Origin of the sequence: Diaphorobacter ruginosibacter, from assembly GCF_040396215.1 — a bacterium.
Classification (GTDB): Bacteria; Pseudomonadota; Gammaproteobacteria; order Burkholderiales; family Burkholderiaceae_C; genus Diaphorobacter_A; species Diaphorobacter_A ruginosibacter_A.
Genome location: NZ_JBEBOW010000002.1, coordinates 1 through 89,689, shown reverse-complemented (window position 1 = coordinate 89,689; position 89,689 = coordinate 1). Strand labels below are relative to the sequence as shown.

Below are 89,689 nucleotides of genomic sequence, written 5' to 3'. Positions count from 1 at the left end.
CGGACGCGGCCAGCCGCGATGCGCCATATTGCAGCGCCCAGTTGCCCAGCGCCAGTAGCGCCGCCAGCACCATGGCATACATCACCGCCGTGGCCCACAGCGGGTGCAGCCCGGCGTCGAACATGCGGCGCAAGGGCCACCAGGCCAGGCCCCAGACCAGGGCGTTGAAGAGCAGGGCCAGGATCGGCAGGGGCGAATGCATGGTGCGGGAACCGCTCAATGACAATCGCAGTCCCGCTTGGCGATCTCCGTCAGGCGTTTGAGCTCCTCGGGGTGCTCCCTGCAGTTGCGGCGGTGCCATTGCCCGATCAGCAGCATGGTGCCGGCCACGACCATGCCGAACACGGTGATCGCGCCAAAGGCGGAGAGCCCGAACTTGGTCGACAGGCTGTAGAACGCGCCCAGCGCCAGAATGCAGGCCTGCTCGTTGAAATTCTGCACCGCGATGGAGCGCCCCGAGCCCATGAGATTGGCGCCACGATGCTGCAGCAGCGCATTCATCGGCACCACCAGGAAACCGCCGAGTCCGCCCAGGATGATCAGGAACGGCACGGCCATCCAGAGCCTGTCGATCACATTCATCAGGATCACCAGCAGGCCCATGCAGACGCCCAGCGGAATCACCCTGGTCGCGCCTTCGAGCCGCATGCGCACGGAAGCCAGCATCGCGCCCGCGGCCGTGCCGATGGCGACCACGCCGACCAGCGCCGATGCCTGGGTGGTGCTGTAGCCTAGCGCCGCGGCGCTCCAGGCCAGGACGATGTAGCGCAGATTGCCCGAAACCCCCCAGAACAGCGTGGTGGTCGCCAGCGAGATCTGGCCCAGCCTGTCCTGCCAGAGGCGGCTGTTGCAGCTCCAGAAATCGGGCAGCAGCTCCAGCGGATTGCGCGGCATCGGCCGCAGCGGCACGCAGGTGCGCGGAATGCGCAGGTTGAACCAGGCCGCCAGCGCGTAGACCGGCACCAGGGAGAGGATCGCGGCCTGCGCGGGCAGATCGATCCCGAGGTCGATGTACGGCACGTCGAAGTCCAGCAGCCTGCCCGAGAGGTGCGGCCCGACCAGCTGGCCGCCCAGCAGCACGCCCAGGATGATCGATGCGATCGTCAGCCCCTCGATCCAGCCATTGGCGCGCACGAGCTGCGAGGGCGGCAGAAGCTCGGTCAGGATGCCGTACTTGGCCGGGGAATACGCCGCCGCGCCCAGTCCGACCACCGCGTAGGCGAGCAGCGGATGGTGGCCGAACAGCATCATCAGGCAGCCCACGACCTTGATCGCATTGCTGACGAACATCACCTTGCCCTTGGGCAGGGAGTCCGCGAACGCGCCCACGAACGGCGCCAGCACCACGTAGAACAGCGCAAACATCGGCACCAGCGCGGCGCGCTGCCATTCCGGCGCGCCGCTGGTGCGCAGCAATTCCACGGCGGCCACGAAGAGGGCATTGTCGGCCAGCGAGCTGAAAAACTGCGCCGCCATGATGGTGTAGAAACCGCGCTTCATCGTGGTGTCGTGGAGCCGTTCACAGGGCGGCGTTGCGGGGGCTGTCGGCGCGGCCGGGTTTGCCGGCGCCAGCGGGATATTGCGGATTCCCGCCCGAGACGCGCTGCGGTGAATCGTTGCGCGTTGCGATGGTGCTGTATCGAGTGGAACTCATCTTGCCAATTCAGTGAAAACAGAGCCGTGCGGAAATATCAGTGGAACTGATGGGCCGAAAAATATCCGAACAGTCTGCTGTGCGACGGGCGGTTATATCACGCAGATCCCCTGCGGCAATGACAGAATGACCACCTTTGGCTCCGTAGAAACACCGTCATGCCCCGTCCCATACAAGCGACCATCCATACCGCCGCAGTACAACATAACCTGGCGCGAGCGCGCCGCGCGGCGGTGGATGCGAATGTCTGGGCCGTCGTCAAGGCCAATGCCTATGGGCACGGCATAGAGCGCGTCTTCGATGCGCTGCGCGCCGCCGATGGCTTCGCGCTGCTCGACCTGTCGGAGGCCGAGCGCATCCGACAGCTCGGCTGGAGGGGCCCGGTCCTGCTGCTGGAAGGGGTGTTCGAGCCGCGCGACCTCGAGACGTGCTCGCGCCTGAACCTCTGGCATGCCGTGCATTGCGACCAGCAGATCGACTGGCTGGCCGCGCACAAGACCCAGGCCCCTCACCGCGTCTTCCTCAAGATGAACTCGGGCATGAACCGGCTCGGCTTCACCCCCGAGCGCTACCGCGCCGCCTGGGCGCGCCTGAACGCGCTCACGCAGGTCGATGAAATCGGGTTCATCACCCACTTCAGCGATGCGGATGGCCCGCGCGGCATCGATCATCAGCTCCAGGTTTTCCTGGAAACCACGCAGGACCTTCCGGGCGAGCGCACCGTCAGCAACAGCGCGGCCATGCTGCTGCGCGGCCGCGAGGACGACGTGCGCTGCGACTGGGTGCGCGCCGGCATCGTGCTGTACGGCAGCTCGCCCGACTACCCGCAGCGCACCATCGCCGATTGGGAGCTCGAACCCACGATGACGCTATCGGGCAGGCTCATCGGCGTGCAGCACCTGCAAAAGGGCGACACCGTCGGCTACGGCTCGACCTACACCGCACAGGCTCCCATGACGATCGGCGTGGTTACCTGCGGCTATGCCGACGGCTATCCGCGCCACTGCGGCACGGGCACGCCGGTGCTGGTTGACGGCGTGCGCACGCAGCTCGTCGGGCGCGTGAGCATGGACATGCTGACCGTGGACCTCACCCACGTGCCGGGGGCGGTGATGGGCTCCGAAGTCACGCTGTGGGGCAAGGCCTCCAATGGCGCGGTGCTGCCGGTCGACGAGGTGGCCCAGGCGGCGGGGACGGTGGGCTATGAGCTGATGTGCGCCCTTGCCGCGCGCGTGCCGGTCGTGGTGGACTGAGCGGTGTTCCCGGCCGCCACATGCGGCCATGCATGCAAAGCGCGGCTGCCTGCTGCGCATGCAGGCGGCCATGGGCTTTCTCGCGGCGGCCTCCATTGCCGCCGCAGCCACGTCCCGAGGCCGTTGATGCCTGGAATTCGAGAACGGCTATGGTCCGCACCGCCTCACAGCAAACACCAATGATCTTGCTTGAAATCAAATAGGGGTAACTACCAATAAAGAAGAATCGAGACAGCGAACGATTGCGGCCGTGTCCATGAAATACAACAAGAAAAGTGGAAACGAAGTTGTTCATTTTTCCGTTCGCTAGTCATCAAAGAATGGAGTTCCCACAATGAAAAAAGCGTCCTCATCCAGCCGTGGGCTCGTACGATTCGCCCTTGGCGCGGTAGCCGTTGCTGCCATGTTCTCGGGCGCAGCGGTTCGGGCTCAAGAGCCCGTGCAGCCCATCGAGCCAGCCAAGGTGACCGATCCGGCCAAGGTGGAGCTGGGCAAGAAGCTGTGGTTCGATCCACGCCTGTCGCGCTCCGGCTTCATTTCCTGCAACTCATGCCACAACCTGAGCACGGGCGGCGCGGACAACCTGAAGTCCTCCATCGGCGACAAGTGGCAGAAAGGCCCGATCAACTCGCCCACGGTGCTGAACTCCAGCCTCAACTTGGCGCAATTCTGGGATGGCCGCGCCAAGGATCTGCGCGAGCAGGCGGGCGGGCCGATCGCCAATCCCGGCGAGATGGCGTTCACGCACGACCTGGCCGTGGACATGCTGCGATCGATTCCCCAGTACGTGAGCGAATTCAAGCAGGTCTTCGGCACGGAGACCCTGGGCATCGCGGAGGTCACGGCGGCGATCGCCGCGTTCGAGGAGACCCTGGTCACCCCCAATGCGCGCTTCGACAAGTGGCTCAAGGGCGACAAGACGGCGATCAACGAGCAGGAACTGCGCGGCTACCAGCTGTTCAAGAACGCCGGCTGCGTGGCGTGCCACAACGGCACCAACCTGGGCGGCAATTCGTTCCAGAAGATGGGCCTGATCGAGGCCTACAAGACCGACAATCCGGCGGAAGGCCGCTCGGGGGTCACGGGCAACGACGCGGAGCGCTTCAACTTCAAGGTGCCGACGCTGCGGAATGTGGAACTGACCTACCCCTACTTCCACGACGGAGCGGCCGACACGCTCTCGCAGGCAGTGGACACCATGGGGCGCATCCAGTTGGGCAAGACTTTTACCCCTTCTGAGAATGCGGATATTGTGGCCTTCCTGAAGACCCTCACAGGAGACCAGCCCCAGCTGACTTTGCCGATTCTGCCGCCATCCAGCGACAAAACCAGGCGGCCGCAGCCGTTTGAGTGATAAATTACGTCTGCCCGGTGCGCTATCGGGCAGAGGTGATACGCGGAAAACCGGTGCCGAAAGGCCCGGTTTTTCTTTTTGCGCTCTTCTTGCTCCCCCGCCTCCTTGCCGCCGGGGCCTGTTCAGGCCAGGGCGCGCTTGACGGCTTCGCGCTCGCTCATGCGCCTGAAGTGGTCATGGACCTTCGGGAACCGCGCGATGTCCACGCTGTCGCTCTGGAGCCAGCCGGCCATGGTGAACAGATAGGCGTCGCACACGCTGTATTCATCGCCCAGCACCCAGGGGCCGCTCAGGCAGTTCCGTTCGATGTAGTCGAAGTTCTCCGTCATGTTGGCGGCAACCTTGCCCTGCATCGCCGCCTGCGCCTGTGCGTCGTCGGCCCAGCGGCTGGCGCGCGGGCGGTGCGCGTGGTTGATGTGCACGGTCGATGCCAGGTAGCTGTTGAATTCCATCATGCGGGCCCACCCGAACAGGTCGGCGGGCGCCAGCCTGGCGTCGGGGAAGCGCCGGGCGACGTAGGCGAGCAGCGTGGGCGCTTCGGTGAGCACGCCTTGCTCCGTGACCAGCGCGGGCACGCGGCCCTTGGGGTTGACGCGCAGGTATTCGGGGCTGCGCTGCTGCTGCGATGCGAAGTCCACGCGCTCCAGCCTGTACTCGGCCTGGGCGTCTTCCAGCGCGATGCGAACGGCCTGCGCGCAGGTGCCGGGCGTGTAGTAGAGGGTGAGGGATTGGCTCATGGGTTGTTGTCTCCTGGGATGAGGTGTGGGATGGAGCGCCGGGGGCGCCAGCGTGCACCGGTCGAATATAAGGTAACGCTGAATTTATTTCGGCGAGCCGCTCAGGAGCCTGTGCCGCAGGCGCTGCCGTCGACGAGGCCGCCGATGCCGGTCAGGCCGTGCCTGTGCGCCGGCTCTCCCAACGGACCGTTGAGTCCGCGCAGCACGACGCTGACCGGCCCCTCGCCGCGCGTGGCGAGATGTTCGGCCAGCCTGGCGCTGCCATGGTGGGCGGTGAGTCCCTGCAGGATTACGTCGAATCCGCCGAGCGCGATGCGCACGCTGCGAACGCCGTGCGCGGCGTCTTCGGACGCGGCGGACAACTGCAGATCGCCCGCGAGCAGCGCGTGCCAGCGCGCCAGGCTCACGTCCAGGTCGCGCACCGCGACGGTGATCAGCGCCACGCCGCTCGCGCCGTTGGCGTGCCGCAGCAGCTCGGGCGCGTCGGGAACGCGCAGATTGCGCGGCGTGATGTCGCCGCACAGGAACGGCACGTCGGGCGTGTCGTGGCGGGCCGTGGTCCATTTCAGATGCCGTCCGTCGGGACGCACGCGCTCTCCCGGAACCGGGCCCTTGAGCGTGACCAGGCCACGTGCGCGGGCGGCGGCCAGCTCTTCTTCGGGCGCCTTGGAGAGCAGCGCGAAATCCACAAGCCCTTCGCCGCTTCGCTCAAGCGTGGCCCACCAGCGCTCGGCGGGGGCCGGATCGCGCCAGGCCTTGAGCTCCAGATAGGAGCCATCGGCCAGCACGATGAGCGCGTTGTGGGAGCTGCGGCCCTGATGGTCGCCGCCGGGATACACGGTAAAGCCGAGCGCGCGGTACTGCTCGATGGAGCGCGCGAGATCATCGACGGCGATGACCACGTGGTCCAGCGAATGGGAAGAGGAAAGCGTCATGGAGCCCGAGTCTCTCACTCTTCGAGCTTGAGATGGGTTTCCTCCACGAACTTGCGCCAGCGCTCGTACTCCTGGTGCGTGTGCCTGTCCAGGGCCGGGCCATCGCTGGCGACGACTTCGAAGCCGGCCTGCGTCAGCTTGCTGTTGATGTCGGGCGTATGCAGCGTGGCCTGGAATTCATGGGTGAGGCGCTGCACGGTGGCCGCGGGCGTGGCCGAAGGCGCGAAGATGCCGATCCACGAATACGCCTCGAACCCTGGAAAGCCGCACTCGGCGACAGTCGGCACGTCGGGCAGTTCAGGCAGGCGCTTGGCGCCGGTCACGGCCAGCGGGCGGATCTTGCCCGCGCTGATCTGGCCGCGCAGGGCCGCGTAGCTCAGCAGCGTGAGCGTGGTCACATTGCCCAGAACGGCCTGCACCGCCGGGCCGCCGCCGCCAAACGGCACATGCAGAACGAAGGTGCCCGAGCGCCTCTTGATGTCCTCCATCACCAGATGGTTCATGGAGCCCAGGCCGGTCGATGCGTAGCTGAACTTGCCCGGATTGGTCTTGGCTTCCTTGAGAAAGTCGCGCAAGTCCCGCCCCTGCACCGCCTGCGCATTCGCGCCGATCACCAGCGGGAAGCGCACCATCAGCGACACGCCCACGAAATCCTTGAACGTGTCGTAAGGCAGCCTGGATTTGGCGAACGGGTTGATCGCGTGCGTGTCGAAACTCACCAGCAGGGTGTTGCCGTCGGGCGCCGACTTGGCCACGTATTGCGTGGCGATCTGGCTGGCCGCGCCGGGCCGGTTCTCGACGATCACGGGGCGGCCCGCCAGCTCGGACAGGCGGGGTTGAATGATGCGGGCCACGATGTCCGTGCTGCCGCCGGGCGGGAACGTGACCTGCAGACGCATGGGCGTTTCCTCCGCCATGGCGAGTCCGACAAATCCGCAAGCGGTGGCGGCGGCGCCAAGCGCCACGGCCTGGCGGCGGTTCAGAACGGGTGCACTCATTCGGTTCTCCTGTGAACGGTTGGTTGTTGAGGTGAATTGTCGCGCGTATATGCCAGTGAACGACCCAGGTGTGCTCCGATTACCCCATCCATTGGCTGACGGGCACCGCGGTGTCCTGCAGCGGCTGCGAGTGGATGTCCACCAGCGCCGGTCCGTCATGCGCCAGCGCGGCCTTGAGCGTGGCTTCGAGATCCGCCGGCTCCCGCACCGTCCAGGCCTTCACGCCGAAGGCTTGCGCGACGCGCTCGTGGTTGGTGCGGTTGAAGTCCACCGAGAAATAACGCTCGCCGTAGCCGGTCTTCTGGCTCGCCTTGATCCAGCCATAGACCGAATTGGAGAACACGATCATCTTGAGCGGAACGTTGCGGCGCACGACGGTCTCGAGTTCGCCGCAGGTGAAGCCGAAGCTGCCGTCGCCCATGGCGGAGATCACCATCGAATCGGGCTGGCCCACGGCCGCGCCGAACGCGGCGGACAGCGAATAGCCCAGCGCTCCGTGCGCGCGGTTGGTGATGAAGTGGCGGCCTTCCTGCGGTGCGTCGAAATAGGCAGAGAAGTAGGGGCAGGGCGTGCCGGGGTCGGCCACGGCGATCGCGCGCCTGGGCAGCAGCTTGTTGAGCGTGGCGAGCACGCGCTCCGGGCGGATCGGCAGCTCGGCCGATTGCGCGAGCGGCTCGAAGAACGCCAGCTTCTCCATGCGCGCGCGCGCGGCCAGCGCGCGGCCATCGGCGGCGTCGGCGGGGCGCCGGGAGATGATCTTCTGCACGGCGGCATCCAGCGCCTGCAGCGCGAGCCGCGCGTCCCCCACCATGGCGACGTCGGTGCGGTAGTTGGTGCCGATGGTCATCGCATCCACGTCGATATGCAGGATGGTCACGCCACGGCCCGGCATCTGGCCGTGCTCGGTGGTCGTGGAGCCCGCGCGGCAGCCGATGAACAGCACCAGGTCGGCCTGCGCCACCACGGCGCGCGTGGCGGGAACGCCGCCGTTGGTGCCCACCACGCCCGCGTTCAGCGGGTGCGTGTCCGCGAGGCTGCCCTGGCCGCTCACCGTCAGGCACACGGGGGCGTTCAGGCGAGTGGCGAGCGCATCGAGCGCGCCGCTGGCGCCGGAGATCACCACGCCGCCGCCGCAGATCAGCACGGGCGACTTCGCCGCGACCAGGCGCGCCGCGGCATCGTCGATGGATGCCGGATCGGGCGCGCTGCGCGTGGCCGGATAGTGGTCGTGGCCCGGTTGCGCCCATACATCCTGCGGATTGGGCAGCTCGTGCTTTTGCAGGTCGTAGGGCAGGCAGATGTGCGCCGCGCCGGGGCGGCCAGTGGTCATGGCGCGGAAAGCGCTGCGCATGGCGTGCGGGATCTGGTCCACGCGGTCGATGGTGGTGTTCCACTTGGTGAGGGGCCGGTACAGCGCCTGCTGGTCCAGCTCGGTGAGCGGAAACCTGCCGCGCGCGCCCACCGATACATCGGTGGTGATGCCCAGCACCGGGATCGACGACTCGTTGGCTTCCACGAGGCCTGGCAGGAGATAGGTCGCGCCGCCGCCGCTCGGGCCTTCGCAGACCCCCACCTTGCCGGTGACGCGCGCGTAGCCGTCGGCCATGTAGGCGGCGCTGCGTTCGTCGCGCGTGAGGATGTGGTCGATGCCGTGGTCCAGCCGCGCCATCGCGTCATAGAAAGGCAGGCTGGTGTCGCCGCAGAGCCCGAAAATATGCTTCACGCCATTGTGTTGCAACATTCGTACCATTGCGTCTGCACCATTCATGGGCGTCGTGCTCATTGCGGATCTCCTTGAGAACTTGATTAAGAATTCAGTTCAGTATACTTAAAACATGCCAGTGTTGAAAACCACCAAGCGACCTGCGCCCCTCGCCGCGGCGCGGGATTCCGAAGCGCGGGCGGGCAAGGCCGCGCAGCAGCGCCCGGCCAGGACGCCCGCGAAGCCGCGCGCCAATCCCATTTCGCGTGTGCGGCGCGAGCGCGGCAGCGATGTGTTCCAGACGCTGCGCGACATGGCGATCAGCTACCAGCTCAAGCCCGGCGAGCGCCTGAGCGAAATCGAACTGGCCGAGCGTCTCGGCGTCAGCCGCACCCCCGTGCGCGAGGCGCTGGCGCGGCTGGTGACGGAAGGCTTTCTCGAACCCTGCACGCGCGGCTACATGCGCCGGCCGCTGCAGGTGCAGGATGTGCTCGACCTGTACGAGGCGCGCATGGCGGTGGAGCGCGAATGCCTGCGCTACGCGGTCGAACGCGCAAGCGAAGAGCAGATCGCCGAAATGCAGCGGTTTCTCGATGCGAGCCGCGCGGCCGCGCCCGGCACCGCCGTGCGCGAGCTGGTGGAGCTCGACGAGGCTTTCCACAACCGCATTGCGGCCATGTCCGGCAACGCCGAGCTGGCGCGCATGCTGGGCAACCTGAACGAGCGCGTGCGGTTCATCCGCTGGATCGACATGGAGAAAGTGGGGCGCGACTTCACCCAGAAGGAACACGGCGCGATCGCCGACGCCATCGAGCGGCGCGACCGGGAAGGCGCCGCCCGGCTGATGGACGAGCACATCGCCCTGCGCCGCGAGCAGATCGTCGAGGCGGTCACGCAGGGGCTTGCGCGGATCTACCTGGGCGACGAGCTGGCCCGGGCGCGGTGAACGTGCCGCGCCGGCGGGAAATCGTCGGCTGCTGTATATTTCTCCAGTAGTTTCTTTCCCCACCCACCCTCTTGCGCACATCCATGGCCAAAGACAAGGCAATCTTCACCTGTTCCGAATGCGGCGGCACCAGTGCGCGCTGGCTGGGCAAATGCCCATCCTGCGGCGCGTGGAACACCTTGGTGGAGTCGGTGGCGGAGGGCGGCGGCGGTGGCAAGAACCGCATGAGCGCATCCAGCTACGCGGGACTGGCGCAGGCGCAGGCCGTCACGCCGCTTGCGGCCATCGAGGCGCAGGATGTGGCGCGCACGCCCTGCGGCATCGAGGAACTTGACCGCGTGCTCGGCGGCGGCGTGGTGGAGGGCGGCGTGGTGCTGATCGGCGGCGATCCGGGCATCGGCAAATCGACCCTGCTGCTGCAGGCCATGGATGCGCTGCACCGCACCGGCATGCCCACGCTCTACGTGACGGGCGAGGAAAGCGGCGCGCAGGTGGCGCTGCGCTCGCGCAGGCTGGGACTGGATCACAGCCAGGTGAATGTGCTGGCCGAGATCCAGCTCGAGAAAATCCTCGCCACCGTGCAGGCCACGCAGCCCGCGGTGGTCGTGATCGACTCGATCCAGACGGTGTATTCCGATCAGCTCACCAGCGCGCCGGGCTCGGTGGCGCAGGTGCGCGAATGCGCGGCGCACCTGACGCGCGCGGCCAAATCCACGGGCATCGCAACGATCCTGGTGGGCCACGTCACCAAGGAGGGCGCGCTGGCGGGGCCGCGCGTGCTGGAGCACATGGTGGACACCGTGCTGTATTTCGAAGGCGATACGCACTCCAGCTTCCGGCTGGTGCGCGCGATCAAGAACCGCTTCGGCGCGGTCAACGAGATCGGCGTGTTCGCCATGACGGAGCGCGGCCTCAAGGGCGTGGCCAATCCCAGCGCCATCTTCCTGTCGCAGCACAGCGAGCCGGTGCCGGGCAGTTGCGTGCTCGTCACGCTCGAAGGCACGCGGCCCATGCTGGTGGAGATCCAGGCGCTGGTGGATTCGTCCGGCCCGGCGCCGCGCAGGCTGTCGGTGGGGCTGGACCGCGACCGGCTGGCGATGCTGCTGGCCGTGCTGCACCGCCACGCGGGCGTGGCATGCGCGGATCAGGACGTGTTCGTGAACGCCGTGGGCGGCGTGCGCATCAGCGAGCCCGCCGCCGACCTGGCGGTCATGCTGTCGATCACATCCAGCCTGCGCGGCAAGGCCTTGCCCAAGGGATTCATCGCATTCGGCGAGGTCGGGCTGGCCGGCGAGGTGCGCCCCGCGCCGCGCGGCCAGGAGCGCCTGAAGGAAGCCGCCAAGCTCGGCTTCTCGGTGGCCGTCGTGCCCCGGGCCAACGCGCCCAGGAAGCCGATCGAGGGGCTGGAAATCCACGCGGTGGAGCGGGTGGACGAGGCGATGAACATCGTGCGCGGCCTGGCGTGAGCGCCTGGCCCGGGCGGCGCTATCTCCCCAGGCGGCGGCAGGACTCTACGCAGCATCCACAGTACCCGCCCGCGCAAGTCATAAGAAAATGCCGCCCATGAATCTGCGCAAATATCTCATTCCGCTGGGAATCGTCCTGCTGTTCGTCGCCTCGTACAACGCCTGGGGCTGGCAGGGGCCGATCACCGTCCTGGGTGGCCTGGTCATGTGGGCGCTGCTGCACTACACGCGCATCATGAACGTGATGCAGAAGGCCAACAAAAGCCCGATTGGCTATGTCGGCAGTGCGGTCATGCTCAACGCCAGGCTGCGCCCCGGCGTGAATCTGCTGCACGTGATCGCGCTGACCAGGGCGCTGGGCGAGCGGCTCACGGAGCTGGGAAAAGACCCGGAAATCTACCGCTGGACCGATGGAACCCAGTCTTTCGTGACCTGCGAGTTCGTCAATGGCCGACTGGTCAAGTGGGAATTGACGCGCCCGCAAACCTCCAATGAGGGTGACTCCGGAGGCTCATCTGCTGCCATTTCTCCCGCGGAATCGTAAAATCCCCTGTTTTGCGATCAACTGCAATTGAAATTGAAGGATTCACATGAGCCCCGTAGTTCCCTCGATGGCTGACCGTGACGGCAAGATCTGGATGGATGGCCAGATGCTGGACTGGCGCGATGCCAAGATCCACGTGCTGACACACTCTCTGCACTATGGCTGCGGCGCGTTCGAAGGCGTGCGCGCGTACAAGACGGAGCAGGGCACGGCCATCTTCCGCCTGGAAGACCACACCGACCGCCTGTTCAACAGCGCCAAGATCCTGCGCATGAAGATTCCTTTCACCAAGGAAGAAGTCAACGCGGCCCAATGCGCGGTGGTGCGCGAGAACCATCTGGAGTCGTGCTACCTGCGTCCGCTGACCTGGATCGGCTCCGAGAAGCTGGGCGTTTCTCCCAAGGGCAACAAGATCCACATGATCGTCGCGGCCTGGGCCTGGGGCGCCTATCTTGGTGAAGACGGCATGAAGCGCGGCATCCGCGTGAAGACCTCCAGCTTCACCCGCCACCACGTGAACATCACGATGACGCAGGCCAAGGCGTCGAGCAACTACACGAACTCGATCCTCGCCAACATGGAAGCCACCGACGACGGCTACGATGAGGCGCTGCTGCTGGACGCGGCCGGCTTCGTCTCCGAAGGCTCGGGCGAGAACGTCTTCATCATCAAGAACGGCGTGGTGTACACGCCCGACCTGTCGGCCGGCGCGCTCAATGGCATCACGCGCAATACCGTGTTCGCCATCTGCAAGGACCTGGGCATCGAAGTCGTGCAAAAGCGCATCACGCGCGATGAGGTGTACATCGCCGACGAAGCCTTCTTCAGCGGCACGGCCGCCGAAATCACGCCGATCCGCGAACTCGACCGCGTGGAGATCGGCTCGGGCAGCCGTGGCCCGATCACAGAGAAGATCCAGACGGCGTTCTTTGACATCGTCAATGGACGCAATCCGAAATACGCCCACTGGCTCACGAAGGTCTGATCGCCATGACGCAAGCAGTTGTCGAACTCCTGGCCAAGGACCTGAACGCGCAGGGCGGTGTCTATTGCCCCAGTCCCAAGGCCGACATGAAGCTTTGGAACTCGCATCCAAAGGTCTATCTGGATGTGGCCCACACGGGCGAGGCCAAGTGCCCCTACTGCGGCACGGTCTATCGCCTGAAGGCGGGAGAAGTGGTCGGCGCCGGCCACTGATCCGTTCATCCCGCGTTCGCGGATGCCATGTTCCCGTGCCCCGCGCGTCGTCCCCATGGGCGGTGCGCCGCGGGCGCGGTGCCGCCGTGGATCCATGTGCGCCTGCCTGGCATCGGGCCTCGCCTGTGAAGCCGACCGCGCTCCCTGTTCAGCGCGGCTCTAGAAGAGTCCCTCATTTTGAAACCTGTTTCCGGCCCTTTGGCCGTCCAGTCATGGCAACAGCAGCTCAATGCGGTTGCCGCATTCGCGGTGCCGGGGATGGCATTGTGGCTGCCGTCCGGCTATTCCTATGGCGCGGTGCTGCTGCTGGCGGGCGCCTTGCTGTCCATCCGGCGCTGGCCGCTGGAGCGCCAGCAATCGCTCACCTGGTGGTTCGCGGCCTGCATGTTCGCCATGGGGATGCTGTGGATCGCCATGGCTGATCCGGTGGAGAAGATGGGCCAGTGGGACAGGCCGGCCAAATTCCTGCTCGCCATTCCCTGCCTGTTCTATGCGTCGGTGTTCGGTGCGCGGCCCAAGGCGTTTTTCTGGGGATTGGTCGCTGGCTGCATCGGCGCCGGCGCGCTGGCCGTCTGGCAGGTGTACGGGCTGGGGGAATGGCGCGCCACGGGCCGTACCAATGCAATCCAGTACGGCAATCTCGCGCTGCTGCTGGCGGTGCTGCTGGCGGTCTTCGTCGCCACGGTGCACAAGCAGTTGTCCCTTCCCGAGAAGATTCTGGCCGCGCTGGCGATCGTGGCGGGCATGGACGCGTCGGTGCTTTCGCTCTCGCGCGGCGGCTGGCTGGCGCTGGTCGTGGCGATGCCGTTTGGCCTGGTGCTGCTGTATCGCTACCGGCCCCGCTTTTTCTGGCGCGCGGTCGTCGGGCTGATGGTGGTCGCGGGGCTGATGTCCGTTCTCAACCGCGGGATGCTTGCCACGCGCTGGGACGAGATGACCTCGGAAATCCGCGTCTATGAAGTCGCCCGCGATGCCAATACGTCCGTGGGCCAGCGCCTGGAGCACTGGCGCTTCGCCCTGGATGCTGGGGCCGAGAAGCCGCTGCTGGGCTGGGGTTTCGGCGGCTATATGAACGAGAAGAAAAAGCGCGTGGCGCAAGGCCTGTACAAGCCGCCCATCCTCGAATACAAGTTCGTGCACAACGAAGTGCTTGACGTGTTCGTGAAGACCGGCCTGGCGGGGCTGGCGCTGCTGCTGTGGTTCTACATTCTTCCGATCTGGATGTTCTGGCCCACCAGCGGGCGCATGCGGGCCTATGAAGGCGTCGATCCGGCGCTGCGGCGCACGGTGCTGGCGGTGCGGCTGTGCGGCGTCTGCGTTCCGGTGCTCTATGTCGGCTTCGGGCTCACGCAGGTGTTTTTCGCGCACAACAGCGGCATCATGTTCTATCTGTTCAGCCTGATCCTGCTGTGGTCCATGCTGCTTGGGCTGGAGCGCTCGCGCCCCGGCGCCGGGGCGGCAAGGCCCTGAGGCGCCGCGAGCCGCGACGGGAGTACGCTTAAACTCGCTGCCATGCCAATGTCCACGGATGCACGCCACCCCTCCCAGGATGCCACTGCCCGCGCGGGTGGGCGGCGGGCGCGGGTGCTGCATTTCGTCACCGGCGGTTTTTCGGGCGCCACGCAAGTCGCCGTCGATCTGGTGCGCGGCCATCTCGCCGGCGACCGGTTCGAGCCGCTGCTGGTGCTGCGCCGCAAGCCGCATACCGATCAGTCGCGCGTGGAGGCGCTCGTGCGCGAGGGCATTCCCGTCGAACTGGTCGCGGGATGGGCGCATCTGGCCACGGTCTGGCAACTGGTGCGGGTCTGCAGGCGGTTCCAGCCCGACATACTGGTGGCGCATGGCTTCAGCGAGCATCTGTGGGGCCGCTATGCCGGACTGCTCGCGCAGGTGCCGCATCTCGTGCACGTGGAGCACAACTCCCGTGAGCGCTATACGTGGTCGCGCACGCGGCAGATGCTGTGGCTTGCCGGGCGCACCGACGCCATCGTGGGGTGCTCCGAAGGGGTGAAGCAGGCATTGCTCGCGCGCGGTACGCCAGCGCAGAAAACGCTGGCCATCTCGAACGGCATCCGCATGGCGCCGTTTGCCGCCGCCGCGGAGCATCCATGGCGCGAGCGCGTCGCGGGCATCGTCATGGCCGCGCGCTTCGCGCGCCAGAAAGACCACATCACGCTGATCAAGGCCATCGCGCTGCTGCGCGAGCGCGGGCTCCGGCCGCCAGTGAAGCTGGCGGGAGGCGGCAAGGCCAGCGCGCAGAAGAAGGCACGCCGATTGGCCGGGCAGCTCGGGCTGGCCGGGCAGGTGGAGTTCCTGGGCCACCACAAGGACGTTCCCGGCCTGCTGATGTCGCACCGGATCTGCCTGCTCTCCACCCATTGGGAGGGCATGCCGCTGTCGCTCATCGAGGGCATGGCGGCGGGCTGTACGGCGATCGGCACGCGCGCGCCCGGCGTTCAGGAGGTCATAGCGCACGAGCGCAACGGCCTGCTGGTCGAGCATGAGAGCGCGCAATCGCTCGCGGATGCGCTGGAGCGCGTGCTCACACAGCCCGATCTGGGCGAGGCGCTCGCCGCCCAGGGGCGCCGGGATGCCGAGGCGTTCTACACATTGGAGCGCATGATCTCGCGCTACGAGACATTGTTCGGACACATACTGGCCCGGGGGCAGGGCTCTGCAACGGTGGCGCACGCCACGGATTTTTCCCGGATATGACGAATGTCGAAGCCTGCGGCGAAGGCCGCGAAAGCCCCTGGCTCAGCATCTTGGTGCCGGTCTTCAACGTCGAGCCCTATCTGCGGGAGTGCCTCGAATCCGTGATCGGGCAGATCGAGCGGATGGAGCAGGCGGGGCCGCCCGGCGCCGACGGTGTCGAGGTGCTGGTGCTCGATGATTGCTCCACCGATGGCTCCGGGGCGCTGATGCGCACGCTCGCGGCGCGCTGGCCGGGCCGTATCCGGCTGATGGCGCATGAGCGCAACCAGGGCCTGAGCGCGGCGCGCAACTCGATGATCGACGCGGCGCGCGGCGAGTACCTGTGGTTTCTCGACTCCGACGACAAGCTGCTGGAGGGCAGCATCGCGGCATTGCGCGCGATCGTGCGCGAGCATGCGCCCGACGTGGTGCTGTGCGATTTCCAGGTATGGCGCGAGCGCCCGGGCCTCAAGCACCGCCTGCGCGGCGAAATGCACCGCAGCAGCTTTGCCGGCCCGGCCCGGCGCGTGCTCGGCAACCGCTGCGAAGTGCTGGCCGGCGCGCTCATGCCGGGCGAACTGCATGCGTGGTCCAAGATTTCCAGGCGCGCGCTGTGGGGCGCGGACCTGCGTTTTCCGGTGGCGCGGTATTTTGAAGACATGGCGACGATGCCGCTGATGATGCTGCGCGCCTCGGCCTTTTATTACGCCGACCAGCCCTGGGTGGCCTATCGCCAGCGCGCCGCCAGCATTCTGGCGACGCCCAATCTGGGCAAGGCGCTCGATCAGGCGCGGGCCCTGGTAGGCTTTCGGGGAGCGCTCGCGGGCAGCGTCTGCGCGGACGATGCGCGGCTGCTGCTTGCCCTGGCTCACCAGAGCGCGCGCAACTTCATCGGTGCGATGCGTTATCTGGACGGCATGGAGGGCGCGGGCGGGCAAGGCGCGATGCGGCAGGCGCGCGAGGCCTTCGCCGCGTCATCGCCATTGGCGCCCGAAGCCTTGTGCAAGGCCTACGCCGCGCGCGGCTGGTGGCTGCGCGCGCGCAAGCTGCGCAAGTGGCTGCGCCGCGCTGAGGCCGCCGCATGAGCCGGCACACCTCATTGCCGCTGCGCGACCGGGGCGAGATGCTGCTTGCGCGGCTGATCTACGGCTGGAACCAATGGTTCGGCAAACCCGTTCGCGACTATGCGCAACCGCCTCCGCGATGCCACGAGATACCGACCGCCGACGGGACAGAGTTTCCCGCAGCGCGCGGCGGGGCGATTCCGCGCATCATCTGGGCCTTCTGGAGCGGGCCTTCGCAGCCCGAGCTGATTCGCCGCTGTTTCGACAACTGGCGCGCCATGTGCCCGGATTTCGAGATCCGCATCCTCGACGAGCACAGCGCGCTCCAGTATCTCGATGGCATTCCACAGGCGCTCGACCAGGCCAGCGCGCCCAAGCGGGCGGACTGGGTGCGCGTGGAATTGCTGCGCCGGCATGGCGGCATCTGGCTGGATGCGAGCACGATCCTCACCGCGCCGCTCGACTGGGTGATCGACGCGCAGGCGCGGTCGCGCAGCGACTACGTGGGCTTCTATCTCGAGCAGTTCACCAGCGATCCCGCCTTCCCGGTGGTGGAGAACTGGTTCATGGCGGCGCCGCCGGGCAGCCCGTTCATCGCCGATCTTCAGCACGAGTTCACCACGCGCGTGGTGCCGGGCAGCAATGCGCAATACATCGAGATGCTGCGCGCCGAAGGCATGTATGACCAGTTGCGCCAGCGCATCTTCTCGCCGGAATACCTGACGATGCATCTCGCGCTGCAATACGTGATGCGTCGGCGCGGCGGCTACCGGCTGGCGCTGTGGCGCGCGGAGGACGGGCCGTTTCTCTATCACCACGCATCGGGCTGGAGCCGCGCGCACCTCAAGGTGCAGCTCATGATGCGTCCGGCCGCGGCGTGCATGCCGCCGATGGTCAAGCTGCGCAAGCCCGACCGCAAGCGGCTCGAGCTCTACATGCAGCGCCATCTGGTGCGCGCCGACAGCATCATCGGCCGTTATCTCGGCGGTACCCGTTAGAACGTGTTTACGATCTCCTCGCGGCTGCGTAGAGATCGTAAACACGTTCTTAGATAGAGGCGGGGCCTGTATCGGCGCCCGCGCCCAGCGCCCGCCGCCAGACATGCTATGGTTGGAATCCCATGATCCATCGCCGCAAATCCGCCTTCGAGAAGTGGTTCTCCTTCACCCGGCACCGCCGCCGCTTTGGCGCGGACGCGCTTGCGCCGCAGCTGGATTCGCAGGACTTTGCCGCCTTGCGCTCCAGCATCGTCGCGGGAGAGGAGGAGCCGCAGCATGCGCACGGCTCCGTCGTCGATCTGAACGAGCACCTGGCGCGGGTGCGGCGTGAATTCATCGGCCAGAGCGAACTGCTGTACCAGCATGCCATGCTGATCGTGCTGATCCGCCGCGAGGCGGACGTCCAGGCCAACTACGCGCGCTTCAAGCGCATGTGGATAGCCGAGCGTGATTTTCTCGCCGGGCATCTGGACATGCGCTGGCTTATCTCGGCGTGCGATACCTTCATCGACCATGACGGCGACCCCGTATTGCGCGCCGTGGCGATGAACGGCCCATTGCTGGTCAATACGGTCAAGCTGGCCGAGACGGAGCGCTATATCAAGGGCGTGGACACCGCTGCGCCCGATCGCCAGGAGTCGCTCGATGCGCTGCGGACACACCGTGTCGGCCTGTTCGACGGGATCGCGGGCTTCATTCCCGGCACCGACGACACGCTGCGCAACCTGCGCTGGCGGCTGCAGGACGTGTGCGCCCTGCATCCGCTGGGCGTCGTCGTGATGGAGCTGTTCGAGCGGCTGCAGCGCGAGCCCAACGACAACGTGTTCCTGCGGTTCAGGCATCGCCACCAGCGCGAGAAAACACGCTGGTGGAACGACTGAGTCCTGGCTGTCAGGCGGCTGCGGCGCTTCTCTCGCGCACCAGCGTGGCCACGAGTTCGCCGGCGGGGATCGCGCGGGCCAGCGCCACGCCCTGTCCGGCCCACAGCGACAGATAGTCCGCGCGGCCCTGCGCCCCCGCCGCGCGGCGAAGCGCCCCCGTGAGCGCGTTCTGCACCGGGTATTCGGGCACATCCTGCTCGAAGCCGGCGAGTTTTTCCATCATCGTGTTGACGATGCCGCGCGATGGGCGGCCCGAGAAGATGCGGGTGCAGCGGGTGTCGCAGGCCGATGCCCCGGCCAACGCTTCGCGGTAGGCCGCTCCGATGCCGGATTCGGGGCAGACGAGAAACGCCGTCCCCATCTGCACGGCTGCCGCGCCCAGCGCCTGTGCCGCGGCGATGCCGCGCCCGTCCATGATGCCGCCCGCGGCGATCACCGGCACGCTCAGCCGGCGCGTGCATTCGGCCACCAGGGGCAGGGTGCCGATCATGCTGGCCTGGAAGTCGCCCAGGAAGGTGCCGCGATGGCCGCCCGCTTCCATGCCGCTCACGCAGACGGCGTCGGCGCCCACGATTTCCCAGGCCTCGGCTTCGGCCACGGTCGTGGCGGTGCCGATCACCGGGATGCCCGCCGCGTGCAGGCGCTCGGTCTGGTTCCGGGTGAGGATGCCGAAGGTGAAGCTCGCCACGGGCGGGCGCAATGCCAGCAGCATCTCGAACTGCGCCTCGAAGTTCTCGCACCATTGCGCGGGAATGGCGGGCTGCAGGCCGAATTCGGCATACAGCGGCTCCAGCCGCGCCATGGCCTTTTGCACGGCTGATGGGTCGGGCGACGGTGTTTTCAGCACGAACAGATTCATGCCGAAGGGCCGGTCGGTGGCCGCGCGCACCGCTTCAGCGGCTTCCTTCATGGCTGTGGGCGAGCGCATTCCGCAGCCCAGCATGCCCAGCGCTCCGGCGCTGGAGACGGCTGCGGCCAGCGCGGGCGTGTCCGAGCCGGTCATCGGGCCCTGGATGATGGGGTGTTCGATACCCAGTCGCGCAAACAGGGATGGGGTGGTCATGGCGGGCTCCTCGGTCAGTGGTTCATGTTCTGTGGATGGGGTGCTGGCGGCGCGCCGGCCTGCAGCGCCTGCCGGAAGGCGTCCAGCGCCGGCGTGCCGTATCCGCGCCGGGTCGCCAGCATGGTGGCGCATTGCGCGAGCGGCACGCACTGCAGGGCGGGCGGCGCGCGCAGCTGCTCGAGCACGGATTGCGGCACGATGCCCGCGCAGCTTCCCGCGGCCACGCAGGCGAGGATGGCGGGATAGGACGCCAGTTCGCGCACGCGCGGCGCGTGCTTGCCGTGCCCGCGCATCCACTCCTCGCCGATCTGCCGGTAGGTGCAGCCGCGCGTGAACGCGGCCAGCGTGTGGATCTGCAGGTCCCGGGCCGAGCGCACGGGGGGATGGGTTGCCGGCAGAACCAGCAGCAGTTGCTCGTTGAAGACGGGTGCGAGGTCGAGCGCCAGCTCATCCGCGTCCACGCCGGGAGGAGGCCAGGCCACCAGGGCGGCGTCGATCTGGTAGGCGAGCAGCTGTTCCACCAACTGGCGCGAAGGCGAAGTGCGAAGCTCGAGCTGCAGCTCGGGCCACCGGGAATGCATGTCGGCCAGCGGCTGGGGCAGCCGGGCCAGGGAGGTGCTTTCCATGGCGCCGATCCGCAGCTGGCCCGTGGGCCGTCCGGGCGACACGGCCTGCCGCGCCTCCTCGGCCAGGGCGAGCAGGCGCTCGGCATAGCCCAGCAGCGTCTCACCCGTGGGCGTCAGCAGCATGCGGCGGCCTTCGCGCACGAACAGCGCCGTGCCCAACTGCTCTTCGAGCTGCTGCACGCGCGTGGTCACGTTGGACTGCACGCGGCCCAGCCGCTCGGCGGCGCGGGTGACGCTGCGTTCCTCGGCCACCGCGCGAAAAATCTCCAGCGCAAGCAAATCCACGGTAATTATTTCCTGATAAATCTTTTTTTGAGATTATCATATAAAAAACAATCTTGAAACAAGAATGAAATCACCATGGAGAGCATGTCCTTGAAATCTTCGGAGGGCCAACCCCGAGGCCTGCAGGCCGCCAGCGGTTCGACGCGCCCGTGGCGCATCGCGTTGGCGGGTATGGCCGCGCTGGCCATTGCCATGGGCATAGGGCGCTTCGCCTTCACGCCGCTGCTGCCCATGATGCTGCACGACGGGGTGATCACCCTGGCGCAGGGGAGCTGGCTGGCGACGGCCAACTATCTGGGCTATCTGGCCGGCGCATTGCTGGGAATGGCGCTGCCGTGGCTTGCGCCGCGCGCCTACGAGGTGCTGCACCCGGCGGTGCTGGTCAAGCTGGGCATTGCCATCACGGCGGTGTTCACTGCCGCCATGGCGCTGCCGTTTTCCCAGTTCTGGACGGTGCTGCGCTTCGGCGCGGGGCTGGCCAGCGCGATCACGTTGCTCGGCCTGACCTCCTGGTGCATGGTGCGCCTGGCGGCCCTGGGCCGCCCCGAGCTGGCGGCGCTCATCTATGCGGGGCCGGGGCTGGGCATCGCGCTCACCGGCGTGCTCACCAGCGGCATGGTGGCGATGCATTGGCGCGCCGCGAGCGGCTGGCTGCTGTTCGCGGTATTGGCGGCCTTGCTATGCGTGCCTATCTGGCCGGTGATCGCGGGCCGGGCGGCGCTCCATCCGGGTCATGCGAAGTCCGGCGCGCAGGCATCGGCGCAGGCGGCGGCGCCCGTGGCCGCCAGAGTGATCCACGCGGTGGCTTACGGCCTGTCCGGGCTGGGCTACATCGTGACCGCCACCTTTCTTCCGGTGATCGCGCGCGGGGCGTTGCCGGGCCACTCCGTCTGGGCGGATCTTTTCTGGCCGATCGCCGGCGTGGGCGCGGTCGTGGGGACCGTGGCCAGCACGCGCGCGCGCCCGCAGTGGGACCAGCGCCTGGTGCTCGTGGCGGCCTTCCTGGTGCAGGCCGCGGGCGTCGTGCTGGGGCTGCTGCTTCCGGACACGCTGGGGTTCGCGCTGGGCAGCCTGCTGGTCGGATTGCCGTTCACGGTGATCACCTTCTTTGGCCTGCGCGAGGCGCGCCGCCTCTGGCCCTCGTCGGCGGACAGCTTCGTCGCGCTGGTCAGCGTGCTCTACGGGATCGGACAGATCTCGGGGCCGCCGCTGGTGAACTGGCTGCTCCAGCATTCCACGCAAGGCCAGGGATTCGAGCGGGCCTTGATTTTCGCCGCGTCGGCACTGGTGCTGGGCGCCGCGATGTACGCCGTGTCGGTGCTGGCCTGGCCGCGCCGCCAGGAATGAGGGAGATCGCCCCGCGCGGGCCTCATCCCGCCATGTTCTGGTTGCGCACGGCGGGCAGCCGAAGAACGAAGCAGGCGCCGCTTTGGTGGTCCGGCCGGTCCTCGCAGCGCACGCTGCCGTGGTGCCGCTGGGCGATCGAGCGCACCAGCGCGAGGCCCAGGCCGACGCCCCCCGAGCGCTCGCTGGCGCCGGGCAGACGGTAGAACGGCTCGAAGATGCGTTCGCGCTGGTCGGGCGCAACGCCGGGGCCGTGGTCGCACACGCGGATCACGACTTCGCCGCCTTCCCGCGACAGCTCCAGCGTGATCTCGCCCTGGCTGTAGCGGCGCGCGTTCTCCAGCAGGTTGCGCACCGCGCGGCGCAGCAGCTTGGCGATGCCTTCGACGTCCAGGTCGGTTGCCTGCAGCCCCTCGGTATGGGCGTTCAGGTCGGCGTCCACGCGCGCGCATTCCTCGGCGGCCAGTCCCAGCAGATCGACGGGCTCCATGGTGCCGACGTCGGCCGCCCCGGCGTCAAGCCGGCTGGCCAGCAGGATCTCATCGACGAGCTGGTCGAGTTCGGTGATGTTGCGCAGGATCTCGGCGCGCGACGCGGGCGACGGCGTGCCGTCCTGCATCAGCTCCATGCCCATGCGGATGCGGGTGAGCGGCGAGCGCAATTCGTGCGATGCGTTGGCCAGCAGCGACTTGTGCGACTGCACCAGGGTCTCGATGCGCGAGGCGGCGGCGTTGAACTGGCGCGCGAGATCGGCCACCTCATCATGGCCCTGGGCGCGCACCCGCACCTTCAGGTCGCCCTCGCCAAAACGCTTGACGCTGCGCTGCAGATTCTCCAGCCGCTGCAGCAGGCGGCGGATGATGGGAAACACGCCGATGGTGACTGCGATCCCCACGGCCGCGAGCACCCAGACGAAGCCGAATGGCGGGCGCAGCCAGAACGCCACGTCGCGCGCCGGGTCGCGTCCACGGCCGTCGCGCCTTTCACGGCCCCCCTCGCGGACTCCTTCACGCGCGCCGTCCGGGCGCGGCGGTCGGGGCGATAGCTGCATCTGGAAAATCTCCCCGGACTCGCTTTCGATGCTGAACTCCACGGCCTCTCCGGGCTCGCGCGGCTCGCGCTGCACGCGCGTGGCAAGGCCGCGCAGAACGAGGTTGCCGTCGTCGTCCGTGACAACGATGTCGCGGGCCGGAGGTTGCTGCTGCTGGTTCTGCTGGGCATTGTGTTCAGCCGTCCAGCGCCAGGCCAGGCCCACCACGAACGCGAAGACCAGCACGCCGCCCACCAGCGCAAGCCAGATGCGCAGGTAAAGGCGTCGGGAAAACGGGCTGATCAGTGACATGTCTATGGCGTTGGATGGATGCGGGGACGGTGGGCGAGGCGGGCCGCCGCCTCAATCCTGCTGCTTGGCGAACACGTAGCCCACGCCGCGCACGGTGAGGATGCGGCGCGGGTTCTTCGGGTCGGCCTCGATGGCCGCGCGGATGCGGCCCATGTGCACGTCGATCGACCGGTCGAATGCCTCCAGCTCGCGGCCGCGCACGGCTTCCATGATCTGGTCGCGCGTCAGCACGCGGCCGGCGCGCTCGGCGATGGTGACGAGCAGATCGAACTGATAGGAGGTCAGCTCGGCGGGCTGGCCGTTGACGGTGACGGTGCGCGCATCGCGGTCGATTTCCAGCGAACCGAAGCGCATGGTCTGCGCCGCGGCCGGCGTGCCGGTCTCGCGGCGGCGCAATATGGCGCGGATGCGCGCGAGCAGCTCGCGCGGCTCGAAGGGTTTGGGCAGATAGTCGTCGGCGCCGATCTCCAGGCCGATCACGCGGTCCATCGGATCGCCCTTGGCGGTGAGCATCAGCACCGGCACCTGCGAGGCGGGCGCTGGCAGCGAGCGGATGCGCCGGCAGATCTCCAGCCCGTCCATGTCGGGCAGCATCAGGTCGAGAATCACCAGCTCGGGCAACTCGGCGGCGTCGGGGCCGGTCAGCCGCGAGAGGCCGCTTTGCCCGTCGCCGCAGTGCGAGACGTGCAGGCCGGACTGCGCCAGATACTCGCTCACCATCTGGGCGAGCCGGGCGTCATCTTCGATCATCAACAGGTTATGAGGCATGGCGTTGGAATGATGGGCTTCACTATCACGGCATCGGGCGCCAGCCGGGCTGGCTTCTTCCCGACATGGTGCATGAGCCGTGCTGCTCGTGTTCGCCGTTTCCGTAAAGATAGGTAAAGCGCGGGACGCACGGGGTGCGCAGGGCGCGCGGGCAGTTTATCAGCCGGCTTCGGAGGAAGCAGGGGGCGCATGCTCGCTGCGCTTCTTGACGTGGCCGGCGGCCCATACCAACAGCAGCACGGGCAGGCCGAGCATGGCGGTGGAGATGAAGAAGCGGCTGTAGCCGTAGGCGTTCACGAAGTCGCCCGAGAAGCCCGCGACGAATTTGGGAAGCAGCAGCATAAGCGAGGAAAACAGCGCGTATTGCGACGCCGAATAACTGATGTTGGTGAGGCTGGACAGGTAGCCGATGAAGGCCCCGGAAGCGATGCCGGATGCCAGGTTGTCCGCCGAGATCACCAGGATCAGCGCGGGCACGTTGTGGCCCACGGTGGCCAGCCACGCGAACAGCAGATTCGTCAGCGCGCTGAGGACCGCGCCCAGCATGAGCACGCGCATCACGCCAAGGCGCATCGACAGGGCGCCGCCGACAAACCCGCCGGCGATGGTCATGACGATGCCGTAGGTCTTGACGACCGATAGCACCTCGTCCTTGGTGAAACCCATGTCCACATAGAACGGATTGGCCATGATGCCCATGACGACATCGCTGATCCGGTAGACGGCGATCAACGCGAGAATGACCGCGGCGTGCCACCTGTAGCGGCGGAAGAAATCGGCGAAAGGTTCGATCAGCGCGCTTTGCAGCCACTCCCGGGCGCCGCGCGCGGGCGGCAGCTCGCGCCCCTTCCCCTCGCGGGAGAGCACGACGGTGATGACGCCAACGATCATCGACGCGGCCATCGCCAGATAGGCAATGCGCCAGGCGGCATCCTGGTAGGCGCCGGCCAGGGACGCGACCTCGGAGCGCGCGGCCAGCCACAGCACGCCCGCGCCCGACCAGATCATCGCCAGCCGGTAGCCCAGCTGGTAGCTTGCGGCCAGCGCCGCCTGTTCATCCATCGGAGCGGACTCGATGCGGTAGGCATCCAGCGAAATGTCCTGCGTGGCCGACGAGAACGCCGTGACGAGCGCCCACGCCACGATGGGCCCGAGCGCCGTCTGCGGGTTGGACAGCGCCATGCCCGCAAGCCCGCACATCACGCCGATCTGGGCCGCCAGCAGCCAGCTGCGCCGCCGGCCCATGGCGCGCGTGAGCCAGGGCAGCGGCACGCGATCGACGACCGGCGCCCAGACCCACTTGAAGCCATACGCCAGGCCCACCCAGCTCAGATGTCCGATGGTGCCGCGGTCGATGCCCGCCTCGCGCAGCCGGAACGACAGCGTGCCCAGCACCAGCAGCAGCGGCAGGCCCGCGGCGAATCCCAGCGACAGCATGCGCAGGCTCTCGGGGCGCAGATAGACGAGCCATGCGTCGCGCCACGAGCGTGCGGGAAGGTCGGCGGTTTCGGTTCGGGCGGTGGATTCGGAAGACATCGAGCGAAAGAAAGAGAGGCGGGCAGGGCGCGGCAGCCGCCATTATGCGGACATGCGCCGCGCCGCCGCGCTACCATGTGCCGCATGGCCCGCCATGCCCATTCCTCGTTCCTGCTGACAGCGCCCATCGCGTCGGTTCGCCACTACAGCGGCGAACACGCGGCGCATGCGCACGACCATGCGCAGATTCTGTATGCGCTCGAAGGCCGCATGGAACTGGAGGTGAACGGACGTGCGGCCTTCGTCGATGCGGCCTGCGGCATGGTGGTGCCCGCCGGCGTGGAGCATGGGTTTCTTGCCTCGCCGGGCGCGCGGCTGCTGGTGATCGACGCCCCGCACGACCGCGGCGGCGTGGACAAGGTGCGGCGCTTCGCCGTTCCCGCCGCGTTGCGTGAAAAGCCGCTCGCCCTGAGCGGCGACGACGCGGGCCGGCACCTGAGCGAGCTGCTGTGCGCGCCCCGCGTGCTTGCGCGCCGTGACCTCGATCTGTCCCATGTGCGCGAGCAGATCATCCGGCAGTTGCATGAAAACTGGAACACGCGCCGCATGGCCGCGCTGGTGCATCTGAGCGCGCAGCGCTTTCACCTGCGCTGGCTGGAGCTCACCGGCAAGACGCCGCAGCAGTGGCTGCGCGAGCAGCGCCTGGACGCTGCCGCGCGCGCGCTCGCGCGCGGCGAGCCGCTGGAGACCACGGCATTGCGCTGCGGCTACAAAAGCGCGAGCGCGCTGGCGTTCGCGCTGCGCCGCGACCGCCAGGTGGGCGCGCGGGACCTGCGGCGCGGCTCCCGCAGGGCTGCATGACGGGCCGCGCCGTGCGCGCACCACGAGCGTTTCTCTACAAATCGCGGGGCTGCGCGGCGGCATGATGGCGCCCATGACGCACCCGCCTGCCCACCCGGTCTCTCCCGCCCTCGGGGTGGCGCTCGTCAGCATCGCGGCCGTGTTCTGGGGAACGACGGGCACCGCGCAGAGCCTGGGCGCGCAAGGCCTGTCGCCCTACTGGCTGGGCGCGGCGCAACTCGCGGTATCGGCGGTTTTCTATGCCGTGCTTCGATGGGCGATGGTGCGCCGCCGCAGGAAAAGCGGAGGGCAGCCGCTGTTTCCACGGCCCTCCGGGCTGGGCCTGGACATGCGCCTGATCGCGCTGGCCGCCGCCGGCATCGGCGGCTACAGCATCTGTTTCTATGCGGGCGTCAAACTGACCGGCGTGGCCGTGGGCACGGCAGTGGCGATTGGCTCCAGCCCGATCTGGGCCGGACTCATGCAGGCCGTGTTCCTGCGCACGCCGCTGTCCGCCCTGTGGTGGTGCGGCACGGCGGTGAGCATCACGGGCGGCGTGGCGATGGCCTTGGGCAAGGGGGCGGGCGCGGCGCCGCTGTCGGCGGGAGGGCTGCTGCTGTGCCTGCTGGCGGGGCTGTCCTATGCCGCCTATGCGCTGATCAACAAGCGGCTGGTGGCGCACGTATCGCCCGGGCTGGCCAATTTTTACGTGTTCAGCGGCGCGGCGCTTTTTGCGGTGCCAGTGGCCTTCCTGCTGGCGGGCGCGCCCCGGTTCAGCCTGCCCTCGCTGCTGGTGGCGGCCTACCTTGGCGTGGTGGTGTCTGGCATGGCGCATGCGCTGTTCTCCACCGGGCTGCGCGGGATTTCCGGCCCCACCGGGGTGACGCTTTCACTGATCGAACCCGTCGCGGCGTTCGTGCTGGCGATCTGGGTGGTCGGCGAGCGTCAGGGGCTGCAGTCCTGGACCGGGCTGGCGCTCGTCATGACCGGGCTGCTGGTGGTCGTGCGCGCCGAGCTGCGGGCGTCCAGGACGGTTCAGGTGTTGCCCACGTAGGGATTGGTGCGCCGCTCGCGCCCGAACGTGCTCTCGGGGCCATGTCCCGGGATGAACACCGTCTGGTCGCCCATGGGCCACAGCCGCTGCACGATCGAGTCGATCAGCTGCTGATGGTCTCCCCTGGGGAAATCCGTGCGGCCGATGCTGCCCGCGAACAGCACGTCGCCCACGAACGCTCGGTCGATCTGGGGGGCGTGGAACACCACGTGGCCCGGCGTGTGGCCGGGGCAGTGGCGCACGTTCAGCGTCTCGTTGCCGATCTGCACCGTGTCGCCATCGTGCAGCCAGCGCGTGGGCGTGAACGCCAGCGCGGGCGGGAAATTGAACATCCTGCTTTGCTGCGGCAATCCGTCGATCCAGAACTGGTCGCCTTCCTGCGGGCCGATGATGGGCAAGCCGAGCTCGCGCGCCAGCTCGCCCGCGCCGCCCGCGTGATCGATATGCGCGTGCGTGAGCCATATTGCCTTGAGGTTCAGCCCGCGCTGGCGCACCTGGTCCAGCAGAGCGTCGATGTCGCCGCCCGGATCGATGATCGCGGCGTCCCCCGTGACGTCGCACCAGACGATGGAGGCGTTCTGCTGAAAGGCGGTGACGGGAACGGTGTGGTATTGGAGCATGGCGGGAGACGAGGTTGCTGATGATGAAGTTTCGAATATTTTGCGGGAGGCGCGGTGAACTTCGACAACAGAGTTTCAAAACGCGTTGATCTGCGCGAGGGTTGCGCCGGCATGGATCGCGAAGATCCGGGCTCTGGAAAGAGCCAAGCGGGCCGCCAATGACGGCTCGAGGGCTCAAGGCGCCTGTAGAATTTGCCGGTTCCATTGCGAGATGCCGCCACATGCCACCAGTCACTGAGACCCATTTGCTCGACGATGCGCTTTGGTCGCGCGTGCTGACCCACGACATCGCGGCCGCATTGCAGGGACAGGTGTTGCAGTGCTACTGGGGGGATGAGCAGGGGCGGACCCAGTCGGTGCCGCTTCGGCTGGGAGCGCTGCGGGAGCGCCCGGCCCATCAGCAGCACCAGCAGTTCAGCGTATTTTTTCAGGGCCCCGCGTCGCCGCAGTTGCCGCAGCGGACGTACCGCATGCGCCATGCGGAGTTGGGAGATTTCGCGGTGTTCATCGCACCCGTGGCGCGCACCAGCGAAGGGCTCGAGTACGAGGCCTGCGTGAGCCATGACAGCCATGGCGGTTGAGGGCGCCCCGGCGGATCTGCGCGTGGGGGCGCTGGTCCTGCGTCCCGTGCGGCCTGATGACTATCCGTTCTTGCGCTCGGTCTATCGGGAGGTGCGCAGGCCGGAGCTGGCTGCCTCCGGCTGGACGGAGCAGGAGATGGATGCGTTCTGCGACGCGCAATTCACCCTGCAGGATCGGCACTATCGCGCCCATTACCCTTATGCCCGTTACTTCGTGATCGAACTGGAGGGTGTCCGGATTGGACGGCTGTACCTGAGTGACGGACCGGACCTGCTGGCCCTGATGGAAGTGTCCCTGTCAGTGCGGCGACGAGGACAGGGGCATGGCACGCAGCTGGTCCGCTGGGTGACGCAGCAGGCCGATGCCACGGGGCGCAGAGCGCGGTTGTTCGTGGAGCCAGACAACCCGGCCAAACGCCTCTACGAGCGCTTGGGGTTCGTGGACAGCGAAATCCAGGGGGCGTACATGAAAATGTTCCGGGAGCCGCAGCCGGTCAATACCGCGCAAACCACGGCGCAAACCACGGGACAGGCAGCCGCGCCAGCACCCCTCAACCGCGATTGAAGATCGCCTCCAGCGCGCGGCCTTGCGCGTCATTCGGGGTCATGAAGATGGCGTGCAGTCCCAGGCTGGGGTGTTCCACCTGCCACAGCGCCTGCCGTGCGCCCTGGGGGCCCAGCACTTCGAACACGGCGCGAAACGACTGCGCGTGGTTGGTGCAATTGGGCAAGTCTTCCACGGACGTGAGCCGTGCCGTGCGTGCCGTGCCATCCTGGGAAAGATGGAAGGTTTGATCGAGAAGCGCCAAGAACTTCTGGCGGGTCAGCGCGGCGCTGGCGGGCGGTTCGCTCGCCTGGCTGGCGACCGCGGTCAGCATGGCGCCGGGCACGACCGCGGTTGCGGGCATGGAGCCAGCCAGCTTCAGAAAATTTCTTCGATTGGATTTCGTCATCTGATTTGCCGCAAGATTTTTTAACATTTTGATTGATCTATTCTAGAATTTAAATAATTAAAACAAAATGCGGCGTCATCGGCGTCGTCCTTTCGTTATGGCACAGCCCTATGTCGGTGAAATTCGAATATTCGCGGGCAATTTTGCGCCCGCGGGCTGGATGTTCTGTGAAGGGCAATTGCTGGCGATTTCCGAGTTGGAAACACTCTTCCAGCTGATCGGCACCACCTACGGCGGCGATGGCCAGGAGACTTTCGCGTTGCCCGATCTGCGTGGACGCATCCCCCTGCATCAAGGAAGTGGTTTCATCCTGGCGGAAACCGGCGGCGTGGAAGCCGTGACGCTCTCCGTCAATCAGATTCCTTCCCATTCCCATGCGCTCCTGGCAAGCTCGGGAACGGGCTCACAGGCGTCGCCCAAGGATGGCGTATTCGCCGGCCATCGCGATCACAAGGTGTTTGCCAATACGCAAGCGCCCGAGGGGGCTCTGGGTCCGAGCGCCCTCGATCCCACCGGAGGCTCCCAGCCACATGACAACTTCCCGCCGTATCTCTGCGTGAATTTCATCATCTCGCTGTACGGCATTTATCCGAATGAAAACTGATGGCTGAACCATTCCTCTCAGAAATCCGCGTCATGTCCTTCGCCTTCCCTCCGCGGGGCTGGGCGTTGTGCAACGGGCAACTGTTACCCATCAATCAAAACCAGGCACTTTTCTCGCTGCTTGGAACGACATTCGGTGGGGACGGGCGTGTCAACTTCGCGCTACCGGACTTTCGAGGGCGCATGCCGATGCATGTCGGCAACGGGCATGCGCTTGGAGAACGCGCGGGCGAACAGGCGCATACGCTCAGCATCGGCGAGCTGCCGGCCCACACCCATCTGGTGAATGCCTCCGAGGCGCCAGGCAACCGCAGCTCCAACAGTGCCAGCAGCACCCATATTCCTGCAGCGGCCTTCGGACACTATGCGCCTGGAGCAGATGTCAGCCTGACGCCCGCCAGCGTCACGAACGTGGGCGCTTCTCAGGCGCATGTGAATATGCCGCCCTTCCTGACGCTGAGTTTCACCATCGCCCTGCAAGGCATCTTTCCCTCACCGACTTGAGATCATGGCAGATCCCTTTGTAGCGGAAATCCGCATTTTCCCGTTCAACTTCGCACCCCGCGGCTGGGCCTGGTGCGATGGCCAGTTGCTGCCCCTTTCACAGAACACCGCCTTGTTTTCCCTGTTGGGAACCACGTACGGCGGTGATGGAAAGTCCAATTTCGCGCTGCCTGATCTGCAGGGGCGGATGCCCATGCATCCCGGCCAGGGGGCCGGGCTCTCGCTGCATGACCTGGGCGAGACGGGTGGCTCCGATACGGTCACGCTGCTGGAATCCGAGATTCCGAGCCATACCCATATGGTCAAGACCGGTCTGGCCGGCGACGCCGCGGTGACGTCGGCCTCCGGCACATCGGCCCTGGGGTCCGCCCCTACCCGTGCCTATGCCACGACACCCGCAAGCAGTCTGACCAGGATGTCGCCGCAGCAGGTCGCCCCTGTGGGAGGAGGAATGCCGCACAACAATCTGCCGCCCTATCTCACGGCGTATTTCTGCATCGCGCTGCAGGGTGTCTTCCCTCCGCGGTCCTGATTGCCGCCATCTCGCCACCGCCCACCACTTCTTCGACGCGCCATGCATCACTCCCTACTCGCCGCTGCAATGCTTCTGAGCGCGTCAATGGCCCATGCGCAAAGCGAGCCACTGGTTCAACGTGACCTCGCCGAGCGCAGCGGCCGCTTCATTGATCTTTCGCCGTCTCAGACCGAGCCGCTTTACGTCGTCAATACGGCGGGCGGCTCCATTCGCTTTGACGCTCGTGGCGTGAGCATGGAGCAGGGGCCTGCGAGCCAGCCGGTCCGGCTCAAGAGCATTGGCGTGCATGCGGGGCTGAGTTACGCCTTTGATGGCGGCGCCTCTTCCGCGCCGCTGGGCCAGAAGATCACGACATCGTCGTATAGCGCCTTTGTGGGCCCGCAGAGTGACTGGGTGCGCAACCGGGCGGGTTACGCCGAGCTGGCCTACCGTGGTGTCTGGCCAGGGGTGGATGCGGTCTTCAAGGGCACGGACACCGGTTTGAAGTACCAGTTCGAGTTGGCGGCGGGCGCCGATGCCCGGCAGGTGGCGCTGCGCATCGCGGGCGCCGAATCCGCGCGCATGACGCCGGAGGGGGCGCTGGAGTGGCGTGTGAACGGCACGACCCTGCACGATAGCGCTCCTGTTGCCTACCAGACCGTTGGCAACAAACGGGTGCGGGTTGCGGCGGGCTATGTGCTGCAGCCGGTGGATGCCGGCACCTGGCGCGTGACGTTCACGCTGGGCGACTACGACACCTCCTTGCCGCTGGTGGTCGACCCCGCATGGGCGGCTCCGGCGGGCCTGGTGGGCGACAACGTGAACGATGTGGTGAACGCCGTCGCGCGGGATGTCGCCGGCAAGACCACCTGGGTGTGCGGCACGACGCAGGATGGATGGCTTCAGAAGGCGTTTGTTGCGCGATTCAACGGCGACGGGTCCTCAAGCCGGTTCACTCTTGGCGGCAATGGCAACGATAGCTGTCGTGGCCTGGCCCTCGGCCCGGACGGCTCCGTCTATATCGGCGGAGTGACGGAATCCACCAATTTCCCCACGCAGGGAACACGCACCGACGCCAACCTGCACGGCAGCAAGACGAGCACGGACAAAGACGGCTTCTTCGCCAAGATCGACCCCGCAGACAACACCGTGGTGTGGTCGAGCCTGTTTGGCGGCGCCGGTGACGATCAGGCGAACGCCGTGGCGGTCGATGGCGCGGGCCGCCTCTACATCACCGGGTTCGCCACGCCGACTTGCGCCGCGGGCGTCTGCACCCCGAGCGCCTTGGGCTCTTCCGCGACCCCGTGGAGCAGCACCGGCAAGAACGCGTTTGTCGCGCGCGTGGCGGCAAACGGGCAGGCATTCGAATACTTTCGGGCATTGAATGGCGACGGCGCCGTCAATATCGGCCACGCGATTTCAGTCGATCCAGGAACCAATGCCGTCATCGTGGCTGGAGAGACCGACTCGACATCCGCCGGCATGCCCACGGGCGTGCCAGGCCTGAACCAGGTCCCCAACGCCCGGCCCGCGGATGGCGACTCCAACGGAGATATGGCCGATGGGTTCGTCGCGCGCGTCAATCCGACGGGCGATGCCTATGAATATTTCACCCTCCTCACGGGCTCGTACGACGCCGCCAAGGTGACCAGCGACCGCGCGTTGGGCGCCCGGCTTCTTGCGGACGGCAGCGTGCTGGTGGTCGGCGAGACCAGCGCCTCGGGATTCCCCATCAATGCGGTGGCCGGCAACACGTTCGCCGGCGGCATGGATGGCTTCGTGGTGCGCCTTGCCGCCAGTGGCGCGTCCGTGTTGTCCGCGCGGTATCTGGGCGGCAGCGGATACGACAGCGCCACCGCGGTCGCGGCGGTGGGCGATGGCTACTACGTGATCGGCAACTCGACGGGCGCATTGACGAACCTGACGGGAACCGGGAGCGCGGGCGGCCTCTCCAATGTCTCCCTGGGAGGACAGGACGGATTTCTCGCGCGCTTCACGGCTGCGTCCAACACCCCCGAATTCTGGGGGCTGATCGGCGCGTCCGGCATGGACAGCTTCAACGCATTGGCCGCCGAGGCTGTGGATATCAACGCCACCACCCGGCCCTTCGGCCGTCCCGTGCTGTACGCCGGCGGTGCGTCGAGCGCATCACCGGGCATCGTGCAGCGAGGCGAGCTCCGGCGGATCGATTCATATGGCCCGCCCGTCACGTTCGACATTCAGGACAGCGGCGGAACGCAGAGCGCCATCATTTTGCAGGACTACGCGGATCTGAAGGTGCTGGTCAAAGACTCGCTGGGCCAGCCGGTTCCCCGCGTGATCGTGAACTTCACCGCGCCCGCCGTCGCCAACGCGCCTTCCACCAACATGCCCGGCACGCACACCGCCACGGCCGATGTGGACGGTTATGCCACGCTCACGGGCGTGAAGGCCAATGGGTATGCCGGGTCCTATCTCGTGGTGGCCACGAGCGGAGCCGCCACGACCGATTTCTCGCTGACCAATCTCAAAGCAGATCAGACGGACTTCACGGTCTCGGCAAGCAGCACGTCCGTGCCCTTCCAGGCCAGCGTCACGCTGACTCCGTCGGGCGGCGTGACCGGCGTACAGGTGGTCTACGAGCTCGACCCCGCCGACGCGAATGCCTCCACCTACTGTTCGGTGTCCGGCAACCAGGTCACCGCTGTCAAGGCCCAGGGCGCGTGCAAGGTCATCGCGACCAACCCGGGCAACACCAACTACAACCCCGCATCCTGGACCATTGAACTGACGACGGCCAAGGCGCAACAACCCTTGTTCGCCGTCACCGCCGCACCTTCGAGCATGCCGGTTGGCGGATTCTCGGCATTGAGCTTCACGGGCGCGCTGTCCGGCGGCGCGGAAACCGCGACGGTCGACCCCTCTTCCAGCGCCGTCTGCCGCATCAACGGCGCCACGCAAGTCGAGGCGCTCACCGCCGGAGCCTGCACGATCAACGCCAGCGAAGCCGGTGACGACAACTACTTTCCCGCCATCGCGTCCACCGTCATCACCGTCACCAAGGCCAGCGGGGAAATACTTGCCGTGCAGGCAACGCCCGCCACCATCGCCTATGGCCAGACGTCGCAACTGAGTGTGACACCGAACGCCAGCACCGGTGCGATTTCGTATGCGGTGTCCAGCGGCCCCTGCTCGGTTCTGGGCAACGTGCTGTCGGCATCGGGGGTGGGCAGTTGCGTGGTGACGGCAACGCAAGCCGCCGACGCCAACTATGAAGCCGGATCGGGCGACGTGACGATCACCGTGAACAAAGCAGAGCAACAGGCGTTCGCGATCACGGCGCCAAGCTCCACTGTGCAAGCCGGACAGACAGCGCTCCTTGGTTTTACAGGCGGCTCGACCAACAACGCGGTGGTGTACTCCATCGTCAGCGGCGCGCCTGGGGTCTGCACGCTCTTTGGCAACACGATCTCGGCGGTTTCCGCTGGCGCCTGCGTCGTGCAGGCGGTCATGCCTGGAGACGCCTACTATCTGGATTCCCCCGCCAGCACCGCCACCATCAACATCGTCAATCAGGCCCAGGCGCAAATCACCATCAGCGCCGCCAGCACCAGCATCGCCCTGAATGGAAGCACCAACGTGACGGCCGCCGGCGGCAGCGGCACGATCGACTACACCTACGCCCTGGTGGCTGGCGGCGATGCCTGCACCCTGGACCCCAAGTCGGGGCTGGTCACGGGCAAGGCCATCGGCTCGTGCGAAATCAATGCGAGCAATGCCGCGTCGGGCGGCTACGATGCGGCGACCAGTTCCAACAGCGTGACCATCAGCGTCGGCAAGGCTTCGCAGACCCTCACGTTCAGTCTCCCAGCAGGCCCGCTGGTGCTGCGCGCGGCGGATGTGGCGCTCAGTGCCACGTCCGACATCCCGGGGCTGACCGTGACCACGTTTACCTCCAAGACGACCCGCGTGTGCGAGGTCACGGGAACGACGCTGGCGTTCTACACGGCAGGCACGTGCACGGTCACGGCCTCACAGCCGGGAGACGAGAGCCATGCCGCCGCCGAAATGGACGCCAGCGTTCTGGTGACACTGCCCGCGGGGACTTCCAGCACGGTGACCGGCACCCTGCCTCAGGGCCTGGCCACCGCGCAGATTTCGGGCGATGGCTGGATCTTTGGCCCGCCAGGTGACGTACCGGGCTGGGATGTGACGGGTTTTCAGGTGTCCACCGACCTTGTTCCTCCAGCCAATTTGACGTTCCCCGCAGGTCTGTTCGGATTCACGGCCATCAACGGACTCAAAGGGTCCGCGGCAACCATTCAGTTCACCTACCCCATGAGTTTCCCCGCGGGTGCGCAGTATTGGAAATACGGCAAGACAAGTGACGACCCCACTGATCACTGGTACCGGCTGCCCGGTGTCACCATCTCCGGCAACACCGTCACGCTGACGGTGACCGATGGTGGTTTGGGCGACAGTGATCTGTTGGCGAACTCGTTCATCACCGATCCCGGTGGTGTTGCCATCAACAGCGCGGCACCCGGGCCCACCGGCGCCACGCCCGTGCCTTCCTTGGGCGCGCTGGCCTTGGGGCTGCTCAGCCTGCTGCTGTCGGGTCTGGCGATGGGGCGCCAGCGATCCGGCCCGCGGCGCTTTCACACGGATTGAACGACCGGGTCTGTCCGCAAGCCATTGAGGCTTGCGGGCGGCGCGGATTCTTCCGGCGCACACCCTGTTCCTGCGCATACCCTGTTCCTGCACCCCCCCTATGGCGGGGTGCCTGCGGGCCTGGCGATCCGGCGCCGCACATGCGGCATGCTCGCCGGGCCATCCCGCCCGCTGGCGCGAAACGGCTCCATGGATGGAGATCCGGCCCCTTGTTTTCCGTCCGCTTCCGATTTGCTGGAAAACCCTGAGAAAACCGCTGTTCAGTACAAATTTATAGATGCATCCCATTTTGTATGGGACTTCATGCCTCCAATTGATGAGAATTACCGCAGCGCATGAGTTTTGAATTCTGGCGCATGCGGGTTGAATAATTCTTACGGGGACAAAATATGCGATTGCAATATCGATGGGTGGCTTTGGGGCTATTGGGAGCGGTGGGGATTTCAGCACAGGCGCAGTCTGAATTGAAGATTTCGGGTGTGCTGGATGCGGGTATTCAGAATTACAAGAGCGCCAATGGCAATACCGTCAATCGCCTGCAGAATGGCGCGTTTGAAACATCGCGGTTGATTATTGCCGGCAAGGAAGACCTGGGCGGCGGCCTGAAGGCCAATTTCATGCTGGAGATGGCCCCCGCAGTGGACACGGGCGAGACCAGCCGCTTCGGATTCTTCAACCGGAATTCCTGGGTGGGCCTGTCCGGCGCGCAATGGGGCGAGGTGCGTTTCGGCCGCTATCTGACGGGGTCCGCCAATCTGCTGTGCCAGGTGGATCTGCACTGGTGCGGCAGCGGCTTCAACGGCACGGGCATCATGTACAACGGAGATCTGGCGACCGTGGGGCGCTGGATATCCGGAAGTCCCGGGCGGGGTGGTAATAATAATGAAGGTATTTCTGTTTTCTCGGGTGGAAATGGCACGGCGGGAAGCGCTGAATCGAATCGCAAGAATAATGCGATTCAATATGTGAGCTCACGTATTTCCGGTTTCCAGGCGAAAGTCATGTATTCCATGGGTGAGCTTGGGAAAAATCCGGCCAATGGATCTGGAGATCACGTCGATGCGACGCTGACATATCAGGATCAGAATCTGTTCATCGGCATTGGTTATGCCGAGGTTCGCCCGGATCCGCTGTGGAATGCCAAGGGCGCGCTTACCAGCCTGGGTGGAACGTATAAATTCGGCGCTCTGCGCGTGGGCGCCATCTACCAATATGAAACCGCCTCGGGCCCATCTGCAAAATGGACCCGCGCCAAGTCCTGGGCGCTGACCAGCGCCTATCGCATGGGCGCCTTCGAGCCGTACCTGAAGTTCGGCCAGCACAGCACCAACGGCACCGGGGCCTACGGCATCGTGGACGGCACCGATGCGTTCGTGGTGAATGTCGGCACGCAGTATGCGCTGTCCAAGCGCACGTCGCTGTACGCCGATTTCGTGACGGATCTTAAAGGCAGCGACGGCAATCCGGCGATCTACAAGAACGACACCCGTTTGATCACGGTGGGCATGAAGCACTATTTCTGAGGCAGTGCATGGCGGCGCCGTATTGCAAGCCGGCGTCGCCCAGTGGAGACAAAGCATGTGGAATTGGAACAAGAAGGCGGCGCTCGCGGGCGTCATGGCCGTGGGCGGGGTGTTGTCTGGCGCAAACGCCATGAGCGCCGAGGCGGATGGCTATCCCACCCGCGCGGTGAACCTGATCGTGCCGTTCGCCCCCGGCGGCGGCGTGGACCTGATGGCCCGCTACATCAGCAAGAAGCTGGAAGGGCGGCTCGGCCAGCCGGTGGTCGTGGAGAACAAGCCCGGCGCGGGCGCGGCGATCGGCACGGCGGTCGTGGCGCGCGCCAGGCCCGATGGGCAGACGCTGCTGTTCACCAGCGTCGCGCATGCCATCAATCCGGGTTTCTACCCCAACCTGCCGTTTGATGCGCTCAAGGACTTTGCCCCGGTGGCGCCCGTGGCGACCGCTCCCAACGGTATCGCGGCGCGCGCCGATGCGCCGTTCAACACCTTGCCCGAGATGATGGCCTATGCCAAGGCCCATCCCGACAAGCTGACTTACGGCGCGATCAGCGGATCGACGACCATGTACCTGGGCATGGCGATGTTCGTGAAGGAGGCGAATCTGCCCATACGCTTCATTCCCTACGCGGGCACGCCGGCCTCGGTGCAGGCGGCGGTGGCGGGCGAGGTGGACATGGTCTCGAGCGGCTACGCATCGGCCGATACCTTCGCCAAGACCGGCCGCCTCAAGATGCTGGCGATTTCCACGGCCAGCCCGAGCGCCATGGCGCCGGGCATCCCCACGATCGCGGAGGCCGCGCATCTGCCGGGCTTCGAGGTGGTCAACTGGATGGGCATCCTGGCGCCCGCGCACACGCCCGCGCCCATCGTCGAGCGGCTGAACCGCGAGATCAGGGCGATTCTGGATGATCCCGAATCAGGGAAATTCTTCGAGGTGCAGAAAAACGAGCGCCTGTACGGTTCTTCCGAGGAATTCCGCAAGCTGATCGCCAGCGACATCCAGCGCTACGGCAAGATCATCGAGGAAACCGGCGCGGCCAAGCAGAAGTGACTTTGAACATGCAAACGAGTGAAGACAAGAAAAAGCAGCGCATCGGCATGGTCGTGCCGTCGCTCAACACCATCGGCGAGGACGATTTCCGCAAGTTCTGCCCCGAGGACGTGGCCTACCACGTACACCGCATCCGCCTGCGCAAGGAGGGCGGAGTGGTCACGCGCGACAGTCTGCTGCGCGCGCACCTGGAGGCCATCGATGAGTCCGGCTACCTCAAGGACCTTGGCGCGGACGTGATCACCTTCAACTGCACGGGCGCGAGTGTCTCGAACGGCGCGCGGGGCGACTGGTCGCTTGCCGAGCGCATGGAAAAGGAATTGGGCGTGAAGTCGTCCAACACCATGGTGGCCATCAAGCGCGCGCTCAAGGCCGTGGGCGCGGCAAAGATCGTGCATGTCTGCCCGTTCGCGGACAAGTTCTCCAATGACGAGCGGACCTCGCTGGAGGCCGACGGCCTGGAGATTCTGCAATCCGTGGGACTGAATTTCGTCGATGCCCGCCAGGCCGCGCTGATGCCGCCCGCGCAGCTCGTCACGCACGCGCTGCAGCATGCGGTGCCGGGCATGGACGCGATCCTGCTGTCATGCGCGAACGTGCGTGCGTTCGAGGCGGTGCGGGAGCTCGAGGACAAGCTCGGCGTGCCGGTGGTGACGAGCAATCAGGCCGTGCTCTGGGATGCGCTGCGGCAGGTGGGCTGGAGCGGCAACCTGCCGGATGCGGGGCGGCTGTTCACACATTGACAGAGAGGAAATGCGAGTGCTTCTTGAGGGACCCGGGCGGTCCCTTTTTTTGTCGCCCAAAAATCACCCCCTCGGGGGCAGCGGACCACGCGCAGCGGGGAAGCGTGGGGGCCTTTTTTTCGTCCCGCGCCATGCCCTGGCGGTGGCGCGAATTCATTCAGCAAAAATTTATGGATAGCCGTTCAAATTGATTGGCCGCTGAAATCGTGAATTCCTAGAATTGATTCATCAAATTCAGGAGATATGCATGGACAAGGTGCTTTTTGCAGGAACGGCGGTGACCCGGGAAAATGCCATTGGCTCGCTCTACAGAATGGAGCATGGCAAGGAGTGGGTCAAGGTGGGTGATATTCCTGATAATGCCGCAGTGCAGGCGGTTGTCCAGCATCCGGTCAATGAGAATATTATTTTCGCCGCCACGAGAAAAGGTATTTTCAAATCCACCGACAAGGGCCTGGGATGGCGCAACGTGCATGCGCCGGAGGGTATTCAGTTCTGGTCCATCGAATTTGACCCGCGCAACCCGGATCATCTGTTTGCGGGCACCTCTCCGATTGGCGTGTTCGAGAGCCTGGATGGCGGTGAAACCTGGACGGCATGCCAGGTGAATCATCCGGAGCGCTTCAATATCCGTTTCGGCGCCTCGCGCGTGATGCGCCTGGCATTTCATCCGACCAACGACAAGGTGCTCTACGGCATTGCCGAAATCAATGGTTTCATGCTGAGCGAGGACGGCGGAAAGACCTGGAATGCCCGTACCGGGGCGCTGGTCGAGCTTGCCAGGGATCCCGTGCTCAAGAGCAAGATCGAGACGGATGACGAGGCCGAGGGGATGTTCGACGCGCATGCGGTGACCACATCGACGGCCAGGCCCGATGCCGTGTATTACCTGTGCCGCATGGGCGTATTCGAAAGCAACGACCTTGGCAAGACCTTCGAGGATTTGAAAGTCCGCAATTTCGCTCCTTTCAGTTATTGCCGCGATCTGCGCGTGGTGGCAGGAAAGCCAGAGAAACTCTATGCGTGTTTCAGTATTTCCTCGCGCAGCAACGCCGGTGCTGTCTATACCAGCGACGATCTTGGACGAAATTGGCGGCGCGCCGATTCTCAGGTGAATCCGGAAAGCACCATCATGGGCATCAATGTTCATATCAAGAATGGTGATGGCGTCATTTCCGTGACGCGTGGCGGCCAGGTTTTCTATACCTTCGATGGCGCGGAAAACTGGTTTGAAAAGCAATTGCCATCCGATGCGGGTGATGCATTTTGCGTGGCGATGATTTGATTTTCTGTATTTTGGTGGAGAAATGAGCATGCGCCTCAATGGCATTATTCGCGCGCTGGAGTCGGGTCCGGGTATCGCATTCACATCGTTCGTGCAGGCGGAGATCGAAAACGCGGTCAACTTTGGCCAGTCGGGCAACGACGGACTGGTGTTCGAGCTCGAGCACAACCCGTGGGACATCTCGGCGCTGCGCACGGCGATGCAGTTTCTGCTGCAGCGCGAGCAGATCGTGAAGATGGGCTCGCTGGCCAACCCGATGACGCCGATGGTGCGCATTCCTGCCAGTGGCAGCGAGATGAACCAGTGGCTTGCCAAGCAGGCGCTGGACCTGGGCGCCTATGGCATCGTCTGGCCGCGCATCAGCAACAGCGCCGAGGCCTACAACGCGGTGGCGGCCTGCCGTTATCCGCGCCTGCCCGGCCGCGATCACTATGAGCCCGCGGGCCTGCGCGGCGACGCGCCGATGGCCGCGGCGCGTTACTGGGGCCTGTCGCAGCAGGAGTATTACAAGCGCGCCGATGTGTGGCCGCTGGTGCCCGAGGGCGAGATCCTGGTCGCGCTGATGATCGAGGATGTGCAGGGCGTCAACAACATCGAGACGATGCTCCGCGAGGTCGAGGGCATCGGCGTGCTGCTGATCGGCGAGGGCGATCTCACGCAGGAGCTGGGCTGCCCGCGCGACTACGAGAACCCCGAGCTGCTCAGGCACATGGCGCATGTGCTGGAGGTGGGCAGGGCGTTCAACGTGCCCGTGGGCCATCCGCACATGACCCGGCAGAACGCGCAGGGCATCATCGAGCAGGGCTACCGTTTCCTGATGAGCTATCCGCGCCGCGACTTCTCGGCGCTGGATACGGGCCGCAACATCGTCAAGGGGCTGTGATGGCCGATAGTCTCAAGACCGTGCTGGGAAAGCACGCGCAGCTCGAAGGCGTGCGCCAGCTGCGGGAGGCGATGCCGGGCGTTGTGTTCGATTTCGTGGATATCAAGCGCATGCCCGATGCCTACCGCGACATGGCGCGCACCCAGCCCTATGACATCTGCGAGATGGCGCCGACCATGTACCTGATGGCGCTCGAGCGCGGCGCGCGGATCACCGCTTTGCCGATCCCGATGACGCGTCGCTTTCGCCACTCGGGCATCAAGAAGCGCAAGGGCGTCGTGATCGACAGCCCCCGGCAGCTCGAGGGCCGCAAGGTCGGCGTGCGCAACTATTCGGTGACGGCGGCCGTGTGGACGCGCGGCGTGTTCGCCGATGACTACGGGCTCGACGCGGGCAAGGTGCAGTGGGTCACCGAGGAGGCCGAGAACCTGGACGACATGGCGCTGCCCGCCAACGTGCAGCGCCTGCCTGAAGGCCGCAAGATCGCCGATGCGATCAACGCGGGCGAGATCGACGTGGCGTTCGACGGCCTCGCAGGCGCGGGCGACGCGCAGGTCGAGATGGAGGATCTCGTGGCGGACGCGGCCAGCGTGGAGCGCCGGTGGTTCGAGCGCACGGGCATCTATCCGATCCATGGCGTGATCGTGGTGAGGAACGAGGTGCTCGAGCGCCACCCCGGGATCGGGCTGGCCCTGTATGGGCATTTCACGCGCTCCAAGGACGCCTACCTGCAGTCGCTGGAGTCGCGCGCCGAGCCGTCGGGCGACGACAGGCGCTATCTGAAATTGCGCCAGTACGTGGGTGATCCGCTGCCCTATGGATTCGCGGAAAACCAGGCTTCGCTGCAGGCGTTGATCCGCTATGCTCACCAGCAGGGACTGGTGGGCGGGGAGGTCGCGGCCGAAGACATCTTCATCGATCCGCGCCATGCGGCGGCCGGCCAGGTGGCCTGCTGGAAGTGAGGGGGAGCAAAAGAACATGCAAAACGAAAAAACGTCATTGAAGGCGATGTTCGGGACCTATCCCAAGACAGCCCCGCTCAAGGCCGGACAGGTGGCATCCGACATCGTGGAACTCGACATAGCGCCGGTGGACAATGCGCAGTCCGCATTCAAGGACGTGGTGCGCGCGCACCTGTTCGACGTGGCGGAACTGGCCGTGGTGACCTACCTGCTCGCCTTCGATGCGGGCCACCGCTACCGCCTGCTGCCGTTCGTGATGAACGGAAACTTCCATCACAAGAGCCTCTATGCGCGCGCCGATGACGAGTTCGGTCCGCGAGAGCTCAAGGGCAGGCGCGTGGCGATGCGCTCGTATTCGCAGACCACGCCCGCCTGGGTGCGCGGGATTCTCTGCGATGAATACGGCATCGACATGCGGGACGTGCATTGGTGGAGCCAGCAGGGCGCGCACGTTGCCGAGTACAAGGACCCCGAATGGGTGCGTGGCATGGACAAGTCGCTGAGCCTGGAGGAGGCGCTGCTGGCGGGCCAGGTGGACGCGATCATCGCCGGCGGCGCCATCGAGAACAAGGACAGGCTGCGCCATGTCATTGCGTCTCCGCTCGAGGCCGCCAGGGCATGGAGCGAGCGCACCGGCGTGGTGCCCATCAACCATGTGGTGGTGGTCAAGGACGAACTGCTCAAGACCAGTCCACGTGCCGTCGCGGAGATCTATCGCATGCTCATCGAAAGCCGCGCGCTCGCGGGCGACATGCCCGCGCCGGCGAGCCGTGACCTGCAGCCGTTCGGCTTCGACGCGCTGGATGCCTCGCTGCGCAAGGTGATCGACTACGCGTTCGAGCAGCAGATGATCAGCAAGCGCTATTCGCCGGAGGAACTCTACGGCGACGTGCGCAATGTATTGGAAAAGAATTAAGGAGACAGTCAGATGCCCGGAATCGTTTCTTCGGTGGCATATGTGCGCCTGGGCGCGCCGGACCTCGATGTTCAGGAGAAATTCCTGCTGGACTTCGGGCTGGTGCGGGTGCTGCGCGACGACAGGCGCCTGTACATGCGCGGCATTGCGGATGCGCCCTTCGTCCATGTGACGGAACTCGGGGAGAGCGGCGTGATCGGCGTGGGCTACGAGGTGAACCCCGATGTGCCCATCGAGTCGCTCGAGCAGCGCTTTGGCGCGAAGGTGGAACCCATCGACGAGCCCGGCGGCGGCAAACGCCTGGTGCTGCACGACCCCAATGGCCTGCGCGTGGAGCTGGTGCAGGGCCGCGCCGCGGTGGACGAGCTGCCGCGCCGCAATCCGCTGCGCGGCAGCGGCGGCGCGAGCAAGGACCATGGCCCCGCGCGCATCGAGAAGCTGGTGCACACGGCCTACATGACCACGCGCCTGGCCGAGACCATCGCCTGGTACCAGGAGAACTTCGGATTCCTGCCCACGGACGAGCTGTACATCGGCGAGCCCGGCAATACCCTGGGCCGCTTCGTGCGCACCGACTGCGGAGAAGACCCGGTGTACCACCACGTGCTGTTCATCTTTCGCGGCGAGAAGAACGGGCTGCATCATGCTTCGTTCGAGGTCGAGCGCGTCGATGAGATCTTCACCGGCGGCGATTACCTGCACGGCCTCAAGTACGACCATGTGCGCGGCATCGGCCGGCACGCGCTGGGCAGCCAGATCTTCGACTACTGGATGTCGCCGTTCAACGTCATGCACGAACACTGGTCCTCGACCGAGAAGATGAACGCGCACAGCGGCTTCAACGAAATCAAGATCGGCTCGGGCATGGTGCATGACAGCGGGGAGGCTCCGCCCGAGCGCTTCGTGAAGCAGGCATCGCCCATTCTTTCGGGCGCGGCGCGATAGGCGCAGCCCCACTGCAGGAGACATTCAACATGATCATCGATTGCCACGGTCACTTCACGACCGTTCCCCCCGCGCTGCACGCATGGCGCAAGAAGCAGCTGGAAGGCACGGGCGTGCTGGGCGAGCCGCTCGCCATCTCCGACGACGAACTGCGCGCGGGGCTGGAGGGAAAGCAGATCCGGTTCCAGCGCGAACGCGGGCTGGACCTCACGCTGTTCTCGCCGATCGCCGGCCAGATGGGCCACCATCTCGGAACGCCCGAGCAGAGCGTGGAATGGTCCGAAGTGGCCAACAACCTGATCCAGCGCGTGTGCGAGCTGTACCCGCGGAATTTCGTGGGCGTATGCCAGTTGCCGCAATCGGCCAGCGCGGCGGACTTCGGCATCGCCGCGAGCGTCAGGGAGCTCGAGCGCTGCGTCACCGGGCTGGGCTTCGTCGCCTGCAACCTGAACCCCGACCCGTCGGGCGGCTTCTGGCAGGCGCCGCCGCTGACCGACAAGGCCTACTACCCGCTCTACGAAAAGATGGTGGAGCTCGACGTACCGGCCATGGTGCATGTGAGCAGCTCGTGCAACCCCTGCCACCACCATGTGGGCGCGCACTACCTGAATGGCGACACCTCGGCGTTCATGCAGTTCCTGCTCGCGCCGCAGCTGTTCGAGGACTTCCCCACGCTGCGTTTCGTGATCCCGCATGGCGGCGGCGCGGTTCCCTATCACTGGGGCCGCTACCGCGGCCTCGCGCAGGACATGGGGCTGGGCAAACTGACCGAGGGCATTCTGAAGAATGTCTATTTCGACACCTGCGTGTATCACCAGGCGGGCATCGACGTGCTCGCCAAGGTCGTGCCGGCCGAGAACATCCTGTTCGGCTCGGAGATGATCGGCGCGGTCAAGGGCATCGATCCGGAGACCGGCCACAACTATGACGACACGCGCCGCTACATCGATGGCACGCCGCATCTCACGCCCGCGCAGCGCGAGGCCGTGTTCAAGGAAAACGTGCTGCGTGTCTATCCGCGCCTGAAGGCGCATCTCGCGGCATTGGCGAGCTGATCGCGCGCGGTAAACCATCCATACCATTCAGGAGAGAAAAATGGACCTGGGAATCAAGGGCCGGAAGGCGTTCGTCTGTGCATCTTCGCAAGGGCTGGGGCTGGCCTGCGCCACATCGCTGGCGCGCGAGGGCTGCGAGGTCTGGATCAACGGACGCACCGAGGCCAAGCTGCTCGAGGCGGCGCGCCAGATCGAGGCGCTGACCGGCAACCGTCCGCACGTCCTCGTGGCCGACATCACGCAGGAACAGGGGCGCGCGAAGATTCTCGCGGCCTGCCCCGACGCCGACATCCTGGTGAACAACAACGCAGGCCCCGAGCCCGGCAAGATCGCCGACTGGTCGGACGACGACTGGCGCGATGCGGTCGAGGGCAACATGCTCGCGCCCATCATGCTGATCAAGGCCTACGTGCCGGGCATGCGCGAGCGCAAGTTCGGCCGCATCATCAACATCACCTCGGCGATGGTGAAGTCGCCCAGCGCCACCATGGGCTTGTCGGCGGCGGTGCGCGCGGGCCTCACGGCGCTGTCCAAGTCGGTGCAGAAGGATTCGGTCATCGACAACGTCACCATCAACAACATGCTGCCCGAGCGCTTCGATACCGACCGCCAGCGCTTCATGGCCGAGCGCATGTCCAAGCGTGAAGACATCACGGTGGAGGAAGCCCGCAGGCGCATCGCCAACACCATCGCCGCCAGGCGCCTGGGGCGGCCCGAGGAGTTTGGCGACGCCTGCGCCTATCTGTGCAGCGCGCAGGCCAGCTTCATCTCCGGACAGAACCTGCAACTCGATGGCGGCTCGTATGCCGCGCTGATCTAGGAAAACAAGGACGCATCTCATGAAACTCATCAGCTTTGAACATGCGGGCCGCGCCAGCTACGGCGCGGTGGTCGGTGATTCGCAGGTGGTGGATCTGGGCCCGCATTTCGCGGCCCGCCATCCGACGCTGCGAGACCTGATCGCGGCAGGGCTCGGCCAGATCGGCGACCTGGCGGACTACCCGCCGAGCCTGAGCCTGGCCGACGTGAAGCTGCTCAAGCCCATCACCAACCCCGAGCACATCTGGTGCCTGGCCGTGAACTACGCCGAGCATCACAAGGAGGTCGAATCCGCGGGTCGCGTGCAGGATCTGCCCAAGAAGCCCGCGATGTTCGCGCGCTTCAACGACAGCTTCGTGGCGCACGGCGAGGACCTGTGGCATCCCGGCGTGAGCGAGCAGTTCGACTACGAGGGCGAGCTGGCCGTGGTGATCGGCAAACCCGGCCATCGCATTGCCGCGCAGGATGCGTTCGAGCACATCGCGGGCTACACCATCCTGAACGACGGCAGCGTGCGCGACTGGCAGTTCCACACCCGCCAGATCACGCCCGGCAAGAACTTCTACCGCAGCGGCTCGATCGGCCCGTGGATCGTGACGGCGGACGAGGTGGGCGATCCCTACCGGTTGCGCATCGAGACGCGCCTGAACGGCGAGGTGCTGCAGTCCGACCTGGCCGACCTCATGCTGCACAGGATCGCGGCCTTCATCGAATATGCATCCACCGTCGCGCCGCTGCAGCCCGGCGACATCCTGGCCACCGGCACGCCCAGCGGCGTAGGGTTTTCGCGCAAACCGCCCATCTGGATGAAACCGGGCGATGTTTGCGAGATCACAATCGACGGGATCGGCAAACTCGCCAACCGGGTGATTGCCTCCTGACGCTGCCCAGTCATTCGGATCGATCATGGGCGATGGATTCTCACCGCGGTGGATGCGCCCATGACCAACAATCTTCCCAATTTCTGGCAGCTCAGAGTTTTCGAATGCGTCGCGGAGAACGAGAACGTGACGCGCGCCGCGCAGGAGCTGCTGCGCACCCAGCCGGCCATCACCACCTGCATCCTCGCGCTGGAGAAGGCGCTGGGCGCGACGCTGTTCGAGCGGCACAAGACCGGCATCTACCTCACCGAGGTGGGGGTGGCGGCGCATATCCGCACCAAGAAGATCCTGGAATGGCTGGCCGAGACCATGCAGCTGCTGCCGGGCGAGCGCAAGATCGCGCCGCTGGCGGTGGCCGCGCGCATGACGCGCTCGCAGGTGCAGGCGCTGATTGCGATTCATGAATGCCATTCCTTCCGGGGCGCGGCCGCCAAGCTGGGCGTGACCGATGCATCGCTGCAGCGCTCGGCGCGCACGCTCGAGTCCAACCTGGGCTGTGCGCTGTACCGCAATACCGCCTCGGGCATCCGCACGACCGGACTGGCCGATGAGCTGGCCGCGCGGCTCAAGCATGCGGAGGCGCAGATCGGCGCGCTTGCCGATGCGATCCGCGGCTTCAACTATCCGCGCAACAAGAGCATCACGCTGGGGGTGATGCTGCTCGATCCCTCCATGCTGCTGGTGAATGCGATGAAGGAGACGCGCGAGCGCTATCCCGACGTGCGCATCTCGGTGATCAGCGGCACCCACGAGCAGCTCGTGAACAAGCTGCTGCGCGAGGAGCTGGACTTCATCGTCGGACTGATCAAGAAGCAGAGCGCGGGGCTGGGGCTCGCGCAGCAGCCGCTCTACAACGAGTCGTACTGCATCGTGGCGCGGCGCGGGCATCCGCTGCACAAGAAGGAGCGGATCACGGTCGAGGACCTGCAGCGGTATCCCTGGATCATTCCGCCCGCGGGCTCGCCCAGGCGGCTGGCCTACGAGCATCTGTTCTCCGAGACCACGCTGCCGCCAGCGCAGATCGAGACCTACTCGCTATCGACCATGCGCATCACGCTGGCCGACTCCGACATGCTCACCGTGCTCAGTTGGGTGGAGGTGCTCAGCGAGCGGCATTTCGGCCTGCTGGCGCCGCTGCCCTTCGATTTCGAATGCGAGGAGCCGCAGGTCGGAATCAGCAAGGTGCGGGGCCGGACGCTCAACGAATCGCAGCAGTATTTCATCGACGCGTTCGCCAGGAGCGCGCAGTTCCTGCGCAAGCGCTGAGCGCCCGCCGCGCCTCGAGAAATGGTGCAGCCATTTTTTATGGCTGCCCTCCAAGTTCTTATCAACCGTTGATCCGGCGATGGCTAGCATCGGATGTGTCATCTTTTTATCCCGCAAGGTTGAGTATGAAAATTGTGGACGCACAAGTCCATCCGTGGTCGTCGGGGACGTCGACCGGACACCATCGGCGCGACCCGATCGACCAGTCCGTTTTGCTGCAGGAAATGGCGGCCGCCCAGGTGGATCGCGTGGTGCTGGTTCCGCCGCTGTGGGATCCGAACGGAAACCAGTACGCGCTGCAGATCGCGGCGCGGATGCCCGAGCGGTTCTCGGTCATGGGGTTGCTCGATCCCGCGCAGCCGGATGCGGCGCGGACTTTGCGTGAATGGCACTCTCAGCCGCACATGCGCGGCGTGCGCTTTTTGCTGAACACGCCCGAGCGGCTCCAGCCTTATTTCGACGGACTGCTCGATCCGCTGTGGTCGGTGGCCGAGGAGGCGGGCATTCCCGTGGCGCTGCTGGTGCCGGGTCATCTGGAGATCGCGCGCAAGGTCGCGGCCGATCATCCGAAACTGCGGATCGTCGTCGATCATCTCGGCGTGCCGCGCGCATCCGTCGGTCCGGTGGCGTTCCGGCACTGGCCGCAACTGCTCGAACTGGCGAGCCTGCCGAACATCCGCGTGAAGGCGGTGGGCGTGGGCGACTATGCGATCGATCCCTACCCATTCAAGTCGCTGGAGGAGCCGCTCAAGGCCGTCTTCGATGCCTTCGGCGCCGAACGCGTTCTGTGGGGCAGCGACCTGAGCCGGCTGCACCACCCCTATGCGCAATGCGTCACCCATTTCCGCGAACAGCTTCCCTTCCTCACGGAGCGGGATCTGGAACGCGTGATGGGGCGGAACATGCTGGACCTGCTGGACTGGCGGTAACCCACTGGAACTCGCAGGAGTTCATCGAAAACAAGGAGACAAGCAATGAACCACAACATGATGAATCGCCGCCGTTTTGGCGGCATGGCCGCAGCGGCGGCCGCTTCCATGGGCGTGGCGCCCTGGGCGCTGGCGACGCAGGAGGCGCTGGGCATGACGCGCGTGGTCATCGGCGTGCCCGCGGGGTCGCTCGTGGACAACATAGCGCGCCAGGTGGCGGAGGTGCTCAGGCCCGGCTACACGGTCAACAGCATGGTCGAGAACAAGACCGGCGCGGGCGGCATGATCGCGGTGAATTACCTGAAGACGCTGCCCAAGGACGGCAGCAACATCTACGTGGGCGTGTCCTCGCCGATTACCGTCTATCCGGTGACCTACAAGAAGCTTTCCTATGATCCGGACAAGGACCTGATCGTGGTGGGCAGCCTGGGCTCGTTCGATCTGGCGCTGGCGGTGGGGCCGATGGTGCCCGAGAGCGTGAAGGATCTGAAGGGTTACTTCGAATGGAGCAAGAAGAACCCGGCGCAGGCCAATTTCGGCTCTCCGGGCGCGGGCTCGATGCCGCATTTCGTGGGCAGCATGACGGCGCGCATCGCGGGCGCCGAAGTCAACCACGTGCCGTATCGCGGCCCCGGCCCCGCCGTGCTCGATCTGCAGGGCGGGCTGGTGTCGGCGGTGGTCGTTCCGCTCGAGGACGTGGTGGAGTTTGCCGCCGCTGGAAAGATCCGCATCCTGGGCACGACGGGCGAGGAGCGCAGCCGTTTCGTGCCGCACGTGCCCACGTTCCATGAGCAGGGCTTTGGCGAATACGCGCGCAGCGTGTGGATCGCGGTGTTCGCCCCGGCCGGCACCCCGGACGCCACGGTGGCGCATCTGCGCAAGACGCTGCAACAGGCGCTGGCCGATCCCGCCATCCAGGCATCCATGGGCCGCCAGTTGCAGAAAGCCCAGTGGGGCGAGCCCGATGCGCTCAAGGCCACGATCACGCGGGAGCGGGCGAGCTGGAAGAAGGCGGTGCAGGCGCTGAATTTCACGCCGGATTCCTGATCGCGGCGGGCCGCGCCCGGAGCATGCGGCGGCGCGCGGCTCACTGCGCCCGCCGCTGCTCCTCGCGTCTTTGCTCGCGCAGCATGAACAGATACAGCCCCTCCACCTTGTCTCGCGCCCAGGGCGTCCTGCGCAGGAACTTGAGGCTCGACGATACGCTGGGGTCATGCGTGAAGCAGCGAACGGGAATGCGCTCGCCCAGCTCGCGCCAGCCGAAATAGGCGGCGAGATCGGTCACCATGCGCTCGAGGGTGACTCCGTGGAGCGGGTTGCGCGGCTGCTGGGGCGGGGAGGGCGGGGGCGTCGTCATCGCGTCATTGTCCCGCATGCGCCGGGTGTCCGGGGCGTTCCGCCGCAGCGGCTACGTGGCGGTCCCGCGGACGATGGCCGCGCGCACGTTCTGCACGTGGGCCATGGCGGCCTTGTCCGCCGCCGACGCATTGCCCGCGAGGATGGCATCGCACATGACCCGATAGTCGCGCATGCGCACCTTCTGCAGCGTGGCCGGGCGGTGCTGGGCATAGACGACGGGCATCTGGATGGCCGGGAAGAGGCGCCGCAGTTCCTGGCTGCCGCTGGTTTGCAGCAAGGCCCGGTAGAGGTTGCGCCGTCCGCGCGTGAATGCCTCGCCGTCGTGGGCCTGGTCGGCCCGTGAAAGATCGTCCAGCGCTGCCTCGATGGCGCCGCCGGGGTGGCCGTCCGCGATGCCCTGCGCCGCGCTGCGGGCGAGCAGTCCGGTCATGCGCTCGGCCACGTCGAGCACTTCCAGCGTCTGCCTGAGCGTGAGCGAGCGGATCGCCGCGCCCCGGTTGCGCGAGAGTTCCACCACGCCCTCGGCGGCGAGCCGCTGCAGGGCTTCGCGCACTGAATTGCGGCTCACGCCATATTGCGCGGCCAGATCCACCTCCACCAGCCGCTGGCCCGGAACGAAGGTGCGGGCCTCGAGCCCGCTCATGATGCCGTAGAAGACGCTGCCGGAAGCGCTGCGCGCGCCATCGGTGGCGGCGTGCGCCGCCTCATCGCTTTGCTCGATCATGGTGTCGTTCATAAAAATGCCGGATGGGAGTGGATGGCGCCCCGCCTCGCGCGGGGGCGCCGACAAGTATTCCGCAGAAAGGGTGTGCCAGAAAGGCGGGCTGTCGCCAACAGGATAGCTGGACAGGTGTTTGTTGTGCTCCAATATTGTTGAACAATCCAGGTTGAAATTCAGTTATGAATAATTGAACTTGCGCTGGCTCAATGACTGTCAATCCACCATGTCAGGAGGTCTTCATGGACTTTTCGCTTTCCCCGCAACTGCGTGAGCTGCAGGAAAAAACGCGGCGCTTCATCGCAGAGCAGGTGATTCCGCTGGAGCGTGATCCGCGCCAGTCGGCGCATGGCCCGAGCGAGGAACTGCGCCGCGAGCTGGTCGGCCGCGCCAGGGCCGCGGGGCTGCTCACGCCGCATGCGTCCAGGGAAATGGGCGGACTCGGGCTCACCCACATCGAGAAGGCGGTGGTGTTCGAGGAGGCCGGCTATTCGTGGCTTGGCCCGACGGCGATGAACATCCACGCGCCGGACGAAGGCAACATCCACCTGATGGAGGAGGTCGCCACGGCGGCGCAGAAGGAGCGCTGGCTGCGTCCGCAGGTCGCGGGCGAGACCCGTTCGTGCTTTGCGATGACCGAGCCCTCGCCGGGGGCGGGCGCCGATCCGTCGATGCTGGCGACCACGGCGGTCAGGGATGGCGACGACTACGTCATCAACGGCCTGAAGTGGTTCATCACCGGGGCCGAAGGCGCGGATTACGCGATCATCATGGCGCGCATGGAGGATGGCTCGGCGACGATGTTCCTCTCGGACATGGACCGCCCGGAGATCGTGCTGGAGCGCAGCATGGATGCCATGGATTCGTGCTTCACCGGCGGCCACGGCGTGCTGCGCCTGAACAACCTGCGCGTGCCCGCGAGCGACGTGCTCGGTGAGATCGGCAAGGGATTTCGCTATGCGCAGGTCCGCCTCGCGCCCGCGCGGCTCACGCACTGCATGCGCTGGCTCGGGCAGGCGCGCCGCGCGCATGAAACGGCGCTGGAATACACCCGCAAGCGCCATGCTTTCGGAAAGCCGCTGGCCGAGCACGAAGGCGTGGGCTTCATGCTGGCCGACAACGACATGGACCTGCACACCGCTCGCCTGAACATCTGGCACACCGCGTGGCTGCTGGATCAGGGGGAGAAGGGGAACTACGAGTCGAGCCGCGCGAAGGTGATCTGCTCCGAAGCCGAATGGCGCGTGGTCGATCGCAGCGTGCAGATGCTCGGAGGCCAGGGCGTGACCGGCGAGACGCCGGTGATGCGCATCTTCAGCGACATGCGCGCCTTCCGCATCTACGACGGCCCGAGCGAAGTGCATCGCTGGAGCATGGCGCGCAAGCTGGTCCACATGGCCGAGAAGGCGGCGGCGCTGGCGGAGGGTTCGGCATGAGCGGCGTTCTCGACAAATTCAGCCTGAGCGGCAAATGGGCGCTGGTGACGGGCGCATCCAGCGGCCTGGGCACGCATTTCGCGCGAATGCTGGCCTCCCAGGGAGCGAAGGTGGCGGTGGCCGCGCGGCGCGCGGACAAGCTGCAATCGGTGGTGGAGGACATCGTGCGCGCCGGCGGCGAGGCACGTGCGTTTTCGCTGGACGTGAGCAATGCGCGCAGCGTGAAGGACTGCTTTGACGCCGTTGGCGCATGGGGCGTGCCGGATGTGGTGGTCAACAATGCGGGCGTGACCGTGACGCGCGCGCTGCTCGAGCAGACGGAGGATGATTTCGACCAGGTGATCGATACCAATCTCAAGGGCAACTGGCTCGTCGCCACCGAGGGCGCGCGGCGCATGGTCGCCGCGAAAAAGGGAGGCGCGATCGTGAACGTGGCGTCGATCCTGGGCGAGCGCGTGGGCGGCGGGGTCGCTCCGTATGCGATCTCCAAGGCAGGGGTGATCCAGGCCACGAAGGCGATGGCGCTGGAGCTGGCACGCTACGGCATCCGGGTCAATGCGCTGCTGCCGGGATATGTGATCACCGATCTGAACCGGGACTTTCTCACCAGCGAGCCGGGCGAGAAGCTGCGCATGCGCATTCCGAGCCGCCGCTTCAGCGAGCTGAGCGATCTGGACGGGCCGCTGCTGCTGCTCGCGTCCGACGCGGGCGCGGCGATGTCGGGCTCCACCGTCGCCGTGGACGGCGCTCACCTGGTGAGCGGCCTATGAGCGCGCACGACATCGCCACGCAGTTGCCCGCCGAGGTGCTCGCCGCGTATTTGCGCGGCAAGGGGCTCGCGGATACCGATGCGATCGAGGTAAGCGTACTCGCCGGGGGGCAGTCCAATCCCACGTTCCGGATCCATGCGGGCAAGGACCGCCAGTACGTGCTGCGCAAGAAGCCGCCGGGAACGCTGATCGCATCGGCGCACGCCATCGACCGTGAATTCCGCGTGATGAAGGCGCTCGCCGGCACCGGCGTTCCGGTGCCGCGCATGCTCGACTATTGCGAGGATGCGAGCCTGATCGGCACGCCGTTCTATCTGATGGAGTTCCTGCAGGGCCGCGTGTTCATGGACCAGGCATTGCCCGGCATGGGCAACGCCGGGCGCGAGGCCATCTACCGCGAGATGAACCGCGTGATCGCCGCCCTGCATTCGGTCGACTACAAGGCCGTCGGCCTGGGCGACTATGGCAGGGAAGGCCAATACGTGAGCCGCCAGATCGCGCGCTGGACGCGCCAGTGCCGCGAGTCCACTCTGCCGGTCAATGCGTCCATGAACAGACTCATGGAGTGGCTGCCGGAGCATCTTCCGGCAGGCGACGAGACCACCCTGGTGCACGGCGACTACCGGCTCGACAACCTGGTGTTCCATCCCACGCAGCCGCGCGTGATCGGGGTGCTCGACTGGGAGCTCTCCACCCTGGGCCATCCGCTGGCCGATCTGGCATACCAGTGCATGGGCTGGCGCATTCCGCACGATCTCTGGCGCGGCATCGGCGGGCTCGATCTGGCCAGCCTCGGCATTCCGGATGAAGCGCAATACGTGAAATGGTATGGCGACGCGACCGGCCGTGACGCGGCGGGGCATTGGGATTTCTACATCGCCTACAACCTGTTTCGCATGGCGGCCATCCTGCACGGCATCGCGCAGCGCGCGGCCGATGGCAACGCAGCCGCCGACAATGCCGCGGAAACCGGCCGCAAGGCAGGGCCTCTGGCCGATCTGGGCTGGGAAGCCGCTCAACGCTACATGGCGCTGCGCTGAGCAGCGAAGAGGACGGCATCCGTCAGCGCAGGCATGATGACGCCGCCGTGGTCCAGGCCGGGGAACTCCTTGAAATCGACCGGGATGCGCCCGGCCGACAGGCGCGCCGCGAGGGTTTCGGCATGCTCGTTCATGAGCCGCTCGGACGCCTTGGCCGCGCGCTGCGGGTCATGCGAGCGGGCCGCGCGCTCCAGCGCGCCCACGCGCAGCTGGACCTGGGGCCGGTCCGCCGCCTCGGCGGGCGCGCGCGCGAGCCAGCCCTCGACGGTCTGAAGCGTTCTGCCGCCGTTCCACCACAGCGACGGGCTGGCGGCGGCGTACCGCGTGAACATCCGCGTGCGCGTGGCGAGCGCGTGAACCGCCAGCAGGCCGCCCAGCGAATGGCCGAACAGGGTCTGGCGCGATGCGTCCGTCGGCCACGCGGCCCGCAGCGCGGGCTGCAACTGCTTCTGGATGAAATCGAGGAATTCCTCGGCGCCGCCCGTTCCGGGCTCTGTGGCGGGCGGCGGCGTGTAGTCGCGCTTGCGGGCCTGCTGGTCCATGGAGGATTCGGTGGGATAGCCGATGCCGACGATCATCAGCGGATCGGGGCGCAATCCCGGAGGACGGTTGCCCATGTTGCGCGCGATCTGCGCGGCCATGACGAAGACCGCGTTCGCGTCGAGCACGTACAGCGTGGGGTGGCCGCCGTTCGGCGCGGGCTGTTCGGGCACCTGCACGAAGATGCGCCGCACATGCCCCGTCGCGGCGTCCCGCATATCCACCTGATGGCTGCGGGGAAGGCTCACGGGGGGCGCGTCGCGCAGCGGGTCGCCCGGCCTGCGGGCGGCCACGGAGCAGCCGCCGAGCAGGCTGCCGGCGCCAGCCGCGAGCAGCATGCGGCGGGAAAGGGTCTTGGGAGTCAAGCCAGCCATCCTTGTTCATGAATGAGAATGTGTCTCATCCATTATGCGTGCATCCACGCCGTTCGCATGGGCCGCGGCGCGTCACAGCCTGAAGTCATAGCCGACAGTGATCGGCGCATGGTCCGAGAACTTGCGCTCCTTGTAGATTTCCTCGGTGCGCGCCAGCGCCGCGAGCGCCGGTGTGGCCAGGTGGTAGTCCAGCCGCCACCCGACATTGTTCAGATACGCCTGGCCACGGTTGCTCCACCACGTGTAGCAGGTGTCGGTCGCGGTGGGCTGCAGGAGCCGGTACACGTCCACCAGCCCGCCGGTGGGATCAGTTGTGTGCAACAACTTTGTCATCCAGTCACGTTCCTCGGGCAGAAAACCGCTGTTTTTCTGGTTGCTGCGCCAGTTCTTCAGGTCGATCTGCTGGTGCGCGATATTGATGTCGCCGCAGAGAATGAACTCGCGTTCGCCCTTCAGCGCCATCAGATGCTGGTGGAATTCGAGCAGGAAACGGAATTTCGCCTGCTGGCGCAGATCCCCGGATGAGCCGCTGGGAAAGTAGGCGCTGATGATCGAGAGCTTGCGCGCGGGCGTGTCGAAGCGCGCCTCCACATAGCGGCCTTCGGCGTCGAATTCGCCGGATCCGTAGCCGATCACCACGTCGCTGGGCTCCTCGCGCGAGTACACGCCGACGCCGGAATAACCCTTTTTCTGCGCAAAGTGAAAGTGCCCGCGCAGACCCCCGATCGATTCGAACTTGTCGGCAATATCGGCGGCCTGAGCCTTGATTTCCTGTACGCAAATACAATCCGGGCGACTCTGGTCCAACCATTCCAGCACGCCTTTGGATGCTGCCGAGCGAATGCCGTTGAGGTTGAGGCTGGTTAACTTGAACAAGGATGAATTCATGATGGACAAAAGCGAAAAGACGGCAGAGCAGTCCCGGTTGGCGCTGGATTTCGTGCGTTTCGCAGTGCAATCCGGTGTTTTGCGCTTTGGGGAATTCAAAACCAAGGCCGGGCGGATGAGCCCCTATTTCTTCAATGCGGGGCTGTTCGATGATGGCGCCAAGATGGGCCGTCTCGCGGAATTCTATGCAAAAGCCATCCTGGCGAGCGGTATCGAGTTCGACATGGTCTTCGGCCCCGCCTACAAGGGCATCCCGCTGGCCGCCACGGTGGCCGTGGAACTGGCGCGCGCCGGCCGCAATGTGCCGTTCGCCTACAACCGCAAGGAGGCCAAGGATCACGGCGAGGGCGGCACGCTGGTGGGCGCTGCGCTCAAGGGGCGCGTGCTGATCATCGACGACGTGATGTCGGCCGGGACGGCGGCGCGCGAGTCGATCGCGCTGATCAAGGCGGCGGGCGCCGTGCCCCATGCCATCGCCATTGCGCTGGACCGCCAGGAAAAGGCCACCGAGAATGGACGCGACGTGGAGCACAGCGCCGTGCAGTACGTGCGCAGTGAGCTCGGCATGCAGGTATGCACCATCGCAAAGTTGGCAGACTTATTGCAGTATCTGGCGGCAAGTGGTGGCGATCAGGACATGAAGGCCCACCATGAAAGGGTTCTGGCCTACCGTGAGCGTTTCGGAGTCGGTGACCATTGATGGGGTATGCGCTCGCGCGCTCCATGACAACCAACCCATCGAGGGGGACGGCTTGAAAGCGGTCGCAAGGCATTTTCTTCCAGGATTCTTGATCTTCGGGCTATGGGCCGCGGCGCAAATGGCTGCCGCGCAGAATACCGTCTACACCTGTGTTGACAAAAATGGCCGGCGCCTGACGGCCGACCGCCCCATTGCCGAATGCATCGACCGCGAGCAGCGTGTGCTGGACCGCACGGGCACCGAGCGCCGCCGCATCGGGCCGACGCTCTCGGAAAACGAACGCGTGGAGCTGGAGGCGCAGCGCCGCGCGGAGGCCGAGCAGAAGGCGCGCGTGCAGGAGCAAAAGCGCCGTGAGCGCGCGCTCATTGCGCGCTACCCGGACGAGGCGGCGCACAACGTGGAACGCCAGGCGGCCATGGAGCCGCTCAATGACCTGATCCTGATGGCGAACAAGCGCATCGACCAGTTGCGCGCGGATCGCGCCAGCATCGACACCGAGCTGGAGTTCTACCAGAACGATCCCGCGAAGGCCCCTGTCAAGCTGCAGCGCCGCATCGCCGACAACGAGCGGGAGCTGGATGAACAGCGCCGCTACGTCGCTGCCCAGCAAGAGGAAAAGCGCCGCGTCTCCCAGCGTTTCGACGGCGAGCTGGCGCAGCTCAAGGCCCTGTGGGCCAGGGCGGGGGAGCAGGCCGCGCCAGCCGCGAGGGATTGATTGGCGCAGGGATGAATGGCGGTTGCGGGCCGCCATGCACGGGCCGCCGTGTGCGGGCTGGCGGGTGGCCTATGCCAGCGCCATCGACTCCAGCAGGCGCGCGGCGATGGCGTCGCCGCTGACGGCTTCGCTGAACAAATGTCCCTGGCCGATGCTGAAGCCTGCCGCCTCCAGCGCCCGGCACTGCTGCTCGGTCTCGATGCCCTCGGCCACCAGTTCGAGCGATAGCGCCGAGCCGATCTGGCCGATGGCGTTGACGACCGCCGTGACGGCGGGATCGGTGCCGAAATTGTTCACGAATCCGGCATCGATCTTCAGGCAGTCCACGGGAAAGTTCCGCAGCCGGGTGAGCGAGGAGTGGCCGGTGCCGAAATCATCCAGCGCCACGTGAATGCCTTCGCGCCGCAGCAGGGTGAGCGCGCGCACGACGTAATCGGCGCAGCGTTCATTCAGGGTGTGTTCGGTGACCTCCAGCTCGATGAGGTGCGGCGCGACGGCGGCCTTCTCCAGTTGCCCGAGCAGGAGCTCGGCATAGTTGTCGCGCATGAATTCCACCGGCGACGCGTTGATCGAGACGGGAACGACCTCCAGGCCCGCGCGAAGCCATTGCGCGATGTCGCTGAAGATGCGCGTGCGCAGCGCCTCCGCCATGCGGGTGGACAGGTCGAAATCACGAAACGCGGCCTGCACCATGGCCGGCATCTGCAGGCCGCCGTGCTCGGGATTCTGCGAGCGCAGCAGCGCCTCCATGCCCACGAGCTTGCGGTCGTGAAGGCGGATCTTGGGCTGATAGTACGGCTTCACCGAGCCATCGCGGACGATGCGGCGCGCGTGTTCGAGCTGCGCGGCGGCCTCCTCCAGCGGGCGCATCATGTTCGCGCGATAGACCCTCATGCCGCCACGTCCGCAGGCCTTCATGTCGTTGAGCGCGATGTCGGCCTGGCGCATCAGGACCACCGGATCGCGCGTATCGCGCGGGTAGAGCGCGCAGCCCATGCTCATGCCGCCGTTGATGCGTTTCCCGGCGTAATGGATGGGGGGGTCGAGCTGCGCCATCACGCGCGCGGCGGTGCGCTGCAGGGCTTCGTCGCCCTCGATGTCCTGCACGACGATGGCGAATTCGTCGCTCCCCACGCGCGCGATGTAGGCCGATTCGGGCAGGCAACCCTGGATACGCCGCGCCAGCACCTGCAGCAGATGGTCGCCGGCGGCGTGCCCCAGCGTCTCGTTGAGGTACTTGAAGTGATCGAGATTCAGGATCATCAGCAGCGCGGCGCTGCCGTTGTCGCGCGCTTGCCCGAGCGCGGGCCGCAGATGCTCGTTGAATGCACGCCGGTTGGGCAGCCCGGTGAGTTCATCCACCTCGCCGGCCCGGCGCAGGCGGTCTTCGGCCTGCTGCTGGAGTGTGACGTCGCGCGAGACGCAGAGAATGCAGATCGGCTGGCCGTCCTCGTCCATGATGGGCGAGAGCGTGTTCTCCCTGTATTGCGGCGCCGTGCCTGGAAACTCGCTCCTGCAGGAAAAGCGGGCCGTGCCGCCCTGCAGCGCCTGGCGCAGCGCGCGCTGGCCGGCAAGTCGGGCTTCGTGGGGGAACAGTTCGACCCATTTCATGCCGAACCCGGAATCCGGCGAGATGCCCAGCGCCCGGCAGCCCGCGAGATTCATGTGCGCCAGCGTGCCGTCGGGCCGCAGAATCTGGATGCAATCAACGGTGGCATTCAGCATCTGCTCGCGCATGCTCAGGCTCAGATGGAGCTCCTGGCGCGCCAGCGTCCGCTCGTGGATGTCGGTGGCGGTCAGGTACCAATGGCCGTTGGCCTGGTCCGCGCTCCTGCGAAACAGCGCGGCGACCAGGAACCAGCGATAGTCGCCGCTGCGCGTGCGCAGGCGAAGCTCTTCCTGGAAGTGGGTGCCATGCGCGAGCGCGGCCTCCCACAGTTCCCGGATGCTGTTCACGCTGTCGGGATGGATGGCCTGCAGCCAGTCGGTGGAGTCGATGCCGGTGACGTCCGTCCATGCGGAATTCCCCCAGCCGCTCTCGCAGGCGGAATCCGCCATCCAGACCAGGGGCTGCAGCGCGTCCAGCGTCGCGTGTGCCGGCTCGCAATCGCAGCGGTCATCCCTCGCCGCGATGTAGGGGATGGATTTTGATGTCGCCCTGTTCCTGGAAGCCTTCTTGAACTGTGTAGGCTGACTCATGCATGTCTTTCTGTTACAGGCAACGAATGTGATTGCATACGAGAAAGTGACCTGAGTATTTCAGTACCCGCGCCGGGTTGAATTTCTGGCAACGTTTTAAATTCTACTATTGAATTTTTCAATCATTCTTACCGCTTGATCTCAAATTGCAATTTTTAGAAAACATCTGAACTGCGGCCGTGAAGCGGTAAGAACGTGTTTACGATCTCTACGCAGCCGCGTTGGAGTGCAATCGGGATGAGTTCGAAGCGATGGTCCGCCGCTTGCACCGGGGTGCAAGCAAGGGCCAGCGCGCTGCAAATCGCCCGATTGCACACCAACCCTGCGGGACAGTGGCTTTGCGGGCGGTCTGCGGCGTTGCAAATCCTCGCAATAGCACGGCTATTGCTGCGGTATTGCGCCTTGCATCCCATCGCGCAAAGCCGCTGTCGCGGCGCGAGGAGATCGTAAACACGTTCTAAGAAAAGAAAAAACCATCGGTCCGAAGACGGATGGTTTTCTTCTGTATTTGGCCGCGCTGCCCGGGCAGCCGATCCTGGTGGAAAAAAGAGAAAAAGAGGGATCAGGCCAGTTTCGCCTTCAGCAGTTCGTTGACCTGTCCGGGGTTTGCCTTGCCCTTGGATGCTTTCATGACCTGTCCGACGAGCGCGTTGAACGCCTTGTCCTTGCCGGCCTTGTACTGCTCCACGTTGGCGGGGTTCGCGGCGATCACCTCGTCGATGATCTTCTCGAGCGCGCCCGTGTCGTTCATCTGCTTGAGCCCCTTGGCCTCGATCACGGCATCGACTTCGGAGCCTTCGCCGCTCCACAGCGCCTCGAACACCTGCCTGGCGGCGTTGTTGCTGATGGTGCCGTCCTGGATGCGCTGGATGAGCGCGCCCAATTGGGCGGCGGACACTTTCACCTGTTCCATGCCGATTTCTTCGAGGTTCAGGCGACGCGAGATTTCGCCCATCACCCAGTTGGACGCCAGCTTGGGTTGCCCACAGGCCTGGGCGGCGGCTTCGAAGTAGTCGGCCATGGCCTGGCTTTGCGTGAGCGTAGTGGCGTCGTATTCGGGCAGGCCGTATTGCCCGACGAAGCGCTCGGCGCGCTGGCGCGGCAGCTCCGGCATCCCGGATCTGACCTGCTCCACCCATTCGGCGGCCACGTGCAGCGGCGGCAGGTCGGGGTCGGGGAAGTAGCGGTAGTCCGCGCTGTCCTCCTTGGTGCGCATGGCGCGGGTCTCGCCGGTGTCGGGGTTGAACAGCACCGTCGCCTGTTGAATGGCGCGGCCGTCTTCGAGCTCCTCGATCTGCCAGCGGATTTCGTAGTCGATGGCGATCTGCATGTTCCTGAAGGAGTTCAGGTTCTTGATCTCCCGGCGCGTGCCCAGCGGCTGGCCGGGCTTGCGCACGGAGACGTTGGCGTCGCAGCGGAACGAGCCTTCCTGCATGTTGCCGTCGCAGATGCCGATCCAGGTGACGATCTTGTGCAGCTCCTTGGCGTACGCAACCGCTTCCTCGGTGCTGCCCATGTCGGGCTCGGTGACGATCTCCAGCAGAGGCGTGCCCGCGCGGTTCAGGTCGATGCCGGATTGGCCGATGAACTCATCGTGCACGGATTTGCCGGCGTCTTCCTCCAAGTGCGCGCGCACCAGGCGCACGGTCTTCTTCTCCTCGCCGACGAAGAAGCTCACCGAGCCGCCCTGCACCACGGGAATTTCAAACTGGCTGATCTGGTAGCCCTTGGGCAGATCGGGATAGAAATAGTTCTTGCGCGCGAAGATGCTCACGGGCGCGATGTGCGAGCCAAGCGCCAGGCCCAGCTTGATCGCGCATTCGACGGCCTTCCTGTTCATCACCGGCAACGTGCCGGGCAGCGCCAGGTCCACGGCGCAGGCCTGGGTGTTGGGCTCCGCGCCGAAGGCGGTGCTGGCGCGGCTGAATATCTTGGAATGGGTGGCGAGCTGGGTGTGGGTTTCAAAGCCAATCACCACTTCGTAGCCATTGATCAGCTTGATGGTCTTTTCGGTCATGTTCCTGTCGTCCTTCCTGCCGGTTACCGGGCCAGGCCCGTGGGCTGGCGCAGATGGAAATCGGTTGCCTGCTGCAGGCGGTGCGCCGCGTTGAGCAGGCGCGCCTCGCCGAAGTAGTTGCCGATGAGCTGCAGGCCGACGGGCATGCCGCCTTCGCCGAAGCCGGCGGGCACGCTCATGCCGGGCAGGCCGGCGAGCGAGGCGGGCAGGGTGTAGATGTCGGCCAGGTAATTGGCCAGGGGGTCGCTCTTGCCGCCCAGCGCCCACGCGACGGTGGGAGCGGCGGGACCGGCGATGATGTCGCATTCCCTGAAGGCGGCCTGGAAGTCGTCGGCGATCATGCGGCGGATCTTTTGCGCCTGCAGGTAGTAGGCGTCGTAGTAGCCGTGGCTGAGCACGTACGTGCCGATGATGATGCGGCGCTTGACCTCGTCGCCGAAGCCCTCGGCGCGGGTCTTCTTGTACATGCTCTCCAGGTCGGTGTAGTCCCTGGCGCGGTGGCCGAACTTCACGCCGTCGAAGCGCGAGAGGTTGGACGATGCTTCCGCGGGCGCGATGATGTAGTACACCGGGATCGACAGTTCGGTGCGCGGCAGGCTGATGGGCACGAGCCGGGCGCCGAGCTTTTCATACTCCTTGAGCGCGCCGTCGATGGCCGCGCGCACGTCGGCGGACAGGCCGTCGCCGAAGAACTCCTTGGGGATGCCGATGCGCAGGCCGTCCAGCGAGTCATTGAGCTTGAGCGTGAAGTCTTCGGCGGGTGTGTCCAGGCTGGTGGAGTCGCGGTCCGCATCGGGGCCGCACATGGCCGAGAGCATCAGCGCGCAGTCCTCGGCGGTGCGGGCCATCGGGCCGGCCTGGTCGAGGCTGGAAGCAAACGCGATCATGCCGTAGCGGCTGGCGCGGCCGTAGGTCGGCTTGATGCCGGTGATGCCGCAAAACGATGCCGGCTGGCGGATCGAGCCGCCGGTGTCGGTGCCGGTCGCGCCCGGAGCCAGGCGTGCCGCGATCGCCGCCGCCGACCCGCCCGAGGAGCCGCCGGGAACGCGTGTCCTGTCCCAAGGGTTGAGCACCTTGCCGATGGCCGAGTTCTCGTTGGCCGAGCCCATGGCGAACTCGTCCATGTTGAGCTTGCCCAGGGTGACGCAGCCGGCCTCGGCCAGCCGGGTCACCATGGTCGCGTCGAAGGGCGACTGGTAGCCGGCGAGCATCTTCGACGCGGCGGTGGTCGGGAACTCCCTGGTGACGAACAGATCCTTGTGCGCGATCGGCACGCCCGCCAGCCGGGCGTCGGTGCCCGCGGCGATCGCCGCGTCGGCGGCCCGGGCCTGCGCGAGCGTCACCTCTTCGTTGATATGGACGAATGCGCCCAGTTCGCCGTGGGCCTTGGCGCGGGCAAGAAAGTGCTGCGCTGTCTCGACGGAGGAAACCTCGCGTGCCCTGAGCCTGGCGGCCAGTTGGGCAAGGCTCAGATCATGCAATTCATGGGAAGAAGTGCTCATTGCGTTCTCGTATTCGTTGTGCGTTCGGCTCGATCGCCATGCTCACGTGGCGCCACGCCCCGCAGCGGTTTCGCGGAAATCGGATTTTTCCGACTCTGGCTCCCTTCGGGCCGGGATGCAGGCGCCGTATTACTCGATCACCTTGGGAACGAGGAACATGCCCTTTTCCACCGCCGGCGCGCTCTTCTGGTTGGCCTCGCGTTGATCGGACTCGCTCACGACGTCCTCTCGCAGGCGCAGTTCGATGTCCCTGACCGCGGCCACGGGGTGGGACAGGGGCGATACGCCGGACGTATCGACGGCGCGCATCTGCTCGACCACCTCGAAGAACTGGTTGAGACCCGAGAGCATGCGCTCACTCTCGTCGGGATTGAGTTCCAGCCGTGCCAGATTGGCAATGCGGGCAATGTCGTCTTGTGTCAGTGCCATAGAAGTCTTTTGCGGGAAGTCGACCCTGCCATCCACATGCGGGCGGCGCGGTGGATGCGTGCGGCCGTGGGATGGGCGAAGGGGAAGCTGCCTATTATCCCGCCTTTGCGCGCCGCGCCCGCCGCGTGGGGGCGCAAGGCCGCGATCCGTGCCCGGTCAAAGGCTGAAAATACCGGCGCCCCGCAGGGGATCGGGAACGGCCTGAGGCGCGCGCGGGGCATCGTCCGGCTGTTTTTCATCGATCCCCGTTTTGGTGCGGACGCCGTCATCCGTCGGGAAGGAAGCAATTGATGACGGTTCCCGGGCTTCCCATCGGCAAGGAAACTGTGTGTAAAGCCCAATCATGAGCAATTTAGAGGGAAGTTATTCACAGGTGTTGCGGTATTATTCCCGCTTTATCGCAATACCCTCCGCACAGTTGGTCATTGTGCGAAAAAGGCCAAAATTTCCCCGTATTTCCTGGCGACGGCACGCCGATGTTGCCTGCCGTGCCTGAGAGGATTCTTGAATGTTCGGAGCTTTCCGTCGGTACTTCTCCACCGACCTCGCCATTGATCTGGGCACTGCCAACACCCTGATCTTCGCCCGTGACAAGGGCATTGTTCTCGACGAACCCTCCGTTGTCGCCATCCGTCACGAGGGCGGCCCGCACGGCAAGAAGGTGATTCAGGCCGTCGGCCATGAAGCCAAGGCCATGCTCGGCAAGGTTCCCGGCAACATCGAGGCCATCCGTCCGATGAAGGACGGCGTGATCGCGGACTTCGTGATCACCGAGAACATGATCAAGCAGTTCATCAAGATGGTTCATCCGCGCTCGGTGCTCACGCCCAGCCCGCGCATCATCATCTGCGTGCCTTGCGGCTCCACCCAGGTGGAGCGCCGCGCCATCCGCGACGCCGCCGAAGCGGCGGGCGCGACCAGTGTCGACCTGATCGAGGAGCCCATGGCCGCGGGCATCGGCGCCGGCCTGCCGGTGTCCGAGGCGTCGGGCTCGATGGTGGTGGACATTGGCGGCGGCACCACCGAAGTGGGCGTGATCTCGCTGGGCGGCATGGTCTACAAGGGCTCCGTGCGTGTGGGCGGCGACAAGTTCGACGAAGCCATCATCAACTACATCCGCCGCAATTACGGCATGCTGATCGGCGAGCCTACCGCCGAATCGATCAAGAAGAACATCGGCTCCGCGTTCCCCGGCTCCGAAGTCCGCGAGATGGAGGTCAAGGGCCGCAACCTGTCCGAGGGCGTGCCGCGCAGCTTCACCATCTCCAGCAATGAGGTGCTGGAGGCGCTCACCGAGCCGCTCAACCAGATCGTCTCGGCTGTCAAGAACGCGCTGGAGCAGACGCCGCCCGAGCTGGGCGCGGACATCGCCGAGCGCGGCATGATGCTGACCGGCGGCGGCGCGCTGCTGCGCGACCTCGATCGCCTGCTGGCCGAGGAAACCGGCTTGCCGGTGCTGGTCGCCGAAGAGCCATTGACCTGCGTGGTGCGCGGCTGCGGCATTGCGCTGGAGCGCATGGATCGCCACGGCGGCATCTTCACCAACGAGTGACCGAAAGAGCGGTGAGCGTGGTGGACGCGGGCAGTGCAATCCGACGGAGCGGGCCATGCCACTAGGCACGCTCGACCGCAAGGCACCGTCACTCTTCAAGCACGGCCCTTCTCCGCTCGCACGCCTGACTTTCTACAGCGCCTTGGCGCTGTTTTTGATGGTGGCGGACGCCCGGTTCCACGTCACCGAACCCATCCGCAATGCGATCGGCACGGTGCTCATGCCCATCCAGTGGGTCATGCTCAAGCCGGTGGAGTTCGCTCAATATGGCGCGGGCTATTACCAGTCCCTCGAGGATGCGCAGCGGGGCCGCGACGAAGCCCAGAGCCGGATGGCGGCGATGTCGCAGCAGGCCAATCAGGTGGAGCTGCTTTTGCAGGAAAACACCCAGCTGCGCCAGTTGCTGGAGCTGCGCGAGCGCGTCCAGGCCGAGGGCATGGCCGCGCAGGTGGTGTACGACGCGGCCGATCCCTACACCCGCCGCGTCGTCATCGACCGGGGGCAGGTGGCGGGCGTGGTGCCCGGCTCCCCGGTCATCGACGCCTCGGGCGTGCTTGGGCAGGTCACGCGCGTTTTTCCGCTCTCCAGCGAGGTGACGCTGCTGATAGACCGCGACCAGGCGATTCCCGTGCGCAACATGCGCACAGGCGCGCGCGGCGTGGCCTATGGCGACCCGGTGATGAGCCATGGCGGCGGCATGGAGCTGCGCTTCATGCCCAGCAATGCCGATGTGCAGGAGGGCGACATGCTCAGCACCAGCGGCATGGACGGCGTCTACCAGCCGGGGCTGCCCGTGGCCCGCGTCACCAAGGTGGAAAAGCGTGCCGATTCCTCGTTCTCGCGCATCTATTGCCAGCCGCTGGCGCAGATGAGCGGCGCGCAATATGTCTCCGTTCTCAAACCGCTGACGGACGGCGTGCGAACGGAAGTCGAGGCGGAAGTGCCGGCGCCCAAGTCCGGCAAGGCCGACAAGCCGCAGGCGGCCAGGGATCTGCCCGGCCGGGCCTCGAAAGGGAGCAGGCCGTGATGCGGACGATGAGGACGATGACTTCGCGCGCCCTGCGCCGCGCATCCGCTCGGGAGGGCTTCGCATCATGATGCCCAAGGGCCAGCAACTGCTGCTTCCCGTCAGCCCGCTGTTCATCGTGGTGAGCTTTCTCGTGGGGCTCGCGGTCAATCTGCTGCCGCTCGGCCGCGTGGTCTGGACGCCCGACTGGCTGATGGTGCTGCTGGCATTCTGGGGAATTCACCAGCCGCAGCGGGTCGGCATGAGCGTGGCCTTCATCCTGGGGCTGTGCATGGACGTGAGCCAGTCGGCGCTGCTCGGCCAGCACGCGCTGGTGTACTGCCTGCTGATGTATGCGGCCCAGATGTCCAGCCGCCGCATGCTGTGGTTCAACGTGTGGCTGCAGGCGCTGCAGATGGTGCCGCTGTTCCTGGGCGCGCATGCGGTCGAGCTGGTGGTGCGCCTGATTTCGGGAGGAACTTTGCCTGGCATCGAGGGTCTGATCGCCCCTGCGCTCGAAGCGGTGCTGTGGCCATTCGCCACGTGGATCCTGCTTGCGCCGCAGCGGCGTCCGCCCGATCCGGACGAAAATCGTCCGCTTTGATGCGTCTGCCTCCCGCCCGGCCACCCATGGAATGCGCCCATCATGACTGAATTGCGAAACGTAGAGGCCGACGTCTCCCGCTTTCGTCTGCGGGTGATCGTCGTCGGGTTCCTGGTCCTGCTGGCATTCCTGCTCATCGTCGCGCGGCTGCTCGTGCTGCAGGTGGTGCGCCACGAGGATCTGGCCGAACAGGCCGAGAGCAATCGCACGGCCGTCGTGCCCATCGTTCCCAATCGCGGCCTGATCCTGGACCGCAACGGTGTCGTGCTCGCATCCAACTATTCAGCCTATACGCTGGAGATCACGCGCTCGAAGGTCTCCAACCTGGATGACACCATCGAGGATCTGTCGAAGATCGTCGACATCAGCTCGCGCGACCGGCGCAAGTTCCGCCGGCTCATGGACGACTCCAAGAGCTTCGAATCGATTCCGATCCGCACGCGCCTGACCGACGAGGAAGTGGCGCGCTTCGCGGCGCAGCGCTACCGTTTCCCGGGAGTGGACATCAAGGCGCGCCTGTTCCGCAGCTATCCGCTCGGCGAGACGGGAAGCCACCTGATCGGCTACATCGGCCGCATCAACCAGCGCGAGAAGGAGCGCATCGAGGACTCGGATGATTCGGCCAACTATCGGGGCACCGACTACATCGGCAAGCTCGGCGTGGAGTCGTCCTACGAGTCCACGCTGCATGGCCACACCGGCGTGGAGCGGCTCGAGACATCGGCGGGCGGCCACGCGGTGCGCCGCCTGGCCAGCTTCGCGGCGACACCGGGCGACACGGTGATGCTCTCGGTGGACATCAAGCTGCAGAAGCTGGTGGAGGACATGTTCGGCGACCGCCGTGGCGCGCTGGTGGCGATGGATCCGCGCAATGGCGAAATCCTGGCCCTGGTGAGCAAGCCCACGTTCGACCCCAACCTTTTCGTGGAAGGCATCGACCAGGAGAACTGGCAGGCGCTCAACGAGTCCATCAACAAACCGCTGCTCAACCGCGCGCTGCGCGGCACCTACCCGCCGGGCTCGACCTACAAGCCCTTCATGGGCCTGGCGGCGCTGCAGTTGCACAAGCGCTCGCCCACGCAGGTCTACAGCGACCCCGGCTATTTCAACTACGGCGGGCGTACCTTCCGCAGCCACGAGGGCGGCCTGGGCGGCGTGGACATGTACCGCGCGATCCAGTACTCGAGCAATACCTATTTCTATTCGCTTGCCGTGGACATGGGCGTGGACATGATCCACGACTTCATGAAGCCGCTGGGCTTCGGGCAGATCACCGGCATTGACCTCAATGGCGAGGTGCGCGGCACGCTGCCCAGCACGGAGTGGAAGCGCAACACCTACAAGCGCCCCGAGATGAAGCGCTGGTATTCGGGCGAGACGGTTTCGCTGGGCATCGGCCAGGGCTACAACAACTTCACCATCCTGCAGCTCGCGGCGGCCGAGGCCACGCTCGCCAACGGCGGCACGCGCTTCACGCCGCACATCGCCAAGGCCACCAAGGATGCGGTGACCGGCAAGGTCTCCGATATCCAGCAGCAGCCCGGCACACCGCTTGGCTACGATCCGAAGAACATCGACATCATCCACAAATCGCTGGGCCTGGTGAACAAGGTCGGAACCGGCGCGCGCCTGTTTGCCAGCGCGCAATACACCTCCGGCGGCAAGACAGGCACGGCGCAGGCGGTGAGCCTGGGGCAGAACGTGAAATACAACGCCAAGCTGATGGACGAGCACAAGCGCGACCATTCGCTGTTCGCAGCCTTCGCGCCGCTGGAGGAGCCACGCATCGCCGTCGCCGTGATCGTGGAGAACGCGGGCTTCGGCGCGGCGGCGGCGGGCCCCATCGTGCGGCGGGTGTTCGACTACTGGCTGATGGGCCAGTACCCGAGCGAGGCGGATCTGGCCGCGGTGTCCAAGGGCCAGGCCACCGCGCCGATCGGCACGCCGCGCCGGGCGGAAGACATCCCGGTTGCCTCCAACGAGCCGCCAATCCCCTGATGCCGCACTGACGGCAGGGGCGATATGCCCGGGTCAGCGCAGGAAAGCGTCGTAGCCGGTCTTCAGGATCAGCGCGCTCACCACGAGAATGAAGATGCCGCGCACGAAACCCGCGCCATGCTTGAGCGCGAGATGGGTTCCCGCCAGGCTTCCGATGACGTTGGAGACCGCCAGCGCAACGGCGTAGTGCCACCAGATATGTCCCTTGAGGCCGAACAGCACCAGCGCCGACGCATTGCTCGCCAGATTCATCAGCTTGGCCGACGCCGAGGCGTTCAGGAAGTCGTAGCCGAGAAGGCGAACGAACAGGAAAATGAAGAAGCTGCCGGTTCCAGGGCCGAAAAAACCATCGTAGGCGCCCACCGTCAGGCCGATGGCGCAGGCGATCGCCACTTCGCGGCGGCCTTCGAAGCGCGGCGCGTGGTTTTTGCCAAGCTCCTTCTTCGCCAGCGTGTACAGCAGCAGGCAGATCAGGATGAAGGGCAGCAGCTTGCGCAGGAATTCACCGGAAATCAACGTGACAGCCCATGCGCCCAGAAACGAGCCCACCAGGGCCGCCACGGCGGCCGGCCACATGGCGTGCCAGCGGATGCGCACCTTGCGGCTGTATTGCAATGTGGCAATGGCCGTGCCCCAGACGGAGCCGCTTTTGTTGGTGCCCAGCAAGGTCGCGGGCGGCGCGGCGGGAAAGGTGGCGAACAGCGCGGGCACGAGAATCAGTCCGCCGCCGCCCACGATAGCGTCCACGAAACCGGCCAGCATCGAGGCCAGCGAGACGATGATCCATTCCATTGGGAGGATTGTCTCACCGCCCGGCTGCGGAACATGGCCTATTGCGGAATTCCGCAACAGGCCCCAAAAAAAAGACGCCGGCTATGCGGCGTCTTGGTGAATTGGCATCTTATGGGGATGCTCCGAATAATTTGAATAGTGTTCTTTGAATTGTCGCGTCTCCTCGGTCCCCTCGCTGCGTGCCGAGGCGCGCTTTCGAGTAAGGTAACTGTAATCGTTGCACATTGATAGTGCATTGGTGATTTCCCCACCCTATTTTGGAGCGCGTCCGTCCCGACGCCACTCCATTCACGGAAGCGCCCGAGTGACAAGTCTTGGCATGACTTGTGCGATCTTGATTACATATCGTAATCATTGATACACGGTGAGTTATGACGAAGCACAAGAAGCATGGCGGCAAAAGCCGGGTTTTGTGGAGTTTTGGGGCTTGCGTTCTGGGTATTTTTCCATGTGAGCTGCCGGCAGCTCCTCTCAACGCTCCCGCGATGGCGCCATTGAGTGAAGTCAGTGCGGTCGATACGGCCTGGGTGATGACCGCCACTATTCTGGTGCTCCTCATGACGCTTCCCGGGATCGCGCTGTTCTACGCAGGAATGGTGCGCCGCAAGAACGTGCTCAACACGATGGCCGGCGTGGTGGCGATTGCCGCCCTGGTGAGCATTCTGTGGTTTGCGCTGGGGTATTCGCTGGCGTTCACCCCGGGCGGGGGCTGGATCGGTTCCGGCTCGCGTGCCTGGTTCGCCGGGCTGGACTTCAGCGCCATGCACCAGAAAGTGGCGGTCAGCCATCTTGCCCCCCATTTGCCGGAAGCGGCCTTCGCCACGTTCCAGCTGGCTTTTGCCGTGATCACGGCGGCCATTCTGGTGGGCGCCTGGGTGGAGCGCATGCGCTTCGGGGCGATGCTGGTGTTCGTGGGGCTGTGGAGCCTGCTCGTCTATGCGCCGATCGCGCATTGGGTCTGGGAGCCGGGCGGGTGGCTGGCCCGCATGGGAGCGCTTGATTTCGCGGGCGGCACGGTGGTCCACGTGAATGCGGGCATTGCGGGACTGGTCTGTGCGTGGATGCTCGGCGCGCGCCGCGGCTATGGCCGCGAGGCGTTCGAGCCCTGCAACCTGGGCTTCACCATGATGGGGGCGTCTCTTTTGTGGATCGGCTGGTTCGGCTTCAACGCCGGTTCTTCGTTGGCCGCCGACAGTCGCGCCGCGCTGGCGCTCTCCGTCACCCACATCGCCGCCAGCGCGGGCGCGTTGGGATGGATGGCGGCCGAGTACCTGGTGCGCGGCAAGACCTCGCTGCTGGGATTGTGCTCGGGGCTGGTCGCCGGGCTGGTGGCCATCACCCCGGCGGCGGGATTCGTCACGCCACGCTCGGCGCTCATCATCGGCGGGGTGGCTGGTGTGGCGTGCTACTGGGGTGCCACCAGCCTCAAGCGCATGCTGGGCGCTGACGATTCGCTGGATGTGTTCGGCGTGCACGGCGTGGGCGGCATTGTGGGTTCGCTGCTGACGGGCTTGTTCGCCGACGCCGACATTGCCGGTGTCCAGGGCAGCGTGGTCACGCAGGCTGTCGGCGTGCTGGCCGTGGGCGCCTTCACGCTGGTGGCGACGGCGGTGCTGTTCTGGCTGGTGGACAGCCTGATCGGCCTGCGAGTGGACGAGGAGGCCGAGCGTCTCGGGCTCGATCTCGCGCTGCACAGCGAGCGTGTCGGCTCCTGAGAGCACCATGCGGCCAGCTTGCCAGTTCCTGTCCTGTTCAATCAGCCTGGAGATATGACATGACCGAAAACAATCGCCTGGCCATTGCCGCGCATTTGCATGTCCTGCTGCGCAGGAACACCGGGCGCGTGACGGATACCGAGTGGATGGCCGCCAACGCCGAATACGCGTTGGCCATCATCACTCTCGCGCGTCAGCATGCGGAGAACCACGCCACGCCCGAGTTGCTGGAGTGGGCCTCGCGCCTGGAGAACGCCTGGCTGGAGGAGACCGACGCGCCACAGCGCGTCCCGCTGGTTCAGCGCGCGGGCGACATGCTCAGGCAGCGGCTTGATTCGCGGAAGTACATCGGCACGTTGCGTTGACACTTGTTTGCGAATTCCGCGCCCGGCAGCGCCTCCCAAAGCGCAAGCGTTCAATCCAACGCAAACTCCGTATCGTTTGTCGTCTTGTTCGGTCGAGATCGGCTGGATGCGGAAATTTCCGGCTGATACAGTCCGCGCGAAATCATCGAGAGGGCAATTCGCATGGACATGAAATTGACGGCAAAGATGTGCATCGCCGGGCTGGCATGGATGGGCTCCATGGCCATGGCCGCTTCCAACTTCACCGTCAGTCCCGGCAACTGGGTGGTGACGCAAGAGGTCAACGGTCAGCCGGGACGCGGCATGGGCATCGAGGTGCGCGACGGCACGCTGGTGATGGCCGTCTACAACTACGCGCCGACCGGCGAGGCCACGTTCCATCTTGCAGCCGGGGCGATGAACGGCAACAGTTTCAGCGGCCAGTTGATGGAATACAGAGGCGGGCGTTATCTGGGCGGGCCGGCGCTCGATGCGGCGGAGGTGGGCTCCGCGGGAGAAGTCCGGATCGATTTCAGCAGCGCAACCACGGGCACGATCAAGTTCCCAGGGGAGCCGGCCGTGGATATTTCCCGCTATGTGTTCGATGGCGTGCCGCAGGGGCGGTTCCTGCCGCCGGGCATGGGCGAGGTGTGGTTGCTCACGAAGAATATGGACGGCTATTTCACGGAGTCTTCCGGGGTCGCGATCAACGATGCGGACGGAAGAATGTGGTCCGACGACGGGGAATGCCAGGTGAATGCCGACACTGCGGCGGTCACCTGCCCGATGACGTGGGATAGCTGGTCGTCCGCCACGGTGACTCTCAAGCGCTATGGACAGCGCGTGGAGGGCACTGTTTCGAGGCGCGGTTCATCCAGCAAGGATCGGGTCGTCGGCGCGCGCCTGGCGCTTCTCAGGTTCCGAGGCGATATGGAATTGATGTTCGACACCGAAAGCATGGACTGGTTCACGGGTGAAGTGACCACCAGCAGCGTGCCGGAGGCCGGCCTGTGGATCATTTCCGGCGAGAACACGGGCAAGCCGGGGCGCGGCCTGACGATGGATCTGCAACTGGATACGCTGGTCGTGCAGCTCTATGGCTACGAGGCCGACGGAAGCCCCACTTTCCGCATCGGCTCGGGCAAGTACAAGGGCGGCTCATCCACCGTGGCGCTGCAGAAGGTGCGCGGGGGCCGTTACTACGGCAGCGACGCGCTCACCGGCATCGACGCGGGCTCGGACGGCAATGCGCAGATCCGTTTCACGTCCCCGACCACGGGCATGATTCTTCTGCCCGCGGAGCAATGGGTTCCCATGCAGAAATTCTCCGTGGGTGTGATGGCGCCGCAGCCCGAGTCGCTGTTGGGCAAGTGGGCGTTCTTCGTCGCCGGCGCAGGTGGCGGACGTGAACACACCGTATTCGACCTGACCAGGGTGGATGCCGGCCGGGCGAAGAATTCCAGCGGCTCCGCGCAGTGCTGGTATGAAACGACCCGGCACGGGACGGTACGCTGCACGGACTTCCGGGGCGAGTACCGTTTCACCCCCGCCTACAACGATGGCGCGATCATGGGCTGGGCCATGGAAACAGGTTTTCGCAACGAAGTCATCGAGAACGGCAATCATGGCCGGATTCCCGTGCAGCGCGTCGTCGACCGAACGGGCGTCATCAGCGGCTCGCTGCCGAGGTGAGGCATCGCAGGGGCGGCGCGCAAGACAGTGCTGCCCGCGCGAGGCGGAACAAAGGCCCGGAAGGGCCTTTTCGTTTCATGGAGGCGCCGCCGGCCTCATTTGCCCATCACTGCCCGCCGCGAATCCACTTCGCCGCCATCTCCGCGATCATCAGCGTGGGCGAGTTGGTGTTGCCGCTGGTGATGGTGGGCATCGCGCCCGCGTCCACCACGCGCAATCCTGCGATGCCGCGCACCCGCAGGTGCGAGTCGAGCACGGCCATGGGGTCGTCGTCGCGGCCCATGCGCGTCGTGCCGACCGGATGGAAGATAGTGGTGGCGATGTCGCCCGCGAGCCGCGCCAGATCCTCGTCGCTCTGGTACTGCGGGCCCGGCTTCCATTCCTGCGGCGAATACTTCGCCAGCGCCGGTTGCGCGACGATGCGGCGCGTCACGCGCAGGCTGTCGGCGGCCACCTTGCGGTCTTCGTCGGTGGAGAGGTAGTTCGGCGCGATCGCGGGGGCGGCCTTGAAGTCGGCATGCCTGATCGTCACCGAGCCCCGGCTGGTCGGGTTCAGGTTGCAGACGCTGGCGGTGAAGGCCGGGAAGCTGTGCAGCGGCTCACCGAAGGCGTCGAGCGACAGCGGCTGCACATGGTATTGGATGTTCGGGTGCGCCAGCTCCGGGCTGCTGCGCGTGAAAGCGCCCAACTGCGAGGGCGCCATGCTCATCGGCCCGCTGCGCCTGAGCGCGTATTCGAGCCCGATCTTCGCCTTGCCCACGAGGCTGCCGGCCATCACGTTGAGCGTAGGCACATCATCGACCTTGTAGACGGCGCGGATCTGCAGATGGTCCTGCAGGTTGGCGCCCACGCCGGGCAGGTCGCGCACCACATCGATGCCGTGCTTTTGCAGCAGCGCCGCCGGGCCGATGCCGGAGAGCTGCAGCAGTTGCGGCGAGTTCACCGCGCCCGCGCTCAGGATGACTTCCTGGTGCGCCTTCACGGTGATCATTTCCCTGCCGGTCCATACCTGCACGCCGGTGCAGCGCCGCGAACCGTCGGCCTGGGGCTCGACGATGAGCCTGGCTGCCTGCGCGTTGGTCCACATCTCGAAGTTCGGGCGTCCGTAGCACGTGGGGCGCAGGAACGCCTTGGCGGTATTCCAGCGCCAGCCGCTTTTCTGATTCACCTCGAAATAGCCCACGCCTTCGTTCGTGCCGCGGTTGAAGTCGTCGGTGGCGGGGATGCCGGCCTCGGCCGCCGCCCGCGCGAAGGCATCGAGGATGTCCCAGCGCAGGCGCTGCTTTTCCACGCGCCACTCGCCCGAGCCGCCGGTGCTCTTGCTGCCGTGCAATTGCTTGAACGCCTCGCTGGCCTTGGCCGGGTCGTCCAGGCGCCAGTGGTCCTCGTGGCGGCGAAAGGCGTCGAGCACGCTGCTCCATCGCCATTCGTCGTCACCCGTGACCTGCGCCCAGTGTTCATAGTCGCGCGCCTGGCCGCGCATGTAGATCATGCCGTTGATGCTGGAGCAGCCGCCCAGGGTCTTGCCGCGCGGATAGCGCAGCGTGCGGCCATTGAGCCCTGGATCGGGTTCGGTGTTGTAGAGCCAGTCGGTGCGCGGGTTGCCGATGCAGTACAGATAGCCCACCGGGATGTGGATCCAGTGGTAGTCGTCGCGGCGTCCCGCCTCGATGAGCAGCACGCTTTTCTGTTTGTCGGCGCTGAGCCGGTTGGAGAGCAGCGCGCCGGCCGTGCCGCCGCCGATGATGATGTAGTCGAATTCCGTGTTGTCGCTCATGGATGCCGGATGCCTTGCCTGAACAGGCCTGTGTGTCTCGTTCAGCCATTGTGCAAGAAGGCTTCCGGGTGTCGAGAGGGGAAGTGCTGATCTGCTATTGAATTTGTGGCGCGGGTTTGATGCGACCGGCGGCCAGCGCGGGATTTGTGATGTTTTCTCAAAGCGTCGGCAGCGCCCGCGGCCGTGCCGCGTTTGCAAGAGGTTGTTCACAAAAAGACCTGAAGGCGCGCGGGCGCCTTTTTTTATGGAATGATGGACGCCTTCCGGTGACGTGTTCCCGGCGTTCGCCACGGTGCCGCGCGGATGCGCGCGTTTTCCTGAACATCCCCGTGTCGTGCCGGACAGTCGCCAGGCGTGCAGAATCACCCTTTCCGAACGCGCGCCGCCAGGCACCGCGCCGCATATTCTTCTTTGACATGCAGACAACGAATCCGCCGTCGATACAGGCCGAACCAGGCACTGCCTCCAGCGTCAGGGCGCGGGGAGAGTGGGTGGCCGCCGCCTTCGCGGACCGGCATGCGTGGCGGCGGCTGCAGGACGAGCTCAGGCGCGCGGGCAACTCCGGTTCATGGGATCTGCGGGACATGGAGCGGTTCGACCATGTGGGCGCGCAGATCCTGTGGAACCATTGGGGCGGGCGCATGCCGCAGGGCTTGCAGGCCACGCCCGCGCAGCAGGACATCTTCGGGCAGTTGGCCAAGTTCAGCCGGGAGCAGACGTCATCCAAGGGGCCATCGTGGCTCTTCGCGCGGCTGGACCAGCTTGGCGTGGGCCTGTTCAGGGCCGCGGGCCATTTCAGGCATCTGGTGGAGCTGATCGGGCAGTTGATGTTCGATCTGCTGCGTCTGGCCGCGCAGCCGCGCAAGGGGCCCTGGCGCGATATTTCTGCGCACCTGTACCGCACGGGGGCGACGGCGCTGCCCATCACGGCGCTGGTGGGCTTCTTGATCGGCGTGGTGCTGGCTTACCTGATGTCGCTTCAATTGCGGCAGTTTGGCGCGGAAGCGTTCATCGTGAACATTCTTGGAATTTCGTTGATCCGCGAGCTGGGACCGATGCTGGGCGCCATTCTGGTGGCCGGCCGCTCGGGCTCGGCGATCACCGCGCAGATCGGCGTGATGCGTGTGACGGAAGAGCTGGATGCGCTGCGCGTGATGGGCATTTCGCATGGCTTTCGCCTCGTGATGCCGCGCGCGCTGGCGCTGGCCATAGCCATGCCGCTGGTGGCGCTGTGGACCACGCTGGCCGCCCTGGCGGGCGGGATGCTGGCCGCGGATGTGGCGATGAACATTTCGCCCGCTTATTTCGTCGAAGCGCTGCCGGCGGCGGTGAATCCTTCCAACCTGTGGCTGGCGATGAGCAAGTCGGCGGTGTTCGGCGTATTCATTGCGCTGATCGCCTGCCACTGGGGCCTGAGCGTCGAGCCGAACACGCAGAGCCTGGGCGAGGGAACGACCGCATCGGTGGTCAGCGCCATCACCATGGTCATCATCGTGGATGCGCTGTTCGCGGTCGCTTTCAAGAATGTGGGGTTCTGAACGATGAGCGCGGCCCGACAGCAGTACCTGGACGCCGGCGCGTCGCGGCCCGCGTTCACGCAGGCTCCGCCGCCGCCGCCCGAGGATGCGCCGGTGGTGGTCGACATCCGGAGCCTGTCCACCGTGTTCGGCTCGGGCGAGGACGCCTTCACGGTGCACAAGGACCTGAACCTCACGGTGCGGCGCGGCGAGATCGTGTCGCTCGTGGGCGGCTCGGGCACGGGCAAGACCGTGCTGCTGCGCCACATCCTGGGTCTGACCCGACCGACCACGGGCGAGGTGACGGTGCTGGGCAGTCCGGCGTCCGAGCTGAGCACCGAAGGCGCGGCAAGCCGTGTGGGCATGCTGTTCCAGCATGGCGCGCTGTTCTCGGCGTTCAACGTGATCGATAACATCGGCTTCGCGCTGCAGGAGCAGGGCACGCTGCCCCCCGGCCTGGTGCGCGACGCGGCCATGGTCAAGCTGCAGATGGTGGGCCTCAAGCCCGAGGTCGCCACGCGCATGCCGGCCGATCTCTCGGGCGGCATGATCAAGCGCGTGGCGCTCGCGCGCGCTCTCATCATGGACCCGCCGCTGCTGCTGCTCGACGAGCCCACCGCCGGGCTCGATCCCAATGGCTCGGACGAGTTCTGCGAACTCCTCAAGGACATGCACGCGACGCTGGGCCTGACAGTGATCATGGTCACGCACGACCTGGATTCGCTGTTCGCGCTATCGACCACCGTCGCCGTGCTGGCCGACAAGCGCGTGATCGTCGAGGGGCCGCCCGCCGAGGTGGTGCAGTTCGATCATCCTTTCATTCACCACTTTTTTCTCGGAGAACGCGGCCGCAGGGCGATGGCGGCGGCGCCCGCCGGGCCCGAGGAGCGAGCGGCGTCTCCCGCCAAGGAAATCTGATGGAAAACAAGTCACACGCACTGGCTGCGGGCATCTTCCTGATCGTGGTGGCGGCGCTGCTCGCCGGCCTCGGCCTCTGGCTCTCGCGCGACAAGACCGACTACAAGATATTCGAGCTGTCCAGCAAAGAGAGCGTCACCGGCCTGCAGCCGCAGGCGGCGGTGCGCTACAAGGGTGTTGCGGTGGGCAGGGTGACCTCGGTCGGCTTTGACCCTGAAGTGGCGGGCAACGTATTGATCCGCATCGCCGTGAACGAGAACGCGCCGATCACCAGCACCACATTCGCAACGCTCGGCTACCAGGGCGTCACGGGACTTGCGCACGTGCAGCTCGACGATGCGGAGTCGCCGCTGCAGCCCGTCGCGCCGGGCGCGGACGGCATTCCCCGCCTGCCGCTGCAGTCTTCGCAGTTCAGCCAGATCGCCGAGCAGATTCCGAACATCCTGGTGCAGGTCAACGACGCCACCCATCGCTTGAACACGCTGCTGGGCGACGACAACCAGAAGCGCTTCAGCAAGGCGCTCGATGAACTCGGCCAGGCGGCCGGCAGCGTGAATGTGCTGCTCAAGCGGATCGACAACACGGTGGCCACCAAGCTCGATCCCGCCCTGGCCTCCGTGCCCGCGCTTGCCAGCGATGCGCAGAAAACGCTGGCCTCCCTGCGCGCGGCGGGCGACAGCGCCGCGCGCGCGGCCGACGACATCGGCCAGACCGTGCAGGGCCTGAGCCAGGAGGGCGGGCCGGTCAGGGAGATCGCCGTCAGCGCACAATCGCTTGCCGCCGCCGCCGACCGTTTTGGCCGCGTGACGCTGCCGCGCCTGAACTACGCGGCCGAGCAGACCGGCCGCGCGGCGCAGCGCCTGGGCCGCACCGCCGACAGCATCAGTGACAACCCGCAATCGCTGATCTTCGGCGCCGGCGCGGGCACGGCAGGCCCCGGCGAACCTGGCTTCGTGGCACCCCGCGCCGTGCCGCAAGCGTCCCATTGAAGCCGAGAGATGAGAAGAGATGCCATGCCCATGATCGCCGCCACACCTTCCCGCGCCGCCAAGCCGCGCTCCGCGGAATCCTTGCAGGCACCGCGCCGCAGCCCGGCCGTCCGTGCGCCCGGCGCTGGCCTTGCCGCGCTGGCTCTGGCCGCGCTGCTGGCCGGCTGCGGCTCGATACTGCCCCAGCCGCCGCAGCGCGCCGATGTATACGACTTCGGCCCCGGCCTGACGACGGCGCGGGCCGCTGGTGCCGCTGCGCAGGAGCGCCAGCCCTTGCCGCCCATCGGCCTGGCCGACTTCGCCACGGCGGGGCCTCCCGATGGCCGCAGCGCGCTGTATTACCGGCTTGCATACGCGAATGCGCAGGTGCTGTACCCCTATACGCTCGCGCGCTGGAGCCAGGCGCCAGCGGCGCTCATGCAGATGGCCGTGCGCGACCGCCTGAGCGCCCAGAACCGCGCGGTGATCTTCGGCAGCGAGAACATCGACCAGCAGATCACCGGCGGCAGGTCGCCGACCATCCTGCGCGCGGAACTCGAGGAATTCAGCCAGGTGTTCAGCTCCGAGAAGGACAGCGTGGGGCTGGTGCGCGTGCGTGCCTCGCTGATCTCGTCGAGCAAATCGGGCGACGAGCTGATCGCGCAGCGCGTGTTCGTGGCGCAGCGCCCGGCCGCCTCCGCCGACGCGGCGGGCGGCGCGGGGGCTCTGTCGGACGCCGCCCTGCAGGTGGCTGATGACATCGCGCAATGGGTGGCGCAAAGCGGCCACTGAAACGCACCCGGACAACAATTGGACCCATGACCCGGCCGCATCGGCCGCGATGCGCGAGGACAGGATATGAACCAGCAAGCAGACATGAAGAACATCGATATCGCCCACATCAACGCCACGCTGGGCCGCGACGCCCAGGGCCTGGTCAACTGGGCGGCGGGCCTGGGCAAGACAGCCATCGTCACCACCAATTTCCGGCCGTTCGAGGCGGTGATCCTGCACATGTGCGTGCGCGCGCAGCCGGGCATGCGCGTGATCTGGATGGACAACGGCTACAACACAGAGGCGACGTATCGCTTTGCCGACGAGGTGACCCGGAAGCTGGACCTGAACCTGTCCATCTACCTGCCCCGCCGCAGCCGCGCGCACCGCGAGGCGGTGGAAGGCCCGGCGCCCGCGTTGGACGACCCGCGCCATGAGGCTTTCACCGAGGAGGTCAAGCTGGAGCCCTTCGCGCGCGCGCTGCGCGAGACCGCGCCCGAGGTCTGGTTCACCGCCCTGCGGGCGACGGACACGGCGGTGCGCGCGCAGATGGAGCCGGTGAGCATCAACCCGGACGGGTTGATCAAGGTCGCGCCGCTGCTGCACTGGAGTTCCAAGCAGCTCCATGAATATCTCGTCGAGCACGGACTGCCCAACAATTTCGACTACGTGGACCCCACCAAGGGCGAAGCCAACCGCGAATGCGGGCTGCATCTTTCGCATTGACGGATACGCCCCGGGAAAGCGGGGCTGCTGAAGCGCGGGAATATACGAAACGTATATTCAGCGTATCATCGCGGGCATGGGAATCGTCAAAATCTCCGACGAACTGCATGGCCAGATTCGTCTCTCCAGCGCCGCGCTCAGCCGCTCCATCAACGCCCAGGCCGAGCACTGGCTGCGCGTGGGCCAGATGGCGGAGCTTCATCCCGAGCTGAACTACGCGGGCATCTGCGCGCTGCTGCACGAGGCCGCCCGTGCCCTGCAGAACGGAGATGCCTGCCGCGATGACGGCGAACCCCAGGCGCCCGGCGGCCTGGTGCGCCTCGTCAAGGGAGGCCGCTCATGAGGCGCGGAAAACCTCGCGTCGTGCCGATCCGCTGCGCCGACGAGATCGCCCTCTCGCGCGAAGCGGGCGGCCTGGCCGCCAGGGTCCTGGCGATGCTGACGCCGCATGTGCAGCCGGGCGTGTCCACCGAACATCTCGACCAGCTGTGCCACGATTTCATCGTGGACGAGCTGCATTGCGTGCCCACCAACATAGGCTACGGCGGCTTCCCCAAGACCATTTGCACGTCGGTGAACCACGTCGTGTGCCACGGCATTCCCTCGTCCGGGGAAATCCTCAAGGATGGCGACATCGTGAACGTGGACGTGGCCGTCACCACGCCCCAGGGCTGGATCGGCGACACCAGCCGCATGTACTACGCCGGCCAGCCCGGCAATCAGGCGCGGCGGCTGGTGGATGCGACCTACGAGGCCTTGCTTGCCGGAATCCGCGCGGTCAAGCCCGGCGCGACCCTGGGGGACGTGGGTTTTGCGATTCAGAGCGTCGCCCAGCGCGAGCGTTTTGGCGTGGTGCGCGAGTATTGCGGCCACGGTATCGGCACGGTCTATCACGACGAGCCGCAGGTGCTGCACTATGGCGTGCCGGGCCAGGGGCTGGTCCTGGAGCCGGGCATGATCTTCACGATCGAGCCCATGCTGAACGCGGGCAAGGCCGCCACGCGCGAGCTCAGCGACGGCTGGACCGTGATCACCAACGACAAGTCGCTGTCCGCGCAGTGGGAGCACATGGTGGTGGTGACGGAGACGGGCCACGACGTCCTCACGCGCTGGCCCGATGGCACTGGCTGCTATCCGCCGCCCTAGGGTGAGGGGAGAAAGCACGCCGCGCCTCATTATTCATGCATGGCGAAAAAGCGATAGCTCCAATGGATTCTGATATGCATCAAGGTTGAGGCCGCGCCGCACTCCTACCCTGTCATGCCGCCCGGACACGCCGCCGTTTGCCGCCGCGTGGATGCCGGGCTCATGATGGAAGGAATGAACAGCCATGACAGCTTTGCAATGGTCTGATGAAATGGCGCTGGACCTGCCCTTGATGGACAGCACGCACAAGGAATTTATCGAATTGCTGCAGGCCGTCGAAGCGGCCGATGACGCTTCGCTGCTGACGGTGTGGAAAGAACTGGTGGAGCACACCGACGCGCATTTCGGGCAGGAAGACCGCTGGATGGCGGACACCCGGTTCGCATCCAGCAATTGCCACAGCGTTCAGCACAAGGTGGTCCTGAGGATCATGCGCGAAGGCCAGGAGCGCGCGGAAAAGGGCGAGCTGTTCGTGCTGCGCGAAATGGGCCGCGAGCTGCAGACCTGGGCGGTGCAGCACACGCAGCTGATGGATTCGGCGCTCGCGCTGCACCTGCGCCGCGTGGGCTACGACCCGCTGACGGGCGAGGTAGTGTCGCCGGACAACCTGCCCAAGGAACTCATCCACGGCTGCGCGGGTGCCTGTTCCTCGGGCGACGATGAGGTCGCGCTGGCTGGCGCGGAGCACTGAGCCGCCGCCGCCTTGCGTCAAAGCGGCGGGTAGCGGGTGGCCAGGACCGGGAACAGCTTGGTCAGGCCCACCGCCATGACCTCGACGGCCAGCGCCGCGAGGATCAGGCCCATCAACCGCGTCATCACATTGATGCCGGTCTTGCCCAGCACGCGCGAGATGGGCTCTGCCAGCGAGAAGCAGATCCAGACGGCGAGGGCCAGGACCAGGCCATAGCCCAGCAGCACCAGATGCTGCCAGATGGTGTGCGCCTGATTGGCATAGATCACGACGGTGGACATCGCCGCAGGCCCGGTGAGCAGCGGGATGGTCAGCGGCACGACGGCGATGCTGTTGCCCATGGCCGCCTTCTCCGCCCCCGCCTCGAACGTGGCGCTGTTGGGCCGGTCTTCCGCCGGGCGCGCGTTCAGCATGTTGATGGCGCTGATGAGCAGCAGCATGCCGCCGCCGACCTGGAAGCTCTGCAGCGATATGTTGAAGAAATCCAGTACCTGGAGACCGAGCAGCGCGCAGCCCGAAATCACCAGGAGCGTGCTGATGGCGGCGGTGCGCACCGTCTGCCGCTTTTGTTCTTCATTGAATCCCTGGGTGTAGTGGATGAAGAACGGCAGGATCGCCAGCGGATTGACGATGGCCAGCAGCGAGATGAGCGGTTTCAGATCCATCAACGGCCTCCGGAGATCTCCAGGAATGACATGGTGGTGAACGGTGAGGCGTCCGACATCAGCCAGACGATGCTTTGCGCCACTTCCTCGGCCGTTCCGCCGCGTCCCATGGGGACCGCGGGCACCAGTTCCTGCACGCGATTGGGGCGGCCGCCGCTGGCATGGATCTCCGTCTCGATGAACCCGGGGCGCACGGCGTTCACGCGGATGCCTTCCGCGGCCACCTCCTTGGCCAGGCCGACGGTCATCACGTCGATGGCGCCCTTGGCGGCGGCGTAGTCCACGTACTCATTGGGCGAACCCAGGCGCGAGGCGGCGCTGGACACGTTCACGATGCTGCCGCCTTCGCCGCCGTAGCGCGTGCTCATGCGGCGCACGGCCTCGCGCGCGCAGTAGAAGCTGCCCAGCACGTTGATGCTGAACATGCGGCGCAGGCGCTCGCCCATCATCTGGTCGACGCGCGATGCATGGTCGACCACGCCCGCGTTGTTCACCAGCGCCGACAGGCGGCCCATTTCATGGTCCAGCGTGTCGAACATGGTGATGACGTCCGCTTCGACGGACACATCGGCCTTGATGGTCATGGCCGTGCCGCCCGCATCGCGGATCTGGCGAGCCACGTCCTCGGCCGCGTGGGCGTGGCGTACATAGTTGATTGCCACGGCCCAGCCCTGGCTGGCGGCCAACAGGGCCGTCGCGGCGCCGATGCCCCGGCTGCCGCCGGTGATGAGTGCGACCTTGTTCAAGCTGATCTCCGTTGTTTATGCGAATATTGGATTCGATTGTCGCCAAAACCTTGGTTTTCCCGCGATCTATTCCAGCAGCCTGTGGTTTTCTTGATCCATACGGGTTGCCTATTCATCCACATCCAATCATTCGGAGACTTCATCGCATGAGCGCTTTCGTCAAAATCACCTCCGCGGACGGGTTCACCTTTCCCGCCTACGTTGCAAGGCCCGAGGGCCGGGCGCGCGGCGCGCTTGTGTTGCTGCAGGAAATCTTCGGCGTGAATTCGCACATCCGCTCGGTGGCGGATCGCTGGGCGGCGCGCGGCTATCTGGTGGTGGCTCCAGCCACTTTCTCGCGCGTGCAGGCGGATGTGGATCTTGGATATACCGGCGATGACATGAAGGCGGGAGTGGCGCTCAAGGCCAGGACCGAGGCCCTGCCGGGCGCGGGCGTGCTGCCCGACATACAGGCATGCATCGACTTTGCCGCCAGGGAGTCCGGCGGCGGGAAGGTCGGCATTTTCGGTTTCTGCTGGGGCGGGCTGCTCACCTGGCGCGCGGCAGCCGAGCTCAATGGGCTGTCGGCCGCCGTGCCGTACTATGGAGGCGGCATGACGACGGAAAAGGAAATCGCCCGCAGCCCCAAGGTGCCGCTGATGGCGCATTTCGGCGACAGGGATGCGCACATTTCGGTGGAGAGCGTGAAGGCGCTGGAGGCGGCGCACCCGCAAATCCAGGTGTACCTGTACGCCGCGGACCATGGGTTCAATTGCGACCAGCGCGGCTCCCATGACGCGGCGGCAGCCCGCCTGGCCGACGAGCGCACGCAGGCGTTTTTCGCGCAGCACCTGGGCTGATCGCGGGCGGGTATTCAGCCCTGCCCGGTGCGCGCCAGATAGCGCTTGCGCCAGAAAATGACCGTGAGCGCCAGCGCGATCAGCGCCATGGAGCCCAGCGCCCACCAGAAGCCCGCCGCCAGATGCACGAGAGGCGTGAACTCGAAGTTCATGCCGAAGATGCCCGCGATCAGGTTCAGCGGCAGGAACACGGCGGTGAGCGCGGTGAGCGTGCGCATGATGTCGTTGGTGCGGTTGCTTTGCAGCGAGAAATGCATCTGCACCGCGGTCTCCGCGCTTTGCTCCAGGCGGCGCACGTGGTGCACGACGCGCTCGATGTGTTCGAGCACGTCGCGGCTGCGGACCTTGAGCAGGTCGATCTCGCGCATGCCCGTGGCGCTCTCGGGCATGGGCCAGCCCTCGAGCGCGTCGATCCAGTCCTGCACGGCGGTACGCTGGTCTTCGCAGATTTCATCGAGCTGGTGCAGCGCCAGCCGGGATTCGAGCAGCGCGGTCCAGTTGATGCCGCGCGCCCTGGGCCGCAGCAGTTCGACCTGCCAGTGGTCGAGCTGGCGCGAAAGCTCCCGGCGCAGGTCGAGGTAGCCGTCGACAATCAGGTTCACCACGCGCAGCATGACATCGGCGGGGCTGGTGGGCATGCGCGCGGCGGTGAGCGGACCGGCGCGCTGGTCGCGCTGCGCGGTCTCCCGTGGGATGCCGGGGTCGGCGGCATCGGCGGCTGCCCGCGCGGCCGGTGTGCTGGATGCGGGCGAGTTCAGCGCCAGCAGGCGCGATGCATAGGCGTCGCGGACCGTGCAATCGTCAGGATGCACGGACAGCAGCACCTGATCGAAAACGACGAAGCCCACCGCGCCGGTGCGGATGCGGCGAAGCGGCCCGGCCGCCGGGCGCGCCTGCGCCTGTCTGGCGCTTGCGGAGGGTTCGGGCGCATCGCCCGGCAATTGCCTGCCGCCCGCCGCCAGGCGGCGGAACACCAGCACGTCGTATTGCGATGTGTAGTCGTAGTGCGATGGCAATTGCGCGTTGAGCAGATCGGAGACATGCAGCTCCTCGAGCTGCTGCCCCGAGATCGCGTGCAGCGCGGCCTGGATGTGCTGCAGATGCTCGCCAAGGAAGGCGCGCGTGCAGGCAATCCAGAAAAAGCCGGCCTCTGGCGCCGTGGCGGGCAGCTCGAACAGTTCATGCGCGGGCGCGCCGGGGCTCACCTGGAAGATGCGGAAGGCGGCGGGGCTGGATGCAGGCAACGTCAATGTCTCCGGCGCGGGTTGGATGGCTTGTTCGGCGCGGTTGCGGCCACGGATGGCTCCCGCCCATGGGGCGTCCGCCCTGCGGGCGAGCGCGCCTTGTTGGTTCAGCCGGCTTTCATCAGCTTCGCGGCATCGATCGCGAAGTAGGTCAGCACGCCGTCCGCGCCCGCGCGCTTGAAGGCGAGCAGCGCTTCCATCATCACCTTGTCATGGTCGAGCCAGCCATTGGCGGCGGCCGCCTTGAGCATGGCGTATTCGCCGCTGACCTGGTATGCGAAGGTGGGCACCTTGAATTCATCCTTGACGCGGCGCACGATGTCCAGATAGGGCATGCCGGGCTTGACCATCACCATGTCCGCGCCCTCGGCCAGATCGAGCGCCACTTCGCGCAGCGCCTCGTCGGAGTTGCCGGGATCCATCTGATAGACGTTCTTGTCGGCCTTGCCGAGCGCGCCGCGCGTGTTCACGGCATCGCGGAACGGGCCGTAGAAGGCGCTGGCGTACTTGGCGCTGTAGGCCATGATACGGGTGTGGATGTGGCCCTGGGCCTCGAGCGCTTCGCGGATCGCACCGATGCGCCCGTCCATCATGTCGCTGGGGGCGACGATGTCCACGCCGGCATCGGCATGCGTGAGCGCCTGGCCGACGAGGATCTCCACGGTGTCATCGTTGATGATATAGCCGGTCTCATCGAGCACGCCGTCCTGGCCGTGGCTGGTGTAGGGATCGAGCGCCACGTCGGTGAGCACGCCCAGGTCGGGGAACTCCTCCTTCAGCTTGCGCACCACGCGCGGAATCAGGCCGTCGGGGTTGAGCGCCTCCTTGCCGTCGGGCGTCTTGAGTTCCGGCTCGATCGAGGGGAACAGCGAGAGCACCGGAATGCCCAGCCGGACGCATTCCTCGGCCACCGGCAGGAGCAGATCCAGGCTCAGGCGGTCCACGCCGGGCATGGATGGCACGGACACGCGCTTGTTCGTGCCTTCGTGCACGAATACCGGATAGATCAGGTCGTGCGGCGTGAGCGTGTTCTCGCGCACCAGATTGCGGGTGAAGGCGTCGCGGCGCAGGCGGCGCGGACGGTTGACGGGAAAGGGAGTCGGATTGGAGAGATGCATCCCGAAATTGTGCTCCACATCGGGGAAAAGTGGTATTGCCCGTGGAGCCCGGCGCCGGCATTGCGGGGGGCAGGTGGCTTACACTGGAGCGATGCTCTGGGTCAAAGCCTTTCACATCGTCTTCATCGCCAGCTGGTTCGCCGGATTGTTCTATCTGCCGCGGATCTTTGTGAATCTCGCCATGGTTCCCGAAGGCTCGATCGCCGAGCGCGAGCGGCTGCTGCTGATGGCTCGCAAGCTGCTGCGCTTCACCACCATCATTGCCGTTCCGGCGATATTGCTGGGCCTGTGGCTGTGGCTGGGCTACGGCATCGGGCGCGGCCAGGGCTGGATGCATGCCAAGCTGCTGGTCGTGCTGCTGGTGGTGGGGTACCACCATGCCTGTTTGGTGATGCTGCGCAAGATCGAACGCGGCCAGTCCCGACGCTCACACGTGTGGTTCCGGTGGTTCAACGAAATACCGGTGTTCATGCTGCTGGCCGCCGTGCTGCTGGTCGTGGTCAAGCCCTTCTGACGCGGCGAGCGCGCGCGATCGTCCATGCACAAGACTTCTGCCTGGCCGCTGGCGCTGATCTACGCGGCGCTGATCGTCTTTGCCAGTCTGTTCCCTTTCGATGGCTGGCGCTCGCAGGGTGTCGATCCGCTTGTTTTTCTGTTTGCACGGATTCCTCCGCCCTATTGGACCTGGTTCGACGTCAACATCAATATCGCGGGCTATGCGCCGCTGGGATTCCTGCTCGCCCTGGCCCTGCTGAGAACGGGCTGGCCGCGCCTGGCGGTGCCGATGGCGTTCGTGGCGGGTACGCTGCTGTCGCTGTGCATGGAGTTCACGCAGATCTACCTGCCAAGGCGCGTGCCCTCCAACATGGACCTGGCGCTGAATGCCGTTGGCACGCTGGCGGGTGCATCGCTTGCGGCGCTGCTCGAGAAGATGGGCGCGATCTCTCGCTGGAGCCGCTTTCGTGAGCGCTGGTTCGTGCCGCAGGCGCGCGGCGGGCTGGTGCTGCTGGCGATGTGGCCGGTGGCCCTGCTGTTCCCGGCTTCGGTGCCGCTCGGGCTGGGCCAGATGTGGGAGCGCCTGGAGATGGCGCTCACCGAATGGCTGTCGGACACGCCTTTTCTCGAATGGCTGCCGGTCACCGATGACGTCATGGAGCCGCTCTCGCCTGGCGGCGAACTGGTTGCCGTCATGCTGGGGTTGCTGATTCCCTGTCTCCTGGGCTACTGCATCATTCGCGCGGGTGCGCGCCGCGTGATCTTTACCCTGGTGGTCACGGCGGTCGGCGTGCTGGTCACGGCGCTCACCTTCCTGCTGAGCTACGGACCCAGCCATGCCTGGGAGTGGCAAAGCGTTCCCACCCGCATCGGGCTGCTTCTGGGGATGGTCTCGGCCCTGCTGCTGGTGGCCGTGCCCAGGCGCGTCTGCGCGGCGCTGCTTTTGCTGGCGCTCATGCTGCACCTGAACCTGCTCAACCAGGCGCCGACCAGCGCCTATTTCGCCGAGACGCTGCAGGCGTGGGAGCAGGGACGCTTCATCCGCTTCTACGGGGTGGCGCAGTGGCTGGGCTGGGTCTGGCCCTACGCGGCCCTCGTGTATGTCGTGCTGAGGGTGTCGCGCCGCAACGACGACGCCTAGCCCCGCCCGCGCAGAGGCCTTGCGGCGCGATCCATGTGCGCCCCGCGCTCAGGCCCTAGAATGAATGCATGAGCGACAGCACCAAGACACCGGAAGGCAAGACCGGTTACTACCAGCGCCATATCTTCTTTTGCCTGAACGATCGCATCAATGGCGAGGAGAGTTGCGCGCATCACGGTGCGAAAGCCGCGTTCGATCGCTGCAAGGCGGCGGTCAAGGCCGCGGGGCTGGCTGGTCCGGGAAAGGTGCGGGTGAACAAATCCGGCTGCCTGGACCGGTGTGCCGGCGGCCCGATCGCCGTGGTCTATCCCGAGGGAACCTGGTACACCTATGTCGATGAAAGCGACATCGACGAAATCGTCGATTCGCACCTCAAGAATGGCAAGGTGGTCGAGCGCCTGCTGACGCCCCCGGACGTGGGGCGCTGAGATGCCGCTCATGCACGGGCCGGGCGCTGCCCGGCATCTCTCCTTTCTTTCAACACGCTGGCGCAGCCGTGCCATGCACGGCGCACATTCCTGAATCGACGTGAACGCTCAAACTGAACGCCTGACTCTCACGGGCCCCGCGGGGGCCATCGAAGCGTTGCGGGATCAGGCGGTTCCTGCCGCCGGCCAGACAGCCCGCGGCGTGGCCATCGTGGCGCATCCCCATCCTCTTTTCGGCGGCACCATGGACAACAAGGTGGTGCAGACGCTGGCGCGCGCCTTCGTGCAAAGCCGCTGGAATTGCGTGCGCTTCAATTTTCGCGGCGTCGGCGCCACCGAGGGCGTGCATGACAACGGCGTGGGCGAGCTTGAGGATCTGCTCTCGGTGATCGCGCAGGTGGCGCCCACCGGGCCGATCGCCCTCGCGGGCTTCTCTTTTGGATCGTTCGTGACCAGCCATGCGGTGGCGCGTCTTGCCGCGACACGCACGATCGAGCAGATCGTCTTTGTTGGAACGGCCGCCAGCCGATTCACCGTGGCTCCCGTTCCGCAGGAACTTCATGAGCGGACTTTGATCGTTCATGGCGAGGCGGACGATACGGTGGCGCTTTCATCGGTCATGGACTGGGCTCGCCCCCAGATACTCCCGGTTACTGTCGTACCGGGCGGCGGTCATTTCTTTCACGGACAATTGCCGTTGCTCAAGGGGCTGGTGCTCCGGCACCTGCGCTGCGGCGTGGCGGCTTGATGAGGGTGCCTGGAAGCGCTTCACGGCACTGCCGTTCGTTCGACTCCCGCTTTCCGGCGCCGTCGCCGGAGGGTTCGCCGCCTGTTTTTTTGTTTGTTTAGTCAGTCTCGATTGCCCGATCTCATGAAGTCATTTCTGTCTCAGATGCGAAATCTCGCATGTGCCGCCCTGTTGGCCCCTACGCTGGTGATGGCGCAGGTTCCTCAACCTCCTGAAATCGCCGCGCGCAACTACATGCTGGTGGATGTGACCGCGGGCCAGGTGTTGGCATCCAAGGACATCGACGCGCAGATCGAGCCAGCGTCGCTCACCAAGCTGATGACCGCCTACGTGGTGTTCGATGCGTTGCGTGCCAAGAAGGTCACGCTGGAGCAGACCCTGCCCGTGAGCGTCAAGGCATGGAAGATGCCCGGCTCGCGCATGTTCATCGATCCCAAGATGCAGGTGAAGGTGG

The 89,689-nt window shown here is 65.9% G+C and carries 88 protein-coding genes and 1 pseudogene; 61 read left to right on the top strand and 28 right to left on the bottom strand.

Annotated features, from left to right (window positions below):
* The 3 genes and pseudogenes from ABWP92_RS00910 to ABWP92_RS00900 all read right to left on the bottom strand — a co-directional run.
* A pseudogene (locus tag ABWP92_RS00910) lies at positions 1-202 on the bottom strand (DMT family transporter); the annotation flags it as partial.
* 14 nt (positions 203-216) lie between these two features.
* Entirely contained in the window at positions 217-1,500 is a 1,284-nt protein-coding gene (gene lplT / locus ABWP92_RS00905) for a lysophospholipid transporter LplT (RefSeq protein WP_353233455.1), read from the bottom strand.
* Positions 1,501-1,519: 19 nt separating this feature from the next.
* A complete protein-coding gene (locus tag ABWP92_RS00900) occupies positions 1,520-1,654 on the bottom strand; it encodes a hypothetical protein (protein ID WP_353233454.1) in 135 nt (44 codons plus the stop codon).
* Between the two features lie 158 nt (positions 1,655-1,812).
* Here ABWP92_RS00900 and alr point away from each other — a divergent pair, with 158 nt between their 5' ends.
* Entirely contained in the window at positions 1,813-2,907 is a 1,095-nt protein-coding gene (gene alr, locus ABWP92_RS00895; RefSeq protein WP_353233453.1) for an alanine racemase, read from the top strand.
* A 334-nt stretch (positions 2,908-3,241) separates the two neighbouring features.
* Positions 3,242-4,261 carry a cytochrome-c peroxidase gene (locus ABWP92_RS00890; RefSeq protein ID WP_353233452.1) on the top strand — a complete coding sequence of 340 codons (1,020 nt, stop codon included), beginning with the start codon at positions 3,242-3,244 and terminating at the stop codon, positions 4,259-4,261.
* Between the two features lie 122 nt (positions 4,262-4,383).
* Here the strand turns inward: ABWP92_RS00890 and ABWP92_RS00885 are convergent, their stop codons facing one another.
* From ABWP92_RS00885 to ABWP92_RS00870, 4 genes are all read right to left on the bottom strand, one after another.
* Entirely contained in the window at positions 4,384-4,998 is a 615-nt protein-coding gene (locus ABWP92_RS00885; RefSeq protein ID WP_353233451.1) for a glutathione S-transferase family protein, read from the bottom strand.
* A 101-nt stretch (positions 4,999-5,099) separates the two neighbouring features.
* Positions 5,100-5,933, bottom strand: coding sequence for a VOC family protein (locus ABWP92_RS00880; RefSeq protein WP_353233450.1), 834 nt, complete (start codon positions 5,931-5,933; stop codon positions 5,100-5,102).
* Positions 5,934-5,947: 14 nt separating this feature from the next.
* Complete coding sequence (locus ABWP92_RS00875; RefSeq protein WP_353233449.1) at positions 5,948-6,931, bottom strand: tripartite tricarboxylate transporter substrate binding protein; 984 nt, start codon at positions 6,929-6,931, stop codon at positions 5,948-5,950.
* Positions 6,932-7,010: 79 nt separating this feature from the next.
* The gene (locus ABWP92_RS00870; RefSeq protein WP_502907425.1) at positions 7,011-8,714 is read right to left on the bottom strand and encodes a thiamine pyrophosphate-binding protein; all 1,704 of its coding nucleotides are present in this window, start codon (positions 8,712-8,714) and stop codon (positions 7,011-7,013) included.
* Between the two features lie 52 nt (positions 8,715-8,766).
* Between ABWP92_RS00870 and ABWP92_RS00865 the strand changes: the two genes are divergently transcribed.
* The 10 genes from ABWP92_RS00865 to ABWP92_RS00820 all read left to right on the top strand — a co-directional run bounded on the left by ABWP92_RS00865 (position 8,767) and on the right by ABWP92_RS00820 (position 18,423).
* Positions 8,767-9,579, top strand: a complete 813-nt coding sequence (locus ABWP92_RS00865; protein WP_353233448.1) for a GntR family transcriptional regulator — start codon at positions 8,767-8,769, stop codon at positions 9,577-9,579.
* Positions 9,580-9,662: 83 nt separating this feature from the next.
* Entirely contained in the window at positions 9,663-11,045 is a 1,383-nt protein-coding gene (gene radA, locus ABWP92_RS00860) for a DNA repair protein RadA (protein WP_353233447.1), read from the top strand.
* Positions 11,046-11,142: 97 nt separating this feature from the next.
* Positions 11,143-11,589 (top strand): glycerate kinase, encoded by a 447-nt coding sequence (locus ABWP92_RS00855; protein WP_353233446.1) that lies wholly within the window; start codon positions 11,143-11,145, stop codon positions 11,587-11,589.
* Between the two features lie 46 nt (positions 11,590-11,635).
* The gene (locus ABWP92_RS00850) at positions 11,636-12,574 is read left to right on the top strand and encodes a branched-chain amino acid transaminase (protein ID WP_353233445.1); all 939 of its coding nucleotides are present in this window, start codon (positions 11,636-11,638) and stop codon (positions 12,572-12,574) included.
* 5 nt (positions 12,575-12,579) lie between these two features.
* Positions 12,580-12,786 carry a zinc-finger domain-containing protein gene (locus ABWP92_RS00845; RefSeq protein ID WP_353233444.1) on the top strand — a complete coding sequence of 69 codons (207 nt, stop codon included), beginning with the start codon at positions 12,580-12,582 and terminating at the stop codon, positions 12,784-12,786.
* Positions 12,787-12,963: 177 nt separating this feature from the next.
* The gene (locus tag ABWP92_RS00840; RefSeq protein ID WP_353233443.1) at positions 12,964-14,256 is read left to right on the top strand and encodes an O-antigen ligase family protein; all 1,293 of its coding nucleotides are present in this window, start codon (positions 12,964-12,966) and stop codon (positions 14,254-14,256) included.
* Positions 14,257-14,304: 48 nt separating this feature from the next.
* Complete coding sequence (locus ABWP92_RS00835) at positions 14,305-15,501, top strand: glycosyltransferase (protein WP_353233459.1); 1,197 nt, start codon at positions 14,305-14,307, stop codon at positions 15,499-15,501.
* The gene (locus tag ABWP92_RS00830) at positions 15,498-16,565 is read left to right on the top strand and encodes a glycosyltransferase family 2 protein (protein ID WP_353233442.1); all 1,068 of its coding nucleotides are present in this window, start codon (positions 15,498-15,500) and stop codon (positions 16,563-16,565) included. The genes ABWP92_RS00835 and ABWP92_RS00830 overlap by 4 nt, the downstream gene beginning before the upstream one ends.
* Positions 16,562-17,542 (top strand): glycosyltransferase family 32 protein, encoded by a 981-nt coding sequence (locus ABWP92_RS00825; protein ID WP_353233441.1) that lies wholly within the window; start codon positions 16,562-16,564, stop codon positions 17,540-17,542. Before ABWP92_RS00830 ends, ABWP92_RS00825 begins: the two co-directional genes overlap by 4 nt.
* Before the next feature lie 122 nt (positions 17,543-17,664).
* The gene (locus tag ABWP92_RS00820; RefSeq protein WP_353233440.1) at positions 17,665-18,423 is read left to right on the top strand and encodes a hypothetical protein; all 759 of its coding nucleotides are present in this window, start codon (positions 17,665-17,667) and stop codon (positions 18,421-18,423) included.
* Positions 18,424-18,433: 10 nt separating this feature from the next.
* Here the strand turns inward: ABWP92_RS00820 and ABWP92_RS00815 are convergent, their stop codons facing one another.
* Together ABWP92_RS00815 and ABWP92_RS00810 are read right to left on the bottom strand one after the other, a co-directional pair.
* Entirely contained in the window at positions 18,434-19,486 is a 1,053-nt protein-coding gene (locus ABWP92_RS00815; RefSeq protein ID WP_353233439.1) for an NAD(P)H-dependent flavin oxidoreductase, read from the bottom strand.
* A gap of 14 nt (positions 19,487-19,500) precedes the next feature.
* Positions 19,501-20,397: a LysR substrate-binding domain-containing protein gene (locus tag ABWP92_RS00810; protein ID WP_353233438.1), complete on the bottom strand. Its 897-nt coding sequence runs from the start codon at positions 20,395-20,397 to the stop codon at positions 19,501-19,503.
* An 84-nt stretch (positions 20,398-20,481) separates the two neighbouring features.
* Between ABWP92_RS00810 and ABWP92_RS00805 the strand changes: the two genes are divergently transcribed.
* On the top strand, positions 20,482-21,744 hold the full coding sequence (locus ABWP92_RS00805) for a YbfB/YjiJ family MFS transporter (protein WP_353233437.1): 1,263 nt from the start codon (positions 20,482-20,484) through the stop codon (positions 21,742-21,744).
* A gap of 22 nt (positions 21,745-21,766) precedes the next feature.
* Here the strand turns inward: ABWP92_RS00805 and ABWP92_RS00800 are convergent, their stop codons facing one another.
* The 3 genes from ABWP92_RS00800 to ABWP92_RS00790 all read right to left on the bottom strand — a co-directional run bounded on the left by ABWP92_RS00800 (position 21,767) and on the right by ABWP92_RS00790 (position 25,387).
* Complete coding sequence (locus ABWP92_RS00800) at positions 21,767-23,083, bottom strand: HAMP domain-containing sensor histidine kinase (RefSeq protein ID WP_353233436.1); 1,317 nt, start codon at positions 23,081-23,083, stop codon at positions 21,767-21,769.
* Between the two features lie 51 nt (positions 23,084-23,134).
* Positions 23,135-23,851 carry a response regulator gene (locus ABWP92_RS00795; RefSeq protein WP_353233435.1) on the bottom strand — a complete coding sequence of 239 codons (717 nt, stop codon included), beginning with the start codon at positions 23,849-23,851 and terminating at the stop codon, positions 23,135-23,137.
* 159 nt (positions 23,852-24,010) lie between these two features.
* The gene (locus ABWP92_RS00790) at positions 24,011-25,387 is read right to left on the bottom strand and encodes an AmpG family muropeptide MFS transporter (protein ID WP_353233434.1); all 1,377 of its coding nucleotides are present in this window, start codon (positions 25,385-25,387) and stop codon (positions 24,011-24,013) included.
* An 84-nt stretch (positions 25,388-25,471) separates the two neighbouring features.
* On the opposite strand from ABWP92_RS00790, the gene ABWP92_RS00785 reads away from it, so the two are divergent.
* Complete coding sequence (locus ABWP92_RS00785; RefSeq protein ID WP_353233433.1) at positions 25,472-26,188, top strand: helix-turn-helix domain-containing protein; 717 nt, start codon at positions 25,472-25,474, stop codon at positions 26,186-26,188.
* 73 nt (positions 26,189-26,261) lie between these two features.
* Complete coding sequence (locus ABWP92_RS00780; protein ID WP_353233432.1) at positions 26,262-27,221, top strand: DMT family transporter; 960 nt, start codon at positions 26,262-26,264, stop codon at positions 27,219-27,221.
* Here ABWP92_RS00780 and ABWP92_RS00775 read toward each other — a convergent pair.
* Positions 27,203-27,841 carry an MBL fold metallo-hydrolase gene (locus tag ABWP92_RS00775; protein ID WP_353233431.1) on the bottom strand — a complete coding sequence of 213 codons (639 nt, stop codon included), beginning with the start codon at positions 27,839-27,841 and terminating at the stop codon, positions 27,203-27,205. The genes ABWP92_RS00780 and ABWP92_RS00775 overlap by 19 nt on opposite strands.
* A 221-nt stretch (positions 27,842-28,062) precedes the next feature.
* Here ABWP92_RS00775 and ABWP92_RS00770 point away from each other — a divergent pair, with 221 nt between their 5' ends.
* Complete coding sequence (locus ABWP92_RS00770; protein ID WP_353233430.1) at positions 28,063-28,422, top strand: DUF6916 family protein; 360 nt, start codon at positions 28,063-28,065, stop codon at positions 28,420-28,422.
* The gene (locus tag ABWP92_RS00765; RefSeq protein ID WP_353233429.1) at positions 28,403-28,987 is read left to right on the top strand and encodes a GNAT family N-acetyltransferase; all 585 of its coding nucleotides are present in this window, start codon (positions 28,403-28,405) and stop codon (positions 28,985-28,987) included. Before ABWP92_RS00770 ends, ABWP92_RS00765 begins: the two co-directional genes overlap by 20 nt.
* Here ABWP92_RS00765 and ABWP92_RS00760 read toward each other — a convergent pair.
* Positions 28,974-29,330: a DUF6916 family protein gene (locus ABWP92_RS00760; RefSeq protein WP_353233428.1), complete on the bottom strand. Its 357-nt coding sequence runs from the start codon at positions 29,328-29,330 to the stop codon at positions 28,974-28,976. The two genes, ABWP92_RS00765 and ABWP92_RS00760, sit on opposite strands and share 14 nt — an antisense overlap.
* A 172-nt stretch (positions 29,331-29,502) precedes the next feature.
* Between ABWP92_RS00760 and ABWP92_RS00755 the strand changes: the two genes are divergently transcribed.
* The 18 genes from ABWP92_RS00755 (at position 29,503) to ABWP92_RS00670 (ending at position 49,951) form a co-directional block, all read left to right on the top strand.
* On the top strand, positions 29,503-29,979 hold the full coding sequence (locus ABWP92_RS00755; RefSeq protein WP_502907426.1) for a phage tail protein: 477 nt from the start codon (positions 29,503-29,505) through the stop codon (positions 29,977-29,979).
* On the top strand, positions 29,979-30,482 hold the full coding sequence (locus ABWP92_RS00750; RefSeq protein WP_353233426.1) for a phage tail protein: 504 nt from the start codon (positions 29,979-29,981) through the stop codon (positions 30,480-30,482). The genes ABWP92_RS00755 and ABWP92_RS00750 overlap by 1 nt, the downstream gene beginning before the upstream one ends.
* A 4-nt stretch (positions 30,483-30,486) precedes the next feature.
* Complete coding sequence (locus ABWP92_RS00745) at positions 30,487-31,014, top strand: phage tail protein (protein ID WP_353233425.1); 528 nt, start codon at positions 30,487-30,489, stop codon at positions 31,012-31,014.
* Between the two features lie 87 nt (positions 31,015-31,101).
* The gene (locus tag ABWP92_RS00740; RefSeq protein WP_353233424.1) at positions 31,102-35,646 is read left to right on the top strand and encodes a DUF7948 domain-containing protein; all 4,545 of its coding nucleotides are present in this window, start codon (positions 31,102-31,104) and stop codon (positions 35,644-35,646) included.
* A 389-nt stretch (positions 35,647-36,035) separates the two neighbouring features.
* Positions 36,036-37,169, top strand: coding sequence for a porin (locus ABWP92_RS00735; RefSeq protein WP_353233423.1), 1,134 nt, complete (start codon positions 36,036-36,038; stop codon positions 37,167-37,169).
* 55 nt (positions 37,170-37,224) lie between these two features.
* Positions 37,225-38,220 carry a Bug family tripartite tricarboxylate transporter substrate binding protein gene (locus ABWP92_RS00730; RefSeq protein ID WP_353233422.1) on the top strand — a complete coding sequence of 332 codons (996 nt, stop codon included), beginning with the start codon at positions 37,225-37,227 and terminating at the stop codon, positions 38,218-38,220.
* An 8-nt stretch (positions 38,221-38,228) separates the two neighbouring features.
* A complete protein-coding gene (locus ABWP92_RS00725) occupies positions 38,229-38,963 on the top strand; it encodes a maleate cis-trans isomerase family protein (protein WP_353233421.1) in 735 nt (244 codons plus the stop codon).
* A gap of 247 nt (positions 38,964-39,210) precedes the next feature.
* Positions 39,211-40,248, top strand: coding sequence for a WD40/YVTN/BNR-like repeat-containing protein (locus tag ABWP92_RS00720; protein WP_353233420.1), 1,038 nt, complete (start codon positions 39,211-39,213; stop codon positions 40,246-40,248).
* A gap of 22 nt (positions 40,249-40,270) precedes the next feature.
* A complete protein-coding gene (locus tag ABWP92_RS00715; RefSeq protein ID WP_353233419.1) occupies positions 40,271-41,131 on the top strand; it encodes an HpcH/HpaI aldolase family protein in 861 nt (286 codons plus the stop codon).
* Positions 41,131-42,093, top strand: a complete 963-nt coding sequence (locus ABWP92_RS00710) for a substrate-binding domain-containing protein (RefSeq protein WP_353233418.1) — start codon at positions 41,131-41,133, stop codon at positions 42,091-42,093. The genes ABWP92_RS00715 and ABWP92_RS00710 overlap by 1 nt, the downstream gene beginning before the upstream one ends.
* Before the next feature lie 16 nt (positions 42,094-42,109).
* On the top strand, positions 42,110-43,009 hold the full coding sequence (locus ABWP92_RS00705) for a substrate-binding domain-containing protein (protein WP_353233417.1): 900 nt from the start codon (positions 42,110-42,112) through the stop codon (positions 43,007-43,009).
* Between the two features lie 12 nt (positions 43,010-43,021).
* Entirely contained in the window at positions 43,022-43,954 is a 933-nt protein-coding gene (locus tag ABWP92_RS00700; protein ID WP_353233416.1) for a VOC family protein, read from the top strand.
* Between the two features lie 29 nt (positions 43,955-43,983).
* Positions 43,984-45,009 (top strand): amidohydrolase family protein, encoded by a 1,026-nt coding sequence (locus ABWP92_RS00695; RefSeq protein WP_353233415.1) that lies wholly within the window; start codon positions 43,984-43,986, stop codon positions 45,007-45,009.
* A 40-nt stretch (positions 45,010-45,049) separates the two neighbouring features.
* Positions 45,050-45,829: an SDR family oxidoreductase gene (locus ABWP92_RS00690; RefSeq protein ID WP_353233414.1), complete on the top strand. Its 780-nt coding sequence runs from the start codon at positions 45,050-45,052 to the stop codon at positions 45,827-45,829.
* Between the two features lie 19 nt (positions 45,830-45,848).
* On the top strand, positions 45,849-46,709 hold the full coding sequence (locus ABWP92_RS00685) for a fumarylacetoacetate hydrolase family protein (RefSeq protein WP_353233413.1): 861 nt from the start codon (positions 45,849-45,851) through the stop codon (positions 46,707-46,709).
* Positions 46,710-46,769: 60 nt separating this feature from the next.
* Positions 46,770-47,975, top strand: coding sequence for a LysR substrate-binding domain-containing protein (locus tag ABWP92_RS00680; RefSeq protein ID WP_353233412.1), 1,206 nt, complete (start codon positions 46,770-46,772; stop codon positions 47,973-47,975).
* A gap of 125 nt (positions 47,976-48,100) precedes the next feature.
* The gene (locus tag ABWP92_RS00675; protein ID WP_353233411.1) at positions 48,101-48,904 is read left to right on the top strand and encodes an amidohydrolase family protein; all 804 of its coding nucleotides are present in this window, start codon (positions 48,101-48,103) and stop codon (positions 48,902-48,904) included.
* A 45-nt stretch (positions 48,905-48,949) separates the two neighbouring features.
* Positions 48,950-49,951, top strand: coding sequence for a tripartite tricarboxylate transporter substrate-binding protein (locus ABWP92_RS00670; protein ID WP_353233410.1), 1,002 nt, complete (start codon positions 48,950-48,952; stop codon positions 49,949-49,951).
* Positions 49,952-49,991: 40 nt separating this feature from the next.
* On the opposite strand, the gene ABWP92_RS00665 is transcribed toward ABWP92_RS00670, so the two are convergent.
* Positions 49,992-50,261, bottom strand: a complete 270-nt coding sequence (locus ABWP92_RS00665; RefSeq protein ID WP_353233409.1) for a VF530 family protein — start codon at positions 50,259-50,261, stop codon at positions 49,992-49,994.
* A 51-nt stretch (positions 50,262-50,312) separates the two neighbouring features.
* Complete coding sequence (locus ABWP92_RS00660) at positions 50,313-50,999, bottom strand: GntR family transcriptional regulator (protein WP_353233408.1); 687 nt, start codon at positions 50,997-50,999, stop codon at positions 50,313-50,315.
* Positions 51,000-51,223: 224 nt separating this feature from the next.
* On the opposite strand from ABWP92_RS00660, the gene ABWP92_RS00655 reads away from it, so the two are divergent.
* The 3 genes from ABWP92_RS00655 to ABWP92_RS00645 are packed head-to-tail and all read left to right on the top strand — an operon-like array spanning position 51,224 to position 54,227.
* Positions 51,224-52,417 (top strand): acyl-CoA dehydrogenase family protein, encoded by a 1,194-nt coding sequence (locus tag ABWP92_RS00655; RefSeq protein WP_353233407.1) that lies wholly within the window; start codon positions 51,224-51,226, stop codon positions 52,415-52,417.
* The gene (locus ABWP92_RS00650) at positions 52,414-53,187 is read left to right on the top strand and encodes an SDR family NAD(P)-dependent oxidoreductase (protein ID WP_353233406.1); all 774 of its coding nucleotides are present in this window, start codon (positions 52,414-52,416) and stop codon (positions 53,185-53,187) included. Before ABWP92_RS00655 ends, ABWP92_RS00650 begins: the two co-directional genes overlap by 4 nt.
* A complete protein-coding gene (locus ABWP92_RS00645) occupies positions 53,184-54,227 on the top strand; it encodes a phosphotransferase (protein WP_353233405.1) in 1,044 nt (347 codons plus the stop codon). The genes ABWP92_RS00650 and ABWP92_RS00645 overlap by 4 nt, the downstream gene beginning before the upstream one ends.
* On the opposite strand, the gene ABWP92_RS00640 is transcribed toward ABWP92_RS00645, so the two are convergent.
* Both ABWP92_RS00640 and ABWP92_RS00635 read right to left on the bottom strand, forming a co-directional pair.
* On the bottom strand, positions 54,209-55,141 hold the full coding sequence (locus tag ABWP92_RS00640; RefSeq protein WP_502907424.1) for an alpha/beta hydrolase: 933 nt from the start codon (positions 55,139-55,141) through the stop codon (positions 54,209-54,211). The two genes, ABWP92_RS00645 and ABWP92_RS00640, sit on opposite strands and share 19 nt — an antisense overlap.
* A gap of 72 nt (positions 55,142-55,213) precedes the next feature.
* Positions 55,214-56,017 carry an exodeoxyribonuclease III gene (locus ABWP92_RS00635; RefSeq protein ID WP_353233403.1) on the bottom strand — a complete coding sequence of 268 codons (804 nt, stop codon included), beginning with the start codon at positions 56,015-56,017 and terminating at the stop codon, positions 55,214-55,216.
* Between the two features lie 10 nt (positions 56,018-56,027).
* Here ABWP92_RS00635 and pyrE point away from each other — a divergent pair, with 10 nt between their 5' ends.
* Positions 56,028-56,729, top strand: a complete 702-nt coding sequence (pyrE, locus tag ABWP92_RS00630; RefSeq protein ID WP_353233458.1) for an orotate phosphoribosyltransferase — start codon at positions 56,028-56,030, stop codon at positions 56,727-56,729.
* Between the two features lie 88 nt (positions 56,730-56,817).
* Positions 56,818-57,444: a DUF4124 domain-containing protein gene (locus ABWP92_RS00625; protein WP_353233402.1), complete on the top strand. Its 627-nt coding sequence runs from the start codon at positions 56,818-56,820 to the stop codon at positions 57,442-57,444.
* A gap of 69 nt (positions 57,445-57,513) precedes the next feature.
* On the opposite strand, the gene ABWP92_RS00620 is transcribed toward ABWP92_RS00625, so the two are convergent.
* The 4 genes from ABWP92_RS00620 to gatC form a co-directional block, all read right to left on the bottom strand.
* The gene (locus ABWP92_RS00620; protein WP_353233401.1) at positions 57,514-59,643 is read right to left on the bottom strand and encodes a putative bifunctional diguanylate cyclase/phosphodiesterase; all 2,130 of its coding nucleotides are present in this window, start codon (positions 59,641-59,643) and stop codon (positions 57,514-57,516) included.
* A gap of 562 nt (positions 59,644-60,205) precedes the next feature.
* A complete protein-coding gene (gatB, locus tag ABWP92_RS00615) occupies positions 60,206-61,660 on the bottom strand; it encodes an Asp-tRNA(Asn)/Glu-tRNA(Gln) amidotransferase subunit GatB (protein WP_353233400.1) in 1,455 nt (484 codons plus the stop codon).
* A 23-nt stretch (positions 61,661-61,683) separates the two neighbouring features.
* Positions 61,684-63,162: an Asp-tRNA(Asn)/Glu-tRNA(Gln) amidotransferase subunit GatA gene (gene gatA / locus ABWP92_RS00610; RefSeq protein WP_353233399.1), complete on the bottom strand. Its 1,479-nt coding sequence runs from the start codon at positions 63,160-63,162 to the stop codon at positions 61,684-61,686.
* Positions 63,163-63,291: 129 nt separating this feature from the next.
* Complete coding sequence (gene gatC / locus ABWP92_RS00605; protein WP_353233398.1) at positions 63,292-63,591, bottom strand: Asp-tRNA(Asn)/Glu-tRNA(Gln) amidotransferase subunit GatC; 300 nt, start codon at positions 63,589-63,591, stop codon at positions 63,292-63,294.
* Positions 63,592-64,099: 508 nt separating this feature from the next.
* Here gatC and ABWP92_RS00600 point away from each other — a divergent pair.
* The 4 genes from ABWP92_RS00600 (at position 64,100) to mrdA (ending at position 68,751) form a co-directional block, all read left to right on the top strand.
* Entirely contained in the window at positions 64,100-65,143 is a 1,044-nt protein-coding gene (locus ABWP92_RS00600; RefSeq protein ID WP_353233397.1) for a rod shape-determining protein, read from the top strand.
* Between the two features lie 55 nt (positions 65,144-65,198).
* Positions 65,199-66,170, top strand: coding sequence for a rod shape-determining protein MreC (mreC, locus tag ABWP92_RS00595; protein WP_353233396.1), 972 nt, complete (start codon positions 65,199-65,201; stop codon positions 66,168-66,170).
* Between the two features lie 64 nt (positions 66,171-66,234).
* Positions 66,235-66,753 (top strand): rod shape-determining protein MreD, encoded by a 519-nt coding sequence (gene mreD / locus ABWP92_RS00590; protein WP_353233457.1) that lies wholly within the window; start codon positions 66,235-66,237, stop codon positions 66,751-66,753.
* 42 nt (positions 66,754-66,795) lie between these two features.
* Complete coding sequence (gene mrdA, locus ABWP92_RS00585) at positions 66,796-68,751, top strand: penicillin-binding protein 2 (protein ID WP_353233395.1); 1,956 nt, start codon at positions 66,796-66,798, stop codon at positions 68,749-68,751.
* A gap of 33 nt (positions 68,752-68,784) precedes the next feature.
* Here mrdA and ABWP92_RS00580 read toward each other — a convergent pair whose 3' ends face one another.
* Positions 68,785-69,543 carry a TSUP family transporter gene (locus tag ABWP92_RS00580; protein ID WP_353233394.1) on the bottom strand — a complete coding sequence of 253 codons (759 nt, stop codon included), beginning with the start codon at positions 69,541-69,543 and terminating at the stop codon, positions 68,785-68,787.
* A gap of 485 nt (positions 69,544-70,028) precedes the next feature.
* On the opposite strand from ABWP92_RS00580, the gene ABWP92_RS00575 reads away from it, so the two are divergent.
* The 3 genes from ABWP92_RS00575 (at position 70,029) to ABWP92_RS00565 (ending at position 73,294) form a co-directional block, all read left to right on the top strand.
* Positions 70,029-71,258 (top strand): ammonium transporter, encoded by a 1,230-nt coding sequence (locus ABWP92_RS00575; RefSeq protein WP_353233393.1) that lies wholly within the window; start codon positions 70,029-70,031, stop codon positions 71,256-71,258.
* A 59-nt stretch (positions 71,259-71,317) separates the two neighbouring features.
* Entirely contained in the window at positions 71,318-71,623 is a 306-nt protein-coding gene (locus ABWP92_RS00570) for a hypothetical protein (RefSeq protein ID WP_353233392.1), read from the top strand.
* Positions 71,624-71,785: 162 nt separating this feature from the next.
* On the top strand, positions 71,786-73,294 hold the full coding sequence (locus ABWP92_RS00565) for a hypothetical protein (RefSeq protein WP_353233391.1): 1,509 nt from the start codon (positions 71,786-71,788) through the stop codon (positions 73,292-73,294).
* Positions 73,295-73,400: 106 nt separating this feature from the next.
* On the opposite strand, the gene ABWP92_RS00560 is transcribed toward ABWP92_RS00565, so the two are convergent.
* Positions 73,401-75,071: a GMC family oxidoreductase gene (locus ABWP92_RS00560; RefSeq protein WP_353233390.1), complete on the bottom strand. Its 1,671-nt coding sequence runs from the start codon at positions 75,069-75,071 to the stop codon at positions 73,401-73,403.
* Positions 75,072-75,487: 416 nt separating this feature from the next.
* Between ABWP92_RS00560 and ABWP92_RS00555 the strand changes: the two genes are divergently transcribed.
* The 8 genes from ABWP92_RS00555 to ABWP92_RS00520 all read left to right on the top strand — a co-directional run bounded on the left by ABWP92_RS00555 (position 75,488) and on the right by ABWP92_RS00520 (position 81,811).
* Entirely contained in the window at positions 75,488-76,609 is a 1,122-nt protein-coding gene (locus tag ABWP92_RS00555) for an MlaE family ABC transporter permease (protein ID WP_353233389.1), read from the top strand.
* A gap of 3 nt (positions 76,610-76,612) precedes the next feature.
* Positions 76,613-77,506 (top strand): ABC transporter ATP-binding protein, encoded by an 894-nt coding sequence (locus ABWP92_RS00550; protein WP_353233388.1) that lies wholly within the window; start codon positions 76,613-76,615, stop codon positions 77,504-77,506.
* Positions 77,506-78,495, top strand: a complete 990-nt coding sequence (locus ABWP92_RS00545; RefSeq protein WP_353233387.1) for an MlaD family protein — start codon at positions 77,506-77,508, stop codon at positions 78,493-78,495. The genes ABWP92_RS00550 and ABWP92_RS00545 overlap by 1 nt, the downstream gene beginning before the upstream one ends.
* Positions 78,496-78,519: 24 nt before the next feature.
* The gene (locus ABWP92_RS00540) at positions 78,520-79,266 is read left to right on the top strand and encodes an ABC-type transport auxiliary lipoprotein family protein (RefSeq protein ID WP_353233386.1); all 747 of its coding nucleotides are present in this window, start codon (positions 78,520-78,522) and stop codon (positions 79,264-79,266) included.
* A gap of 84 nt (positions 79,267-79,350) precedes the next feature.
* Entirely contained in the window at positions 79,351-79,974 is a 624-nt protein-coding gene (locus tag ABWP92_RS00535) for a phosphoadenosine phosphosulfate reductase domain-containing protein (protein ID WP_353233456.1), read from the top strand.
* Between the two features lie 76 nt (positions 79,975-80,050).
* Positions 80,051-80,317: a ParD-like family protein gene (locus ABWP92_RS00530; protein WP_353233385.1), complete on the top strand. Its 267-nt coding sequence runs from the start codon at positions 80,051-80,053 to the stop codon at positions 80,315-80,317.
* Positions 80,314-81,120, top strand: coding sequence for a type I methionyl aminopeptidase (map, locus tag ABWP92_RS00525; RefSeq protein ID WP_353233384.1), 807 nt, complete (start codon positions 80,314-80,316; stop codon positions 81,118-81,120). Before ABWP92_RS00530 ends, map begins: the two co-directional genes overlap by 4 nt.
* 184 nt (positions 81,121-81,304) lie before the next feature.
* Positions 81,305-81,811, top strand: coding sequence for a hemerythrin domain-containing protein (locus ABWP92_RS00520; RefSeq protein ID WP_353233383.1), 507 nt, complete (start codon positions 81,305-81,307; stop codon positions 81,809-81,811).
* 17 nt (positions 81,812-81,828) lie between these two features.
* Here the strand turns inward: ABWP92_RS00520 and ABWP92_RS00515 are convergent, their stop codons facing one another.
* Both ABWP92_RS00515 and ABWP92_RS00510 read right to left on the bottom strand, forming a co-directional pair.
* Entirely contained in the window at positions 81,829-82,476 is a 648-nt protein-coding gene (locus ABWP92_RS00515; RefSeq protein ID WP_353233382.1) for a MarC family protein, read from the bottom strand.
* On the bottom strand, positions 82,476-83,222 hold the full coding sequence (locus ABWP92_RS00510; protein ID WP_353233381.1) for an SDR family oxidoreductase: 747 nt from the start codon (positions 83,220-83,222) through the stop codon (positions 82,476-82,478). The genes ABWP92_RS00515 and ABWP92_RS00510 overlap by 1 nt, the downstream gene beginning before the upstream one ends.
* Positions 83,223-83,368: 146 nt before the next feature.
* Here ABWP92_RS00510 and ABWP92_RS00505 point away from each other — a divergent pair, with 146 nt between their 5' ends.
* Positions 83,369-84,061, top strand: coding sequence for a dienelactone hydrolase family protein (locus tag ABWP92_RS00505; RefSeq protein ID WP_353233380.1), 693 nt, complete (start codon positions 83,369-83,371; stop codon positions 84,059-84,061).
* Between the two features lie 14 nt (positions 84,062-84,075).
* Here the strand turns inward: ABWP92_RS00505 and ABWP92_RS00500 are convergent, their stop codons facing one another.
* Together ABWP92_RS00500 and hemB are read right to left on the bottom strand one after the other, a co-directional pair.
* On the bottom strand, positions 84,076-85,305 hold the full coding sequence (locus tag ABWP92_RS00500; protein ID WP_353233379.1) for a magnesium transporter CorA family protein: 1,230 nt from the start codon (positions 85,303-85,305) through the stop codon (positions 84,076-84,078).
* Between the two features lie 107 nt (positions 85,306-85,412).
* On the bottom strand, positions 85,413-86,423 hold the full coding sequence (gene hemB, locus ABWP92_RS00495) for a porphobilinogen synthase (RefSeq protein WP_353233378.1): 1,011 nt from the start codon (positions 86,421-86,423) through the stop codon (positions 85,413-85,415).
* A gap of 91 nt (positions 86,424-86,514) precedes the next feature.
* On the opposite strand from hemB, the gene ABWP92_RS00490 reads away from it, so the two are divergent.
* The 5 genes from ABWP92_RS00490 to ABWP92_RS00470 all read left to right on the top strand — a co-directional run.
* On the top strand, positions 86,515-86,937 hold the full coding sequence (locus ABWP92_RS00490) for a CopD family protein (RefSeq protein WP_353233377.1): 423 nt from the start codon (positions 86,515-86,517) through the stop codon (positions 86,935-86,937).
* A 24-nt stretch (positions 86,938-86,961) separates the two neighbouring features.
* Positions 86,962-88,059, top strand: coding sequence for a VanZ family protein (locus tag ABWP92_RS00485; RefSeq protein ID WP_353233376.1), 1,098 nt, complete (start codon positions 86,962-86,964; stop codon positions 88,057-88,059).
* A 68-nt stretch (positions 88,060-88,127) separates the two neighbouring features.
* Positions 88,128-88,487, top strand: a complete 360-nt coding sequence (locus ABWP92_RS00480; RefSeq protein ID WP_353233375.1) for a (2Fe-2S) ferredoxin domain-containing protein — start codon at positions 88,128-88,130, stop codon at positions 88,485-88,487.
* A gap of 100 nt (positions 88,488-88,587) precedes the next feature.
* Positions 88,588-89,235 carry an alpha/beta hydrolase gene (locus ABWP92_RS00475; protein WP_353233374.1) on the top strand — a complete coding sequence of 216 codons (648 nt, stop codon included), beginning with the start codon at positions 88,588-88,590 and terminating at the stop codon, positions 89,233-89,235.
* Between the two features lie 144 nt (positions 89,236-89,379).
* A partial coding sequence (locus ABWP92_RS00470) for a D-alanyl-D-alanine carboxypeptidase family protein (protein ID WP_502907423.1) occupies positions 89,380-89,689 on the top strand: 310 nt, incomplete at its 3' end.

What these genes read in the sequence shown, in the direction of transcription:
- lplT (WP_353233455.1), bottom strand. Translation starts at nt 1,500, where the DNA reads ATGAAGCGCGGTTTCTACACCATCATGGCGGCGCAGTTTTTCAGCTCG.
- ABWP92_RS00900 (WP_353233454.1), bottom strand. Translation starts at nt 1,654, where the DNA reads ATGAGTTCCACTCGATACAGCACCATCGCAACGCGCAACGATTCACCG.
- alr (WP_353233453.1), top strand. Translation starts at nt 1,813, where the DNA reads ATGCCCCGTCCCATACAAGCGACCATCCATACCGCCGCAGTACAACAT.
- ABWP92_RS00890 (WP_353233452.1), top strand. Translation starts at nt 3,242, where the DNA reads ATGAAAAAAGCGTCCTCATCCAGCCGTGGGCTCGTACGATTCGCCCTT.
- ABWP92_RS00885 (WP_353233451.1), bottom strand. Translation starts at nt 4,998, where the DNA reads ATGAGCCAATCCCTCACCCTCTACTACACGCCCGGCACCTGCGCGCAG.
- ABWP92_RS00880 (WP_353233450.1), bottom strand. Translation starts at nt 5,933, where the DNA reads ATGACGCTTTCCTCTTCCCATTCGCTGGACCACGTGGTCATCGCCGTC.
- ABWP92_RS00875 (WP_353233449.1), bottom strand. Translation starts at nt 6,931, where the DNA reads ATGAGTGCACCCGTTCTGAACCGCCGCCAGGCCGTGGCGCTTGGCGCC.
- ABWP92_RS00870 (WP_502907425.1), bottom strand. Translation starts at nt 8,714, where the DNA reads ATGAGCACGACGCCCATGAATGGTGCAGACGCAATGGTACGAATGTTG.
- ABWP92_RS00865 (WP_353233448.1), top strand. Translation starts at nt 8,767, where the DNA reads ATGCCAGTGTTGAAAACCACCAAGCGACCTGCGCCCCTCGCCGCGGCG.
- radA (WP_353233447.1), top strand. Translation starts at nt 9,663, where the DNA reads ATGGCCAAAGACAAGGCAATCTTCACCTGTTCCGAATGCGGCGGCACC.
- ABWP92_RS00855 (WP_353233446.1), top strand. Translation starts at nt 11,143, where the DNA reads ATGAATCTGCGCAAATATCTCATTCCGCTGGGAATCGTCCTGCTGTTC.
- ABWP92_RS00850 (WP_353233445.1), top strand. Translation starts at nt 11,636, where the DNA reads ATGAGCCCCGTAGTTCCCTCGATGGCTGACCGTGACGGCAAGATCTGG.
- ABWP92_RS00845 (WP_353233444.1), top strand. Translation starts at nt 12,580, where the DNA reads ATGACGCAAGCAGTTGTCGAACTCCTGGCCAAGGACCTGAACGCGCAG.
- ABWP92_RS00835 (WP_353233459.1), top strand. Translation starts at nt 14,305, where the DNA reads ATGTCCACGGATGCACGCCACCCCTCCCAGGATGCCACTGCCCGCGCG.
- ABWP92_RS00830 (WP_353233442.1), top strand. Translation starts at nt 15,498, where the DNA reads ATGACGAATGTCGAAGCCTGCGGCGAAGGCCGCGAAAGCCCCTGGCTC.
- ABWP92_RS00825 (WP_353233441.1), top strand. Translation starts at nt 16,562, where the DNA reads ATGAGCCGGCACACCTCATTGCCGCTGCGCGACCGGGGCGAGATGCTG.
- ABWP92_RS00820 (WP_353233440.1), top strand. Translation starts at nt 17,665, where the DNA reads ATGATCCATCGCCGCAAATCCGCCTTCGAGAAGTGGTTCTCCTTCACC.
- ABWP92_RS00815 (WP_353233439.1), bottom strand. Translation starts at nt 19,486, where the DNA reads ATGACCACCCCATCCCTGTTTGCGCGACTGGGTATCGAACACCCCATC.
- ABWP92_RS00805 (WP_353233437.1), top strand. Translation starts at nt 20,482, where the DNA reads ATGTCCTTGAAATCTTCGGAGGGCCAACCCCGAGGCCTGCAGGCCGCC.
- ABWP92_RS00800 (WP_353233436.1), bottom strand. Translation starts at nt 23,083, where the DNA reads ATGTCACTGATCAGCCCGTTTTCCCGACGCCTTTACCTGCGCATCTGG.
- ABWP92_RS00795 (WP_353233435.1), bottom strand. Translation starts at nt 23,851, where the DNA reads ATGCCTCATAACCTGTTGATGATCGAAGATGACGCCCGGCTCGCCCAG.
- ABWP92_RS00790 (WP_353233434.1), bottom strand. Translation starts at nt 25,387, where the DNA reads ATGTCTTCCGAATCCACCGCCCGAACCGAAACCGCCGACCTTCCCGCA.
- ABWP92_RS00785 (WP_353233433.1), top strand. Translation starts at nt 25,472, where the DNA reads ATGGCCCGCCATGCCCATTCCTCGTTCCTGCTGACAGCGCCCATCGCG.
- ABWP92_RS00780 (WP_353233432.1), top strand. Translation starts at nt 26,262, where the DNA reads ATGACGCACCCGCCTGCCCACCCGGTCTCTCCCGCCCTCGGGGTGGCG.
- ABWP92_RS00775 (WP_353233431.1), bottom strand. Translation starts at nt 27,841, where the DNA reads ATGCTCCAATACCACACCGTTCCCGTCACCGCCTTTCAGCAGAACGCC.
- ABWP92_RS00770 (WP_353233430.1), top strand. Translation starts at nt 28,063, where the DNA reads ATGCCACCAGTCACTGAGACCCATTTGCTCGACGATGCGCTTTGGTCG.
- ABWP92_RS00765 (WP_353233429.1), top strand. Translation starts at nt 28,403, where the DNA reads ATGACAGCCATGGCGGTTGAGGGCGCCCCGGCGGATCTGCGCGTGGGG.
- ABWP92_RS00760 (WP_353233428.1), bottom strand. Translation starts at nt 29,330, where the DNA reads ATGCCCGCAACCGCGGTCGTGCCCGGCGCCATGCTGACCGCGGTCGCC.
- ABWP92_RS00750 (WP_353233426.1), top strand. Translation starts at nt 29,979, where the DNA reads ATGGCTGAACCATTCCTCTCAGAAATCCGCGTCATGTCCTTCGCCTTC.
- ABWP92_RS00745 (WP_353233425.1), top strand. Translation starts at nt 30,487, where the DNA reads ATGGCAGATCCCTTTGTAGCGGAAATCCGCATTTTCCCGTTCAACTTC.
- ABWP92_RS00740 (WP_353233424.1), top strand. Translation starts at nt 31,102, where the DNA reads ATGGCCCATGCGCAAAGCGAGCCACTGGTTCAACGTGACCTCGCCGAG.
- ABWP92_RS00735 (WP_353233423.1), top strand. Translation starts at nt 36,036, where the DNA reads ATGCGATTGCAATATCGATGGGTGGCTTTGGGGCTATTGGGAGCGGTG.
- ABWP92_RS00730 (WP_353233422.1), top strand. Translation starts at nt 37,225, where the DNA reads ATGTGGAATTGGAACAAGAAGGCGGCGCTCGCGGGCGTCATGGCCGTG.
- ABWP92_RS00725 (WP_353233421.1), top strand. Translation starts at nt 38,229, where the DNA reads ATGCAAACGAGTGAAGACAAGAAAAAGCAGCGCATCGGCATGGTCGTG.
- ABWP92_RS00720 (WP_353233420.1), top strand. Translation starts at nt 39,211, where the DNA reads ATGGACAAGGTGCTTTTTGCAGGAACGGCGGTGACCCGGGAAAATGCC.
- ABWP92_RS00715 (WP_353233419.1), top strand. Translation starts at nt 40,271, where the DNA reads ATGAGCATGCGCCTCAATGGCATTATTCGCGCGCTGGAGTCGGGTCCG.
- ABWP92_RS00710 (WP_353233418.1), top strand. Translation starts at nt 41,131, where the DNA reads ATGGCCGATAGTCTCAAGACCGTGCTGGGAAAGCACGCGCAGCTCGAA.
- ABWP92_RS00705 (WP_353233417.1), top strand. Translation starts at nt 42,110, where the DNA reads ATGCAAAACGAAAAAACGTCATTGAAGGCGATGTTCGGGACCTATCCC.
- ABWP92_RS00700 (WP_353233416.1), top strand. Translation starts at nt 43,022, where the DNA reads ATGCCCGGAATCGTTTCTTCGGTGGCATATGTGCGCCTGGGCGCGCCG.
- ABWP92_RS00695 (WP_353233415.1), top strand. Translation starts at nt 43,984, where the DNA reads ATGATCATCGATTGCCACGGTCACTTCACGACCGTTCCCCCCGCGCTG.
- ABWP92_RS00690 (WP_353233414.1), top strand. Translation starts at nt 45,050, where the DNA reads ATGGACCTGGGAATCAAGGGCCGGAAGGCGTTCGTCTGTGCATCTTCG.
- ABWP92_RS00685 (WP_353233413.1), top strand. Translation starts at nt 45,849, where the DNA reads ATGAAACTCATCAGCTTTGAACATGCGGGCCGCGCCAGCTACGGCGCG.
- ABWP92_RS00680 (WP_353233412.1), top strand. Translation starts at nt 46,770, where the DNA reads ATGACCAACAATCTTCCCAATTTCTGGCAGCTCAGAGTTTTCGAATGC.
- ABWP92_RS00675 (WP_353233411.1), top strand. Translation starts at nt 48,101, where the DNA reads ATGAAAATTGTGGACGCACAAGTCCATCCGTGGTCGTCGGGGACGTCG.
- ABWP92_RS00670 (WP_353233410.1), top strand. Translation starts at nt 48,950, where the DNA reads ATGAACCACAACATGATGAATCGCCGCCGTTTTGGCGGCATGGCCGCA.
- ABWP92_RS00665 (WP_353233409.1), bottom strand. Translation starts at nt 50,261, where the DNA reads ATGACGACGCCCCCGCCCTCCCCGCCCCAGCAGCCGCGCAACCCGCTC.
- ABWP92_RS00660 (WP_353233408.1), bottom strand. Translation starts at nt 50,999, where the DNA reads ATGAACGACACCATGATCGAGCAAAGCGATGAGGCGGCGCACGCCGCC.
- ABWP92_RS00655 (WP_353233407.1), top strand. Translation starts at nt 51,224, where the DNA reads ATGGACTTTTCGCTTTCCCCGCAACTGCGTGAGCTGCAGGAAAAAACG.
- ABWP92_RS00650 (WP_353233406.1), top strand. Translation starts at nt 52,414, where the DNA reads ATGAGCGGCGTTCTCGACAAATTCAGCCTGAGCGGCAAATGGGCGCTG.
- ABWP92_RS00645 (WP_353233405.1), top strand. Translation starts at nt 53,184, where the DNA reads ATGAGCGCGCACGACATCGCCACGCAGTTGCCCGCCGAGGTGCTCGCC.
- ABWP92_RS00640 (WP_502907424.1), bottom strand. Translation starts at nt 55,141, where the DNA reads ATGGCTGGCTTGACTCCCAAGACCCTTTCCCGCCGCATGCTGCTCGCG.
- pyrE (WP_353233458.1), top strand. Translation starts at nt 56,028, where the DNA reads ATGATGGACAAAAGCGAAAAGACGGCAGAGCAGTCCCGGTTGGCGCTG.
- ABWP92_RS00620 (WP_353233401.1), bottom strand. Translation starts at nt 59,643, where the DNA reads ATGAGTCAGCCTACACAGTTCAAGAAGGCTTCCAGGAACAGGGCGACA.
- gatB (WP_353233400.1), bottom strand. Translation starts at nt 61,660, where the DNA reads ATGACCGAAAAGACCATCAAGCTGATCAATGGCTACGAAGTGGTGATT.
- gatA (WP_353233399.1), bottom strand. Translation starts at nt 63,162, where the DNA reads ATGAGCACTTCTTCCCATGAATTGCATGATCTGAGCCTTGCCCAACTG.
- gatC (WP_353233398.1), bottom strand. Translation starts at nt 63,591, where the DNA reads ATGGCACTGACACAAGACGACATTGCCCGCATTGCCAATCTGGCACGG.
- ABWP92_RS00600 (WP_353233397.1), top strand. Translation starts at nt 64,100, where the DNA reads ATGTTCGGAGCTTTCCGTCGGTACTTCTCCACCGACCTCGCCATTGAT.
- mreC (WP_353233396.1), top strand. Translation starts at nt 65,199, where the DNA reads ATGCCACTAGGCACGCTCGACCGCAAGGCACCGTCACTCTTCAAGCAC.
- mrdA (WP_353233395.1), top strand. Translation starts at nt 66,796, where the DNA reads ATGACTGAATTGCGAAACGTAGAGGCCGACGTCTCCCGCTTTCGTCTG.
- ABWP92_RS00580 (WP_353233394.1), bottom strand. Translation starts at nt 69,543, where the DNA reads ATGGAATGGATCATCGTCTCGCTGGCCTCGATGCTGGCCGGTTTCGTG.
- ABWP92_RS00575 (WP_353233393.1), top strand. Translation starts at nt 70,029, where the DNA reads ATGGCGCCATTGAGTGAAGTCAGTGCGGTCGATACGGCCTGGGTGATG.
- ABWP92_RS00570 (WP_353233392.1), top strand. Translation starts at nt 71,318, where the DNA reads ATGACCGAAAACAATCGCCTGGCCATTGCCGCGCATTTGCATGTCCTG.
- ABWP92_RS00565 (WP_353233391.1), top strand. Translation starts at nt 71,786, where the DNA reads ATGGACATGAAATTGACGGCAAAGATGTGCATCGCCGGGCTGGCATGG.
- ABWP92_RS00560 (WP_353233390.1), bottom strand. Translation starts at nt 75,071, where the DNA reads ATGAGCGACAACACGGAATTCGACTACATCATCATCGGCGGCGGCACG.
- ABWP92_RS00555 (WP_353233389.1), top strand. Translation starts at nt 75,488, where the DNA reads ATGCAGACAACGAATCCGCCGTCGATACAGGCCGAACCAGGCACTGCC.
- ABWP92_RS00550 (WP_353233388.1), top strand. Translation starts at nt 76,613, where the DNA reads ATGAGCGCGGCCCGACAGCAGTACCTGGACGCCGGCGCGTCGCGGCCC.
- ABWP92_RS00545 (WP_353233387.1), top strand. Translation starts at nt 77,506, where the DNA reads ATGGAAAACAAGTCACACGCACTGGCTGCGGGCATCTTCCTGATCGTG.
- ABWP92_RS00540 (WP_353233386.1), top strand. Translation starts at nt 78,520, where the DNA reads ATGCCCATGATCGCCGCCACACCTTCCCGCGCCGCCAAGCCGCGCTCC.
- ABWP92_RS00535 (WP_353233456.1), top strand. Translation starts at nt 79,351, where the DNA reads ATGAAGAACATCGATATCGCCCACATCAACGCCACGCTGGGCCGCGAC.
- ABWP92_RS00530 (WP_353233385.1), top strand. Translation starts at nt 80,051, where the DNA reads ATGGGAATCGTCAAAATCTCCGACGAACTGCATGGCCAGATTCGTCTC.
- map (WP_353233384.1), top strand. Translation starts at nt 80,314, where the DNA reads ATGAGGCGCGGAAAACCTCGCGTCGTGCCGATCCGCTGCGCCGACGAG.
- ABWP92_RS00520 (WP_353233383.1), top strand. Translation starts at nt 81,305, where the DNA reads ATGACAGCTTTGCAATGGTCTGATGAAATGGCGCTGGACCTGCCCTTG.
- ABWP92_RS00515 (WP_353233382.1), bottom strand. Translation starts at nt 82,476, where the DNA reads ATGGATCTGAAACCGCTCATCTCGCTGCTGGCCATCGTCAATCCGCTG.
- ABWP92_RS00505 (WP_353233380.1), top strand. Translation starts at nt 83,369, where the DNA reads ATGAGCGCTTTCGTCAAAATCACCTCCGCGGACGGGTTCACCTTTCCC.
- hemB (WP_353233378.1), bottom strand. Translation starts at nt 86,423, where the DNA reads ATGCATCTCTCCAATCCGACTCCCTTTCCCGTCAACCGTCCGCGCCGC.
- ABWP92_RS00490 (WP_353233377.1), top strand. Translation starts at nt 86,515, where the DNA reads ATGCTCTGGGTCAAAGCCTTTCACATCGTCTTCATCGCCAGCTGGTTC.
- ABWP92_RS00485 (WP_353233376.1), top strand. Translation starts at nt 86,962, where the DNA reads ATGCACAAGACTTCTGCCTGGCCGCTGGCGCTGATCTACGCGGCGCTG.
- ABWP92_RS00480 (WP_353233375.1), top strand. Translation starts at nt 88,128, where the DNA reads ATGAGCGACAGCACCAAGACACCGGAAGGCAAGACCGGTTACTACCAG.